Genomic DNA, 114,425 nt, shown 5'->3' on the forward strand with positions numbered 1-114,425 from the left:
CTTTGACGGAATAACCGGTGTGATCCCCCGCTCTTCAAGCTTTTCGATGAGGGGATCGGCATCATAAGCCTTGTCGGCGATGAAGACCACGGGATCGACTTCATCGAGCAATGGCTCTGCTTCTGTGATGTCGGCCCTTTGTCCGGGCGTCAGGGAAAGAGCCGCAGCCTTTCCCGCGGCATCGACAATGGCATGGATTTTCGTGGTCAGTCCGCCACGGGACCGCCCGGTGGCCTGATCCATACCCCTTTTTTACGGGCGCCCGCGCTATGCTGGTGAGCACGGACAATGGTGCTGTCGATCATCATGTATTCGTTGTCATGGTCAGCAGCCAGATGCCGGAAAATCCGCTCGATCACGCCGCCTTCGCACCAGCGACGCAGCCGCCGGTGCACGTTCTTCCAGTCCCCGAACCGGGCAGGCAGATCACGCCAGGGAATGCCTGCACGGTAACGATACAGCACGGCTTCGATAAACAGACGGTTATCCGCAGCCGTCCCACCGACATGACCATCGCGACCCGGGAGAAGATCTCTTATCCGCTCCCACTGACCATCGCTCAGACCATACCGTCGCATTCACACTCTCCCCGTTCCAGAAACAGGAAGAAAACATCACAAATCAAACGGGAGTACAAGCTTCATAATCCCCCCGTTTAACTGACGACACGCCCTAGAACTCCGACCAGCCATCCGCCCCGCTGCTTTCCAACTGGCGCACAGGGGCTGGTTTGCCGGGCGCAATGGCCGCAGGACGGCGTGGCGCAGAGGAACCCGGAGCAGAAAGCGCTGCACGCGCCTTGCCACCACCGGGTCCGGCAAGGGCCGGGCCTGCGCCGGGCAGGGTAAAGTGGCCCACCACGTTCACAAGGTTGGCGGCCTCGGTCTTCAGGTTATGGGCCGCAGCGGCCGTCTGCTCCACCATGGCGGCGTTCTGCTGGGTTGTGGCGTCAATATGGGTGGCGGCGGTATTAACCTCACCCAAGCTGCCCACCTGTTCACGCGCAACACTGGCTATGTTGGCCACATGGCCGGTAATGGCCTCCACCTGCCCGGCTACCAGCCTGAGTTCCTTGTCGGTCTGTTCCACAAGGCGCACGCCCTCGGTCACCTGTTTGGTGGAAATTTCGATCAGGCTCCGAATATCGCGCGAAGACGTGGAGGACCGCTGCGCCAGTGCCCGGATTTCGGTCGCAACCACGGCAAAGCCACGCCCGGCATCGCCCGCACGGGCGGCTTCCACACCTGCGTTCAGGGCCAGCAGATTGGTCTGGAAGGCAATGTCGTCAATAATGCCAATAATGGCGGACATTTTGGCCGACGATGTTGCAATTTCCTGAATGGCGGACATGGCGGTCAGCATGACCTTGGTGGAACGCTGCACGGCGGCATGGGCACTCTGGGCTGCATCGCGCGCTTCCTGCGCGGCTTCGGACTGGTCGTCCACGCCGTTTTTAACACTGGTAATAGAGGCGGCCATCTGCCCCATGGCGGCAGCCTGCCGCTCGGTCCGCTGGGCAAAATCCTGCGAGGCCTCGGCAATTTCCATGGACCCACCCTGAATAAGGGCGGATGCGGCGGCCACTTCTTCCATAGCTTCCGCCAAGGAAGACACAGCCTCGTTAAAATCGCGGCGCAGAGCATCGAACTCCGGCGCAAAAGGAGATGTAAACTGGAACGCCAGATTACGATCAGCCAGTGTGCGCAGGCCCTTGCCCAGTTCCACAATCAGGCCATTCTGCTCCACCGCCCGCTCTTGCGTAAGGGTGCTCAGGCGCTGCTGCTCGGCTGCACTGTCCTGTGCGATCTGTTGCAGGTCAAGCTGCTTGACCAGTGCTGTGCGGAACGTGGTCAGCGCTTTGGCAAGGCGGCCCGCGCAGTCGCTCCAATCCACGTAGGGGATTTTTTCATCCAGCTTGCCAGCGGCAATCCGCTCGGTCAGGGCTGTAATGGTCTCAAACGGAACCGCGGCACGGCTGATCAGCACCCAGCGGGCCAAAAACACCATAAGCGAGCTAACCGCAAAGCCACCCAAGCCCAGATAACGCTGCACAGTCAGCGGCAGGTCCAGTTCGGAACTGACCAGTTGCACCAGAATTTGTAAAATCATGTAGGCTTGCAGGCAGGCCATAACGATGGAAATTTTCCGCCTGAGCGGTGCTTTTTCGGTAAACCATACCAACATAATTGTTCCGCCTTACTGCCAGTTATTGGCGTAAGGCATAGCCGGTTTTACCCCCGGTCCGTCAATTTAATGTTAAGACATATGTCAGGTTTATTTCAACCCCGACAAAAAAGGGCCACGAATACATGGCCCACCCCGCCACACAGGGCGCATTCGCCAGAGCATATGGGGGGGCATGGCAGCGCCACACCCCGCCAGAAATTACGACCCGGTCGAGGAGGTCGACTCATCATCATCATCCGACGTTGTAGAGGATGTTGATGACGAGGATGTGGTGGAAGCCTTGGACACATTAACCAGCTTGCTCATGGGTATGGTGGCCGCACCCATCTGCACTTCCATATCGTCCGTACCGGTCTGGATACCGGTAATGGTGCCGGTCACCGTAAAGGACACATCGGACGTGTTGCCCGACGAATCCATGGTCTTGACCGCAACGCTGTAAGCGCCATCGGACAGCTTGTTGCCGCTGTTGTCCGTGCCGTCCCATGTCCAGGTGTTGGTGCCGCTGCTGGCGGTAACCAGATCGTCTTTGACAATGGTGCCAGCCGAGTTGGACACGGCAATGGCCACGGTCTGCCCGGACGTACCCTGATAGTTGAGTGTGGCGGAGCTGTCCTGCAATGGCAGGGTGGTTGTGGTGGCCGTGGCCTTGGACCCCACAAGCGCGCTGTCCGCACTGAGCTGCCCGCTCTCGTTGAGCGAAATAAGCGAGGACAGCTTGGAGTTGGTCTGCACCTGCTGTTCCACCCCGGCAAACTGCACCAGTTCGCTGGTGAACGAGTCACTGCTCATGGGGCTGCTGGGGTCCTGATGCTGGAGCTGCGTGGTCAGCAGGGTCAGGAACGTGGTGTAGTTATTCGCCAAAGAGGACAGCGCAGCCGTGCTCGATGTGGACGATGTGGAAGAAGAGGACGAACCAGACGTAGCCGCAGAGCTTTTGGCCGTCGATTCGGCTGCCGAGAGCAGGGTGTACTCGTTGGTTGTCAGAGATGTCGTGGACATGCGCCCGCTTCCTTCCTGTGTGCCTGTAATACGCCCGGGTCAGGCGGTAATGTTAACCCCACGTCCATCATAAGTGCGCGTAGCAGAGGCGGCTGTACTCCCGTCCTGCGCTGCGGTATCCGCCACATTCTGCCCAGCGGATGCGGCACTGGCGGTCCATGCGTTACCGCCGGTCTGCTGGCCACTATCCTGCCCCGCACTGGTGTTTGCGCCCCCAAAGGCGCTACCGCTGCCGGTCCCCTGCTGGGAGGTGCTGTTGCCCGCATCACTCGGGCTGACAACATCAATCTTGATCTGCCCCACGTTTACACCCGCCGCATCCAATGCTGCAACAAGCTCGTGCCGTGTGTTGGCCAAATGGTGCGCGGTTGCGGCGTCCTCGCTTTGCAGAACAACACCTGTGGTCACGCCATCTGTCCCCTGCACGCGCACATGCACGGGCGTGGAATCGGCGGTCATGACGGTAACGGACACACCCGTATCCGCACTTGTGGCACTCGCGAGGGAGAACAGGCCCGTACTCTCCCCATCTTCCGCCGCAGGGGTTGCCGTAGCCCCGGCCTGCGCGGGGGTTGCAGCCGCCTGAGTGGTGCTACCCCCACCCAGAGCCGATCCCAACGTGGAAGCAAAGGACGATGCGCCCTGTGCCGCATTTTGCGCCAGCGTGCTGGTCTGGGTCGCGCCATCGGCCAGCAGGGCCTGCTCTTCCGCCCCACTCCCCTGACCTGACTGGTCGGACAAACCGGACTGATTCTGGCCCACGGCCTCCTGCACACTGCTCCCCAGCGCTACCATGGCAGTGGTGGCATCGGGTGCGGCGGTGCTCTGCCCGTCCGTGTTCAGGGAAAGTGCGGCAATGCTGTCTGTCGCCTGAGCGCTCTGCTGGCCAGACTGGCTAACACTCACAGTGCTAATGGACGCCGCAACCTGCTGGAGCGTTAACGCGACCTGCTGCGCGGTATCCGCCGCTGTTGTGCCCGATGTTGCCTGCACGGCAGAGGACTGGCTAACCGCGTTACGGGTGGCAAGGCTGGCGGGGCTGGCAACGGCGCTGGCCGCCACAGCAGAACTGCCCCCAGAACCTGCCAGCGTACCCTGCGCCACAGTGCTGGACGGGGTTGTGGCCACACCCGCCTGCGTAACGCTGCCCGTAGCCCCCAGAAGGCTGCTGGCCCAGCCAGCCCCCCCGGTTACAGGCTGGGCTATGGCAGAAGCAAGCCCCGACCCAATGCCGGACAACCCGGCGGTAAGGGAGACCGAAGCCCCCTGCCCCGCCACAGCGCCCAGACCCAGCGATGCAAACAGGTCAGCCGCAGTGCTGGCCGTGTTCTGCAACGCGGCGGTAGCAGGCAGGCCGCCCGCGTTCTGCCCGGTCGAGGCCTGTATGGTGGCGGCCAGCGTGGAGGCCGCCGCCAGTGCGGTATCGTCCTGCGTGGTATTGGCGGCGGCGGCATTGTCCGCGCTGCTCTGGGTGGCATCCCCTGTTGTGCCTGTGGTCTGCCCCGGCACGGTTGCGGCACCCTGCATGGCCATCTGCATAAGGGTTTGCGCCATATCCCACAGTGTTGTGTCCTGCGCGGTCTGGTCCGTGGCGGCTACAGATGTGGTGGCGCTGGTGTCCGCTGCACTGGTGGAGGCGGTTGTATCCGCATCATCACTGCTGTCGGACTGGGTGGTGGACTGGGTGCTTGCGGTGTTCCGGGTCGTATCAGACTGCGCCCTGGCGGACTGATGCGTGGTTGCCGCACCGGTTTTGCTGGAAACCCCATTGCCCGTTTTGCTGGTTTTGGCGTGGTGCGTGGTGGGGTTGGGGGTTGTATCCGTGTCGGGCTGGCTGGCCGTGCTGCTGGCGTTCTGGGTTGTGGCGTCATCATCCGCAGTCGTGGTGGTGGACTGCTGTGTGGTGGCGGCACGGGCCTGCGTGGTGGTGGCAGGGGCGGACATGCTTTTGAGCACGGCGGCAAAGCCACTGTTCTGCGTGGTGGTGGAGGTGGAAACCCCCGTGGTGCTGCGTGACGTAAGGGCGGTCAACAGGGAGGACAGAGGCGTTTCCTGTGCGTTTTCGCTCAGGTTCGAAGCACTTGTAGATTTAATACCCATTACGTCCTCCATCCCGCCAGCGGGGTGACCGCCGACATTATCCTACGCTCAGGCTGCGGCTGCCGCACCCGGATTACTGGCCTCGGACAGGGCAGAATCAAGCTCGGCAAAGGTTGGCATAAACGCATGCGGAATGTCCTTACGCCCGATTTCCGCGCAGATCTGCGGCGGGTTGCCTTGCAGATGCGCCACAAACACCGTGCGGATCAGGTCCTGGTAGCGTGCGTCCTGCATGACCACATCGCGCATCCTAGACGAAAGTGGGGCCACAACGCCATAAGACAAAAGCACACCCAGAAAGGTCCCGACAAGCGCGCCTGCAATCATCTCGCCCAGAATGACCGGCGGCTTGCTAATGGAGGCCATGGTTTTGATAACCCCAAGCACGGCGGCCACAATGCCAAGGGCTGGCAGGGCGTCGGCAATGCTTTGCAGGCTTTCGGAGGTATGCAGCTCCTCGCTCAGGTTCTTTTTAAGCTCGCGGCCCATAACCTCGTCCAGCTGGTAGGCGTCATCCATGTTCAGGCTGACCAGACGCAGGTAATCGCAAATGAGCGCGCGGGTTGGCACATCGTCACGCACATTGGGAGAGAGCGCGAAAATGCTGCTGTCGTTCGGGTTTTCAATGTGCTCTTCAAGCGCCATGTTCCCCTTGGCCTGCGCCAGCCGCATAAAGCGGAACAGCGTGACCAGAAGCTCCGTATAGGCCGCCTTGTTGTAGCGCGGGCCTTTGATGGTGCGACGCAGATAGTGCGGGAACTCCTTGAGCACGTCCTTGGAATTGGACATGACAAAAATACCCACCGCAGCCCCAAGAATGGTCAGCAGCTCGAACGGCATGGACATGATGAGCGGGGCCAAAGCCCCCCCCGATGCCACGAACGAACCAAATACGCAGAGCAGCGCAAAAATGAGCCCCCCGATGAACAGCATTTAACGGTCTCCACTTCCATCTACTTGCACTACGCGGGCAGCACCTGCGTGGCGTACAATCATCATCGTATTACGGGCGGGCTACTGCGGCGCGGGTGTCCACGTATCCTGCGAGGGTTGAAAAGGCTGGTCCACCGGGGCGGCGGGGGCCACGGTCTGGGGTGTTCTGGGCCGTGTAACCGTGCGCACGCGCACACCCCGTGTCCGCCGCGCGGCAGGGGCTGGCGCTTCAGCCGCAGGCTGGGCTGCGGGGGCGGGGGCCGGGGTAGCAGCCGGGGTGGCGGCGCCACTGGCCGCAGGCTGGGCAGGGCCTGCTGCGGGCGGGGTTGATGGAGCCGCAGGAGCCGCCGCCTGCCCCGCAGGGGCCGTAGCCGCAGGCGCACCAGCAGGCAGCGGCACAATGGCCCCACCACCGGCCTGATCGGGGTTTACAAAGCGGCGGTGCAGAATAAGCACCACGCGCCGGTTGGCCGCCGAATCCGGCTCTGCCGGCACCGCCAGATCCCGGTCCGCACGACCCGAAACGCTCAGAATATTACGATCAGGGTAACCCGCCCTGACCAGCACCTCACGCGCGCCATCGGCCCGCTGGGCGGACAGGGTCCAGTTGGACATGCCAACGCCGCGCTTGGTGGTGCGGTACTGGTCGGCATCGGTATACCCCACAATGGAGAGCTGCTCGGGCATGGGGGCCAGCCACGCGCCAATCTGCTCCAGCATTTTGCGCCCTGCGGCATTGGGGGTGGCGGAGGCCGTGTCGAACATGGGGGTGTTGTTGGCGTCACGCAGTTCAATACGGATATCATCACGCCCGAAGGAGACGGTCATGTTCTTGGCCGCGTCCTGCGTATCGGGGTTCTGCGCCACGGACTGTTCCAGCCCCTGCACCATATTGTCTATTTTGGTCTGTTCGGCGGCAGCGGCCACGGGGTTGTCCACACCAATGGTGCCAATACTTTTGCCCCCCCCACTCTCCGGTCCGCCAACGGGAATAATAGCGGGGGATGCAGGGGTCAGGTGCGCCTTAAGCCCACGGGTAATGTTGTCGGGTGACCCACCCTCTTCCGAGCGCCGGGCCGCATCCTTGGCGCCGGGCTGTTCGCCGCCGTCATCATCGGGGGCGTCTCCATCCTTGACCTTGCGCAAGGTGGTCCCTGCCGTAAGGGGGGAGGGAGATGTTTCGAGCATACCGTTGGAGGAGCCAAGGCGGGTGTCTTTTTCCGCCATGGGGTTAAAGAACTGCGCAATCCCTTTGCGCTGCTCCTCCGTTGTTGCGTTGAGCAGCCACATGACCAGAAAGAAGGCCATCATGGCCGTCATGAAGTCGGCGTACGCAATTTTCCATGCGCCACCGTGATGACCATGCTCGCCGGAATCCCCACCACGTTTGATAATGATGGGGCGTTTTTTGTTATCTGGCATGTGGTGCTACTGCGACCTTAGGCGCCCTTGTGGTGAACCATGCCAACACGGCAGCCCGGCTTGCCATGGAACGCGGCGCGGCCTGCATGTGTCAGATTGATGGAGGTATCCAGCCAGACTTCGCCCCCAATTTCGCGCCAGCGGCGGCAGAAGGTAAAGTCTTCGCTCTGGTAGGTTCCGGTTTCGGGGTCAATGCTACCATCAAACAGAGCGTGGGCGGTGCTGCCCGTCTCCCCGTTGGCGGCGTCTATGCGGGTATAGGCGGTTTCGGGGTAGGCTTTGACCATACGCTCCAGTGCGGTGCGGCTGATGAGCATGAACCCCGTACCCGCGTAATGCGTTTGCACCATGGGTCCTTTTTCAATCTGGTGGTGCATGGCCTCGGTTTCGCCCACATAGCGCAGGGAGGCGGTGTCCTGCGGTTCACCACGCAGCATGTTTTCCTGCGTGGTTTTGTCCCAGAAGTACTCGCGGATCGGGTAGGCCCCGGCCACCACGTCCTTGCCTGCGGCCAGCAGGCGGGCGGGGGCTTCGGCCGGAAAGCCAATATCGGCATCAATGAACAGCAGATGCGTTGCATCAGACAGCGTGAGGAATTTATGTGTCAGGGTATTGCGCGCGCGGCTGATCATGGCGTCGTCCCCCAACAGGGAGAGGGTCATGGGGACCTGAAGCACTCCGGCGCATGCAATAATGGATTCCATATACTCCTGCGTAACCATCCCACCAAAACAGGGGGTCGCAATAAAAATTTTTGCGGGTTGCTGCGCTGTCTGTTGCATACGTTTTCCTAATCACTCACGAGTGTGGGGAGAAACGGGTCGCATCTCACGATCACTGTCAGCCCCTTATGATCTGTAAGCGATAGCGGGCGCACTCTGCTTTCTCAAGGATCAAACATAAGAAAAGAGCCATTTGCCATCGTTTTTTCATGGCTTTGCCGTTTATTCCGACCAAACGGTGGAACTTGCCCGAACTTACAAAAAAAACGGGCGCGCACGCCGGGCCAGATCGTCCAGTTCGGCCTGTTCGCGCCGGAGCTGTAGAACACGCTCCTCCTCCTCGCGCTTATCAAGCAGGGTCTGCGCGGCCTTGAAGGCGGCGTTGGCCTGTATCAGCTCCTCCCGCACACGTATGGAATCGTTGCGGGTCTTGCGTACCATATCCTCCGCCCGCGCCACGTTTTCCTGCGCAACCGGCAGCCACAGGCGAAAGGTCTCGCGCCCGGCATCGCCCTCGGCCTCGTCACGTTCGACTTCAATCTGGGTCAACTGCCGCTCAAGCTCGGTCAGGGCCGCGTTTTCGGCCGCCAGCGCGCGGGACATGCCTGCGCGGGCCTCGTCCACCTCTTTTTTGCGCACACGGATAAGCGCCTTAAGGGAGCGGATTCGCGCGCTGCTCATGGGTCTTCAGTTACGATAGCGCGCCGCGCAGGGCATCAAAACTTTCGGGCAGGGTTGCGCGTTCCCCCTTGCGCTGTTTGAGCATGTCCTCCACCGCTGGCGCCACACGAATGGCCTCGTCCACGCGCTGGTCGTTGCCGGGGCGGTACGCGCCAAGGCGCACCATGTCCTGCATCTCGTCCCATGTGGACAGGCAGGAGCGCGCCTGCAGCACAAGCTGGTTCTCCTCCTCCGTCAGGCATCCCGGCACTGTGCGCGAGAGGGAGCGCAGCACATTGACCGCAGGGTAACGCCCCGATTCCGCAATGCGCCGTTCCAGCACCACATGCCCGTCCAGAATACCGCGCACGGCATCGGCCACGGGTTCGTTCTGGTCGTCCCCTTCCACCAGCACGGAGAACATGGCCGTCATCTGCCCTGCATGGCCGTTCTGGTCCATCAGCCCCGGACCTGCGCGTTCGAGCAGGCGGGGCAGTTCGGCAAACACACTGGGCGGGTAGCCGCGCGTGGCCGGTGGCTCGCCCGAGGACAGGCCAATCTCACGCAATGCCTGACAAAAGCGGGTTACGCTGTCCATCAGCATCAGCACCGATTTGCCCTGATCGCGGAAGTGCTCGGCCACGGCCATGGCGGCATAGGCGGCCTCGCGCCGCATAAGGGGGGATGTGTCGGACGTGGCGACCACCACAACGGACTTGGCCAGCCCCTCCGGCCCCAGATCATCCTCCACAAACTCGCGCACTTCGCGCCCACGTTCGCCCACCAGCGCAATAACCGCCACATCGCAGGCCGTATCGCGCGCCAGCATGCCCATAAGGGTGGATTTACCCACGCCCGAGCCTGCAAACAGGCCAAGGCGCTGGCCCTCGCGGCAGGTGGTAAACAGGTTGAGTGCGCGCACCCCAAGGTCTATGCGCGGGCCAAGGCGGCCACGCATGGCGGCCTCGGGCGGGGAGGCATGGAGCCGCTGGGCCGTACCTTCGGACGGAAGCGGGCCTTTGCCATCCATCGGGCGGCCCATGGGGTCCACAACCCGGCCCTGCCACCCGGCATTGACAATAAGCGTACCCCCCGCCCGGCGGCGGCGCTGTTCCTGATCATACAGCCGGAAGGTGGCGCGGCAGCCCGACCCAATACCCTCCAGCGAGCCAAAGGGCATGGCAATGGCAATATCCTGCGCAAAGGCCACAATTTCGGCCTGCGTCTGCCGCCCATCCAGCCCGTAAATGGTCACGCGGTCGCCAACACCCGTAAAGTCACGCAGCCCGCTGAGCGAGACTGACAGGCCCGAAAGCCCGGTAACCCGCCCCTCCAGCACACCCACCGGTACATCATGCCGGGGGCCAGCAATGGCGCCACGCACCGCGTCCAGCACACCGGAAAGGGCGGATACGGATACCTCGACAGGCGAAGGGGAATGCGGGTCCGAACTCACGTCAACAACAAACCTGATGCGGGGTTATGCTGCCCCACCCCCGTCATGCGGGTGGGGCCACCTTGCCTAGAACAGGCCGGAATAAAGATCGCCCGAGGAATCGCTACTGCTCCCGAACAGGGCCAGAATCCCATCGTCGCTGTCATCCCCACCAAACAGGTCAAGCAGGCTTGCGGGGGTATCGGGCGTTTGCGGGTTGATCTGCAACATGGCCAGATACTGCTCCGCGTACTGCTGGATCTGCTTGGGCGTGGACAGCTTGGTCAGGTCCACTTTTTTGGACAGCAGGCGCACCTGCTGGTCGTAGTCCAGCGCGCCAAACTGGTCCGGGTCATAGCCCGAGACGGTCTCCACCACCTTGAGCAGGGTCGTATCCGACATAAGCTGAGACAGGGAGGTAATGCTGCTCATGGTGCGGGTAAAATACAGGGCGTTGCCCACACCGTTATCGCTCAGGCTCTTGCTGCTTTCGTACTGCCGCAGCTGGTAATCATCCACAATGCTCTTGATCTTGTCCGACGTGAACGGTGTTGCACTCACGCTGCCGCCGCTTTTGCCCCAGACCTCAAAGGCTGTAGCAAAAGTCTGCCACGTTGAATTGCCCGATGCCTTGGCCACCGATGTGGTGGATGTGGGGTCCTGCGTGAGCAGGCTGTTGATCAGCGTCTGTTCATTACTGGCCGCATCGACCCCATAGGCTCCAGTAACAACCTGAAGGACAGCACTATTGGACAGCAGCCCACTGGCCGTTGTGATGGACGAGGCCTGAGCCGCAAAAGTACTCAGCCCGGACTGCACCAGCGACCCCATGCTGGACTGGAAGGCCGTAGAGATGGACGTAATAAGGGTGGAGGACATGATGCTGCCCTGACCACCATTCTGCCCCCATGCCTTAAAGGCTTCCGCAAAAGCCAGCCACGACGAATTGCCCGATGTCTGCGCCAGCGATGTGGAGGATGTGGGGTCCTGTGTGAGCAGGGTTTTCACCACCTCGGTATCACTCGCCAGCCCGCCAAGGCCATAGGCCCCCAGCACAACCTGCAGGGCCGTACCGTCATTGAGCAGATCATCCACCGAATCCATACCCACCGCGTCGCTTTTGAACGTGGTGATGGCGGCGGCTGTTTCGCTCCCGATTTCGGCGGAATATTTGCTGGAAATGGTGCTGATGAGAGAGGACGTGAACGGCGTGGACGTGGCCGTACCATTCCCCTGCCCCAGCGCCTTGAGCGCGGTTGCAAAGTCCTTCCATGCCGTGCTGCCCGAAGCCTGCGCCAGCGATGTGGAGGATGTGGGGTCCTGCGACAGCAGGGTCTGGAGAATGGAGGCGTTATCCGTGCTGGAATCCAGGCCGTAATTGCTCATGACCATGGACAGGACGGTCGCGTTGTTCATCAGCCCGGACGCGGTGGAAATCTGCGCCGCTTCACTTTTGAACGTGTTGACATTGCTATCAATCGCAACGTTGACCGCAATCTGGTAGCGCGAGGCAATGGTGCTGATTGTGGAGGATGTGAACGGCGTGGATGTGGCCGTACCACCCCCCTGCCCCATGGCCTGAAACGTATAGGCAAAGGCCTGCCACGACGCATTGCCCGATGTCTGCGCCAACGACGTGGAAGACGAGGGGTCCTGTGTCAGCAGGGAGGTCAGGATTGTTGTGTCTCCCTCAAGGGAGTCCATACCAAAAGCGCTCAGAACCACATCCAGCACACTGGAGTTATTCAGCAACTGGCTGGCCGTGGTAATGGAGGTTGCAGCACTTTTGAAGCTCGAAATATCGCTCGTGACCGAGTCCTGCGTATCCGTCTTGTACTCGTTAACAATGGAGGTAATGGTGGAGTTTGTCAGCGGCGTGGTCTGCACGCTGCCGCCCCCTTCCCCCCAGGATTTGAAGGCGTCCGCAAAGGCCAGCCACGTTGCGTTGCTGGAGCTTTTGGCCAGCGAGGTGGACGAATCAGGGTCTTGCGTCAGCAGTTTTTTCACAAGGGCTGTGGCGGAGGAATAGGAATCCATTCCGTAAGCCCCCAGCACAACCTGAAGGGTGGAATAGTTCTTTAGCAACTGGCTGGCCGTGGTAATGGTCGAAGCGCTTTTTTCAAACGCGGCCACGGTCTGCTTGGTGGTCACATCCGTTTTGGCATAGGTGGAGGCTGCGGTATCTTCATTCTTCAGGGCCGTCAGATACTGGCTTACCGGCGAGATACCGCTAATGCTCATCAATCCAATCCTTTACGTGCGTTCGCCAACGGAGCGGTTACTGCCTGCTGGCCCAAAACAGATGTGCGTTTCATACCATTATACGGTTTTGCCCCCAACAAAGCCACAGGAATATACCCGCAGGGAGATGGCGGCAGAGTAAGGCTTTCCATGCGCCTGACTCTGCCGTATTCTTGACCCCAATTACGGTTCCGTCATGGCAGGTACATTTGCCCATGACCGCACCTGTTCCTCAACGCGCCCCATTTGTGAGCGTATTTTTTGCACTTGCCACCCGACAGGAACCACCAATGTTCAAGTTTTTCATCAGCTCCGATGCAGCAACCAGCCAGACAGAGCGGTTTTTGCAACTGAATGCCCATGTGCCAGACCTTGTGCGTTCCACCGGCATGAGCGAACAGGCGCTGGACATACAGGCCATGCAGCAGATGAACCTGATCTCCGCCGAGTGTCTGTTCTCGCGTGCAGCCTTTGCGCAGGCCCTGTCGCATGTTTCCCTGTGGGGCAATGTGGCCCAGCACCAGACCCCAGCGCATGTGTTTGAAAGCAACGCCGTGCTGTGCGCAAACTTTGAGGCCGAAAGCACGCGCATTCTGGCCAGCCTGCCGCAGGACTGGGACTTTGTGCTCTGGGGCAACACCCCCGGCTCCACGGTGCAGTTTGATGTTCTGCCCGAACTGGCCCTGTTCACCGGCGCGGTGCAGCCCCCCTATTCCGCCCGTGGCGCAGGCGCGCTGAGCGAGATGGAGGTCTCCTCCCTTGCCTTCCCGCTGCTGGCCACGCAGAGCGTGAGCGGCTACGCCATCTCCCCCACAGGGGCCGACAAACTGATCAAGGCCTGCCTGCCGCTGACCAGCACCACTGTGCCTGCCGCCAACCCGCAGGATGGCGGCACTCCGGCCCAGACGCTCGCGCAGTTGATGAGCCTGCAGTATTCGACCATGAAGGCGTTTGTCTGCGTGCCGCCACTGTGCATGACAGACGCGGCCTGACCCACCCTTAAAAAAAAACCACAGCACGGAACCCGCAGATGCACACAGGCAGCCCCTTACAGGCCAAGGCCACACCCCGCCCCGCAAAACGGCTGGCGCAGGCTGCGACCGGGCTGCTGTGCGTTGCACTTGCGGGGTGCATGTCCCCCGCGGCCCCGTATCTGGCAAAAGGGAAAACCCTGTCCGAAGCCGGGTTTATTGCCCATCAGGCGGACACAACCGCGCGCTACGCCATGATGAACCTTCTGCCCCCCGGGCAGTTGACCTACCGCCCCTCCCCCGATGGCCCGATCTACCTGTACGCAGACCCGATCGGGTGTGGATGTGTGTATATGGGGTCTGAAAACGCCTTTCGTACACTGCACAACATGACCGCGACAGAAATGCGGAACAAAAAGCAGCAGCAGACATCCGTTGTGGATGAACTGGCAGCCATGACGGCGGAAAACCGGCGAGACACCTTTTTGTGGGACTGGAGCGCGTGGTACGCCGGGGCCGACCCCGCAGGGGACCAGCCACGCAAGGTTATTGGCGGCTACTGGTAAAAAACACCCACCCCCACAGTGGGGTTCAGGCGGGTGGGGCTATACGTCGCTCCGCAACGCCAGTGCTCCGGCATGGGGGTCCAGCGTATAGCCGCCAGATGCGCCATAGCCTGTGCGCTGCTCCTGTGCGGCATCATCCAGCACAAGTTTGATCAGTGTGCTCTGCGCGGCAATGGCGCTTTGCAGCAGTTCCTCATTGACGCGCACCAGAGCATTAAACTGCCTGGCGGCTTTTTCCATTTCCGAATGCACCGTAGCACTCCGCTGCTCGGCGGTCAGCGGTTTGGTCTGCCCCGGTGGCAGCAGCTTGCGCAACACATCCATCAGGTCACGCTTGCGCGGCAGCAGGGTTTCCACCTCCTGCCACTGGCCTGCTTTGAGCAGGGCGTTTTCGTGCTCCAGCAGAGCACTGACAGCCCCAAACGCCTGCAACAGGCGGTTTTGCAGGTCTTCAGGTTTACTGGTCATGCCTGACCTTTTTCCTGCATGGCCAGCATCTGGCGGTACACGCTGTCCGCCAGACCAATGCCGCCATTATTGGCAATCTGCTTGCCCATTTCCAATATCTGCAACGAACGGAACTGGGACTCGGCCGCACCGCCGCCAAACAGGCCGTTGGCGGTATCCACCGTATCAAACATAGGCTGGAGCATTTCGCCAATGGTCATGCCTTCGAACTCGATGGCAGCCTTGCGGGTTTTTTCCAGCACTTCCTCCTTCAACCCGGACTGGGTGGAGGCGGTGGTCTGTGCGCTGGCAATCTGGGCCGCGCTTACGTTGGCTACCGTGCTCATGCTGTGCCTACCTTACTTCCAGATCGGCCTGAAGGGCGCCATCGGCCTTGATGGCCTGCAAAATACCAATCATGTCACGCGGACCCATGCCGAGCGCGTTCATTCCCGCCACCAGACTGGCCAGTGTTGGCCCTTCGCGCAAAATACCAAGCCTGTGCGAGCTGTCCGTGCTCACATTGGCTTCTGTACGGGGCACAACGGCGGTTACACCATTGGAGAAGGGGGCTGGCTGCACCACCTGCGGGGTTTCCGTGACCTGAATGGTCAGGTTGCCCTGTGCAATGGCCACGGTGCTAATACGCACACTATCGCCCATAACAATGGTGCCGCTGGCCTCGTCCACCACAACCTTGGCCATGGTATCCGGCTCGATCTGGAGGTCGCCAATACGGTACAGGGTAAGGGCTGCGTTGCGTCCGCTCAGGTCCACGGCAATGGTGCGCGGGTCATCCACCTGCGCCATGCGCGCGCCAATGCTGCGGTTGATCACCTCGGCCACACGGGTTGCGGTGGTAAAATTGGGGTTGTGGAGCGAGAGGTGGATAATCCCCGTCTCGCCCAGTTTGACCGGCACCTCACGCTCGACCACCCCGCCATTGGCAATATGCCCGCTGGTGGGAATGTTACGCGTGACCGTGGCCGCCTGCCCGCCCGCGGTAAAGGCGTTGGTCACAAGCGACCCCTGCGCCACGGCGTACACCTCGCCATCGGCAGCCTGAAGGGGGGTGACCAGCAGGGTGCCCCCGGTCAGGTCCTGCGCGTCACCCACAGCGGAAACGGTTACGTCAATCCGCCCGCCCCCGTGGGAGAAGGGCGGCAGGGTGGCGGTGACCATAACGGCGGCCACGTCATGCGTCTGCAACTGAATTTCGCGGTCACGAATGTTCACGCCCAAGCGGTTGAGCATGCTGATCAGTGTTTCACGCGTGAAGATAATGTTGGTCAGACGGTCGCCCGTGCCATGCAGGCCCACAACAAGCCCGTAACCAACCAGTTGGTTGTCGCGCACGCCTTCGTAATCAACAATATCCTTTACCCGCACCGTAATGGCGTGGGCGGGGGATACTGGCACAAACAGGGAGAGCATGAAAAAGGCGGCCATAACAGCCTGCGCCCACCGTGGCGCACCAAAGGCGCGGCCCATACGGCTGAACAAAGGGACCGCCCTGCCACCATGCTGGCGGGCCTTGCCGGCCTGCCCGTTGCTCGCCTTGAGGCGGTTCCTCATATACCTGTTTACCCCTGATTGATCAGCCCGGCATGCAGTGCCGGGTTATCACGTAGCCTTGTGCCATAAGAATAGGCGCGCTGGCCATCACATTCAATGCCCATGTAACCTGCCACGGCCCATGCCCAAAAGCCTTTTTTTGCCCGACCACCCGCCCCGTAGCGCGCATGCTCGCGCACCGGTTGTGGTAGAACCTGCCAAAGATCATGCAAAATCATGACATTAATCAGGCAGCCAAGCCGAGCGCGCAAAAAAACCATTCCCCCCACGCCCCATGCCATACTTTGGCCAGACCAGACATGGCATGATGTTAAGGACATGAATCCTTGCACGATCGGTGCGGCAGGCATACAGCCTTGGAGAGAACCGACCGGGCAGGCCCGCCATATCCGTGCGTGCAGCCCCCGAATAACAGTCGCACCAGAACTGCCAGAGAGCCACACCAGCCAAGGAGGTAAGGGACCGCCGCCCGGAGCACGCTCCGCCCCGGCCCCCGCCACACCGCGCATGACGCCACCCAACCCCCGCACCCTGCCCGCACGCTGGCTCCTTGGCGTTGCAGCCCTTGCAGGCGTGGCCCATGCGGCCACCAGCGCCACACAGGCCCATGCCCGCTCGGCCGAGGCCGGGCTGTGCACGGAGGCCACGGCACAGGCCGAACGCAACCTGCATATTCCCGACGGATTTCTGTCCGCCATGGGGCGGGTGGAAAGCGGGAAGGTCGAATCCGATGGCACGGTTTCCGCTTGGCCATGGACCATTAACGCAGCAGGCATTGGCTACCATTACAACAGCCGGGCCGAGGCTGTGGCCGCGGTAGAGAACTTCCGCCACCAAGGCATTATGTCCATTGACGTGGGGTGCATGCAGGTCAACCTACAACAACACCCCGATGCGTTCCCCTCGCTCGATCAGGCGTTCGACCCGCTGCGCAACGCCATGTATGCGGGCAGCTTTTTGCTCCAGATGTTTGAAAAAATGGGAAGCTGGCCACGCGCGGCAGCCGCCTACCACTCGCAAACACCGGGCATAGGCACGCCCTACCAGTGGAAGGTGCTGGAAGCATGGGCCATGCCCCAGGATGGGCGTGAAGGCCCGCAAACCGCGCAAAAATCGCCGTTAATGCCGCAGGTCTTCCCGCACCCTGTGACCCCGTCCATCCACCATGCCCCCATGATGGTGGCCGAGGCCAGCACGGGCATGGGGCCAGACGGCACACCCCAGATCTCGCACCCCAAGGTGTTCCACCCTTTTCAGGGCATGCGGAATTTTGTGGAACCCGGCCCTGTGGGCAACAGCCGGGGCAGCGGCATGCGCGGGCGCTCCCTTGCCTCCTACCGCTCGGCCCCCGTAGCGCGGGCCAGCACCCAGCGCATGGCCTCTCAGGGAAGCGAGTAAGCAGGCGGGCGCTGGCCCACGGGCCAGCGGCCTTAACCCGCGGCCCTCAGCCTGCGCAAAAGGGCGGGTTGGGAGTGCGCTGTTAGTCCAGCGCACCTTTGCCCGGATGCCATGTGGCCACCCACTGCCGCAAAGCCTGCCCCATCTGCTCCAGCACTGGCCCAAAAGAGCGTTCCTGCGCACGGAAAATACGCAGGGTCGGGTACCATGGAGATGTCTCGCCCGACTCTCCCCACCGCCAGCATGCATCCCTCCGGCTGACCATCCACACCGGTTTACCCAGCCCCCCCGCCAGATGCACGATCGAGGTATCGACCGACACCACAAGGTCCAGACTTTCCACCACGGCGGCCGTGTCCGCCATGTTGTAAACATCGGCCATCAGGTCAAAAATGGGCTGCCCGTGCCATGCCGCCAGTTCCTGATGTGCAGGGCCGTGCTGGAGGTTGATCAGCTCGGCATTCACGGGGGTCAGGGCGGGGCCAACATTGGCCAGCGCGGTTGAACGGCGCTGATCCACAATGGAATCCGCAGCTTTGGGCCGTTTGCCCCCGGCCCATACCAGCCCGATTCTGGGCCTGCGCGCAGGCATGCGGGCCGCAAAGCGGGCCACATCATTGGGGTCTGCCTTCAGGTATGGAATGTTGGCTGGAATATCCTCAACAGTTTCCACCCCCATAACAAAGGGCAGATCGGGCAGCAGAACCCTGTAATCATACCCTTCGCGCTGCGTAAACGCCTGATCCTCCACCACCGTTACCATGGGGAAGGAGAGCGTAAAGAGCCGCACAAGGTTGGAGGGCATGGCCAGTGTGACAGTCGCCCCCGCCGCCACCAGTTGGGGCACAAAGCGGACAAACTGGAGACTGTCTCCAAACCCCTGCTCCTGACACACCACAATGGACTTGCCCGCCACGGCATCCCCTGCCTCAAGCCGTGGCAGATTATGGTACCACGCCAGCGGGTCCGCCAGACCCAGCACACGGCTCGCGTAATATGGCCTCCCCTCCCCAAAGCGCCCGGCCTTGAACAGGGTCAGACCATAACCCGTTGTTATAGCTGGGTTATCGGGTTGTCCCTTAACGGCCTTTTCATACCATTTAAGGGATTCTTCTGTGCGGTTGAGGCGTTGGAGTACGCAGGCCATGTTGTTGTCCAGAGCGGGCGTGGTTTCCTCACTGTTACGGAACCAGTCCTCCAGAACCCGGCAGGCTTCATCCAGATACCCCGCATCTTGCAATGCGAGCGACATATGTTCGCAGGCATACAGGTGCAGTTTGGGATGGTTTTGCATGATATCGGCAAAAACACGCAGGCCACCGCTCAGGTCACCCTGAGCAATCAGGCCGTTTGCCAGATAAAGCTTGAGTTCATGCAGATCGGGCAGCAGATGCATGACTTTACGCAAAAGTGCGACCACAAGGTCATGCCGCGATGTGTAGGTGCTGAGCAGGAACAGCCCGCTGAGCAGAATGCTCGTATCCTCAGGGTGGGCCAGAAGCATGTCGCGCACCAGACGCTCCGCGGCAACATGGTGGCCCAGCTCGAACAGCATGGTCACCAGCCCCCGGAATTGCTCGGGGGCCGGTGTTTGCAGGAGCGCACGCCTTTGCTCCCATAGTTTTTCCACCGTCATGCCTTCAGGCAGGGTTGCAGCAGCCCCCTCTTCAAGCAGGCTGGCCATCTCGCTCATGCTGTTCTGCCCGGCGGAACCGGCATGGGGCATGCTCTGGCGCGCGGTTGCCACCCATGCCTGCAACGCAGCACCCACCTGTGCAAGAACCGGCCCGAAAGAGCGTTCCTGCGGGCGGAAAATACGCAGGCTCGGGTACCATGGCGTGTGTTCGCCCGCATCCCCCCATCGCCAGCATGCATCCCACCGGCTGATCATCCACACAGGCCGCCCCAGCGCACCTGCCAGATGCAGCGGAGATGTATCTACCGAAATAATCAGGTCCAGATTGTCCATCAACGCGGCCGTATCGGCCATATCATGCACGTGGTCCATGGGGTCAAAAATGGGCTGGCCCTGCCATGTGGCCAGTTCCTGCCGTGGCGCGCCAAACTGAAGGCTGACCAGCGTGGCGTCCACCGGGCTGATGGCCGCCCCCATGACGGCAAGGGAGAGGGAGCGCAACTGGTCGGCCAGCACGTCCTCCCCCGTCAGACGCTTATCTCCAGACCAGACCAGCCCTATGCGTGGGCGGCCGGGGGGGAGCAGCGCGCCAAAGCGCGCCACGTCCTGCGGGTCCGCACGCAAATAGGGCACAGTGGCGGGAATATCCGCAACATCGCGCAGGCACGTAATGTAAGGCAGGTTGGGAATGGGCAGGCTGTAATCAAACCGTTCCTCTAGCGTAAAGCCGGTGAGCAACCGCACGTTCAGGTCCGGGTAGGACAGACGCAACAACCGTTCCAGCACACCGCCCACCGCCACGGTAACCTGCGCGCCCCGCTCCACCAGATACGGCACAAAACGGATAAACTGGAGTGTGTCCCCCAGACCCTGCTCCTGATACAGGACGACTGTTTTACCAGCCACATCGTCCCCCCGTTGCAGCAGGGGCATCTGCGCCAGTCTGCGCGTCAGTTGGGTCAGCTTGGCCGAACGGGCCGCAAACCGCTCCCAGCCTTCGGCATAATGGCCGCTCTTGAGCAACGCCAGAGCATGACCGAGCTTGATACCCTCGTTCTCGGGGTCGAGCACACCGCCCTGCCGGTACCACGGAATGGCCTCCTCCGAGCGGTTCAGGCAACCCAGCGCGCACCCGATCAGGTTAAACATCTGCGCCTGCGGTGCGACCTGCTGGATCGTAAAGAGCATGACATCCAGCGCCTCCTGCGGGTAGCCCATCCGCAGGAATGTCTCAGAAATCTGGAGAACGGCGTCCACCCTCTGCTCGGGGTGGCGGCGGATCACGTCGGCCAGTTGGGCGCTGCCGCCAGCAAGGTCCCCTTTGGCCACCAGAGCCTTGGCCAGATGGATTCTGGCCGCCGCATTCTGGGGGTCCAGAACCACAACCTTGTGCAGCAGAGCCGCCGCAATATCGTAACGGGCGGCATGCGTAGACAGAATATAGGCCCCCACCAGCAAATAGGGCACCTGATCGCCAAAGCGCCCCACCAGCTCCAGCGCCAGCCGCACCCCTTCATCCGTCAGTCCGTTGTGGCACAGAGCCTCGCACAGCTCTCCGGCCTTCAAAGGATCGGGGTTTTGCAAAAGCTGCTGCTTCTGGGCCATGAGCTTTTGCATCTTTGCCTTTTCGGGTTCCCAAATCGCTGTCATGTCCGCCCTTTAATACCCGTCAATATCTTACAGGTTCAGCCTTACCATGCTCATCCGGCTCATGCCATGTGGCAGAGGCAGAGCCGCCGGGCCTTGCCCCGCTCCACCACACCTGCATCCATGCCCAAAGCCAGAACCATTTTCTGGCCTTGGATTGCACTTGGTGATAACTGTACTTGTGTCGCACGGACATGGGCCTTAAAGGCGCACTCTGTCATGGTTCACAGCAGGATGGACCGTTACGGAATCTGCCATAAACCGTGCCGCCAAAAACACAAAAGGGAACGTGGTTCTTGGATACTGCCGATGGCAACTCGGTCAAAAAAGCCGCTGCTGGCAAACTGGCGGACCGGACCGCGGCCGCACGCGTAAGGCTGGCATCAGGCTCGCGCATGCTGACCCACGCAGCCGGAACCCTGCGCAATGGCGGGTGGAAGGCCCTGCCGTGGCGCACCATGTTCCCCGGCACGGACATTGGTCTGGCAATTGGCGTGGTACTTTTGCTGTCCATCCTTATTCTGCCGTTGCCCACCTTTATTCTGGATATGGGGCTGTCCATCTCCATCACCTCCTCGGTGCTGGTGCTTATGGTAGCGCTTTTCCTTGAGCGCCCGCTGGACTTTACCTCCTTCCCCACGCTTTTGCTGCTGACCACCCTTTTGCGCCTCTCGCTCGAAATCGCCACAACCCGGCTGATCCTGAGCCACGGGAGCGAAGGCCCCTATGCCGCAGGCCACGTGGTGGCCGCCTTTGGCGGGTTCCTTATGGGCGGGGATGTGGTGATCGGGGGGATCATCTTCTGCATCCTGCTGGTCGTGAACTTTATGGTCATTACCAAGGGGTCGGGGCGTATTGCCGAAGTGGCGGCCCGCTTCTTTCTGGACTCCATTCCGGGCAAGCAGATGGCCATTGACGCGGATCTGGCCTCCGGCGCGATTAACGAACGCACCGCCCGCACCAAGCGCAAGGAACTGGAAGAGGAAAGCGCCTTTTACGGCTCCATGGATGGTGCGGCCAAATTTGTGCGTGGCGATGCCATAGCCAGCATCATCATTACCGCCATCAACATTGTGGGGGGGCTGACCATTGGTGTGCTCCGCCACGGCATGCCGCTCAGCGAGGCCGCCAGCACCTTTACCATGCTGACCGTGGGCGATGGTCTGGTCTCCCAGATTCCTGCACTGCTGGTGTCCACCGCGGCCGGTATTGTGGTGACCAAGGGCGGCACGGATGGCACGGCGGACGTTATTCTGGCCCGCCAGCTCAGTGGCAACGCCAAGCCGCTGGGGGTGGCCGCCGCCCTGTCCGCGCTGTTCGCACTTATGCCCGGCCTGCCCGCCTTCCCCTTTCTGGCTATTGCCGTAGCCGCGGGCACGGGCGCATGGCTGCGCAGCCGCGCCCCCGCCGCCGACAGCGATGGCGACGTAACCGAAATTACCCCGCAGCCCACAGCCTCCCCCATTTCCGACATTCTCAAGCTGGACCTGCTCCGCCTTGAGCTGGGCTTTGGCCTGCTGCCCCTGACCGGTGGAGACACCCCCCAGCTTGCCGAGCAGATCAAGGCGCTGCGCCGCTCGGTTGCCACCGAAATGGGCTTTGTCACCCCGCCTGTGCGCATTCAGGACAACATCCATCTGCCTTCGGAAAAATACGTCATCAAGCTGAAGGAGATCGAAATTGCCTCCGGCGAGGTCCGGCCCCACAAGTTGCTGGCCATGACCCCCTCTGGCGGAGCGCCCCCCGTACCGGGCGAAAAAACAACAGAACCCGCCTTTGGCCTGCCTGCGGTGTGGATAGACCCCGCCCAGAAAACCAAAGCCATGGCGCTGAACTGCACCGTGGTGGACCCGGCCAGTGTGATTGTGACCCATCTGAGCGAGATGGTGCGCCAGAACCTGCCCGACCTGCTGACCTACGTGGCAACGCAGGCCCTGCTGGACGACATGCCGCGTGAACAGCAAAAGCTGATTAACGACCTTATTCCCTCGCAGGTGCCGCTCAGCACCGTGCAGCGCGTGTTGCAGGCCCTACTGGCCGAGCGGGTTTCCATCCGTGACCTGCCCACAATTTTGGAAAGCATTCAGGAAGCCTGCGGCATGGGCCTGCGCGGTATTGGGCCGCTGACCAACCATGTGCGCATGCGTCTGTCGCGCCAGATCTGCAACACGCTGGTGGGGCCGGGTGGGTATATTCCCATTGTCACCCTCTCCTCCAAATGGGAATCAGATTTTATGGCGCATATTACCGGCCCGGCAGAAGACCGTAAGCTGGCCATGCCACCTTCCATGCTCAATGTTTTTGTGGGAAAACTGCGCGATACATTTAACGCCCTTTCCACAAACGGCGAAATTCCGGTTATTGTTGTCGCCTCCCCTGTAAGAGATTCCATGCACGCCATTGTCGAACGGGTACGTCCTTCCATTTCCGTTCTGTCACAAGCTGAGATATACCCTCGTGCCCGGATCAAGACGGTTGCGACCATATCGTGACAGTTCGCCAGAAGACCGCACCATGGGAGTAGAATATGCAGGATAGTCCCTCCGACACCGCAAGCCAGAAGGCTGCGGAGCGCCGTCAGGGAAGTACGCAGGAGGAATTGTCCGTGCCCGAACAGGCAGCGGAGAACACCACACCTGCGACCGATGGCGTGGCCCTGCCGGTCAGCCATCTGACGGTAGAGGACATTCTGCGCTGGCACTCCGTGCCCCAGCCGCTCATCCATGCCCTTGCAGGCAAAACACTGGCGGACGGGCTGAACAATGTTCTGTCCTTTGGCGCCCTGCCCGATGCCACGCAGGCCCCCCTTGCCTTTGGCGGGGCATCGGGTTCGGGCAAAACGCTGGTGCTGGCCAAGCTGGCCGCGCGCTACATTCTGGCCGAGGAACACAAAAACAGCCCTCCACCGCTGATTATTGCATGCGACCATACAGCAGGCAGCTTTGCCAAGCTTTCCGCTCTGCTCCAGCCCTATAATATTCCCATCATTCAGGGCAGCACGTCCGAAATTCTGGCGGACGCCGTGCAGCACAAGGAACCGGGGCAGCCCATCTGGGTCGATCTACCGGGCATTTGCGTCTACTCCCCCGTCAGCATGGGCAAAATGATGCAGATGGTCGAACGCGTTGGCGCAACGCTCAGTCTGGTCCTGCCCGCCGGGCTGGATGCCGAGGAATCGGCCGATATTGGCTATGCCTTTGCCCAACGCGGCGCAACAACCATGGTTGCCAGCAAAATGGATCAGGCGGGCCGGGTTGGCGGCATTATTGCCGCTGCCGCCTGTGGCTTAACCCTGACCTATGGCAGCTGTTCGTCCTCCATTGTGGGCGGGCTTGTGCCGCTCAACGCCCCCATTCTGGCAAACCGGCTGCTGACCCTCCCCTCCTGATCGGCACTCCCCCCCCCCGGCACGCACCGCACGCACCGCACACACCGCACGCCGGATAAAACGCACCCACCCCGCCATACCACCAGCCTGTGGGGTGCGTGCCCCAACCTGCCAGCCAAGGCTACCACGCGCCTCCTCTCCACAAACGGGAGGACCGTAGGGGCTTGCCCGCACTCCCCATTGCGGAAAGTGCTAGACTGCATCGCGCTGTTTTACGCCCTACCACTCCCAGCCTATAACCCGCATACCCGCAGCGATGGACCGCCACCCTACAGGTGTTCAGCCAACACAGCGGGCCACATGCGAAAAATTAAGACAATTCCTCTAAAAAACCATTAAAGAATCATGATATTTCCAAACAGACCATAACAAGACACAATCCATTGCGCACATACACAGCGCGCATGGCCAGAATGATGCCGGATTTAAGAATAGCTTTCCTGCCACGAGTCTTTTAATCTTCCGGTCATTGGAGAGCCTCGGCATGACTGTGCAAAACATTTTTATACGCTGTGACACAGGTTTGAAAAAACTTGCTTTAATACTCTGCGTCTTTCTGCCTTTTTTTCAGTTACGAGGCCGCGCCATAGCCGATCTGAGCATCCTGTTTATTGGCGTAAGTTTTTTACTGCACACGGCTTTCAAAAAAAATTACCACTGCCTACTGCGCGGGTGGTTCCCATACGCCCTGAGTTTGTGGGCGCTTATTGTTGTGTCCTCCATACTCAACGGGTCCACACATACCGTTATGGAGGCTATTGCACTTGTACGGTACTTTGTTTTTGCCAAAGCACTGGAAGAATGGCTGCTCGATAGCAGGCAAAAACAGCAATGGCTGGGCCTGAGTGTCACACTGGCCGGGGTATGGCTGATCAGCCAGTGCTGGGAGCAATATCTGTTCGGGGTCAATATCTGGGGGTATGCACGTTGGAAAGATGGTGCGCTGACCGGACCTTTTTTTGAACCACGGGCCGGGCCGCCGCTTATGGTCATCATGTTCCCGGGGTTAATGGTGTACCCCATGCGCATGGTGCAGGCCAGAGAACCCGGCAAAAAACTGCTCGCATTGGGCATTATGTCCTTTCTGCTGCTGACCATGGTCATTATCGGGCAAAGAATGCCCGCGCTCCTTGTGCTTTTCGGGTTTTTCCTGTGTGCTTTGCTGGTCAAAACAACCAGAGTGCCGGTTATTCTGGCAACCTTGTCCGGGTTTGTCGGGCTGGCTTTGCTGCCCTTCCTCTCCCCCCCCGCCTATGACAAGCTGGTGCTGCATTTTGTGCAGCAGATCGGGCATTTTTCGCAATCGGCCTATGGCCAGATCTACATGCGCGCGCTCAACATGGTGCATGCTCACCCCCTGCTGGGTGTGGGGTATAACGGTTTTCGCGTTCACTGCGCCGAGCCGACCTATGTTTATGGCATCCCGCGATTTGCCCCTTTGGTTGCAGGGCAGGACATTGCGACCGGGTGCAACATTCACCCGCACAACATCTATCTGGAAATCGCCACCACGGCAGGGCTGGCCGGGCTGGCATTGTTTGTCTGCACCGTTCTGATCTGGTGGACAAAGCTGTTACGGGCAGCCCTTGCCAGCAGGGCGCTTATGCCGTCCATGCTCTTTATTACGCTGTGCATGCTGTTCTGGCCGCTTGCCTCCACCAGTTCCCTGTTTACCGAACGCACCGCAGGGTGGGTGTTCCTTATGGTCGGGTGGGGGCTGGCGCAGGCCAGAACCACCCACGCCACAGCCACACAAACCACCACAGGCACAGGCACAGGCACAGGCACAGGCACGCCATAAACAAAAAGGCCCGCCGTAACAGCGGGCCAGATCTCTATTGGACCCAAAATAAATAAGGGGGAGTTAAAACAGGTCCACTTCGCCCGAGTGGCAAGCACTTTCGGCCTGAACACCGTTACGGAGCACCTGAATAACGTGGCAGAGCTTAACACCCTGGCTCAACACGCCAACATCAAGCGGCTGTTCGTCACGTTGCCCATAACAAACCACCAGATTTTTAAGCACGGTGGACACGGCTTCCACCGTTTGTGTGGCGGAATCCAGCCTTTGCAGGGCCTGCACATCCGCATCGCTCAAGGGCGCTGCGGACATGCTCTCACCCACCACACGCTGCACGCCCATAAAATCATGGCAGGTTTCATCCAGCAAACCCACCAGATGTTCCATAACATCGCACACACTGCGTTCGGTCCCGGCCACACCATGGGGCAAAGGGGGCACCACATCCATGTCTTTTATCCTCTCCGGCCCGGCTTTTTCAAAACAGCTCGACCTCGGAACTGGCTTCCTTAGCCCATTTCCGCTCTGCTTCAGCCTCACGCCGGCTGTAGGCGACTTCCTGCTTGCCAATACCCTGCACGTCCTGCACCAGATTCTGCTGCGCGCGGCCCGTGGTCGGCCAGAACCGAATACGCCGGGCCAACGTGCCACCCAGACTCTGGGATACACAACGTATGCCTTCATCCACCAGATAGTGGGTTACAAACCGAATATTTTCCTGCCCGATGCGCCCCAGACTGGGCACAACGGCAGCACCACCAAAAACCTTGCATGCCAGACGGCTGCGCTGCCCCCCGGCCTTGAGCAGACCATTGACCAGCATTTCCATGGAGTTCACGCCAAACCGCATGGCTGTTCCGGAATGGCTCTCCCCCCCATCTGGCAGCAAAAAGTGGTTAATACCACCAACGCGCGCAAGCGGGTCAAACATACAGACCGAAACACAGGAGCCAAGCAGTGTTGCAAAAACGACTGACGAATCGCCAGAAATTTCCACTTCCCCCTGAATAACCGTTTTGACTACGGAGTGGTCGCTCACTTTATAGGCCCGAACACCTTTTCCAGAACCTCGCGCAGCTTGGCCACGGTGTAAGGTTTGGCAAGGAAGTTATTAACACCAGCCTTGACCGCTTCTTGCACCAGATCCTTGCTGGCCTCGCCGGTCAGGATAATAAACGCCACTTTCTGAATTTTGGGGTTGCTACGCACCGCGCGCAACAGGGCCAGACCATCCATAACCGGCATGTTAAAATCGGAAATGACCAGATGCGTGGGGTTCTGGTCCAGATATTCCAAGGCTTCCTTGCCATCTTTGCGCTGAGCAATATTGGTAAAGCCGATTTCGGCCATGCTGTTGGCCAGAACCTGACGGATAGAGGCCTGGTCATCAACGATCAGGGCCTTAATTTGTGAAGCGGCAGGCATTTGTCTCCCCCTTATTCCTAGTCTCAATTCCAGCCATCAAAGACCGGCGTCCAATAATCCAAGGCGGTCAAGACCCGCCTTTTTTTTGCAATCAGCGTGTATGGATGGCCATGGCCGCAGAGCTGATCTGGCGCAACGTGACAACCTGGCAGGCCGCGCCAATTTCCGCCGCGACCCGTGGCATTCCATAAACAACTGAAGACGTTTTGTCCTGCGCGATTGTAAAGGCCCCGGCCTGCCGCATGGCCAGTAGTCCTTCCGCCCCATCACGCCCCATGCCGGTCAGGATAATACCCAGCGCATTGCGCCCCGCATGCTTGGCAACAGATTTGAACAGCACATCCACAGAAGGACAATGCCCGCTCACCGGCGCGCCACTGATCAGCCGCGTCATGTATTTGCCGCCGCTATTGTCCACCACAAGGTGCCTGTCTCCACCCGGTGCAATTCTGACCATACCGGGTTGCAGCACTTCACCATCACGCGCTTCGGCAATGGAGAGGGCGGGCATGGACTGGTTAAGCCGATTCGCAAAACTGGCCGTAAACAGCGGTGGCATATGCTGGCAGATCACAACCGGCGGGCTTTTTTGCGGAAAACCGGAAAGCACTTCCTCCAGCGCTTCCACCCCACCTGTGGACGAACCAATCGCCACCAGATCCACCGAATTCCCCCATGTGGTCTGTGTGCGGGCAACAGGTGCGGTGGGGGTCCGGCGCTGGATGCGGGAAACAGGCTGAGAGCGCGCGGCCAGCACAACCAGCCGCCCAAGGCCCGCAAACGCGTCCTCCCCCGCACCCACATTGTGTTTGGGGTAGCAGTCAAACGCCCCCATCTGGAGCGCGGTAATGGCGGTATCGGCCCCCTTGGCTGTCAGGCTGGACACCATGACAACAGGGATGGGCCGCATCCGCATGATTTTTTCCAGAAACTGCAACCCGTTCATACCCGGCATTTCCACGTCCAGAGTAATAACGTCTGGCTGGTCCTTAATAATCAGGTCACGGGCTTCAAGCGGGTTGGCGGCCTCGCCACACACTTCAATCTCGGGGTTCTGGGCAAAGGAGCGTTTAATCAGGGCGCGGATCGTGCGCGAATCATCAACAATCAGAACTTTTACTGGCTGGGCCATCAATCAGCTCGCTTTCCGGTAAATGGTCGGAGCCACCTGCTCCAGGCCGCACTGGCGGGGGTTGGCCACTTTTTCGGAATGACCAACATAAAGGAACCCGCCTTTTTCCAGCTTGTCGGCCAGACGGCCCCACAGGCGTTCACGCGTAGGTTCATCAAAATAAATTACAACATTACGGCAGAAAATAACGGAAAACTGCCCCCGCATGGGCCAGTCGGCATTCAGGTTCAGCACCTTGAAAACCGGAAGCTGGCGAATATTGCCAACAAAGGTCAGGTTGCCCCGGTCATCGGCCTGCATGAACTGGTTTTTCTGGGCGGGGGAAATACCGTCCGTCTCGCTGGCTATGTACGTCCCGGCAGAGGCTTGCGCGACCACGTTGGAGTTAATGTCGGTCGCCAGAATACGCATGTCGTACGATGGGGCTTCGGGAAAAGCCGCCATAACGGACATGGCAATGCTCCACGGCTCCGGGCCTGTGGAGCAGGCGGCGGACCATATGCGCCCACGCCCACCACTGCGCAGCCGTGCCGCAAGTGCGGGCATGACATTTTGTTCCATATGCACAAAATGCGGGCGTTCACGAAAAAAGCTGGTGACGTTGGTTGTTAACGCACAGACCAGCTTTTCCATTTCCGCCCGGCCGGGAGGGCTTTGCACAAAGTTGAGATAGGCATGGAAGCTTTCCAGCCCACTCTCGCGCACACGGCGCGACACGCGGGAATAAACCAGCGTGCTTTTGGAATCGGGAATAAAAATACCCGCTTCCTGCTTGGCAATCCGCCGCACCATCTGAAAGTCGGCGTCCGTATACTCCGGATCGGCAGAGGAACGCGTCTCGGCCATCAGGAAATCATCCCGCCTACGAGCTGACCAACCACAACTTCCAGCCGGAGTACGCCAATCATACGGTCCGCAATCATGACCAGACCGCTCAGACTGCTGTCTTCCTCGGCCACGGCCTGAATGTCGGACAGGTTCACGTCGGCCATGTCGATCACCCTGTCCACCAGCAGGCCGCACACCGTGCCATTGCGGGATTCCACAATAATCACCACGCGGCGCGGGTTATCGGGCTGGGGTTCCACATTCAGGTACACCGCAAGGTCGATCACGGTCAGGATAACGCCGCGCAGATTGATGGCGCCGCACACATAATGCGGGGCAAACGGCAGGGCTGTTGTTTTTTCAAACCCCCGAATTTCGCGCACGCTCAGGATAGGAATACAATATTCCTGCTCACCCACGGCAAACACGATCATCTTTACAAGTTTGGCGTCCGCCCCGGCTTCGTCCGTCATATCCATTTTCCTACTCAAATACAGATCGGCTGATGTGGTGTAAGATTAGGCCGCAAGCCCTGTGCGAACATCCGACGGCCGTGTGTCGATCCGTCCAAGAGCATTTGCGACCAGTGCGGGAACATCCAGAATAAGGGAGACGCTCCCATCCCCCAGAATGGTGGCGGCGGATACACCAGACATCTGCCGATAGTTTTTCTCAATACTTTTGATCACCACCTGCGCCTGATCGCGAATGTCTTCCACAATCAGCGCCGCACGGGCGCCAGACTCGTTTTCCACGACCAGAATCACGTCCTCCTCGGACAGACCACCCGAGCCGTAGCCCCCAAGCCCCAGCTCGGACGCCAGCGGAATAAGCGGCATACATGCCCCACGGATGGACACCACATTGGCGCCATCGGGCAGCATATAAATGTCCTTGTGGTTGACCATCATGGTTTCCACCACGGAGGAGACCGGAACCACCATGGTGGACCCGGCGGCCACAATCAGCATCCCATCCAGCACGGCCAGCGTGAGCGGCAGGGACAGGCAGAAGGTCGTGCCCTGCCCTTCCACGCTGCTGATTGTCACACGCCCGCCAAGGCCCAGAATGGCCTGTTTGACCACGTCCATGCCCACCCCACGGCCCGAAAGATCGGACACGGTGGCGGCGGTGGAAAAGCCCGGAGCAAAGATCAGGTTATTGATCTCATCATCCGTCAGCACGGCATCGGGGGCAATAATGCCGCGTTTGACGGCGGTCGCCAGCACGCGCTCGTGGTTGATCCCGCCCCCATCGTCCTTGATGGTGATCAGAATACGGCCAGAACGGTGCCCGGCGGACAGCAGGATCTGCCCCGTGGGGGACTTGCCCGCAGCCACGCGGTCTTCCGCACTTTCAATCCCGTGGTCCACGGCGTTGCGCAGCATGTGGGTCAGCGGATCAGAGAGTTTTTCCACCAGAGTGCGGTCCACTTCCGTGTCCTCACCCTCCAGCGTCAGCACCACATCCTTGCTGGTCATGGAGCAGGCTTCGCGCACAACGCGCTGCATGCGCTGGAACACGCTGCGCACAGGCTGGGCGCGCACGGCCATAACGGCATCCTGAATGTCACGCGTCAGGGCCTTCATGCTGGCAATGCGCTTGATCATTTCCTGCTGGCCGCCATCTTCACGCTGGCCAATGGATTCAAGAGCGGCCTGTGCAATAACCAGTTCGCCCACAAGGTCCATCAGGTCATCCACGCGGTGCAGGTCCACGCGAATTGTGGCCTGTTCCACCGGGCGGCGCGTGGCGGCGGCATTGCCCGCAGCAATGGGGGCCGTAGCGCCCGCCGTGGGGGCGGGCGGCAGTTCCGCCATAATTTTTTCAGCAACAGTGGCCGGGGCCGCAGGCTTTTGCGGGGCCGGGCTGGCTGCCACGGGCGCAGGCTCGGGCGTGGCAACGGCTGCGGGGGCGGGCTGTTCGGGCACAACCGGGCCGGGCTGCTCCTCGGCCACACTTTCCCCACCACTCGGGCTGGGGCCACCATCCCGCGTGATGGTCACATCGCACACATCGTTCACCCAGTCGAAGACCGTGTGCACACTTTCCTCCGGCACGGCGGCGGGCAGAACCACGCGCCACGACAGGTAGGATTTTTCGGTTTCCATGGCGGCCAGCGTGGGCAGGGCCGCGGTCTCGCACGTGACCGTGCTGACGCCACCATGGGCCACCGCCACATCGGCCAGACCGATCAGCAGGTTACGGGCATCGTCCCCCCGGTCATACATGGCGGTATGGGGGCTGAAGGTCACGACCAGTGATGCCGATGCGGGGGCTTCTTCCTCAAACCCGAAATCACCGAAGTCAAAGTCAGCCATAACAGGCTCAAAATCGACCGGCACGGGCGTAAAGTCGGCAGGAACGCTATCGTCCTGCTTTTCAGCATCACCGCTGCCTTCGCCAATAATGGCCTGAAGCTCTACCCGGCTTTCCTCAATACGACCGGCGTCAACCGCTGCACCACCCTGTGCCTCGGCGACCAGATCGCTCAGAACGTCCATGGCCTTGAGAAAGGTTTTGACGATCTCTGGCGTTGGGGCAACACGACCGGAACGCAGACCGTCCAGGGAACTTTCGAACACATGCGCAAAGCGGACAAGGTTTTCCAGACCGAACGATGCGGCCCCACCCTTGACCGAATGCACGGCGCGAAAAACGGCGTTGATTGTCTCCTTACCGGACTCACCATCCGAAAGGGCGGACAGACCACGCTCCAGTTCCTGAAGCTGCTCTTCACACTCCTGGAAAAAAACCAGAAGGATATCGTCCATGTCACCACTCATTCTGGTCTCTCTCCTTCAGGCGGTCACCCGGCGGATAGCCGCCACAAGGCTGTCTGTGCTGAACGGTTTGACAATCCACCCCGTAGCGCCCGCCGCACGGGCACGGGCCTTTTTTTCGGGATCGCTTTCCGTTGTCAGAACGATCATTGGCAGATGTTTGTACTGCTCAAGCGCGCGGACTGCCTCAATAAACTCAAAGCCATCCATACGCGGCATGTTAATATCTGTAATAATCGCATTGGGTGTCGGGTCAGCAGCCTGCAGGACTTCCAGCCCCTCCACGCCATCCCCACCCTGAATAACATCGTACCCGGCTCCTTCCAGAGCCTTGCGTAGCATACCCTGCATGGTGCGCGAGTCATCAACCGTCAGGACACGAATGCCCACTTTTTCCACCATATTCTTCATTACTCCTTGAATGGTGCCAGCGGCTCGGTCAGACACGCACTTACGCCAAAAAGGCCGTAAGCCTCCACGACTGGCTCCGATGGCGCCACAAGAGGGCATCTGCTGGCAAGGAGAACCTGCAAGCACAGACCTCCAAGGTAGGTAACGCCGGAGGCATCCAGAGCAACAGGCTCCCCTCCAGCACTTTTAACAGCCTGTTCGATCTCACTCTTCAGGGCAAACGCCGCAGAGGTGTCCAGACGTTCAGGCAAGGTCACACTAGCCAACGGTCCGCTCCCTTATCAGCCGCACAGGCAGGGGCCGTTTGACCCCTGACATGCTGGAATAATGGCCATTAAAACTCTTCCCAACCCGCATCGGACGATGTGGTGGGTATGGACAGCGCAGGCGTGGCCGGGGCCTGCTGCGGGGCGGGGGCCGCCACACGGGCCGGGCTGGCTGGCTTGGGCCGGGGGGCCGCAGGGCGCGGGGCCGCAAGGGCTGCGGGGCGGGGCGCACGGCTTGCGCGCGCACCCGATGCATCCATTTTGAAGCGGCTCAGGGTTGCGGCCAGTGTCCGGGTTTCGGCTGTCAGGTTGTGGCTGGCGGCTGTGGTTTCTTCCACCATGGCCGCGTTCTGCTGCGTGACCTGGTCCATGCCGCCAATGGAGGCGGTCACTTCGGACAGGCGCTGGGCCTGATCCTGCGTGGAGGACGAAATTTCCTCAACCCGGGTCGCAATGTTCTGGGTGCTGCCTGCAAAGTCGTTCAGGTAACGGCCCGTCTGCTGCACCAGATCCACACCTTTGGTCACCTGTTCGGCCGCAACCGAAATCAGGCGTTTGATCTCGCTGGCCGATGTTGCGGACTGCTCCGCAAGGGAGCGGACTTCCTGCGCAACCACGGCAAACCCACGCCCGGCTTCACCCGCACGGGCGGCTTCCACCCCGGCGTTCAGGGCCAGCACGTTGGTCTGGAAGGCAATGCCATCAATGACCGAAATAATCTCACCAATCGCATCGGAGGAGCTTTTGATCCCGTCCATGGCCTTGGTGGTTTCGGTCATGACGGTGGTTGCCGCCTTGACCTTTTCCAGCGCCTGCTGGCTTTCGGCATTGGCGTCGGCACAGGCTTTGGCGTTGCTCTGCACACCTTCGGTAATGGTCCGCACGGAGGATGCGGCCTGCCCAAGGTTGGCGGCCTGCTTTTCCGTGCGCTTGGCCAGATCGTCCGATGCGGTGGAAATTTCGGCAGCCCCGGTGGAGATCAGGTCCGAGTTGGAGGCAACAGCACTCAGCGCTTCGTTCAGGCGGGAAGCGGAATGGTTGAACGCATCCCGCAGGGGGGCGAACTCGCCATCAAAAATCGGGTCTTCAATGCGTGCGCGCAGGTCGCCCTGCGCCATGTCGGCCAGCGCCTGACCCAGACGTTCGATCACCAGATGGGTGTGCTTGTCGCGGTCCTGACTGCCCGTAAGCGCGTCCTGAATATCGGACGCCATTTTTTCCTGCCGCTGGCGGGCTGTCGCCTGTTCGTCCACCATGCGTGAGAACCGCGCCATAATACGGGCAAGGCGGCCAACACAGTCTTTGTTTTTGAGGAAGGGAACGTTGTTGTGGGCAACGCCGTCGCCCAGTTCTTCACCCATTGTGACCAGTTTTTCAACCGGTTCGGTAATCAGGGTTGTGAACCATCTCCATATCTGAAGGACAACAAGCTGCCCGAAAATAAGGGCGCCCATGTTGATGATATACGTGTAATGCGCTGGCGCATGCCAGAAAAAGCCAACCGTCTCCACAATAATCTGGAACATGAAATATGCTTCCAGACACAGCATCACAACCCGGATCTTATCGCGGAACGGAGCGTCCTTGTTCAGCCATTGCAGCATATCAGTGCAACTTCCTTCATATTGTCGGGGTACCTTGCGTGGCAACTACCGGCAATTCTTCCCGTAAGCGGAAAAAACACCAGCCAGTCGTGGCCTTAATGGCCCCCCTTGCACATTCACAAAAACCAGGAAACGCCAGACGACGCCCCTTGAGATAAAAAGCAGATAATCTGTTCTCATCCAGACACGCGGACCAGACAAGCAAGCGCCTTCATACCGCGTTCGTGACTGGATGTCTTTACAGAAGATCGTCTGATCCAAAGACAATCCGCTTTGCTCTCCTGATAGATAAAATATAGACAAAACAATACTGTAGCCACCCACGCCACCCCACCTGTTTTTCGTGCCAGGTGGAATTGATGGCTGCCCTGCGGGAAATGATAGCTTTTTCGTGGCGATGAGCAAGCCTGTAACCGCAATACGGTTTCTAAAAACCTTGCAATATACAAGGCTCAAACGCCCTACATGCGACTATTTATTATTATCGGGTAATAAACACAGGCAGACTCCGCCATGCTTCATGACAAAGGCATGACAAATACATCCGCCAACAGCACAGCGCGCGCGCAGCGCACGGACTCAGCCGCCAAAACTGCGGACAAGCCCCCCCGCCACCATCTGCCAGCCATCAACCAGCACAAAGAAAATGAGCTTGAACGGCAAGGAAATGGTCGCTGGCGGCAACATCATCATCCCAAGGCTCATCAGCACGCTGGAGGTCACAATGTCGATCACCAGAAATGGCAGGTACAGCAGGAACCCCATTTCGAACCCACGGCTGAGTTCCCCCACCATAAAAGCGGGCATAAGCACCCGCCACGGCGTCTCTGCCGGGGTTGCTGCGGGGGTTACGTTGGCCAGACGCTCAAACGTGGCCAGATCGGCCGAACGCACATGCTTGAGCATGAAGGTGCGAAAAGGCTCCGCCGCAGCTTTAAGCCCCTCCATTTCCTCCATCTGTCCATCCATCATGGGCGCAATGCCCTGATCCCATGATTGTTGGAATGTGGGCTGCATGACAAAAAAGGTCAGGAACAGGGCAAGCCCGATCAGCACCGTGTTTGGCGGCGTTCCTTGCGAGCCAATGGCCCCGCGCAGGAGCGAAAGCACAACAATAATACGGGTAAAGGCCGTGACCATAACCAGCAGGCTGGGTGCAAGGGAGAGTACGGTCAGCAGGGCGGTCAGCTGGATAATGCGGCTGGTGGTCCCCGGGTCGCCCCCTTTGCCAAGGTCAAGGGCAATGGACTGGGCATGGGCGACAACCGGCAGGCCCGCCAGAACGCCCACCGCGACCGCACAGAGCGCCAGACTCGCAAACCACACGCCACGTCTTGTAAAGGCAGGAAGTTTCAAGGCTTGTGGCTCCGCTTGGGCATCAGGCATGGGGGGCAGACCGGGGCAAGGGCTGGGCACTGGCCGGGAAGGCGGCTGCGGAACCGGGTGTGGCAGAACCGGGCGCTAAGGGGGCCACAGGGGCATCCCCCTCGTCCACCCACCCCATGAACACGTCGGAACTACCCCCGGTGAGAACAAGCCCTTTTTTCTGGCCGTAGCGGATCACGCTCACGCGCCTGCGCGGGTCCACGGCCACACTTTCCATAACGGCCAGATTGGGCGTCTGCCGCCCTCTGGACAGATACGGCTCCATGAACTTGAGCACATAACGGGACAGAAAAATAAGCCCGATAACCGCGGCAAACGCCACAATGCACGTCATAACCGGGGCCACAAACGCACCCGCCCCCAGCGCAGCGGGCTGGGTGGCAATAACGGTGGCTGTACCGGGTTCGGGCAAGGCTCTTAACCGTTGGTTGTGGAGGAGGACAGGATTTCCGTCATGGTCACGCCAATATGGTTATCGTCCACCACCACCACTTCGCCACGGGCGATCAGGCGGTTATTGGCGTAAATATCCACGGCCTCACCCAGCTTGCGGTCCAGTTCGACCACAGCCCCGCGCCCAAGGCGCAGCAACTGGTTGACCGGCATGGTGGCCGTGCCAATAACCGCCGTAATTTTGACCGGAATATCGTAAACGGCCTCTTTTTGAGCGTCGTCCACATCCTTGCCATCGGCGGCGGGAGCACCCCCGGGGGCAGCCGTGGCGGCAGCATCCGACGGTGGTACGCTGGTGGCAAAATCCTCAAGCCCGATATCGGTGTTATCTGTTGTCATGGTCGTCTCCGCCTGCTTGTGCCTGCCCAGTATTCTGCTGCATGCGCTGGCGCGCAAGGGCTGTTACACTGGCAACTATTTTCTCAGCCATACTTTTGCGCCACTGCACTGGATCAATAACAATGGTGTTGGCTGCTGTGGAAATCCGTATGATGCCCTGCGTTATGTCGGACACGGGTTCGACCTGCACACCGCCTTCGCTCTGTAAGGCGGCCTGTAGGCGCTGCATGTCGGCCGGGCTGCACTGGACCGTCACATCGCCCTCGCATTCACGGGCAAAATTTGCGGCATCGGCCAGCAGGTCGCGCTGCATGCCCTGCAACACTGTGCCATCCAGTGCTGTCAGGCTGCGCACAATCTCCACCACCGTGGCCACAAAAACCTGAGACGCCCTGGCCAGCGCCTGATCGCGCCGGGCATTTTCCGCTTTGAAGGCGTTGGTCAGTTCCGCCAGACATCCGGTGTAAAACGCCTGAAGTTCGGCGTCTTTTTCAGCAGCACCGGCTGCGTGGCCTTCCGCGCGGGCCTGCTCCTGCATGGCCGCCAGTTCGTCCCGCGTGATGCTAAGCAGATTGGGGTCGGGCGGGGGTGGCTCGGGCGGAGCATCGTCCTCGGCCGGATCTTCCTCTGTGGAGGGTTCCTCCTCCGGCGCGCCAAAATCCTCCAGATCCATAACCCGTGGGTAGGTGCGCACAGGCGCATCCGACACCCCCCCGGAGGAGGCGCCATCCGCCGCCATGCAGCACACACCAGACCGGAAGAGCGCCAGCGCCACCATTATGGAATGATCTCGTCGTTACCGCCGTTTTCGGTCAGGTCGATCTCACCCGCATTGGCCATGTTTTTAATAATGGTCACAATATCGACCTGTGCGGCGTCTGCGTCTTTTACGCGCACAGGGCCAAGGGCCGAAATTTCCTCAAGCAGAATGCTGCCTGCACGTTTGGACATGCACTGCAAGAACATCTTGCGCACGGTTTCGGACGCGCCTTTGAGGGCGAGGGGCAGTTTTTCGCGGTCCACCTGCGCCACAATGCGCATAAGGGCTTCGTGCGGCAGGCGCTTGATATCTTCGAAGGTGAACATAAGCGCTTTCACCTTTTCCATATCGGCGTGGTTGCGCTTGTCCATGGACGCCATGAGGCGGGTTTCGGTCTTGCGATCGAAGTTGTTGAACACTTCGGCCAGCAGTTCGTAACTGTCGCGCTTGGACGAGCGGCCAAGGGAGGAAATAAATTCGGACCGCAAGGTTGCCTCCACGCTGTCCAGCACCTCGCGCTGCACCGTTTCCATGTGCAGCACACGCATCATGACCTCGGTTGCGTAGTCTTCTGGCAGCAGGGTCAGCACACGCGCCGCGTGGGCGGGTTGCAGACGGCTGAGAATAACGGCGGCAGTCTGCGGGTATTCGTTGCGCAGGTAGTTGGCCAGAACCATTTCCTGCACATTGCCCAGCTTGTCCCACATGGTGCGCCCGGCCGGACCACGGATTTCTTCCATGATCTTGTCGACCTGCTCGCCCGACAGCGCCTTGCGCAGCAGTTCCTCGGTGGTTTCGTACGTGCCCACCAGCCCTTCGGAGGATTCGAAGTTCTTGGTGAACTGGCCGCAGATCTCCTCCACCACGGAAGCACTGATCAGCCCCAGCCCCGCCATGGCCACGGACACATCGCGCACTTCATCTTCCTGCAACTGCTTGAGCACCTTGGCCGCGCGCTCGCGCCCTGCCGCAAGCAACAGAATGGCAACACGCTGCTTGCCGCTCAGATGCCGGGTTTCGTCGTGTACAACGGGGGGTTCGGGCCGTGCCTCAGGGGCTGCTGCGGTCTCGGACATGGCCTAGGCTCCCTTCTTCGGATCCGGCGCGGACAGCCAGCTCCGGATAATCAGCACGGTTTCATCCAGGTTGTTTTCAAAGCGATCGGCAACCCTATCCAGAGCTTCCTGCCGCAGCTTGCCCTGAACACCGTCAATATCGACCACGTTGCCATCCTCGCCCACAGCGGTGCCTGCGGGCAGCATCTGCCCGTTAGCACCCATAACAAGGGTGCCACCCTCCGCACCGGCCAGCAGTTTTTCCTGCCCGTGCAGTTCCTTGGAAATAAGGGTGACCAGACCCGTGCGGCGCAGCATGGGACGCAGGCCAATAAACAGCGCACCCAGCACCAGCAGAATGGGAATAACCCACTCGGCCATGTAAATGAGCATTTCGCGGCTGAAGTAGTCCGTGCGGGAGCCTGCAAAGTCAAACCCACCATCGGGCATGAACCGCATGGAAACCACGCGCACTTCATCCCCACGGGCCTTGTCAAAGCCAACGGCGGTCTGGGCCAGCGTGGTAATCCGCTCCAGCTCGGAATCATCGAGCGGGGTCCAGACTTCCTTGCCGCTCTTGTCCTTGACCATGGTGCCATCAACCAGCACGGCCATGCTCACCCGCGCAACGCGGGGGCGTGACTGGTTAACAACCCGTACACGCTTGCCAATTTCGTAGTTGTTGGTCTCTTCCTCACGGTCGTTGGTCGAGCCGGTCTTGTTGTCCTGATTGGCGTTGGCGTTGGGCAGGTTGTTCCCCACCGTGGTGCTGGGGCTGGATTCGGTGTTGACGCTCTTGTCCGAGCTTGTCTGCTGCGACCGCAGAACCTGCTGGTTGGGGTCGAAACTTTCTTCCGTTTCATGCACCTCGTCGGTGTTCATGGTCACCGCGGCGCGCGCACGCACATGGCCCATACCCAGTGTGGGCACCAGCATGTCCTCCACGGCCTGAGCAAGGCGCTGCTCCTCGGCGTGGCGCTGTTTTTCCATCTGCGATTCCTGCCCGGCAAGGCTGTCCGGGTCACCCGGTTTGACCAGCACATCGCCACGCGTATCCACGATGGAAATATTCTGCGGGCGCAGGCCCGGCACGGCGGCGGCCACAAGGTTCTGGATCGCCTGAATACCGTCGGGCGCCATGCTGCCAGCGCGACCAATATCAAGCACCACACTGGCCTGCGAGGGATTGGTCTCGGTAGAAAACAGGTCGCGGTGCGGCAGAACCAGATGCACACGCACATTACGCACCCCGTGCAGCAGACGAATGGAGCGTTCCAGTTCGCCTTCCATTGCGCGGGTTTCGTTGATCGACTGTTCAAACTGCGTGCTGGTGAGCGTGCCGCTCTTGTCAAACAGTTCGTACCCGACCGCACCACCGCTGGGCAGCCCGTCCTTGGCCAGCAACAGGCGCGCGCTGGCGACCTTGTCCTTGGCCACAAAAATGCGCGTGCCGTCCTGACTGGTGGTGAATGAGATATGCGCCTTGGCGAGGTCATCCGCCATTTCGGCCGCCTCGGTCAGGTCCAGATCACCATACAGCAGGGCACTCGCCCCCGCACCGGCATAAAAGGCAAAATAGGCCAGCGTGCCCAAAATGGCCGCACCTGCAACACCCAGTGCGATCTGCTGGACGCGACCAAGTGCCTTGAGACTTGTGAGAAAATTCTTCATGCGGGAACGGCTACGCTGTCACGATGGAAAAATGGGAAACCACACAACTCTCCAGACGTTTCAGCATCCAAACACTCCGCGGCTCCACCAAACCATGGCCTTGCCATCGCCTTGTCATGCCCGTCAAGGCAAACCGGCTGCTGTATAGCCATAAACACATCATGGGCACGTTGTGCCATAGTAAACGAACAGCCTTGCAACACCAGACCCACTCCAATTTGTATTGTACCCTGGTCCGGTGCACCAAACGAACCCCGCTTTATGGATAATAGGCGTTTGTTGGCGGCGCCTTTTTGATCGACATATTCAGCCGCTGCGCGTTCTGGTCCTGCGTCAGCCCTGTTGGGCCTTCGGCCACCTCGCGCGCAACATTGGGCATCAGATCCGGGCGCGCCCAGCAGTCCACACCGTTCCAGCTCTGTGTGCAGTACGGCTGCGGCGCAGGCGGACGCTCGGGGGGAGCACACCAGTCCTCCCCTTCCTGAATGTAACCAGCGCTGCACTCACGCCCCGTTATTTTGCTGGCAATATGGTCGGGAGAACACCCCGCAACCGCCACAAGCAGGGCTATCATCATTCCGCGCCTGATCATCATGCCTTTTTGTTCCCGTCCTTCAAGCCCATACGCGCACCCTGCGCCCGAACTGGCTGACGTGGGTGCCAGATGCCGCCAAGCCCGGCAAGCGGGCCTATGGCTGCCAGATGACGTGTTATTTTAAGCCACTTCCCATGTAATTGCGAGACAAGAGCCAGCCTTGCGGCAAAAAACCGGACCGCCTTATGGCTGCTGGGCAGACTGCGCTCCCCCGCGCGCCCCTGCTGCGGGTGCGGCGGAGGGGCCGGACTTGGCCCACCATGTGGCCGTACCCACATTCTGGGCTACCCGGTCCCCGCCATCGCCCCCATCGGATGCAGCGCGGAAGCTCCTGACCCCTGCCATAAACTGCGAAATAAGGTTCACACGCTCAGGCGACATATTGCCCATAATGGCCGAAACCTTACGGGTGTTCATTTTGCTGGCCACAGCAATAAGCACATGAATATCCATGATGTTAAACACCGCCGCCGCCTCCTTGGGGGGCATGTCCTCATAGATTCTGACCAGCCGGTCCGTCTCGGCGTCCATCACCTCACGGTGGGCGGCCTGCTTTTGCTCCAGTGTGGCCATGGAGGCATCCAGCGTGTTCATTTTCTGGTCCAGCACGGCGCGGGCTGCGTTCAGCACGTGCTTTTGCTGGTCCAACTGCTGCTGTTCGCCTTCAATGGTGGACTGGCGGGCCAGAATGTCCTTGACCAGATCCGCCTCGGCCTTGCTGACCTCGGGGTCCGGGTCCGGCCCAAGCCCGGCAGCACCGGATTTGACCTGCGCGCAGGAAATACCCTTGGCGCAGTCATCGGCTGAAACCGCAACTTTCTTTTTGCCCCCACCCGATGCGTCACTCACATCGGGGGACATTTCCGCCGCCTCGTTGGCGTCCAGCACGGAAACCCAGCCCTCCAGCGCATCTTTGTCGCTTTTGGTTTTGCTGGCCGAATCATTGACCGAAGGCGTGTTCTCGGCGGCGGCCGCACTGGCGACAGAAACCAGAGGCTGCGCACCCGCGTCCGCACTATCATCCTTCATGTGCCCGGCAATGGTGTGGATATTCATCGCCAGAAGAAGAGTCATCAGGCTTGATGAAATATGCACAAGTTTCCCGAACGACAAACGGGGTATCAGCATCACAACCTACGACATATCTTCATAAAAACACTCTGGCGACCGGACATGGTGGCAAAACCGGCTCCATACAGGGGGGCGTGGCCAGCCACACTCCCCACCGGCGCGCCCTGCCCGGGGCCAGACACGACCTTACGACTGCGTATCGGACATACCCAGCAGGGAGGCATGGCCATCTTCCGTATCCGCGGAGGAACGGATAACCTGATCCACATCGCCCCAGACCGACCCGTTATCCGCGCTGGCGGATTTGGAGGTGTCAGCCGTGGTGGACTTGGAAGAAGACGAAGAAGAAGAGGCCGCCGGAGCCGGGGAAGGCTTGACCTCAACCTTGACCGCCTTGGCGGATGCAGGCGGGGCAGACGGCGCAAAACTTGCAGGAGCCGGAGCAGGCGTGACAGGTGCTACCGGTGCTGCTGGCGTGGCCGCCAGAGCCGCCGTGGTGATTTTGAAGTCACCCGTCAGTTCCGCACCCTGATGGATGCTGCACCCGCTCACGCCTTCAAGGAACAGCGTGCAGTTCTGAATTTTGGCTGTGCCGGTCGCAAAAAAGCGTTTGGCGCGGATAATCACATTTTCCGCCGTGCCACGGATGACCACTTCTTCGGCCACCAGCTCGCCCGAGACCACACCACTTTCCAGAATATCCACAATCGGGGCCTGCAACTGCGCGCTGCGCACCGTGCCGCCAATAGCAATGGGGGTATCTGTTTCACACTTCAGGCTGGCAACATTCAGCCCCTGAACAAGTATGGTCTGGTTAGGCTCGGCCAGGGTGCCGAATGTGTTGTCACCGTTAGTCATGCTTCTCTCCCGTGGTGTTACCTGCCGACTATGCCAGCATCGCCATTCATGCGCGATCCAGTTACCGCCAGCCCCTTGTGGCCGCGACGATCAGCCCCGGCATTCATGGCCATGCAACACACAGAAAACAGGCATTGCACAACTTGTTGAATGGGGTGAATTGAACCCTTATGTCAAGTTATGCGTTGGGGAATGCCCCACCTTTTTAGAACCGTCATAACCGCGCACCATAAACATGGCTCCCACCAGGCTAGAACGGCAGGACATTGTCCAGAATCTGCTGGCCGTACCGTGGAGTCTGCTGCTTGGTCAGCTGACCACGCCCACCGTAGGAAATGCGGGCTTCCGCAATCCGGTCATGGGTCACGGTGTTGTCTTCCAAAATATCCTGCGGGCGCACGACACCACTGACCATAAGCTGGCGCAGTTCCCCGTTAATCCGCACTTCCTGCCGGGCCACAACCACAAAGTTGCCGTTGGGCAACACCTGCGTAATGGTGCCTGCCAGCGTAAGCGTAACGGCTTCTGTCCGGCGGATGGTGCCGGTCCCGGCATTGGCGCTGGCGCTGCTTGTGTTCAGCGCATCGGACTGGGTCAGGTGCGACAGGGCCTTGCCTTTAAGGCCGAACAGGCTGGGAATACCAAAGTCTTCCGACCCGCTGGAGGAGGCGGAGGTGTCGTTCGTGACATCCGCATTATCCGCAATTTCGACCTTAATGGTCAGCAGATCCCCCACCTGAGACGCGCGCTGGTCCTTGAAGAAGGCGCGGCTACCCGGCCGCCACAGGCTCCCCACCTCTGTTGGTGGCGCCTGCAAGGGCGGCATGGGCATGGTGACCGGCCGGTAGTCGGGGGTTTGCGTGGGGTCGGACGTGCGGGTCATGCGCGGGGGGTGCCCCATTTCGCTCATATCCGCCAGCCCGGAGCAGGAGGCAAGGCCCAGCAATCCGACCATAAAGGCGCCAGACAGACGGTGTTGGGTCAATAAGTCTCTCCAAGTCATTGGCTACTACCGATATGTGCCGCCCTGCCCACCGGAGCGGGAGGACGCGCTAAGGCGACGCAAGGCATTACCATCCGACGGCACGGCGCCCGATGTGGCATCCACCTCCACCTCGGACCCATTGATGACCCGCCCGGTCAGAATCATTTTACTGGCAAGGTTGAGCGCATGGACATACTGGCCCACCCCGCCATCCTCCAGCGCACGGCCCGTAGCAGACAGGCGCAGCCCCGGCGAGGTGTAGGACAGCATGATGGGGTCCCCCTTGTGCATGACAACTGTCCGCCGCAGGTCCCGCTCCAGAACAGGCTCGTCCACCACAACACTGTGCAGGAGGGTCATACCCGCCACATCCGCATCACTCGTATAGGCCTTTGCCCCGGTCCGCCCGGTATAGGCATCATCCACCCGCACATCCGCTGCGGAAACAACCGTCCCGGCCGAGAGCGAATGTGTGTAAACCAGCACACGTTGCGCCGCATGGACCACACCGGTCAGCAGGAACGAATCCTGCGTAATATCCCCCAGCGGGTGGCTACGGTACGCGGTGGCGGAAAAACGCCCGCTCTTCTGGTCCCAGTCCACATCGGACAGCACAACGGGCTTGGGGTCATCCGCCGCTACGGTCATGGGGTGAAAATCCCCCAGTTCCACCGTAATCGGGCCTTCACCCAGATCGGGCAGACTCCGCTTGACCAGATTGATAAAAAAGTCGCGGTCCAGCACGCGCCCGGCCCGCGTAATGGTGGCCTGCGCAGAGGCGGACTGGTCCATCCAGTCCACGCCGTACTGGTCGGCAATAGCCAAGAGCTGCCGCCCGCCAACCACAAAACTGTTGCCCGGCAGGGGTGCAGGCCCCAGCACACGGTCCTGCCCCTGATCCAGATCCATGAACAGGTCCGACAGCCTGACCGAATCCGAGGTGACCGTGGTTGCCGTGCGCAGTGTGGCGGCAGAGCAGACCACGGGCGGCAGGACCGCAAGAACCGCAGCCAGCAGCGGCAGTATGGCTGCCCGCAGGGACATATTATTTCAGATTCGTAAGCGTCTGAAGCATTTCATCAGAAGCGGTAATGACCTTACTGTTCATTTCATACGCACGCTGCGCGGTAATGAGGTCGGTAATTTCGGTCACAACGTTTACAGCCGATTCTTCCACAAAGCCCTGCCGGATATCCCCAAACCCTGTGCTCTGCGGCGTGCCGGTAATAGGATCGCCCGAAGAGGTTGTGGAGGTAAACAGGTTCTGCCCCATGGCGGCCAGACCGTTTTCGTTCTGGAAGGTTACGAGCTGGATCTGCCCGGCAACCTGCGCCGTGGTCTGCCCGGACAGGGTGTACTGCACCTGCCCGCTCTGATCGACGGTAATGTTTTCGGCGTTGTTGGGCAGCGAAATATCGGGGCTGAGCGGGTAGCCGTCCGCGGTCACGATCGTCCCGTCGTTGGAGAGGGAGAACGTGCCGTCACGCGTGTAGGCGTATTCGCCCGATGGCAGGGTCACACGGAAGTAACCGCGCCCTTCAATGGCCATATCCAGCGCGTTGCCCGTCTGCTCCAGCGTGCCCTGTTCGTTAATACGGTAAATACCCGCCGTACGCACGCCAAGACCAACCTGCGCACCAGAGGGCACAAGGTCGCCCGTATCCGAGCTCATGGTCCCCGCGCGGCGCAGATCCTGATAGATAAGATCCTGGAACTCCGCCCGACGCCGCTTGTAGCCAGTGGTCGTCATGTTGGCGATGTTGTGGGAAATTGTCTCGACGTTCGTCGTCTGGGCCTGCATGCCCGTACCGGCGATATCAAGGGAACGCATCATAGGATGACAAGCCTCCGGGTGTGCCTTGCACCACGCTCACCCCAGCAACAGTACGATGATGGGAGCATGGGCGGGAACTTACATGGCCATACGCACAGCGGGTAGCTGCCACACCATGTATTGCCAGCAACAGGTAAGACGACAGCATGGCCATTGCAAGAGGTTTTGTCTGGCTGATTCCTTACCAGTTCTACATAAGCCACTTTTTGTTGTACCGCATACACATCCACTGTTGCTGTATTATGGGTAATCCAATAGCTTTATGGTCCGTAAAACCATACTATAATGGTCTGTATGATTCGGGGCGCCCGGCGCAAAGCCCACCCCTTTTACCATTTTTCTGCTGGAGTGAGACGTCATGGACAACACGACCTACATCGCCTTGTCCCGCATCAATGCGCTTACGCATGACCTTGAAGTGACGTCCAACAATCTGGCCAACGCCAATACAACGGGCTTCAAAGCCTCCCGCGAGCTGTTTTCGGACTATATCGTCAAACAAAAAGATATTCACGGCATCCCCGGCGAGCGCACGGAAGCCTATACGCAGGACCGCGCCACCTACCAGAACCACGGGCAGGGCCAACTGCGCCAGACCGGCAACCCAACCGACTTCGCCATTAACGGCGAAGGATTTTTTGCCGTGCAGACCACGCAGGGCGTGCGGCTGACGCGCAACGGGCAGTTCCAGCGCCGCTCCGATGGCACCATTGTGGACATTAACGGCAACCCGATCCTCAACCGCTTCCAGCGCCCCATTGTGATCCCGCGCGAGGACGACGTTCTGTCCGTTTCCTCCGATGGCACAATTTCCACGCAGGACGGGGCCGTTGGCACCATAGACCTGATGACGGTGGACAACCTGAACACCCTCCAGCCCGAGGGCAACTACCTGCTCAAACCCACAACCCGCACACGGGTGCTGGCCCAGAAGGAAATCCGGCAGGGCATGCTGGAGAGCAGCAACGTAAACGCCATTACGGAAACCACCCGCATGGTGGAAATCCAGCGCGATTACGACCTGAACTTCCAGCTTGTGCAGACCGAATCCACCCGCCGGACCAACGCGATCGACAAGATCACGCAGGATTCCAGCAGCTAACGGACCCCTACGCACACACCGCCCCCGAGGCCCTGCTGGCGCATATTTTGCGGATTGCGTTAACCTTCTGAAAACCATTGGGCCGTAAGACTTCTTTAACTGCCGCCCAATGGCTGCTATTTATTATCAGATTTTCAAAATACGTCGGGACGGACGAGGAATACAATGGATCTAGGATCAGCTCTATCAATAGCCTCGAGCGGGCTGAACGGGATCGAATACCAGTACTCCGTCATCTCCCAGAACGTCGCCAACTCCAGCACTGCGGGCTATGCCTCCGAATCGGCCAGCGTAACCTCGGCTGTTGCAGGCAATCAGGGTACCGGCGTGCGCATTGGCCAGACGGTGGTCAATGTCAGCCCGTACCTGCAATCCTCGCTGTACACCCAGAACGCCAAGGTCTCGGCGCTGACCGCCTCGTCCAACTCTCTGGCTGCTGTTGAGTCCGTTCAGGGGTCCACCTCATCCGATTCCGGCTCCACCCAGACCCTGTCCGATGAACTGGGCAATGTGCAGAGCGCGCTGACCTCCCTGACCTCCACCCCGCTGGAAAGTTCGGCACAGACGGCCGTCATTACCGCCGCCTCGTCCCTGACCGATACAATCCACACGCTGGCCTCCACCTACACCCAGCAGCGCCAGACGGCGGAGGACGGCATTGTTGCCACGGTCTCCACCATCAATCAGGACCTGACGCAGATCGGCCAGTTGTCCAAGCAGATCATGGGGTTGCAGGCTGTTGGCTCGGACACGTCCAGCCTTGAAAACAGCCGCCTTCAGGTCATGAACGACCTGTCCACCCAGCTGGGCGTCAAATTTACCGAAACCTCCAAGGGCGACATGGTTGTCACCACCGAGGACGGCACCAAGCTGCCGACCCGCCCGGACCAGATCGGCCTGAACGACAACACCCAGACCCTGCCCAGCAACACATGGCCGCTTTCGGCCACAAATGGCGGCACGGCCAGCACCACCATTACCGACAAAATGTATTACGATTCGAGCGACCCCACCAATTCCGCCATTGCGGGCATTACGGTGGCGGACGGCAAGACCAATACATCCAGCACGGATATTACGTCCCACATGACCAGTGGCACGCTGGGGGCCAACATTACCCTGCGAGACACAACCTACCCCACCATGCAGGCGCAGCTGAACGCGTTCTCCGCCACCGTAATCAACCGCTTTACGGCGGCTGGCATGTCCCTGTTCACGGATGGCTCGGGCAACACCTCGGTCGCCGTTTCCACCACGGGGTCGAACAGTTCGTTGACCAATCTGGCCAACACCATTTCCGTTAACGCCACCTACTCCGATACACCGTCCAAGCTGGCGCCCAGCGGGAGTGTCACCACCATCAGCAAGGTGCTGAGCGACACTTTTGGCACATCCAGCACCAATATCAGCGGCACCACCACCCTCTCGGACGGAACCGTTGTCACGCTGGACTCCCCCACCTCCGATCTGGGGCCGGACGGCACCCAGACCACGGGGTATAGCGGCGCGCAGGGGCTGGTGGCGCTGGCTACCTCCCTGACCTCCAATCAGGGGGCGACCATTGGCACGGCCACCACCAACCTGACCTACGCCACGGCGGTGCAGACCACCATCAGCGGCAAGGTGACCAATGTATCGGGTGTGAACGTGAATAACGAAATGTCCAAGATTGTGGCGCTGCAAAATGCCTACACAGCCAACGCCAAGATCATTTCTTCCGTTCAGACCATGTTCAGCGCTCTTCTGGACGCCATTAACTAAGCCTTGAGAGAAGGGGAGACTTTCATATGAGCACTTCTATCGGGCAGTATGGCGCAAGTGCCGCAAGCCTCGTTCTTTCCGCCGGTGTGCAGGAACTGACCAACGCCCAGACCACTCTGGCGTGGCAGACCTCCAACAACGGCATTATCTCGGAAACCTATGCGGGCCTTGGCACCTCACGCTCTACCGTGTTTGAGTTGACCCCCAAGATCACGCAGGTCGCGGCATGGCAGTCCAACATTACCAATGCCCAGAACAGCCTGACCGTAACGGCCACAGCGCTCAAGCAGATTGTCTCGCTCGCGCAGACCATGGCTTCAAACCTGTTGGGCATTGCGGGCACGACCGAGGCCTCCACCGTTACCACCACCGCATCGGAAGCCTCCAGCACCCTTTCTCAGATCGCGACCGCGCTTAATACCTCCACGGGTTCGGGCTATGTTTTTGCCGGGGCGACCTCCACCGAGGCCCCCGTAAAAGACCCCTCAGACGTAGCGACCGGCCAGACAAGCACCAACATTGCAAACACCCTTTCCGCTCTGGCCTCCGGGTCAAGCGTGGAGAGCGTTCTGCAATCGGCCACAAGCCTGATGAACGGGGACGATTCCATTTTCTCGTCCACCATTTCCACCACATCTTCCGTGGATGGCACAGCCTCCCTCAGCAAGGCCAGCGACCAGCAGACCAGCACCGTTACAGGGAGCGGCGCATCCACCACGTATGGCATTGTGGCCACACAGGGCAACACGTCGGATGTCAGCCTCACTTCCACGGGTTCGCCCATCAAGGACCTGATGCGTGACATGATGCTGATTTCGGGCATGAACGGCATGTCCTCCACCAGCACCGGGTATTCCGACCTTGTGACCAAGCTCCATACATCGCTGGTCAACACAACCAACCAGATCATCACCATGGAAACAACCGTGGGTGCGCAGCAGAACGCGCTGACCTCCCGCTCCACCTTGTTGACCAACACGACCACCGCGTTGAACACCCAGCTTTCCGATGCCCGCACGACCGATATTGCCAAGGTCGCTCTTCAGACCACCAGTGTGCAGACAAGCCTGAAGGCCTCTTTCATGCTGATCTCGGACATGAAGAACATGACGCTGGCCAACTACCTGTAAGCCCGCGACCACTTTGCCCAACGGTTTGCAAACAGCCTGATGGCCCACGCCATCAGGCTGTTTTTTTTAAGGTTGCAGCACGTAAAAAGCAGACAGGAAAACAGAGGTTTTCAACTGGGTTTTATACGCCCCCACCAGTTCTGGCGCACACACCACCACCATAACCTCCAGCGGCTCCCCCACCCCGCGCACGCGGCTCTGCGCCTGTGTGAGCAAAAACTGGTCCAACCCACCCCGCCCCACACAGCACAGGCAATGCCTGTCGTGCATCCCCCCGTCCGGTGTGGCGCCACTCCATTCCAGCACACAGGACCATCCGTGCATCTGTGCGGGTGTGGGGGGCGCACTGGCAAACACAACCCCTCCCCTTTGCCGCCATTGCGGGCCTTGGGGGGCATCCTCCAGCACAAAAAGGGGAACCCGCCCCCCACGCATTTGCGGCGGGGCATGCATGGCGGTGGACAGGGTTGCCTCTGTCTGGAATAAGGATGTGGCTTTGGCCCGATCCTGCGGCTGAGGCTTGTCCCCCCCACTGTTTCGGTCTTGTGCTGTCATGTCTTCTCGTCTGCCGCTTCTTGATGCCCTGCGTGATCAGGTTCTGCTCTGTGATGGAGGGATGGGTTCACGCATCCAGATGCTCGACCTTGATGTCCAGCGTGACTACTGGGGACAGGAAAACTGCACCGAAGTCCTGACCCTGTCACGCCCTGAACTGATCCGCGAGATCCATCGCGGGTATTTTGAGGCCGGGGCCGATATGGTGGAGACCAACACCTTTGGCGCCTCCCCCATTACGCTGGGCGAATTCGGGCTGACCGATCGCACGCGTGAGATCAACCGTGCCTCCGCCATTCTGGCGCGTGAGGCCGCAGACAGCTTTGCCGATGGCCGCCACCGCTACGTGCTGGGGTCCATGGGGCCGGGCACCAAGCTGCCCTCCCTTGGCAATATTGATTACGACAGTCTGGAGGCAGCCCTTGCCGAGCAGACCCGTGGCCTGATTGAAGGCGGGGTCGATGCGGTGCTGATCGAAACCTGCCAGGACACGCTCCAGATCAAGGCGGCGGTCAACGGTGTTAAAATTGCCCGCGCCGAGGCTGGCGTAAAGCTACCCATTTTTGTGCAGGTCACGGTGGAAACCACCGGCACGCTGCTGGTTGGGCCAGACATTGCCGCCGCCGCTACGGTCATTAACGCGCTGGATGTGGACCTGATCGGCCTGAACTGCGCCACCGGCCCGCAGGAAATGGCGGAGCATGTGCGCTGGCTGGCCGAAAACTGGCCGCGTATGATTTCCGTCCTGCCCAATGCGGGCCTGCCCGAACTGGTGGATGGCGCCACACACTACCCACTCAGCCCCGAAGACATGGCCACATGGGTCGAGCGCTTTGTGCAAGAAGACGGCATTAACATGACCGGCGGGTGCTGTGGCACCTCCACCCCCCATATTGCAGCACTGGACGCCATGTTGCGCCGCCGGGCACAGGCCACGGGCCGCCACCGCCCCGCCCCTGTTGCGCGCACCGCCGTATGGGTGCCCTCCGTTGCCAGCCTGTATTCGCAAGTACCCCTGCGGCAGGAAAACGCATATTTTTCCATTGGGGAACGCTGCAACGCCAACGGCTCCAAAAAATGGCGCGAACTGCAAGAAGCCCACGACTGGGACGGCTGCGTTACCGTCGGTCGTGAGCAACTGCGCGAAGGCTCCAACGCGCTGGACATCTGCACCGCCTTTGTCGGCCGCAACGAGCGGGCGGAAATGGACGAGGTGATCAAACGCTTCACCTCCTCCGTCAACGCTCCACTGGTAATCGACTCGACCGAAACACCGGTCATTGAAGCCGCACTCAAGCTGCATGGCGGCAAGCCAATCATCAACTCCATCAACTTTGAAGATGGCGAAGGCCCCGCCGCCGACCGCATGGTCCTTGCGCGCAAGTTTGGCGCGGCCGTTGTGGCCCTGACCATTGATGAAGCGGGCATGGCCCGCAAACCCGAGGACAAGCTGCGTATTGCCGCGCGTCTGGTGGAGTTTGCGTGCAACAAATACGGCCTGCCCCAGTCGGACCTGATGATCGACCCGCTGACCTTCACCATCGCCACCGGGGCGGAGGACGACCGCAAGCTGGGCCAGTGGACGCTGGAAGGGATTCGCATGATCCGCGATGCCTTCCCCGATATCCAGATCGTGCTGGGCCTGTCCAACATCTCCTTCGGGTTGAACCCCGCCGCCCGCGCGGTGCTGAACTCGGTGTATCTCGACCTCGCGGTCAAGGCGGGCATGACGGCGGCTATTGTGCATGTCTCCAAAATCCGTCCGCTGCACCTGATCGCCCCCGAAGAAGTCAAGGTGGCCGAAGACCTGATCTTTGACCGCCGGACCGAGGACTACGACCCCCTACAGGCCCTGCTGGCCCTGTTTGCAGACCGCAAGGCGTCTGAGGCGGTCAAACGCAAGCAGGCCGAAACAGCGGAAGAACGCCTGAAGGACCGCATTGTGGATGGCGACCGCAAGGGGCTGGAAGCCGACCTTGAAGAAGCCATGCAGACCATGGCCCCGCTGGACATCATCAACACCGTGCTGCTGGACGGCATGAAGGTGGTGGGCGAGCTGTTTGGCGCGGGCAAAATGCAGCTCCCCTTTGTGCTGCAATCCGCCGAAACCATGAAGGCCGCCGTGGCGTGGCTGGAACCGCACATGGAGCGGGCCGAGGGCCAGCAGCGCGGCACCATCGTACTGGCCACGGTCAAGGGCGATGTGCACGACATTGGCAAAAACCTTGTGGACATCATTCTGACCAACAACGGCTACCGTGTGGTCAATCTTGGCATCAAGGTGCCTGTGGCGGACATGATCGACGCCGCCCGCAAGGAACAGGCGGACGCCATTGGCATGTCCGGCCTTCTGGTCAAATCCACCGTGATCATGCGCGAAAATCTGGAAGAAATTGCCCGTGCAGGGCTGGAGACCCCCGTGCTGCTCGGTGGCGCCGCCCTGACCCGCAACTACGTGGAAGAAGACTGCGTGGCCGCCTACGGCGCCACCGGCCGCGTGGCCTATGCGCGCGATGCGTTTGATGGCCTGACCCTGATGGACCAGATCGCCCAGAACGGGTTTGACGGGTATCTGGCCGCCATTCAGAAACGGCGCGAGGGCAAGGCCACCCGCAAGAACGCCCGCACGCCAGAGGCTGCGGAAACACGCGGCTACGGCCCTGTGGACAAAGCCGAAGTTGCCACCCGCCGTGCGCGCATGAACGCGGATGAACCCCGCCTTACCCCCCCGTTCTGGGGAGCCAAGGTGCTGGAAGCCACGCCAGAAGCCATTCTGCCGTTCCTGAACGAACGCGCTTTGTACCAGTTCCAGTGGGGGTTCCGTAAGCAGGGCCGCTCCCTGGAGGAGTTTCTGGTCTGGGCGCGGCAGGAACTACGGCCCATTTTGCAGCGTATGCTCAAGCTGGCTGCGGATAAGCAGATTCTCAAGCCACAGGCCTGCTACGGCTACTGGAAGGCCGCAGGCGATGGCAACGACCTTGTTCTGTTTGAACCCGATGGCACAACCGAGGTCGCCCGCTTTGCCCTGCCCCGCCAGCCCCGCGCGGATGGCGAGTGCATTGCCGACTTTGTGCGCGACATAAACGACCCCGAGCGCGATGTGGTGGGCCTACAGGTTGTGACCGTAGGGCAGAAGGCATCCGACATTGCCCGCGACTGGTTTGAGGAAAACCGCTATCAGGATTACCTCTACCTGCACGGGCTTTCGGTCGAGATGGCCGAAGCCATGGCCGAATACACCCACAAGCGCATCCGTGCCGAGCTGGGCTTTGCCGCAGAAGACCCGCGTAACATGGAGGACCTGCTCCAGCAGGGCTATCGTGGGTCGCGCTATTCGTTCGGCTACCCCGCCTGCCCCCGGCTGGAGGAACAGAGCAGTATTCTCGCCCTGCTCGACGCCGGGCGTATTGGCGTATCCCTGACCGATGGAGACCAGCTCCACCCCGAGCAGTCCACCTCGGCACTGGTGATCACGAACAAACACGCCAAATATTTTACCATCTGATTGACCGGGCATTGACCAGCGGGGATGGTGCTGTGCATCATCCCACAATGGTCTATTCCCGCCCGCATCAGGTCCCCCCGCTTACTCAGGAACGCAAGGACCTGTATATGCAGGTGGGCCAGCACGCGACCGGCTGCACAACCGCTTTTATTGATGCCCGGCGCGCGGACCTTGTGCGCGAGAGCGCCCTGTTCTTGCAAACACTGAGCCATATGTGGGTGCAGGACGGCGTGGACGAAGCCGATGTATGGACCGAACTGCTGCGCCGGGTGGAAGTGTCCGACCTGCTGCACAAGCTCAACCAGCCCCCCCACCGTAAAAAGAAAAACGGCACCTCCAGCAGGCCGTGGCGCGTGACCACCAGCAAGCTGCCCTAGGCTACATGGGCTTTATGCTTTTTTCCCTCTTTCCTCCGCCCCTTGGGGGCCTGTAAGCCTGCGCCCATGGCAGCCATAGATGCAATATCCCTCACCATTGTGGCCCTTTCCACCCTGCATGGGCTGTGGCGGGGCTTTACGCAGCTTGCTCTGGGCCTGCTGAGCTGGGCTGTGGCGTTTGTGCTGGCTTTTCGCTTCCATGCCGTGCCCGTGCCCTGGCTTGCGCGGTTCATCCACTCCCCCACGGGGTTGCAACTGGCCAGCTTTGCGCTGGTGCTGCTGTTTTTTCTGGTCGCGGGTTACCTGCTGGCCGCACTGGTGGTGCGGCTGGTGCGCGCAACACCGCTGGATGGGCTGGACCGCACGCTGGGCGGGCTGTTCGGGCTGGCGCGGGGGGCGTGCGTGGTGGTGTTGCTGTTCATGGCCGGGCAATGGCTTTTGGAACCAGAAGACATGGCCGCCATAGAGGCGCATGGGCGACTGACCCCTTATATTCGCGCCGCCACAACCTATATCCACCCTTATCTGGCTGAATTTGACGCAAAAGGGGTTGCGCCAAAGCGTCCAACAGGTCATGACGCCACCTTGTAATCCCCATACGGCCAGTACCAGCCATTTGCGGAGGCCCTGCGCGCTTATGCACCCCCATTCCACGCCGTCCGTTTCCCTCCCTGATCCTGTCCGTGCGGACGAGGACCACCTGCAAGAGGAATGTGCCGTTTTTGGCATATGGAACGCCAAGGACGCGGCAACGCTTACAACCCTTGGGCTACACGCCCTCCAGCACCGCGGACAGGAAGCGGCGGGCATTGTCTCCTTCGACCCCGCCCATGGCCGCTTTAACTCCCACCGTGGTCTGGGCCTTGTGGGCGATGTGTTCAGTGACTCGCGCGTTATGGCCACACTGACCGGCACCCGCGCCATTGGCCACAACCGCTATGCCACAACAGGGGCCACGCTGCTGCGCAACGTGCAGCCTCTGTTTGCAGAGTTCGTGTTTGGTGGTCTGGCCGTAGCCCATAACGGCAACCTGACCAACGCGGACACCCTGCGCCGTGAACTGATCCGCCGTGGCTGCCTGTTCCAGTCCACCATGGATACGGAAGTGTTCGTCCACCTGATTGCCATATCGCTCTACGCCACGGTGGAAGACCGGCTGATCGATGCGCTCAAGCGGGTTACGGGGGCGTATTCGCTTGTCGTGCTCTCGCAGGATGCGCTGATCGGTGTGCGCGACCCCATGGGCGTGCGCCCGCTGGTGCTGGGCAGACTGCCCGGTGAAGGCGGCAAGGACGGCGCATGGGTTCTGGCGTCCGAAACCTGCGGGCTGGACATTATTGGCGCGGAATTCGTGCGCGATGTGGAGCCGGGCGAACTGGTTGTGATCAACGATGACGGTGTGCGCTCCCTGCGCCCGTTTGGGGATACACAGCCGCATTTCTGTGTGTTTGAATACATCTACTTTGCCCGCCCCGATTCCGTGCTTGAGGGCCTGCCGGTCTACAACGTGCGCAAGGAAATCGGGCGCGAACTGGCCCATGAGAGCGGGGTAGAGGCCGATGTGGTCGTGCCCGTACCCGACTCCGGCGTGCCTTCGGCCATTGGCTATGCGGAGGCCAGCGGCATTCCGTTCGAGCTGGGCATTATCCGCAACCACTATGTTGGCCGCACCTTTATTGAACCCACCGACCAGATCCGGCATCTGGGCGTTAAAATGAAGCACTCGCCCAACCGCCCCATTCTGGACGGCAAGCGGGTTATTCTGGTGGACGACTCCATTGTGCGTGGCACCACCTCGCGCAAGATTGTGGATATGGTGCGCGCCGCCGGGGCGAGCGAGGTGCATATGCGCATTTCCTCCCCCCCCACCAAGCATTCCTGCTTTTACGGGATAGACACACCAGAGCGCAGCAAACTGCTGGCCGCCCAGAACGACCTGCAAAAAATGGCCGAACTGATTGGTGTGGACAGTCTGGCCTTTATCTCGCTCGACGGCCTGTACCGCGCCATGGGGCATGAAAGCCGGGGGGCCAGCCGCTCCACCTACTGCGATGCCTGCTTTACCGGCGAATACCCCATTGCGCTGGTGGACCACGACGCCGAATACGGCCCCGGCTCTGCCTGAGCCACGCAGCCTGCCTTTGGCTATGGCCTCGGCTTGAGGCCACACGATAAAAACCCCCGCCAGAAGCACTCTCTGGCGGGGGTTTTTATAACTGGGTAACTTAGGTGCTGCGCGTTAGCGGTACACCATGCCCCCATCAATCAGGATTGACTGGCCGGTTACGTAGTCAGAATCCGGGCCAGCAAACCACGAGACAAGACCCGCAACATCATCCGGTGTTTCCGCACGGCCAAGGGCAATGCCGTCTACAAACTTTTTGTAGGTCTCGCCCACGGGGGCACCGGTCAGCTTGGCAAACTCCTTGTCAATTTCCACCCACATATCCGTACCCACAACACCGGGGCAGTAGGCGTTTACGTTAATGCCGTGGCAGGCATATTCCTTGGCCGCAGCCTGCGTAAGCCCGCGCACCGCAAACTTGGTGGAGGAATAAATCCCCAGCATGGCGTAGCCCTCGTGCCCGGCAATGGAACAGGCGTTAATGATTTTGCCGCGGCTCTTGCGCGCAATAAACTTGGCGGCGGCAAGCTGGATACCCCACAACGTGCCTTCCACGTTAATGCGGTAAATACGCTGGACTTCCTCGGGGGTCACATCGGCCAGCGGCTTGATCTGGGCAATACCGGCGTTGTTGACCATAATGTCAAAACTGCCCAGCGTGCTTTCCGCATGGTCAATGGCGGCAGCCACCTGTGCGCGGTCGCCAATATCGGCAACAAAGCTGGTCGCCTTGCGGCCCAGAGCCTCAATTTCCTTAACCACGCCTTCCAGACGATCCTCGCGGATGTCCACCAGAGCAATGTCTGCGCCATCCTTGGCCAACCGCAGGGCAATGCCACGGCCAATGCCCTGACCGCCACCCGTAACCAGCGCCACTTTTCCTGTAATATCCGCCATGAGGACCTCTCGCATGTGATGAGAAACGAGGCGAGCGTAGTGCAATAACAAAAAAAAGCCATCACCAAAAAAAGAGCCTTCGCACGGCTGGTGCAAAGGCTGGCTTTTATGCGGACTTATGCCGCCATACCGGGTTGGACGGACCGTAAAACGCCGGGCAGGCCGGGGAAAGGCCCTTTGATCATGGGCAACGGATCGACCTCAGGCAATACCCCGCCGCCATGGGCCAGTCCGGCCATGCCCCATACCCGCAGAGCGTGGCCTATCCGGCCATCCTGCGGGCATGGGGCACCCTTTATTTGGAGTGCGCCTGTGGGACGGGACGGGCGGTATCCTGTGCTGCGGTGGCGGCCGTGGCGTTGGGGGCATCGGGCGGGAGCAGCCGGATCTGCCCGGCGGCCACATCCGCCAGTTGCCCCAAAAGCTGGCTCAGCCCCTGCACCATGGTCATGGTGCTGCCACCGGGGCCACCACTCAGGCTGATACGCTGGAGCGTACCCTGCCCATAAGGCGCACCTGCCGCCGCAGGCTGGACGGAGAGCATGGCATCCAGCTCCACATTGCCAGACGGCCCGGTGGAAAAGCGGCTGACCGAAAGGTCCACATATACCTGCGGGTCGGCGGCGGCGGCATCGTTTTCCACAAACACGCCCGTGCCGGGCAGGCGCTGGGCCAGATCCCCCGCCAATGCGTGGCCAATCTGGCTTGCAAGGGAATCGCTCCATGCATCGGAGGTGGAAACGCTCAGCCTGTAGCCACTATCAGCCGTTACAATGCGGTCCCGGTCCAGACCGGAGGCAATGCTGGGCAGGCGCACCTCCACATAGCGCGGGCCACCGGCAAGGGGCTGCCCCGGCACAACCGCCAGCGTGTAAAGTGCGGCCCCGCTGCTGGCGCAGCCCGTAAGGGTAAGCGCCATAAGCCCCAAGGAGGCCCCACCAGCCAGAACATTACGGCGGGAAAGACCAGCCCCAGCCAGTCCGTAAGGTTTAACGCGAGCCATGATCTTATCGTCCCGATATCAGCGCGGAGGGGTGGTTGGTCAGGAAGTCGGACAAAAAGCGCAGCGAGCGCGCGGTCTGCCCAAGCTGGATGACCATGGCCTGAAGGCTGCGCTTGAAGTCGCTGTTGCCACCGTAACTTGCCAGCAGGCGGTTGGCGTTGTGGAGCATCTGGTCCAGTTGTTCGGCCATGGCGGGCAGGCGCTGGCTGAGCGGGGCCAGCCCTTTTTGCAGGTCCTGCGTAAGCGCCTGAAAATGCTGCATGGACACGCGCAGGCTGGCCAGAGACTGTTTGACATCCGGGCTGCTCAGCGTTTCATCCGCATGGGCCAGCAGGTTGTTGGCGTTGGTGCCAATCTGCTCAAACGGCATGGCCGCCAGACGTTCGGTCAGGGTGGAAACGGATTCCATAATCCCGCCCATACCCCCCGGCTGACCGGGGATAACAAGTGTTGTCCCCTCCATGCTGGTGGTGGCCTTGGCTGCGTTCTTGACAAAGTTGAGCGAGATCAGGCCCTCACCCGTTAACAGGCTGGCGCTGTCGGTGGAGGCACGCAGGCCGTTGGCCACCAGTGTGCGCAGCATGTCTGTCACTTCCTCATGCGACAGTTCCTTGGAGGTCATCACACGTTCGGGCTGGATTTCCATACCAATCCGCACACGCGGGTGGCCGGGGGTGGAGGTCATGTCCAGCTTGACACTGGTCACGTTGCCCACCTGAATCCCAAACATGCTGACCTCGGCCCCCGGAGCCAGCCCCTTGACGGAGGAGGTCAGATACGTGGCGAGTGGCACGCGCTCATGGTACCCGGCGTTCTGGGCATCTTCCTCGCTCTCATAGAGCTTGAACACCGTGTTGGCTGCGGCCATGGGCAGGTCACGCTGGGGTTTGCCTTCGTCCAGCGGGGGCAGACCAAAGGCCACCCCACCAGAGAACAGCGCCTGCAACGACTGCAACTGCACCTTAAGCCCACCTGCGCCAAAACCCACCTTAACGCCAGAGACGTTCCAAAAGCGTGTGGTCCCGTTCAGGTAATGGTCATAGGGTTCTTTGACAAAAATCTGGATCAGCACCGGCCCACGCCCGCCCGGTGGCATGGTGTAGCCCAGCACTTCCCCCACATCCACATCGCGGAAAAAGACCGGAGCGCCCTGCCCGATGGAGCCAATATTATTGGCCACCAGCGTATAGGTCTGGCCCGGCTGGTCCGAGCGCATGCCCGGCGGCGCCTCCAGCCCCTCGAACTGGTCCACATGCTGGCCGGATGTGTGGCCATTTTCGTCCAGTCCGGGGTCAAAGGCTATGTAGGCCCCCGACATAAGCGTTTCCAGCCCGGTAATGCTGGCCCCGTTAATGCGCGGGCGCACAACCCAGAACCGGGCCTTGTCGGTGAGCATATCGTTGGTGCCCTTGTTCATGCGGATGAGCACACGAACATGGCGCAGGTCGGGGGTGAGGGAGATGTTCTGCACCGTTCCGAGCACCACGGACTTGTTTTTAACCTGTGTCTGCCCACTGGTCAGGCCGTCGGCTGTATCAAAAATAACGGTAATTTCCGGCCCGTTATCCATAAAACTGCGCCAGACCAGAAAGCCCGCAATCAGCACCGAAACAATAGGAATAACCCAGATGATGGAAAACCGGATCCTGCGCACCAGCGCATCCTGATTGTCACGTTCACCATGTTTTGGAGAATTGTGCCTGTCGTTCACGCCCTGTCCGGCTCCATATTGTTCAAATACGCGGCAGTTGTCTGCGGCGCGGGGGCGGGTGCGCCCCGACCGGCAAGGCCGCAGTCCTGTTGTGTGTCATTATCGCCCACAACATCCCACATAACGCGGGGGTCAAAGGCATGCACCGCAAAAATGGTCAGCACCACAACGGCGGCAAAGCAGACCATGCCCCCATTGGCCGTAATGCTGGCCATGCTGTTAAAACGGACCATGGCCACCAGAATGGACACCATGAACACATCGATCATGGACCACCGGCCGATCACGTCGATCACACGGTACAGTCTGGTCCGCACCACCAGCCAGCGGCCCGAGCGCCGCCATGTGGTAAAGAGCATGAACAGCAGACCAAAAATCTTGAGCACGGGCACGGTCACACTGGCAAACAACACCAGCAGCGAGAGCGGGATCATCCCGTCCTCCCACAGTTCCACCGCCCCTTCTATAATGGTGTGCCCCGTGCCCCCACCCAGCCGGATAACGGTCATAACCGGGTAGATATTGGCAGGCAGGTAGAACACCACGGCGGAAATAAGCAGGGCCAGCGCGCGCATGCGGCCATTGGGCTTGCGGCGGTGCAGCACATGGCCACAACGCGGGCAGAAGCCCAGTGCCTCGGTCGTGGGCATGGCCTCCTCAAACGCCAGAACCGCCCCGCAGGACAGGCACGACGCCATGTGGGAGGGCGGCGGCAGGGGCGTTGTGCGCTCCACGCTTTCACACGTCAGGCGGATGCGTTTGTTGTCCATACGGCGCAGGCTGCGGTCGGTCTGCCTGCGCTCCCAGATCAGCTCCGTATCCAGCGTGGCATCGGTGGCGGACATGGTGAGCATAAGCCCCGAAACCAGAAACACCGCCGCCCCGATCTGCACATACGCCAGATCGGACAGTTTGGTGTAGGCCACGAACACGCCCAGAATATACACCTCCACCATGGACCACGGGCGCAGGCGTTCGTACCATTTGAGCATATGCGGCACCCAGAAGGGCAGTTTGGGCTGCAACGCCCCCACCAGAATGGACAGCATCATGCCAATAACCAGACCGGGCACAATAATGGTGGCAATGGCCACCAGCACACCCACCTCGCCCCAGCCTTCATGCAGCAACTCAATCGGGCCGGTCAGAATATTGACCGTGCGCTGGCGGCCATACAGGTCCAGCATCATGAGTGTGGAGGCCAGCATGGCAAGGTAAAGCGCTGCCGAACTAATGCAGAAGGCCAGCGGTGTGGCGATGGGGGATGTGCGGTTGCGCCTGTCCAGCAACTGGTTGCACCGGCAGCAGCGCGCCTGTGTACCCGGAGCAAGCTCTGGCAGAATCTGGTAATGCCCGCAGCACGGGCATTCCACCACCCCGCGCAACAGCCGGGCGTGCCGTTCCTCATCCACAGGCACATCCTGCCCCGGAAACAGGGCCTCCCGCAGCAGGGCCATGACTTGCGTTACGTTCATCACGTTATAGTCTTAATACCAACCGCCCCCCCTGTAACTGAAAAAACCGTATGGCACCCCTGCCATACAGACCTGCGCCCAACGCTTCTGTCCGGCCTGTGCGTTATCTGGCCACGGCACACTGGTGCATGGGCGCGGCTTTGCCCTTCCCCTGCCAGCCCATTACCGGGGTGCGTTCTGGCCACCTGCGGGGGAGCACTGGCCAGCACACAGCCCCCGCTCCCACGCTCTGGGCAGCAAAAACCGCCCAATACAGCGGATATTGGGGCATGGAACCGCTTTTCCCCCCGCATTGGGTGTTGCATGGTAGGGGTGATCATGATAACCACCCTTCCGCACACAGTACTGTGCCCGCTTAGCTCAGTTGGTAGAGCACATCATTCGTAATGATGGGGCCGATGGTTCGAATCCGTCAGCGGGCACCACCCTTTTTCCCAAAATTGTCATAGAGTTTGGATCAGGCCTGTGGTCCATCGCGCGCGTCTGACGCGCCATGCCGCAAGAGGGAAATCCCCTTATCCTACGCGCCATGCCGCAGCCGCAAGAGCGGCACGGTTGTTATGGGTTCTTTTATACAGGATCAAGCGGTGCTGCCCCCTTGCAAGAAGGCGCAGAGGCCAAGGGTCAGTGCGCCCGGTCTGCCGCCGGTGCCTCCAGCGTGTACAGGCTGATCGCCATAGCGTGGCCGTTGGAATAGTTCAGCCCCGCAACCGTGCCACGGCTGCGCACCTTTGGCCCATCCGCCCCCAGCGCATCCATAAACGCCTTGCGCTCGCGCACATCCACCAGCGCCGCCGTGCAGGCCGGGTGCTCACGCAGGGCCTGCGCGGCCTGTGCCGCACTCCCCAGCACCACCTTACCCCCGATCAAAAACACCAGACTGGGTTCGGTAAAGGAGACGGAATAAACCTGAGTCTGTGCGCAGGGCTTGTGTGCGTTCACCAGTTCCACCAAACGGGGAGCAAGCCAGATACTCCGCAACTGCGGCACAACCACGGTAAACAGACCCACATACAGCAAGGCCGCCGCAACACAGCTACTCAGGGCCGCGTAGCACAACTCCGCGCGCCAAATCTGCCACACGGCCAACCCGACCAGTGGCAGCACGCCCCCGGCCAGCACCAAAGCAGGGGCGTAAAACTGGTGTTCCAGCGTCCACAACAGCACTGGCCCCGCAGCAGCCAGCGCGCAGCCCACAAAACCCCACAGCACGGCATAGGCCCCAAGCAGCAGTCGGCCCCAGCGCGTGTGCGGGCCATTGCGCCACACAACGCCACTTTGCGCCAGCAGCCCCGCAGTGAGCATGGCAAGAGCGGGGTATGTGGGCAGCACGTAATGGGGGAGCTTGGTCGCTATACTTTCAAACACCACCCAGTGCGGCACAATCCAGCACAACAGGTAGCGCACCGGCAGGGTCCGCCGCTCCCGCCAGACCTGCGGCGACACACTGGCGGCAAAATAGGAACCGGGCCAGAACGCAATAAGGAACACAAGCAGATGGTAACCCGGCGGCAGGCCATGCGCCTCCTGCCCGGAAGCCACCTTGCCCAGAAAGTTCACCCCCACCGAGCGCCGAAAAAACTCCCCGTGGCTGACAACCCCAATGGCAATGCACCACGGCAGCACCACAATAGCGGCCACAAGCCAGCCCCATGCCGGGCGCAGCCTGCGCCACACGTCAAGGTTGCGCTCCACCCACCCCAGAGCCAGCGGTGTTGCAAGGGAGGGAATAAGAATAACCGGCCCCTTGAGCATAAGCCCACAGCCCACGGCCCCCCAGAACATCAGGGCTGTGCCTACGGGGGTTGTGCGCCCCGCATCCCGGTCCGCCAGCGCGCGCACCAGTGCACACTGGGCGACAAGCACACTCAGCAACAGGCAGGAATCGATGGTAGCCATCCGGCTTTCTGCCGTAACCAGCACGCTGGCCATCAGCAGGACCGCAGCCCCCACCCCGGCCATGGGGCCAAACAGGCTGGCCCCCATAACGGCAGTCAGCACCACGGCGGCGGTCATGGCGAGCAGGGAGGGAATACGGTACGGCCAAACACTGCGGGCGTAGTCCATGCCTACGGCCTTAACCGCCACAGACTCCAGCCAGTAAATACCAGCGGGCTGGAGGTAACGCGGCTTATCCTGAAAACGCACATCTATATAATTGTGCGTCTCCAGCATCTGGGCCGATGCTTCCATGTAGCGTGGTTCGTCCCGATCAAACGGGGGCGTGGTCATGCGGCCGGGCAGAAACAGCACAAAGGCCGCCAGACCGATCAGCAGCAACACACGCAGGGGTAAAGACTGTGTGCTGCGTACGGGCCTTAGCATTCATCAACCGTTTGGGGCAGCCGGGTGCGGTTGCGCAGCCACATAACGCCCAGCAGGTCCCGGACCCCAACCACGGCCCGGTTAAAATTGGTGTATTTGGACTGCCCATGCAGCCTTGGCCGGTGCGAGACCGGGTGGCACACCAGCGGTACCCCATAGGATGCAAAAAACGCGGGCAGGAAGCGATGCAGCCCTTCAAACTGGGGCAGGCGCAAAAAATCCTCACGCCGAAAAATTTTGATCGGGGCACCCGTATCCGGGCAATGGTCCTGTAGCAGCTTCTGGCGCAGGCCATTGGCAAAGCGCGTGGCAAACCGGCGGGACCAGCCATCCTTACGTTTGGCGCGCACCCCCACCACAAGCGGTGGTGGCCCCTTGGCCGCCTGTGCCAGCGCCAGCGCCAGCAGCGCGATCAGCTCACGCGGGTCGTCCTGCCCATCGCCATCAATCGTGGCAATCCACTGGCCTTTGGCGGCTGTAATGCCCGTGCGCAGGCCCGCAGACTTACCGCAGCAATGATCGTGCGAGAGAATGCGCAGGTTTGGCAGGCAGTCGCGCCGGAGCTGGCGGAGGACCGCTACCGTGTTGTCCCGGCTGCCATCATTGACAAACACAACCTCGGACGGAGGAAGGCTCTGGCAGGCTTCGGCCAGTTCGCGGCAGACCTGCGGCAGGTTATCCTGCTCGTCCAGAACAGCAATAACGATGCTCAGCTCGGGCTGAACATCGTTTGCCTGCGACACAGAGGTTTGCACCGTTTGTGTCATACATATGAACCCTGAAGGGAAATGAGCCTAGGCTGCCTGACGGGAGAACGCCGCAGGCAGGTCAGCCAGCGCCTGATCGACCAGTGCGGAGGCTTTCTGCTCATCAATGGTCTGGGGGATAATGCTGTGGGCCGCGTTGACTGCCACATCAATGGCAAGCTGGCGCACTTCCTTGACCGCTGCGCGTTCAACCGCTGCAATCCGGTCACGGGCCATCTGTTCATGGCGGCGCACGGCGGCTTCGGCTTCGGCACGGGCCTGTTTGGCCATTTCGTCCGCTTTAATGCGGGACTGCTCGATAAGGGACTTGGCTTCCGCCAGAGCCTGTTCACGCTCACGCGTTGCGTCTTCGAGCATCTGCTCGGCTTCGCGGCGCAGGCGGGCTGCTTCGTCCAGTTCCTCACGGATCAGGTTGGCGCGGCTATCCAGAATGGCCGCGATTGGCGTCCACAGCTTTTTACCGGCCAGCACAAAGAACAGAACAAACGATACAGCGACCCAGAAACCCGCTACATGAAAAATGTCAGTCATGACCAAAATTCCCCTGAGAACGGATCAGATGATGCTGCGATGCGCTGACGCGCTTTCAACATTCCGGGCAACAAGCTGGGCGTCTGGCACAACACCCGTCAGCCGCTGGACCAGCGCCTGAGTGGTATCGGCCGCAATTTCTTTAAGCGCGCTCAAGGCCCGCGCTTTTTCTGCCGCAACGTTCTTTTCGGCATCCGCTATTTCAGACGCCAGACGTGCGTTAATTTCCTGCATCTGCTGGTCAGCCGCACGGTGTTCCTCGTCCAGAACCTTCTGAAGATGCGCCTGGGCTTCCGCCATGGCATCTTTGCGGGCCTGCTGGAGTTCGGCTACGGCTTTGTCAGCATCCTGTTTAGCGGACCGGGCGACCTCAAGGTCACCTGTAATGCGCTGGCTACGGTCATGCAGAACGCGGGCAACACCCGGCAGCATGGCCTTGCTGAGAACAAGATAGAAGACGAAGAAAATAATTGCCCCCCACATGACCTGACCGGTCACAAGTGGGTTGGCAAAGTCAAGCTGAGGCATTCCCGTGGCGTATGCACCAGGTGCCGAAACGGCCAGCAAAGAAACGCCGCAAACCGTTGCAAGCAGTCCGGCACGAACTGTCTTCGTAATCACACCCACAGGAATGTCTCCTCTTGTTTTCCCGATCTCAGACGAAGAGGATCAGGAATGCGATCAGCAGCGCGAACAGGGCGATAGCTTCTGTCAGTGCGAAGCCGAGCATGCCCAGACCGAACACGTGCGGGCGAGCCGCCGGGTTACGGGCAATGCTGCTGACCAGCGTGGAGAAGATGTTGCCGAGGCCGATACCAACGCCGGCGAGGGCGATAACGGCGATACCTGCACCGATTTCCCGGGCTGCAGCGATGTCCATATCAGTCACTTCCTTGTTTCAAGACAGTTTCAAACGAAACGGGCAAAGCAGCTCAGTGAGCCACGGCCTCCCGCAGGTAGATGCACGTCAGGATGGCAAACACATAGGCTTGCAAGACCCCAACAAGCAACTCAAGAGCCATAAGCGCCACGTTAATAGCGATCGGCCCGATCGCAAACACGTCACCCACTACGCCAAAACTGGCGAGCATGACAACAAAGCTTGCGAAAATATCGAACATGACGTGTCCGGCCACCATGTTGGCGAACAGTCGGATGGAGAGGCTCACCGGGCGGGAGAGGAACGAGAGAATCTCGATCGGGATCAGCAGGGGCGCCAGAAAGGGGCTGGCGCCATCCGGCATGAAGTGTGCAAAAAACCGCAGACCCTGCACCTTGAGCGAAACAACAACCGTCAGCAGGAACACCATGAACGCCATGGCGAAGGTGACGGCAATGTGGCTGGTGAAGGTGAAGGAGAACGGCAAAAGCCCGATGTAGTTCCCCGCCAGAATGAAGAAGAACAGGGTGAACACGAACGGGAAGAAGGCTGCACCTTCTGGCCCGATTGTATCCACGGCCATGTTGTGAATGAATTCGTAGCAGACTTCTGCCGCGGCCTGCAGGCGACCGGGCACCACCGCTGCGGGGCGCATGCCAAAATACAGGAACGCAAGAACCAGACAGACTGCCGCGATCATATACAGCGGGGACTGGCTGAAGCGCAGGGCCTCGCCCAGCCCGCCAAGAACGGGGTGGAGCTCAAACTGTTCAAGTACGTTAATGCTGGAACCGCCCGCCACAACCGCTCTCCTAGACCTTGCCCCGAATCGACCTTCGGGCTTCAGCTTCTTACTTTACGTCCATCGTCCTGACCAGACGCCAAACATTCAGCATTCCGGCGCTACCACCCAACAGCGCGAAGATGACAAGGAACAACGCCCGTGTATGGAGCCAGTGATCCAGCCCCCACCCTATGGCAACCCCCACAATCAGCCCCGCGATCATTTCTGTCCCGGCCCTGAACGCCAATGCAGCAAGGGACCTGTCGGCCTCCATATTTGCATCAACGGGTGGTTTTTCCTCCTTGACCAGACCGTAACGGCGCTCTGCCGACTGCAATCTGGCGTTAAAGGAATCGTTTTTTTCCTCACGCATACCTCGCACCTCCCATGGGGGTGCAGGCGCTTGCTAACGGGGCTACCATATCCTGTCAAGAAACCTTAGCAGGCTTGTGGTCCAAAATATTGCTCCGCGGCATTTGCGCCACCCCGCCGATCACTCTGTTCCGGGCAGGCCGACCAGCCCGCGCGCGTAGTCCATAGCGGAAAAAGGCCGCAGATCCTCTACCTGTTCGCCCACACCCACGGCGTGCACCGGCAGGCCGAACCCATCGGCCAGCGCCACAACAATGCCGCCACGGGCCGAGCCGTCCAGTTTGGTCACCACCAGCCCGCTCACGTTCACAAGTTCGCGAAAAACCCGCACCTGCTCCACTGCGTTCTGCCCCGTGGTCGCATCCAGCACCAGCAGCACCGAATGGGGCGCGCTCTCGTCAAACTTGCGCATGACGCGAATAATTTTTGCCAGCTCTTCCATCAGGGCCGATTTGTTGTGCAGACGCCCTGCCGTATCCACAAACAGAAGGTCCGCCCCCTCGGTCTTGCCACGCTTGAGGGCCTCATACGCAAGGCCCGCGGCATCCGCCCCCGGTGGGCCTGCAATAACCGGGCACCCCGTGCGCTCGCCCCAGATCTGGAGCTGCTCCACGGCGGCGGCGCGGAACGTATCGCCCGCCACCATCATGACCTTGCTGCCACGGTCGGAAAAAAAGCGCGCCATTTTGCCAATGGTTGTGGTCTTGCCCACGCCATTGACCCCCACAACCAGCACAACATGGGGCTTGTGGGCGGGGTCTGGCGCAAACGGTATGGCTACGGGTTCCAGAATACCGGCAATTTCCTCCGCCAGTGCCAGCCGGATTTCCTCATCCGTGACCTCGGTGCCAAAGCGGGAGGAGCGGAAGGACTCGATCACCCGTTGCGCAACGCCGGGGCCAAGGTCTGCGGTAATCAGCAGGTCCTCCAGCTCCTCCAGCGCTTCGTCATCAAGTTTACGGCGGGTAAAAATACCCGTAAGCCCGCCACCCAGCTTTTGGGTGGAGCGGGACAGCCCCTCCTTGAGACGGGAGAAAAAACCAAGCGCCATTCTAGATCCTTTCCGCCACCAGTCCGCCCTCTTCCACCGCAACAGGCAGAAGGGAGAGAATTTCCCCCACCGTGGCATCGGCCCCGGTCAGGCGGACTGGTGCAAACTGCTCGCTATGTCCTGTTGTGGGGGTTTCCATCAGCACACGCTGGGGCTGGCCCAGCAGGCTTGCGTAGTACCGCGCAGCCGATGCGGCCCCCACCGCCCGCAGGCTGGCCGCACGGGCCTTGCGCTGGGGCACCGGCACCGCACGCATACGGGCCGCTGGCGTGCCCTCACGCTCGCTGTAGGGGAACACATGCAGGTAAGGCAGGGCCATGTCCGCCACAAAGGCGCGCGTCTGCTCGAACAGGGCGTCATCCTCGGTGGGGAAGCCCGCAATCAGGTCCGCACCTATGCCAATATCGGGCCGCAGGCTGCGCGCGCGCGCCACAACATGGGCTGCGTCCTGCACAAGGTGGCGGCGCTTCATGCGTTTGAGAATAAGGTCCGAGCCTGCCTGCAACGAAAGATGCAGATAAGGCATGAACCGTGGTTCCGCCTCCAGCAGTTGCCAGATGTCCTCATCTATTTCCACCGGATCGACCGAGGACAGGCGCAGCCGCTCCAGTTCTGGCACCAGCCGCAGCACGCGGCGGCACAACTGCCCCAGCACGGGCTTGCCCGGCAGGTCCGCCCCCCAGGAGGTCATGTCCACGCCGGTCAGCACAACCTCGCGGTAGCCGGACTGCACCAGTGCGCGCACCTGCTCCACCACAGCCCCGACCGGCACCGAGCGCGAAGGCCCGCGCCCGAAGGGGATAATGCAGAAGGTGCAGCGGTGGTCGCACCCCTGCTGCACCTGCACAAACGCACGGGTGCGCCCGGCAAACTCGGTGACCAGATGGGCCGCCGTCTCCCTTGCCGCCATAATGTCGGACACGGCCACGGGTTCGGCCAGTGCCGCGGGGGACCAGCTTTCGGCCTTCAGCTTTTCCTCATTCCCCAGAACACGGGTGACACCGGGCAGGGTGGACCAGTTTTCGGGGTGGATCTGGGCGGCGCAGCCGGTCACCACAATGCGGGCATCGGGGTTTTCGCGGTGGGCGCGGCGGATGGCCTGCCTTGCCTGCCGCTCCGCCTCGCCCGTAACGGCGCAGGTGTTGACAATGATCACGTTGCCCAACCCCTGCGCGTGGTCACGCATGACCTCGCTCTCCCACGTGTTCAGGCGGCAGCCAAAGGTCAGGATTTCGGGCCGGGTGGTCATGATGGATAGGCGGCCAGATCGACCGTCCCTTCAAACGCGGTGGTGGCGGGGCCGGTCATAAGCACATGGTTGGTCTGCTCCGACCATGTAATGCGCAAGGTGCCCCCATCCAGCTCCACCGTGCAGGTGCGTGCGGCAAGCCCGCGCCGCACGGCGTTGACCACGGCGGCACAGGCCCCCGACCCACAGGCCTCGGTCACACCCGCACCGCGTTCATGCACCTTCAGGCGCATGTGCTCAGGCCCGTCCATGCGGGCAAAGCCGATATTGGCGCGTTCGGGAAAAATGGGGTCATGTTCCAGCGCGTGCCCCTGCGCGAGCATGGCAAAGTCGGACACAAAGAACGTGGCGTGCGGGTTGCCCATGGAGGCCGCCGCCGGGTCGCCCGGCAGGGGCAGGTGCAGAGTATCCACCGCCGCAGCCAGCGGCACCTCCTGCCAGTGGGTGCGGGGGGCACCCATATCCACCGTAACCAGCCCGTCGGGTGTGCGGTGGGTGGGCAGCACGCCCGCACTGGTTTGCAGCACGGGGGTCGCATTGCCTGTCTGGCGCCACACAAGGTCGGCCACACAGCGCGAGGCATTGCCGCAGGCCCCCGCCTCTGACCCATCGGGGTTAAAAAAGCGCACCAGCACATCCGCCCCCGGTGCCGTGGGGGGGTGCAGGGTTACAAGCTGGTCGCAGCCAATACCCCGGCGGCGGTGCGCCAGAGCGGCAATGCGGCCGGGGGTCAGGGGGAGCGCGCCTGTCCGCGCGTCGAGGATGACAAAGTCATTCCCCAGACCGTGCATTTTGTAAAAAGAGGTCAGCATTGCGCGCCTTATATGCCAATTCAGACCCAGATGCCATGCCCCACCCGCACGGGTGAGCGCCTGCTGGCCCGAACAGGCATAGCATGGCGGGCGGCCTGCTGTCCCGGCCTGTGTGTCTGGCCTACGTGTTAAACAAAGCGGCCCGGAGCACCGCGCTGGAGCACCTCAATCCTGTATCCGTCCGGGTCGGTCAGGAAGAAGAACTGCCCCAGCACCGTACCCGCATGCTGCAAGGTTTTGACCTGTGTGACCGGGTGGCCCGCGGCCTGCATGCGCGCGTGTTCGGCCACCACATCCGCCACCGAAACAGCCAGATGCCCGTACCCGTCCCCCAGTGCGTAGGGGTCCGTGCGGCCATGGTTGATGGTCAGCTCCAGTTCAAAACTCTGCTCATCATTAGCCAGATACACCAGTGTAAAACTGTCAAACTCAAAGCGGCCCACCGGGGCAAGGCCCAGTGTTGCGGCATAAAAAGCGACAGATTTCTGTTCATCCAGCACACGCAGCATGCTGTGGATCATTCTGGCCATAAAGGACTTCCTTTTCCCCAATGCTCTGTTTTTTTCAAACTCTATTGCGCCTTCTTTAACGGCAAGCGCGTTTGTTCTGAAATTATTTTTTAAGCACGCCTCTCTTTACTAAAGGGGGGCTAAAATGGTTCTGATTAAAACAGGTTCCCGCGTAACACTTGCCAGAAAATGAAGAGAGCATGCGCATCTTTAAGTCCCTGCACGCCTCTTGGGCGCACTGCATGAAAGCCAGCCTGTGCATGGGCACAATGCTGGCCTCCGGCCCGCTGCTGTGCCTTGCCGCACCAGCCATGGCCGCAGGGGACGAGGCATCGCTTGATGCGCTGGAACAGCAGATTTCGCGCATTCAGTCCGAACAGCGCGCGCTGCAGAAAGCCCTTGTGAGCGTGCAAAAGCAGATTGCGGCCCACCGCACACTGGCCCATGCGGGCACGTCAGCCGCCCACCACGGCCTTGCGGCCCATCAGGTCGCCAGTCTGGATGCGGCGGACCATGAGGCGGGCATTGCCGTCAACTCCGCCGACCGGGGTGAGGAGAGTGCAGCCTCCGCCACCCACCACCTTGGCGGCAACGGGCACTTCCGTGCCGGTGGCCCGGATGCCCAGCCCGTATTTGGCGGTGCTGAGGACAGCCCGACCGTGGAATCCGTGGTAGGCCACCGCGCGGAAGACGTGATCTCCCGCGTGGCGGAAAACGGCGTTGGCCCCCACTCGCGCGAAACAGCGGGCGCGCAGGCCGCCGGTGCGCTGGGTGACCACGGCGTGTTCCACCTTGGCCCTGTCACCCTGATCCTTGGTGGGTTTATTGACGCCTCGGCCGTGGAGAGCAACCGCCACACCGCCAGCGGCACCTTCAACTTCTGGCAGGACACACCGTTCAAAAACGAACCGCGCTACCATACCGACAATTTTGAAGGCAGCGCGCGTTACAGCCGCCTCTCGCTTATGGCGCGCGGGAATATTGATAAATACTCCACCATTTCCGGCGTGTTTGAAATGGATTTTGGCGCGGGCGCTTCCACCACCGATGCGTATGAAAGCAACAGCTACGCCTTTCGCATGCGTCAGGCCTACCTAGCCTATGACAACAGCAAGGAGAACTTCCACTTCCTTGCCGGGCAGGCGTGGAGCATGCTCACCCCCGGCCGCGTCGGCATTATTCCCCGACAGGAAAGCCTGCCGGAAACCATTGAATCCTCCATGCTGGCGGGGCAGACATGGTCCCGGCAGTTGCAGTTCCGCTTTGTTAAGGACTTCCTGAGCCACCGCCTGTGGACCGGCCTGTCGATTGAGAACTCGGCAACGCTGTACAACACCAACGGGTTTGGAACGAGCGGCAGCACATGCGGGTCCACCACGCTGGGCGATGGTCAGGTCTGTGCCCCCGGCGGGCAGGTGGCCACCATTGGCTCCGATGGCACGGGGCTGACCAACGGCGCGCTCTTCCCCAACGAAATTGCCCCCGATGTCATTGGCAAAATCGCATGGGACCCGCACTGGGGCCATTACGAGGTGGAGGGGATTCTCCACTTCCCGCATGACCGTGTGTCCACCCTTGGGGCGGGCAAAAACCACACCGCCGTGGGTGGTGGGGGTGGTGGGTCCATGATCCTGCCGGTTATTCCGCATAAGGTGGAAGTCCGCATTGCCGGGCTTGCGGGCTACGGTATTGGCCGCTACGGATCTGTGCTGCTGCCAGACGCCACACTCAAGTCCAATGGTGCGCCATCGCCGCTGTTTTCCATGCAGGGTACGGCGGGAATTATCGCCCACCCCAACCCGCTCATTGACGTGTATGGCTATTTTGGCTACCAACAGGCCGGTCGCAGCTACTTCTCGGAAGGTGGCAACGCCTATGGTTATGGCAACCCGGCCTATAACAACACGGGCTGCTATACCGAGCTGAGTAGTAATTGTGCCGCTGGCAGTAACATCCATAGTGTTATGGAAGCCACAGTCGGAGCGTGGTATCGTTTCCTTAAAGGCCGTTATGGTACGGTGGAAGCTGGCGTGCAGCTTGCCTATTCGCGCATTCATGCGTGGGAGGGCAACGGTGGCGCACCAGACACCAGCCTGAGCGAAGTCTTTATGGATTTCCGTTACCTACCCTTCCAGTAAGGATGTCTTTTACACGTTGTCGGGGTGCTGCGGGTCAGCAGCATATAACTCCGGCACAAGAGAGAGGTCTTTCCGGACAGGACGCTTTATTCCCCTCTTTCATGCCTGTTTTGTCTGGACCTCATTTATATGCCTTTCCAAAATGCTCCCGCCCCGCTCGCTCAGGCTCTGGCCGCGCGCGGGTTTGAAGCCCCTACATCCGTCCAAGCCGCCATTCTGGCCGATGACGCAAAAGGCCGCGACCTGCTTGTTTCCGCCCGCACGGGTTCGGGCAAGACGGTGGCCTTTGGCTTGTCTCTGGCCGACACACTCCTGAACGATGCAGACCGTTGCGGCCCAGCCAATGCGCCGCTGGCACTGGTTATTGCCCCCACGCGTGAGCTGGCCCTACAGGTCCGCAGCGAACTGGAATGGCTGTACGCCAAGACCGGCGCACGCATTGTCTCCTGCGTAGGGGGCATGGAACCCCGCACGGAAGCGCGCAACCTGTCCAATGGCTGCCACATTGTTGTCGGCACGCCCGGCCGCCTGTGCGACCACCTCAAGCGCGGCAACCTCGACCTGTCGCAGCTCAAGGCCGCCGTGCTGGACGAAGCGGACGAAATGCTCGACCTCGGCTTCCGTGACGAGCTGGAAACCCTGCTGGACGCCACCCCCAAGGACCGCCGCACCCTGCTGTTTTCCGCCACCATTGCGCGTGAAATCGCAGGTCTTGCCAAGCGTTACCAGCACGACGCCCTGCGCGTGGATACGGTAGGCACCAACACCCCACATTCCGACATTACCTACCGTGGCGTGCTGGTTGATCAGGGCGACATGGCCCGCGCCGTGGTGAACGTGCTGCGCCTGATCGAATCCCCTTCCGCCATTGTGTTCTGCCACACGCGTGAGGCGGTGCGGCAGCTCCAGAGCATTCTGACCGAGCGTGGTTTTTCCTCCGTCGCCATTTCGGGCGATCTGGGGCAGAACGAACGTACCCGCGCGATTGAAAGCCTGCGCCACGGGCAGGCCCGCGTTTGCGTGGCAACCGACGTGGCCGCGCGTGGGATTGATATTCCAGACCTCGGGCTGGTCATTCACGCCAGCCTGCCGTCCAACCCCGCAACCCTGCTGCACCGCTCGGGCCGTACGGGCCGGGCAGGCAAAAAGGGCACCTGTGTGCTGCTGGTCCCGCCCGCACGCCGCCGCTTGGCCGAACGCCTGTTGCAGGCTGCCAAGGTTACAGCGGAATGGAGCGGCGCACCCAGCCCGCAGGCGATTGCCGAAGCCGATGCAGAGCGCCTTCTGAGCGCACACTTCCTCTCGCTCCCCCCTTCAGAGAACGAGAACATTCAGGCTCTGACCGCACGCCTTGTGGCCGAGCATACCCCCGAGCAGCTTGCGACCGCTCTTGTGGGCATGTGGCGCAAAAGCCTGCCCGAACCGGCCCACCTGCGCGTGATCACACCCGATGCCACCCGCACCCGTGGCCCACGGGACGAAAACGCCCCCCCGCGTGAGCCGCGTGAACGCGCACCGGACATGAACGGGAGCTGGTTCCGCCTGTCCGTTGGTCGGGCAGACCGGGCAGACCCCAAATGGCTGGTGCCTGTGCTGTGCCGTCTGGGCGGCATTAAAAAGCAGGATATTGGCGCAATCCGCATTGTAAACGACCACACGCTGGTGGAAATCGCCCCCGACAAAGCCGAACGCTTTGCCGCCTGCGCCGCCGCCGCCGATGCGGACGAAATGACTGTGGAACCCGCAGCAGCCCCCCGCAAAGGCCCGCCCGGTGCGGGTGGTGGTGGCCGCCCCCCCTTTGGCGAACGCCGTGGCCCACCCAAAGGCCGCGCCAATTTTGACCGCAAAGGCCCGCCTTCTGGCAAATCCGGCCCGTCTTCGCGCAAGCGCAAGTAACGGAGGCCTCCCCCACTTTTTGGCGTGGGGGACCAACAAAAAAGGCTGCCCCCGATAAGGGGAGCAGCCTTTTTTGTGCCTGTCGGGCCGTAAGGCCCGCAGTCATGCCTTCCCTTACAGGGAGGGAATGGACGGCAGGGTCGTTGCGTTGTTCACGTCCGACTTCAGACGATCTTTTTTGCTCTTCCATGCGTTTTTGGTGCTCTGGGAGGCGTTGTTCCAACGGTCCTTCACATTCTGTTCCGCACTGCTGACGCTACCCGTTGCTGCGGTGGCGGCACCTGTGAGCTTGTCACGCTGGGCCAGAATTTTCTGCCGTTCGGCCGTGCTGGCGTTGTTCCAGCGGTCCTTTACGGTTTTTTCCGCGTTGTTCAGTTTTTCCGTGGCGTTAGCGCCTGTGCTGGTCAGCGCGCCACCCTTGGCCAGCAGCTTTTCGCGCTCGGCTTCGGTTGCATTGTTCCAACGCTGTTTGGCCTGATCGCGCACACCAGACGTAAACTGGCTCCCTGCGTTCTTGACCGAGTCCTTGGCGGAATTGACCTGATTTTCCGCACCCTGCTGGAGGCAGCCGCTCAGGGACAGGCACGGGTCGGCATGCGCAACAGAGGCCGCGCCAGCAAAGGCGACCAGAGGCAGGCCCAGAAGCGCAATTTTCCGAATAGAGAGCATAAATATTCCTTTCCTGTGTTCCACACCATAAAAGCGCGAACATCGGTTATGTGTAAGACATGGGATTAGGGCAAAAAATAGTCCACCCCACCCTTGCAGGAACACGTTTGCACACGCAGCATGGCTCCTGCACAAATGCGGCAAAGGAAGACAGACCTTGATCACACACCCAGCACCGTACCACCGTACCACCACCCGCGCTGGCCTGTGGTCCGCCCTGCCCTTCTGCCTTGCCGTGTGCCTGTCCACCACCGCACTGGCGGCCACGCCACCCGCCCCGGCCAAGGCCGAAGCAGGCCAGCCCGCCCAGACCCCCGATGGGGCCGATACGTTCCATGATGCCGCCGCCATGCTGCCCAAGGACTCCATAACCCACCATAACGGCACATTTGGTGGGCAAAAAATGACCTATACCGCAACCGCAGGTACGCTGACCCTGCGTGATGATGCGGGCAAGCCCACGGCACGCATGTTCTACACCGCCTACACGCGCGATGGCGCGGACCCCGCACACAGGCCGGTTGTGTATTTTTTTAATGGCGGACCGGGGGCTGGCACCGCTTACCTGCACCTTGGGGCGGCAGGGCCGGTCATGCTCGATTTTCCTACCGGCAACCCTGCCGATGGGGCCAATGCCCAGATCAAACCCAACCCCGAAAGCTGGCTGGGTGCGGCGGATCTGGTTTTTCTGGATGCACCGGGCACGGGCTGGTCGGTCCCGACCGACCCCAAACAGGCGGACAAGCAGTTCTATGGGGTTCGACAGGACGCCAAAACCTTTGCCAAAGCCATTCAGCTCTGGGCCAACACCAACAAACGCCTGACCTCCCCGCGCTACCTTGCGGGGGAAAGCTACGGTGGCCTGCGCGCCATAGAGGTGGCCAACGCGCTGGCCGAGGACCAGCACATTCTGCTCAACGGCATTGTCATGATCTCCCCCGCACTGGATATGACCCTGCTGGATACAGAGAATGACATTCTGGCCGAAGCCTTTGTGCTGCCCTCGCTTGAGGCAGCCAATCTGGCCCTCCAGCACAAGCTGACCCCCGAAAACCTGACCCAGCATCTGGACAAGGCCTACCAGTACGCCGTGGGGCCGTACCTGAGCACACTGGCGGGCACGCCCCCCACGGGGGATGCGGCGGATGATTTTTACGAAGTCGTGGCCAACCACACCGGCATTGAGCAGGATATTATTGCCAAACAGCGCGGCATGCCCCGGCCAGAGGCACATGACATCCGCAGCCGCGATGGCCGCCTGTATTCGCTGTACGATGCAACCCTGTCCATTGCGGACCCCTTCCCCGAAGGGGTGGACAATGCCGAAAGCCCCGAACCCACGCTGGACGGGTTTGGCCACGCCTATGGCAGCGCGTTTGAGCACTACGCCGCAACCGAGCTGCGCTACCAGACGGATCTGAGCTACAACCTGCTCAACTACGCCATTAGTCAGGCATGGGACTACCGCGATACGAACGCCCCCATCGTGCGCCCCATACCCACCCTGCGCCGCCTGCTGGCCCTGAACCCCACTTTGCGGGTGTTCATTGCCAACGGGGCGTATGACCTTGTGTGCCCCTATGCCTCCTCCCGCTGGGTGGCGGAGCATATTCCCGTGGGGCATGGGCGCATCGGGCTGCATGTGTACCCCGGTGGGCACATGCTCTACACCCGCCCGGACAGCCGCGCAGCCCTTGCGCGGGACGTACGCACCTTTCTGGCCCCCTAACGGGGCCAAAGCCCCCCAAACGCAAAACGGGCGGGAGGACCAAAATCCCCCCGCCCGTTTGCCGAACGAAAATCCGAAGTTCGAACCAGATCAGCGCTTGCTGAACTGGAAGGAACGACGGGCTTTGGCGCGACCGTACTTTTTACGTTCAACCTGACGCGAATCGCGGGTCAGGAAGCCAGCAGCCTTGAGGATGCTGCGCAGTTCGGGTTCGTAGTGGGTCAGCGCACGGCTGATACCGTGACGAACCGCACCAGCCTGACCAGACAGACCGCCACCGGTTACGGTGCAGACCACGTCAAACTGGTTGTAACGATCGGAGACAAGGAAGGGCTGGGTGAGCAGCATACGCAGCACGGGGCGTGCGAAATACTGAACAACCGGACGGCCGTTAACGGTGACTTCACCTTTACCCGGCTTGATCCATACGCGGGCCACGGCATCCTTACGGCGGCCAGTGGCGTAGGAGCGGCCCTGTGCGTCACGCTTGGCTTCGTAAACCGGAGCAGAATCGGCCAGAACCGGTGCAACGGTCTTCAGATCGGCCAGCGTGCCTGTACGTTCCTGAGTTTCAGACATTGTCTCAGCCCTTCTGAGGGTTAACGACGTTCTTGCGGTTCATGCCCGCAACGTCAAGCACCTGGGGGGTCTGACCACCGTGGGGGTGTTCAGCGCCAGCATACACATGCAGGTTCCGCATCTGGTCGCGCTGGAGCGGACCACGCGTGATCATGCGTTCAACGGCTTTTTCGACCAGATGGCCGGGGTGCTTGCCATTCAGGCGCTGCGTGACCGTACGGGTCTTGATACCGCCAGCATAGCCGGTGTGGTAATGAAAGAGCTTCTGGTCCGCCTTGTTGCCGGTCAGCGCCACTTTTTCGGCGTTGATGACAACAACATGGTCGCCGCAATCAACATGCGGGGTGAACTGAGGCTTGTGCTTGCCGCGCAGGCGCGTGGCGATGATGACGGCGAGACGACCCAGAGCGAGACCTTCGGCATCGATCAGGATCCAGTTCTTCGTCACCTCCGCGGGCTTCAGCGAGAGGGTGGTCTTCATGACACTGATTCCATATGAGAACAGTTACGTATTGATGGCGCGTTATGATGTGCGCGCATCAAACCGTCAAGTACTATTGCACTTAATGACCGTATTTTCAGGCAGTTTTCTCTAGGTAACATATTACCGTGCGTGCGCTTGCCCGCCTCCCCCGCATGCACTAAAGCTAAAGATTGTGGTGCAAACAGCAGGATTTCCAACGGGTGAAGAAGAACGTTCTTGTCACGGTCTCTGGCATTGCCATTCTTGGCGGAATCGCATGGTTTGGCGCCCACCATGCAGAGCATGTCATGGTTGATAAAGGGATCGAGCGGTTCAAGCAGGCGCTGGGGCCGGATGTCTCCTTCACCTATACGCGCGCAAAACCGGGCCTGCTGGGCCGCAGTGTGCGCTTTAGCGGCCTTGTGTTCCGGCAGGGGCCAGAAACCATGACCGCCGATGAAGCCGAGCTGACCAAGCCCGACACGCAGGATTCCGAGGTCACCCGCATTCACCACCTGAGCTTCCGTAACTTCCAGCTCGCGGACCCCGCAGGCAGCCTGCACCTGAAAACAGTGGAAATGGACGATCTGGCCCTGCCCACCAAGGCGGAAGACCCCACCGCCCCCGGTGTGCAGACCCTGAGCATTGGCCACGCGCAGGCAACCGGCCTGCACGGGTTTGTCAGCGCCCTGCAATCCGATATTTCCGCCGATACCGCGAGCATGGACGACTTTGGCGCGAACGAAACATCGCACCTACAGGCCCGCAACGTGCAGCTCTCCACCGATGTGGCCCCACCGCGCCATGTTAAAGCCGCCTCCCTTGTTGTGGACGGCGTGGCGCTGGCGGACCTGTACAAAACCCTGACCACCGGCGCGCCCTACACCGTCCACCCCAGCACGCGCGACATCACCATTGACCAGTTGAGCATGGACGGCACGGCTCCGCTCATGCGGGCAAAACGCGTGCTCTCCCACGCAACCCATACCGAGGCCACGGAGCAGGAAGTGTCCAGCATACAGGGGCTGGAACTGTGGCCCACCGTGCCCAACATGGGCTGGATGCCCTCACTCGGGTATGACCGGTTTGTGGGCAATGTGGTGCTGAACGACACCTACACCCCCAAAACCGGCGCCCTGCACGTGGAAACCTTTAGCATCGACTCCGCCAATATGGGGCGGCTGCATATGCATGGCGAACTTGGGCAGGCCACATCCGCCTCCATGCTGGTCGACAGCAACACCGACCTTCAGGTCATATCCGTAGCGTTTGATTATATTGACCACGGGCTGGTCCCCAGAGCACTGGGCGCAATCGCCAGCGCCCGTGGCCTGCCGCCACAGGGTTTTCTGGCCTATGTGCAGGCCCAGTCCGCCACGGCGCAGAACCCCGCTTTTGCCAGCTTCTTCAACTGGCTGGCCAATCCGGGCAAACAGACCCTGAGCATTGGCATCAAACCCGAACAGCCCATGCCGCTCATGCTTGTGGTGGCAAGTCTGGGCAGCCTTGCCGCCATGCCTGAACAGGCAGAAAAAATCGGGCTGACGGTTCAAACACACTAACCCCCATTCCCCCATAGGGACACAGCATGCGCAGGACACAGCCCCACACAGACCCCGTGCATGTTCTGGGGGCCTCTGGCCGGTCGGGACAGGCCGTGTGCCGGGCGCTGCGCCTGCGGGGCACACCGGTTGTGCCCATTGTGCGCAACCCTGCCCGCGCCAAAAACCTGCCTGACCTGCGTGTTGCCGATCTGGAGGGGCCAACAGGCCCGCTGCGCGCCGCACTGGCCGATGCCACACGTATTGTCTGCACAGCCCATGCCCGCCACATACCCGCATTGCTGGCCACAGCCCCCGCCACGGCCCGGCTGGTGTGCCTTGGCAGCACACGCAAGCTGACCCGCTGGCCAGACGCGCACGGCAATGGCGTGCTTTTGGGCGAACAGGCTTTTCTGGCCTCTGGCCGGTCCGGTGTGATTTTGCACCCCACCATGATTTACGGCGCACAGGGCGAGAACACCGTGCAACGGCTGGCCGCCGTGCTGCGCCAGCTCCCCTTTACCCCCCTGCCCGGTGGGGGGCGCGCACTGGTGCAGCCCATCTGGCAGGGGGATGTTACAGCCTGCATTCTGGCCGCCCTGAACCGCGCGTGGGATGGGCCGCACAGTATGGTTATTGCCGGAGCGGACGCCCTGCCCTACCGCCAGTTTGCCGCCATGGTGGCCGAGGCCGCAGGGCTTGCGCCCCGCTCAACCATAAGCCTGCCCACGGGCCTGCTTATGGGGCTTGCGCGCATGGCGGCCCATGTGCCCGGCCTGCCGCGCGTAGCCCCGGAGGAAATCCGCCGCCTGCTGGAAAACAAGAATGTTGATATTACCCCCATGCGGACCATACTGGGTGTGCAGCCCATAGGGCTGGCCGAAGGTCTGCACCACACGTTTTTTGATGCGGGCCTGCACACCCCGCACGGCTAAAACCCCGCAGGCCAGCAGCCCAACAAAAAACGGGCACCCCGGCTGTTTACAGCCAGAATGCCCGCATGCCCTGAACGGCCCTATGAAGGCCGAAAGAGTGTTCAGCCAGACTTATTCCGGCTGTTCGATATTGGTGCGCGCAGCCCCCCCGCGCGGACGCACGGATGGCAGCATTTCCCCCGTAACCGCGTAGTACACACGCTCGGCAATATTGGTGGCGTGGTCCCCGATCCGCTCAAGGTTTTTGGCGACGAACAGCAGATGGATGCACGGCCCGATCTTGCGGGGGTCTTCCATCATGTAGGTGACCAGTTCGCGGAACATGGTGGTGTACAGTTCGTCCACCGCTGTATCGGCTTTCCACACTTCCTGAGCGCGCTCGGCGTCGTTCTCGACCATGGATTCCACGGCCATGTGCAGGTTTTCCTGCACCAGACGGGCCATGGCCCGCAGGGCGCTAAAGGAAATAGCCCCGTCCAGAACTTCCACCTTGGCAGCCCTGCGCGCAATGGAGGATGCGTAATCCCCGATCCGCTCAAGGTCGCCGCTCATTTTGAGCACGGCCACAATAACGCGCAGGTCCACCGCCATGGGGGCGCGCAGGGCCAGAATGCGAATGGCCAGCATTTCGGCCTCGCGTTCAAGCGCGTCTACTTCGGGGTCCAGCTCGGGGGGTTCCAGAGCGGCTTCTTCATTCTGGTTCACCACAGCAGTGATGGCCTGAGCGGTCTGCCGCTCGACCAGACCACCCATGCGCGCCACAATGCCACGCAGCCGATCAAGCTCCTGATCGTAGCGGGTAATGGTATGTGCGGGTTCGTTGCCCATAACGCTTTCCTCCGTGCCTTACCCTAATGGCCTTTAGCCAAAGCGGCCTGTGATGTAGTCCTGCGTCTGCTGTTCACGCGGGGTGGTGAACATACGGGCGGTGCTGTCCACTTCGATCAGGCGGCCCATATAGAAAAACGCCACCTGATCCGCACAACGGGCAGCCTGCTGCATGTTGTGCGTTACAATGGCAATGGTGAACTCGGTTTTAAGCTCATCGAGCAGCTCCTCGATCCGGGCGGTGGAGACCGGGTCGAGCGCACTTGTTGGCTCATCCAGCAAAATCACTTCCGGGCGCACGGCAATGGTGCGGGCAATGCACAGGCGCTGCTGCTGCCCACCCGACAGGGCGGTGGCCGAAGCGCTCAGCCGGTCCTGCACTTCCGGCCACAGGGCCACGCGGCGCAGGGCGTCCTCCACCCGTCCGTCCATTTCGGAGCGGGAAACGCGCTCGTGCAGGCGGATGCCAAAAGCGATGTTGTCATAAATGGACATGGGGAACGGTGTTGGTTTTTGAAACACCATGCCAATACGCGAGCGCAGGACGTTCAGGTCCACCCCGGAATTCAGGATGTTCTGCTTGTCAAAAATCACTTCGCCCGTGGCGCGCTGGCCGGGGTACAGGTCGTACATCCGGTTGAGCACACGCAGCAGGGTGGACTTGCCGCAGCCTGAAGGCCCGATCATGCCCGTAACACTACGCTCGGGGAAGTCGAGCGAGATGTCGTGCAAAGCGTGGGACGTACCGTAATAGAAGTTCAGACCCTTGACCTGCATGGCCACGGGGTGGGGGGTGTCCTTGCTGGCGGCGGTGCTGTCCAACGGTTGGGTCATGCCTGCCGTCTTTACGGGAACCTCTACGCTCATGACCGTCCTCCGCGGGTTCCGACCCGCACTACAATATTAATAATAAGCACACCCAGTGTAACCAGTAGCGCGCCGGTCCATGCCTGCTGCATCCAGTCCTGATAGGCCGACCCTGCATACTGGTAGATGGCCACGGGCAGGCTGGCCATGGGACGCCCAAGGTCGAGCGACCATTCGGAATTGCCCAAAGAGGTAAACAGCAGGGGGGCCGTCTCGCCCGCCACGCGGGCTATGGCCAGCAGCACGCCGGTCATAATGCCCGCACGCACGGCCCGCACACAAATGAACAGGATCACCCGCCATTTGGGCGCACCCAGCGCAATGCCTGCCTCACGCATGGCAACGGGGACCAGACGCAGCATGTCCTCGGTCGTGCGAACCACAATGGGCATGGCCAGAATAGCCAGCGCCACAGCGCCCGACAGGCCGGAAAAATGCCCGAACGGCACAACCAGCATCATGTAAATAAACAGGCCGATCAGGATGGACGGCGCGGAAAGCAGCATGTCCGACACAAAGCGCACAATGCGCGCCATGCGGCTGGTTGTGCCGTATTCGGCCAGATAGATGCCCGTCATCAGCCCGGCTGGCGCGCCAATCAGAATGGCAAGGCCGGTCTGGATAATGCTGCCCATAATGGCGTTGGCCAGCCCGCCGGGCTGCCCGGGTGCTGCCATGGACATGGTGAACAGATGCACGCTCATGCCCGCCAGACCGTTTTTGAACAGGGTCCACAGGATGGAGCCGAGCATGAACACCACAATCAGCATACCAAGCCAGCTCAGGCCCGTTGCCAGCTTGTCGCACATATGCCGCCGCCACAGCAGCGAGGCGGAGCGATCCGCCCGCATGAGGGTATTGTTCGCCTTCATCCTCAACGTCCTGCTGCCTGTTCGCCACGGGCCAGCAGCCAGCGGGAGAACCAGAGTGTTACAAAGGAGATGGCCATAAGAATGGCGCCCAGAGCCATAAGGGATGCCAGTTTAAGGCTCCCTGCCGGGCTTTCGGGGAATTCAAGGGCGATCAGCGAGGCAATGGTGTTGGCCGGGGCAAACAGGGACCAGCCAATATGGTTGCTATCCCCGATCACAAAGGTCACGGCCATGGTCTCGCCCATGGCGCGGCCCATGCCCAGCACAATGCCGCCCACAACCCCCTGCCGCGACCACGGCAGAACCACGTAGCGCATGACCTCCCACCGGGTGGCTCCCAGCCCGTACCCGCTCTCACGCAGCACAGCAGGCATGGACAGGAACACATCGCGCATAACGGCGGTAATGGAAGGGGTGATCATGACCGCCAGAATAAGGGCGGCCGTAAACAGGCCCGTGCCAAAGGGCGCACCCGCCACAAGGGCGGACAGGCCGGGCACATGCCCAAAAATCTGGCGGGCGGCGGGCTGCACGTAATGCGCCACCACCGGCACCACCACAAAAAAGCCCCACATGCCAAAAATAATGGAGGGCACGGCAGCCAGCAGTTGCACGGCCATACCAATGACCGAAGCCGCCGAAGGGGGGGCCAGAGCGGTCAGCCAGAACGCGGTGCCAAAAGCCAGCGGCACGGCCACAAGCAGGGCAAGCGCACTGCTGATAACGGTGCCAAATACAGGAGCTGCCGCCCCAAAATGTTGCGTGACCGGGTTCCATACTGCGGAAACCAGAAAGCCCGGACCAAAGGTTGCAAACGCCTTCCAGCCACCACTCACCATAACGGCAATGATAGCGCCCAGAACAACCAGCACGCCAACACCTGTTGCCGTTACCAGAAGCCTGAAGGCGGGGTCGCCCTTTTGCCCTCCCTGATGGGAAGGGGCCTGTTTCATCGCGGGCAGGGACTGCCGTGCGGGAATTTCCATCTGCTCTCCGTTCCGAACTATCAGCCGGATGGGGCGAGAAATACTGAACGCCGTCCTCTCCTGCAACACGGAGACCCCATGAAAGTCCCATTAAACAGAGTTTTGTCACAAAACTGTAGTGTTATCAGGGACATTGGCACAGAACGGACCAGCACCTCGCAGCGTCATCCCCCGGCAACCGGGAACCTGCTCATCCATTTCTGCATAATCCAGCCCTGACAGCCAGCACAATGTGGCGTAATGTGCCCAAGCCTTTGCCGGTGAACCCACCGCGCATACCCCACGACCCCGCTGCCTTACCCAGCGCAACAGCAGAAGAGACCCCGATAATGGCCGGTTACCGATCACGCACCACCACCCACGGGCGCAATATGGCGGGTGCCCGCAGCCTGTGGCGCGCAACCGGTGTAAAAGACTCCGACTTTGGCAAACCCATTATTGCCGTCGCCAACTCCTTTACCCAGTTCGTGCCCGGCCATGTTCACCTCAAGGACATGGGCCAGCTTGTGTGCGAAGCCATTGCCGAGGCCGGTGGCATCGGGCGTGAGTTCAACACCATTGCGGTGGATGACGGCATTGCCATGGGCCATGGCGGCATGCTGTACAGCCTGCCCTCGCGCGAGCTGATTGCCGATGCGGTGGAATACATGGTGAACGCCCATTGCGCGGACGCCATTGTCTGCATCAGCAACTGCGACAAAATTACGCCGGGCATGCTCATGGCCTCCATGCGGCTGAACATTCCTGTTATTTTTGTCTCCGGTGGCCCCATGGAAGCAGGGCGGGTCACACTGGATGATATTGAACAGCGCGCAGACCTTGTGACCTCCATGGTCGCAGCCGCAAGCCCGGGTGTGAGCGAGGCCGACTCCCTTGCCATCGAGCGTTCCGCCTGCCCCACCTGCGGGTCCTGCTCTGGCATGTTCACCGCCAATTCCATGAACTGCCTGACCGAAGCCCTCGGCCTGTCCCTGCCCGGCAATGGCAGCCTTGTGGCCACCCATGCCGCCCGCCGCAACCTGTTTGTGGAGGCAGGCCACCGCATTGTGGACCTTGCCCGCCGCTACTACGAAGGGGGCGATACCTCGGTCCTGCCCCGCAGCATTGCCACCATGGCCGCGTTTGAGAACGCCATGTCGGTCGATATTGCCATGGGTGGCTCCACCAACACGGTGCTGCATCTGCTGGCCGCAGCCCACGAGGGCGAAGTGCCCTTTACCATGCAGGATATTGACCGCCTGTCCCGCAAGGTGCCGCATCTGTGCAAGGTTTCCCCCTCCCGCGCGGATGTGCACATGGAAGACGTGCACCGCGCAGGCGGTATTCCTGCCATTATGGGCGAGCTGGACCGGCTGGGCCTGCTGCACCGCGACGTAAACATGGTCCACGCCGCCAACCTGCCCGAAGCACTGGCAAAATGGGACATCCGCGCCCCCGGAGCCGAGGCCAACACGCCTGCGCGGGAGTTTTTTAGCGCAGCACCGGGGGGTGTTCGCACCACGGTCGCGTTCTCGCAGTCCAGCACATACAAAACGCTGGATACGGACCAGACCGATGGCGCCATCCGCGATGGGGTCCATGCCTATAATCAGGATGGCGGGCTGTGCGTGCTGTACGGCAATCTGGCCGAAGACGGCGCGATTGTTAAAACCGCGGGCGTTGCCAAAGGGCTGGAAACATTCTCTGGCCCTGCACGGATTTTTGAAAGTCAGGATGATGCGGTCAGCGCCATTCTGGGCAACAGAATCAACCCCGGCGATGTGGTGCTGATCCGCTACGAAGGCCCCAAAGGTGGCCCCGGCATGCAGGAAATGCTGTACCCCACCAGCTACCTTAAATCCAAAGGTCTGGCCGAAAAATGCGCGCTCATTACCGATGGCCGTTTTTCTGGCGGGAGTTCGGGCCTGTCCATTGGCCATATCTCCCCCGAAGCGGGCGAAGGCGGGGTGATCGGGCTGGTCGAGGAAGGCGATACGATCGAGATCGACATTCCCAACCGCCGCCTGTCCGTGGCTGTGGCGGAGAGTGTGCTCTCCCAGCGCCGCGCCCGTATGGATGATCTGGGCGATCTGGCATGGCAGCCCAAGCGTGAACGTGTGGTTTCCAACGCGCTCAAAGCCTATGCGGCCCTGACCACCAGCGCCGCCCGTGGCGCGGTGCGCGACGTAAGCCAGCTAACCCGCCGCACCCCGCGCTAAGCCAGCAGCCCAAAGGCGCTACAGGCACAAAACCCCCGCAGGGCCTACCGCCTTGCGGGGGTTTTTTTATGCAACACGCCACGCATGCAGGCTCCGACAGGCCCACCAGCCCCAAGCGCTTAGCCCTTAGCCCCCTGTGCGCGACCCCGCGATCAGAATATCCACCAGCCTTTTGGCGCTGGCCTCCCACCCCGGACCTGTTGCGTAGTTGGACACACCAGCAAGCGCGCATAGCAGGTCCAGCGGTTCAATATCGGGGCTGATTTCACCACTTTGCACAGCGCGCGCAATAAGCTGGTCGATGGTGGCTTTGAGTATGGTGCGCGAATCCGCGTACAGTGCGCCCGTACCACCGATCAGACTGTTCAGCGCAGGGGCAATAACCTGCTTGGTGGCAATGTAATCCACAAACAGCTTCATCCATGCCCGCAGCGCCTCCACGGGGGGGCTGGTGCGCGCCAGATCGGTCGCGGCCAGCGAAAGCCTGCTCAGCTCCTCCCGATAGACGGCCTCGATCAGCGCATCCCGGTTGGAAAAGTGGCGGTACAACGTGCCAATGCCCACGCCTGCGCGCCGGGCAATCTCGTCCAGCGGGATGTCTGCCTCCCCCGCACCAAAGGCCGCTTTGGCTGTTTGCAGCAGGTGTGCGCGGTTTTTTTGCCCATCGCTGCGTGGCTTGCGGCGGCGTGTGTGACCCTCTTCCACTTTTTCCCCTCTTGTTAAACGGAGGAATGCTCCGTATATATTTAAGCGGAGCATGCTTCCACATAACTCCCCGAGCGCCCCTCCCGCAAGGCGCGGCGCTCCTTATAATGCCGGAGACCAGTCATGGCACGAACACAAACACAGCAGTTTGGCGCAACATCCACCACGGAGGATGTTCTGTCCGGTGTCTCCCTTACCGGCAAGCGCGTTCTTGTAACCGGCGTATCCGCAGGACTGGGGGTGGAAACAGCCCGCGCCCTGGTCGCCCACGGCGCCACGGTCGTGGGGACTGCGCGCAACCTTGCCAAGGCCGAACGCGCCACCGCACCGCTCCGCGCAGCAGCACAGAGTGGTGGGGGCACGTTTGACCTGCTTGCCCTTGATCTGGCGGACCTGAGCAGTGTACGCGCCGCCGCCGACCACCTGAACACGCAGGCCAAACCGTTTGACCTGATTATTGCCAATGCCGGGGTTATGGCCGCCCCCATGGGGCACACCAAAGACGGGTTTGAAACCCAGTTTGGCACCAACCACCTTGGCCATTTTGTGCTGATCAACCGCATTGCCGGGCTGTTGCATGCTGGCGCGCGCGTGGTGAACGTATCCTCCGCCGGGCACCGCTTTGCGGATGTGGACCTGAGCGACCCCAACTTTGCCCACACACCCTATAACCCGTGGGTGGCCTATGGCCGCTCCAAAACCGCCAATATTCTGTTCGCGGTGGCGTTTGATGCACGGCACAAGGCACGGGGTGTGCGGGCAACAGCCATCCACCCCGGCGGGATTATGACCGAACTGACCCGCCACCTGCCAGATGGCGCGCTGGAAACCATGGTCGAGCAGCTTAACGCACAGGCCACCGAGGCAGGAAAACCTCCTTTTGTATTCAAGACAATTCCGCAAGGGGCTGCAACATCCGTCTGGGCGGGCGTTGTGGCTCCGGCCGATGCCGTTGGTAGCCATTACTGCGAGGACTGCCACGTAGCCCCCGTCGTGCCCGATGCGGCATCGGGCGCACTGAACGATGGCGGTGTACGGGCCTATGCCGTTAACCCCGCACACGCAAAGGCATTATGGGAAAAAAGCGAGGAAATGGTCGGCGAGACATTTTTGTAAAATAACACGGTTTTTCTCAATACCCCCTGCTCTCTACAGGGGGTATTCCAACACGCACCCGCCCCACCCATTCCACCGGCACAGCCCGGTGGAACCCGATCTGGTTATTGCGCAAAAACTGTTCCTGATTCTGTAATTTTTATAATTCCACACAAATCCTTATCGCCCCCCGATCAAAAAAGCGCACATGGCAGAGGGGGCAACCGCAGGCTACGCGTGCAGGCATGTTTAAGCCACCCCGCACTTAACAGAATTAAGGCGCGATTCGATAAGTATAAACCAAATCAATGCAATGCTATTCTCTATATATACTGTTGATTATTCATTATATAATATAATTTACAAAAAATATACCAGATTATCTGGATGCGCAACAGAATAATTCTGTACTTTTATGGAGGCAATAGAAAAACAAAACCTTGTTAAAATCATAAAACCAGCAGTCAAAGAGCTGATCGAGAAAGACGGCTGGTTAATTGAATGGAAACCTATCAAAACCGACCGAAGGGTCTCTAAGCTGCGCTTTGAGTTCAAGAAAGACCCTCAAGAGGAACTATTTGTCTGACTGGTCAGGCAAAGGAGGCAGACATGACAGACGAACTTAAACAGTGGTCAATTCGTGAGGCTCACCCGGAAGTTAGAAATACAGCTCTTGCCGCTGCCAAACGTGACGGTGTGACTATTGGAGGATGGTTAAACAAAGCCACCCCACCAGCCCCCAAAAAAAGAGTGATAGAGCAGCACCAAGTTAATCAATTAGAGACAAACATACCACCAATCATTCTCCACTTTCTGCAACTTGCCTTAATGCCAAAAAAGCCTCTTTTAGAGTCTGGCTAACCGCCGAATCTGGTTCATTCAAAATCAGCGCTTGATAAGCATTAAGATAATCCGCCCGAATACGATGGAACAGATGAAGAAAATGACGCAGGAAACCAATGCAATCAAGAATAGCAATCTCGGTTCCATCAGTTTTTTCATAAAACGTCGATGCATAATTAGCCACAATCGGGTCAATTACATCTGTAGTCACGAATAGGTAGTTCTGAATCTTATTTGGCGCTCTCGCTATTTTAGTAACCGCCACCTCAATGTCATTTTGCGTGACACGCTTCATCTTCATTTCATAAGCAGTAACAACAGAATCATCATCTACCAAACAGATTTCCACATCTCCCAATGACCCCGTTTGAAGATCGGCTGCATTGTGAGAATTTAGAGGAAGCATACTTTCAGACAATTGCACCCCAGCAGATTCATAGGCCGCAGCGACAATTAGTACCGGCAAACGGCTGGCATTCTTGCAAGAAAGGTGCTGACCTATCAATGTAACAATAGCCTCTGATGAAAGAGGTAATGACCCTTCTGTACGACCCAAAGCTTCCAACAAGGAATTCATACGGGCCAGTTTTTCATCACGCAGCAATAATAATACGCGCACGGTTTCTACAAACATTACGTCAGCAGAAATATGACCCAAGGCTACATCTTCCAATAGCTCAAGCGTTTTTTTATAAAGATCACGTGGTCTGCCAACAAGCTCTCGATCAGTAGTCAGCATGTAATCTATATTACGTAGCGTAGGGGTAAGAAAAGCCGTAGTCGGATTAACTGGAAGTCGGTGTTCATTGATGAATTTGGTCAGGTAACGTTCATCATAGGTACGGCCAGAAAAACTGTCCTCTCCCCCAATCTCTGTGTAAGGCTTACGTGGATCAACGTTTGGTCTATCCAATTTCCCAAGCAGACATGACATAAGTAATCGAACCCCAGCTCTGTTGCTTATACAGCGACAAACATAATCAACACGCCCTCGAATTACTGAATCTGAAATTACAGACTTATTTAATGTGGCTTCGGCTCTCTCTTGAATATTTTTTAGTATTTCTTCTTGTTTCATCAAGTTTCTCTCGTTCTTTATAGCTACAACAGCCCCAAAAAATATGCATATCGTCGGGATGGCATCGATACACGACGCTTTAAATGCCCTTATTCAAACAGCCCGATATGATGCTTGGGATCATAATTCGTCCACAGGACTTCAGACCTTTTACCCTTGGTCGAATGGATAGTCTTGTCTGGACCTCGGGTTTTGAACCAACGACCTGGCTTAAATAGCTCGTTCATCAATGGGTGGTCATACCCTGACACAGCCACCATGCCATTGCACTCATTGACAGCCTCGGAAAACTCACGATGCTGGCTTTCGTCCATCTCGAAACCATAGGCATTAGCATCGCCGCGTGTGGCATGCAGATAGGGTGGATCACAATAGAAAAGCGTTTTGGGGCTATCATACAGACGGATAACATCGACAGCAGGACGGTTTTCGATCTGCACACGAATGAGTCGCTGGGCGATGTCATCTAGCGCATCCACACCGCCAAGCCAACGCGATACAACACCTGACATACCAGCCCGGCTCGTATCTTTGCAGTTTGCCCATCGACCAAGAGAAGCTGTTTGAGCAAGCCCCGTGCGAGTCTGACGAGCCTTGATGTAAAACCGTCTTGCCCGTTCCACGTCACTTATACCTCTCATAATACCATAAATCGCCCGATGATATTCCTCACGGGAAAATGGTGTTAACGCAATGGCCCTAATCAGTTCTTCATGACGATCACGAAGAACTCGAAAAAAATTTACTACGTCTCCGTCTATGTCATTGTAAGTTTCAACTGGTGATGGTTCACGATTTATAAGTACTGCGCCTGAACCTGCGAACGGTTCACAGTAATGATGACACTTTGGTAGCAAAGGAAGAATCCAATCAAGATGTGAAAACTTTCCACCATACCAACCAAAAACGATACGCCGCCGCCTGCGAGGGCGCATATAAATAACATTTGATTGTTCTGGCTGGTCGTCTTCATTCAAATAGATTGGAGAGACCCCTCGCCCACGTTTAACTATTGGTGCCACCTTGGTCATACTCGGTTTTTCCCTTCTCAAGCCCGATTTTGAGCCCAATCGATGTCATAAAAAAATTTCCCGAAAGGCTACACAACAACCCCGAAGTGCTAGAAAAGTCAGGCCCGCTACCGTAATCCCTCGACTGGGAACGAAACGGCCCACCCCGACAACGGCCTCACATTAGTGCCTGCACCATCTCAGTCTGCTGGCATTTTCCCTGTTCCTTATACACCTTCAAATGCGCCCCTCCTCACACCTGCGGCTTCTACTACCATCCAGTCTATTCGTCAGCTTCCTGTTTTCCCTTCACCCTCACGGCATTCAGAAGACCATTATCCTGCGCAGGAGCATCAATTTTCAGGAATAGGGGATAAAGCCGCCTCTGGGCTGGCTATCCGTGCGGGGCTGTTGCCCAGACCACGCCCTGCGCCGGGTTATGAACCCAGTGTAGGGGCGTGGCACACCCAGAATTAGGTGTTAACGTGCGGCTGGCGCCACAACATCGCCTGCCGGAGCGGCAAGCTGGGGTGTTGCGGGGGTCGGCTGGGGCACGGTCTTGTTGGTTACAATGTAGGTAATGGATTCAGCGCGGGTAATATCCACCACATCACCAATTTTGAGGGTTTTGAGGAAATCCTGCATGGCCTTGGTCCGCAGGACCGCAACGTGCAGGGAATCATCCCCCTCCGTGGTGAAGGAAATGGTGCTCGTGGGCAGGTCAATGGTTTTGACCAGAGCGCGCTCGCGGTTAAAGGCCGCAATAATGCCGCGCGGGTGGCCGTGCACAAAGCCACGGGCTGTAGTCAGCGTGGATTCGGGCAGCGGGCTACCCGGAGGCGCCAACTGCGCGCCCAGCGTTTCCACGAACTGGATTTTCAGCTCGTCCCCTTCATGCAGGTGCGGCACGTCCTTTACGGCGGCCCCGTATTCAATGGTCAGCAGGTGGCCATTGCTTTCACGCAGCAGCAGTTCGCGCGCTTCGCGGTCAACACTTTCCACCACGGCACTGGCCTGCTGGCTTTTGAGCAGAACAGAAGCCTGCGCGTGTGCAGCCGTTGGCAGGGCCAGTGTGGCCAGACCCGCAAACCCGAGCGCACAGACTGCAACAGAGGCCGCAGCCTTGGAGGAAAAGCGGGAAACAAGAGGATGCAACACTCTCAATCCTTTCCGTCAGAAGCCTGAGGCGGACTGCGCCAGGCCAGATGTGTTACCGGCAGTGATACAACGCCTACACCATAACACAAGCCACAGCGTTGCGTTGCATGTTCACCCCTGCGGCACACACTGGTGTTGCGCATAAAAAAACCCGTCTGGCGAACCAGACGGGTTTTTGCCGTGTGTCGGGCGTTCTTGAACAGGCCCGACGCGCGATCAGCCACAGCATTTCTTTTTACGAATGAAATAAACAACCGCTGCAATCAGGCCCAGAGCCAGAATACCGCGTGCACAGGGGGATTTGGGGCATTTTGCCATGTTTTGAGCATCCTCAATAAGGGGTTCCACCCAACACGGGTCGGGCGTCTCCGTGCCTTTGTAGCGTATATGGCGCGCCACGTCATGCCATCTGGCAGCCATAACCCCCGCCCTGCCTCATGCCTGCCGCGCAAAATACTTATGGTAGCAAAATGGTGCTGCCCGTGGTTGCGCCCGCCTCCAGCGCCTCGTGCGCTTTCTGGGCTTCGGCCAGTGCAAAACGCTGGCCTGTGGTGGGGCGCAGCGCGCCCTGCTCCAGCATGGCAAACAGCTCCTGCGCCGCCGCCTCCAGTGCCGGGCGGGTGCCTATGTAGTTCGAAAGCGTGGGCCGGGTCAGGTACAGGCTGCCTCTGGCGGCCAGCACGCCCACATCCACCCCCGTAACCGAGCCGGAGGCATTGCCGTAGCTGACCATAAGCCCACGCGGGGCAAGGCAGGCCAGACTGGTCTCGAACGTGGCGCGGCCAATGCTGTCGTACACAACGGGCACCATGGCCCCGTTGGTCAGTGCGCGCACACGTTCGGGCAGGTTGTCTGTGCCGACCAGCACATCCGCCGCACCGCAGGCGCGCGCAATATCCGCCTTGTGCTCCGATGAGGTCACACCAATCACCCGCGCCCCAAGGTAGCTGCCCCACTGGCACAACAACTGCCCCACCCCACCCGCAGGGGCATAGACCAGAATGCTCTCCCCCCGCCGCACCTTGTGGACCTGCCACAGCAGCATATGGGCAGACAGGCCACGCAGCATGACCGAGGCCGCAACCTCGGTAGAAATCCCATCGGGCAGAACCACCAGCCGTTCGGCAGGGACCAGCCGGTGCTGGGCATACCCCCCCAGCACACCGGCATACGCCACGCGCGCGCCAACGCTCAGGCCCACAACATCGGCCCCCACGGCCTCCACCACCCCCGCCCCTTCCATGCCGGGGATGGCGGGCAGGTGGGGGAACTTGTACAGCCCGCTGCGAAAATACGTGTCGATAAAATTGACGCCGATCGCCTCCTGCCGCACCAGCACCTCGCCCCTGTGCGGGAGCGGGACGGATACGAACTCGGGCAAAAGAACGTCCGGCCCGCCGGTCTGGTGGACCCGGACAACCTGATTATGCTGCGCCGTCATGCTGTTCGCCCCTTTGCTTGTCAGGGTGGCGGCTGCGGGTGGGACCGTGGACTACGCCACGGTGGCGCGCACGGGCTGGCCGCCACTTTGGTGGTTTATGGGGCCGCGCGGTCCCTGTCGTCCTCACCCAGAAGCTGGATAAGCTGGCGCAGGTCCGTAAGCAGAATACCCACCACAAAACGTATGATCGGGTCTGCCGTTTCATTTTCCGTTGGCAAGGCGGCCATCACTTCCGCCGCAATGCGGTATTCATCCCCCGTGCGGGCCACGGCCTCGCTCTCGCACCGCTGGATAATCCACTGGAAGCCCCGCAACATGCCCGCGCGCACGCTGGCCGCACGCTCCAGCTCCTCCGCCGTGGCACTCTGGGGCAGCACCAGCATGGCGCGGGCCACAACCAGCGCATCCATCTGCAACTGTCTGATACCCGGTGGCAGGCGGGCCAGCATGGGGTCGCGCTCATCCAGCGGGCGCCAGTGTTCGCGCCGGGCTTCCTCCAGCGCGGCCTGCACCTTGCGCAAGGAGGCCGCGCATTCGTCATTCATGTCCTGAATGACCGACCATTCCACATGCCCGTTGCGGGCCTTTTGCAGCATGGCCACAATCTGGCGCACCGTAAGGGCTGCGTTGCGGAAGGCGTCCCGCCGGGCCTGCTCGTGCAGGACCACGTAAGTCACCAGTGTGCCCGAGCCAACCCCGATCAGAATAGCCAGAACGCGCTCGATCGGGCGCAGATAGGGATCGTTATCGGATGGAAAGAGAATGGCCACCATAAGCGTGACCACACCCATGCGGGCCTCGGGCTTCCATGAGACCAGAATGGCCAGTGGCACAAACGCAATGGTAAACGCCATCCATAACGGCCAGTGCAGGAACATAAGCAGCGTAATGGGCGCAATGCTGGCCGTAGCCCCAATGAGCGTGCCCACCAACTGGTCACGCCCTTTGGAGATTGTGTCCGTAATACTGTTCTGGGTGACAATAACCGACGTAATAAGCGCCCAGCCCGGTTCTTGCAGGTTGGTCAGCCACGCCACAAATCCCGCAACCCCCACTGCACTGAGCAGGCGTACGGTCTGGCATACGGTGGCGTTGCTCAGCCACCGTGCAAGCCACGGGCAATACCGGCTTATGTCCAGCACGGGCGTGCGTTTGCCCGTTAGGAGTGCAATCAGGGTGCGTCCTCCGTGCTGAGGGGGAAGGGAATCCAGCGCAGGCCATCCGCGTCATGCACCAAAAGCAGGACCGAGCGCTTTTTGGCTTTACGCGCCGCCTCGATCCGCTGTTTGAGCGCTGCTGGCGTGCCAACCTCGGCCTGTTGCACCTCGGTTATCACATCGCCTTCCTTCAGCCCCCTATCCGCCGCCGTGCCATCGGGCTTAACACTGGTGACCAGAACCCCCTTCAGGCCTGTGGGCAGGCTGTATTTCTGCCGCCCCGCGGCATCGAGCGGGCCAACGGTAAAGCCAAAATCGGCAAAGCTGACAGACGCTGCGGTTTTGGGCGCGGGCGCGGCCTTGGCCGGTGCTTCCTCCGGGGTTTCGGGCAGGGCGCCAATAGTGACCGGCACGTCCATAACCTTGCCATGCCGCCACAGGCCCAGCCTGGCCTGTGTACCAACAGGCAGTTGGGCGGACAGGCGCGGCAGGGCTTTGCCCTCGATCGGCTGGCCGTTCAGGCTCTGGATCACATCGCCCGTTTTAAGCCCGGCCTTGTCGGCGGGGCCGCCTTTTTCCACCCCGGCCACCAGCGCGCCAGTGGGGGAGGTCAGGCCCAGCCCGTCGGCTATGTCCTGCGTGACGTTCTGAATACGCACACCCAGCCACCCGCGCGAGACCTTGCCCGTCTTGCGCAACTGCTCCACAACGCCGCGCGCCTCGTTTGAGGGAATGGAAAAGCCAATGCCCACCGACCCGCCGGAAGGCGAGTAAATGGCGGTGTTCACACCAATAACATTGCCGTCCATATCAAACAGCGGGCCGCCGGAATTGCCTTTGTTGATGGGGGCGTCGGTCTGGATAAAGTCATCATACGGGCCTTGGTCGATATTGCGCCCGCGTGAGGAAATAATGCCCGCGGTGACCGTGCCGGACAGGCCAAACGGGTTGCCAATGGCCAGAACCCAGTCCCCCACCCGGCGGTGTTCGCTATCCCCAAAGCTGACAAAGGGGAGCGGCTTTTTGCTGTCCACTTTCAGCAACGCCAGATCCGTGCGGTCATCATGCCCTACGGCGTGGGCACTCAGCACCGTGTTGTCCTGCAAGGTTACAGTGATGCGGTCGGCTTTGCGGATAACGTGGTTGTTGGTCACGATGTAACCCGTGGGGTCAATAATAAAGCCCGAACCAAGGGCCTGCATGCGCCGGGGCGGCGCGTTGGGGTCTGTCTGGCGGTTCATGAAGTCATGAAAAAACTTCTCGAACGGAGACCCCTGCGGGAAGTTGGGCATCTGGGGGAGCTGGTCGTCCTCGTCATCCTCCTCGGCATCCGCCTCACGCACGGTCTGGGTGGTGGACACGTTGACCACCGCAGGCAGCAGGCGGGCTGCAAGGTCGGCAAAGCTGTCTGGCGCGCGCCCCCCTGCCGCCACAACGGCTGGAACCGGTGCCGGGGCTGGCGCATCCGCCGCGTGCAGCGGGGCCAGAACGCCAAGCCCCGCCACCAGCACGGAGGAGAGGGAAACAGAGCAGAGCAGACGGACGGACACACGCATGGACAACACAACTTTCTGCCGGAACAGGACAATTCTTACACACTGGAGGGTAAGGTTATTCATGGCGTGCCAAAACGGCAAGCACCACCTACCCCCCGGTCGGGCTGGTGGCCACCGCCTTGGGGGGAGCCACCGCCGGTTTGGCCGCACGCGCACGCGCACGCCGCCGGTCCAGCCATGAGGCAAGGCCGATCAGAATAGCCAGCCCCACAACGTTAACCGCAATCTGCAAACCCCAGCCTTCCCCAAAGGTGCTGAAGATCAGGCGGGCGTAAAGGTCCAGTATGGTGCCGACCACAAAGACCTCCAGCGAACTCCGGCCAACACGGGCCAGTTCCTGCCCCACCCACGATTCGGCCGCCCACTGGCGCGCTGGCTCAGAGGACTGGACAAGGTAGAAAATGGCCATCACGTCAAACAGCCGCAAAGGCGAGAGCCAGCTTTTGGCCGGGGCCAGCGTGTTGCCGAACGGGCGCAGGTCTGGCAGCCCCCACAATGTCCAGGGGAATGCCTGAATGGCCGAAAACAGCAAGTACACCCAGCACAGCGCCGCAAGGGCTGGCACCCGTTTGAAGTCCCGCCCACGCTGCTGTATCTGGGCGGAGGCGGTCAGCCCGAGGGCAAACAGGAACTGCCATGCCAGCGGGTTGAAGTACCAGCCATCGGGGTCCAGCCAGTTGGGAAAGTTCAGCTCCGGGTCCATGTTCACCAGCATCCACAACGCCCCGGACAGCAAAAGCGCCAGTGAGCGGTGGACACGCATAAGCAGGTAAAAAATGGGAAAGCCGGTCAGCAGCACAAGGTAAAGCGGCATGATGTTAAGGTTGGATGGCAGGGCGTCAAACATCATCACCCGCCAGACCCAGCCCAGACCATGCGCCAGTTCGGGTTCCAGATAGTCAACCGAAACCGGGGTAAAATGCCGCCAGCCGCGCACCGTAAACACATAGGCCATAACCATAATGGTCTGCCCGATGTAGAGCTGCACACAACGTTTGAACAGGCGTTGCAGGGTAGGCAGCACACCGTATTTGGTAAAACCCCGCCCATAGGCCAACCACGAGGCATAGCCCGCCAGCAGCACAAACACCTCTGCCGCATCGGCAAAGCCCACGTTGCGCATGGTAAAGCGGTTGAGCAGGTTCTGCGGAATATGGTCAATAAACATCATCAGCAGGGCGGCACCGCGCAGGGCGTCAATCCTGTGGTCGCGGCGGCTGCGCGGGGGCGCGGGGGCGGCAGGGGTGGAGGGTGCTCCCCCCTCCGCCACGGTGGCCTGCGTACTGGGGGCAGGCTGTGCCTGATGTGCGCCGGGGGTTACGCCCTGCACTGCGCCTGCCTTGTTCGTATGTGCGTCCGTGTGTGCCTGCATCTTACCCTTTCGGCACTACTCTGCCTCGCCCGCCGGTTCTTCCCTGACCGTTCCTCTACCCATACCACCCTGTATGTGCCAGAAAAAAGGCGTTATAACCCATGGCCGCTCCACACGGCGCGCCCATATCCGCTGCTGTTGCCCACGCAGCCTTGTAACCCCCCACAGGAACAGGACAAAACCCTTGGCGCAGAATGCCCCTTTTTCTTCTGACACACTGATGGACCTGCTCAATACCGTCAGAACGCCACAGACCGGGCTTTCCCTTGCCAGCGCCGGACGGCTGGAGAGTTGCACGGTGGATGATGGCGGCCGCCTGACCCTGACCCTGACCGTGCCGCGTGAGCAGGCCCCCGACCTGTCCGCCCTGTGTGATGAAGCCGCCAAAAAGTTGCAGACACTGCCCAACATCACCAGCGCCACCATTATTCTGACCGCGCACCGCCCAGCGGGGGCACCGGCGCAGAATGCCCCCGCACAGCCCGCCAGCCCCCCCAACGCCGCAAGCCAGAATGCCGGGGCAGGCCGGGGCAAAGCGCCCTCCGCCGCCGGGGGGCACCGCCCGCTTGGTGGCGCGCCCGCAGCCCCCGATGCCCCCATTCTGCCCGGCGTTAAAACCATTATTGCCGTGGCTTCTGGCAAAGGCGGGGTGGGCAAATCCACCACGGCGGTCAACCTTGCCGTGGGTCTGGGCATGGAAGGGCTGAAGACCGGCCTGCTTGATGCGGATATTCACGGCCCTTCCCTGCACCGCATGCTGGGTGCCTCCGGCAAGCCAGAAGTGGTGGAAGGCCGCCTGCAACCCATGCAGGCATGGGGTATTCGCGCTGTATCCCTTGGGATGCTGGTAGACGAAAAAGCCGCCATGATCTGGCGTGGCCCCATGGTTATGGGGGCGATCAACCAGTTACTGACCGATGTGGACTGGGGCGATCTGGACGTAATGGTGGTGGACCTGCCACCGGGCACGGGGGATGCCCACCTCTCGCTCACCCAGAAGGTGCCGCTCAGCGGGGCGGTTATTGTGTCCACACCGCAGGACATTGCCTTAATTGACGCCCGCCGGGGTGTCACCATGTTTGAAAAAGTGCATGTGCCGGTGCTGGGGCTGGTGGAGAATATGTCCTACTTCTGCTGCCCAAACTGTGGGCACAACACGGAACTGTTCGGCCATGGCGGCGCCCGGCGCGAGGCCGAGGCCATGGGTGTGCCCTTCCTTGGGGAAGTGCCGCTGCTGGCCGATATCCGCTCCAGCGGGGATAGCGGGGTACCGCTGGTTATTGGTGCGCCACAAAGCGAGGGCGGCAAGGCATGGCGCGCCATTGCCCACACCGTAGCCACCGCTGTGCGGGCCATGCAGCACTAACACCCCAAGCGGGCCAGCCCCCGGCGGGGGCCACCAGCCCGGCCAAGCTGTGGCCCCGGATGGCCCCGGCCACTGGCGGGCAACGCCTCCGGGCCTGCCACTTCAACCCATGCGCACCACCCGCTGCGTGGCGGCACGGAGCCACCACAATGCGCGGTGGTTTTACGTGCCCTGACGCACCGCCATGCCCGCCACAGGCTTTAGTGCCTGGCTGTGCGGGTCTGTTTGGGGGTTTTGGAAGGTTTGCTGGTGACGGCTGGAACTGGTGTGTCCTTGAAGTACACACGACAGGCCGGGCTGAGTTTGTCTTTTTTACGCGCCATGCAGGCTGCGATTTTCTTTTCATTGGGGATGGCAAGGGCGCACAGGCGCAGGGCATCGCCCTTGCAGGCTTTGGTCTGCTGCTCGCGCTCGGTATCAGCCCATGCGGGCAGGCCCGCAGCCGCCAGCCCCGCCCCCAGAGCCAAAGCGGACAGAACAAGGCGGGTAGTACGGGCAAAGCCCCGGTTCAGGCAAGACATGGACATTCCTCTATTCCCCACAATGCGCGCAGTCATGGTACCATTGCGGGTGTTTATCCGGGCATCACATAACAGCGGGTGGCCAGAGCGCATTCCCGCGCACCAGACCGTACACGGTGTTATGGCCCGCCCCTGCCCCCGCCTGCTATGAAAGGCGTCAAGTCCGGGCAGATTTAACGCAAAGATCTTGATAAAAAATGAGCGCCGGAGGGGCTGGCCCCACGGCGCTCCAACACTACGGGACTGCTGGCCCGTTCAGGCTGCGGGGGCTTTTAGAATAGCCATCATTTCATCCCACTCGCGGCGGCTTAGGCCAGAACCTGCCTGTTCCACCACCTCGCCCGCCAGCATACGGCGCACAACCGCCAGCATGGAGGCCGAGAACGTGACCGCGCCACGGCGGTATTCCTCAAACGCTGCCGCCGTAACCGGCAGCCACGCATGCAGGATTTTCAGCATGGCTTCGGCATAGACCCGAATTTCGTACTGGGCGTGGGGGTCTATGCGCAGGGCAAGGAAGTGCATGAGGTTATGCAGGTCAATCTTCCAGTACCACTGTGTGTAGGTGTTCAGCGTCAGGTTGATGCGCCCGAGTTCACGCGCAAGGCCGTAGCCATTTTCCGCGTCCAGCATGCGCTCGTAATCACGGTAGGTGCGCATGGCGTCATCACGCAGGATGTCCAGCACTTCGGCTGCGGCCTGCGGGGCAAGAATGGCCCCCCGGCCCTGCCGGTTGACCTCGCTCTGAGCGGCCATGTGGGCGGGGTCGGGCAGGTAGAACTCGCTATCCAGAATGGAGTAGCGGGCCGAATATTCGTTCACGCTCGCCATGCGGTGGCGAATCCACTGCCGCGCCACAAAAATGGGCAGTTTGACGTGGAATTTGATCTCGCACATTTCAAACGGAGAGGAATGGCGGTGCCGCATCAGGTAACGGATCAGCCCTGCATCTTCCGAGACCTTGCGCGTCCCCCGCCCGTAGGACACACGGGCCGCCTGCACAATGGCGGCGTCATCGCCCATATAGTCGATCACGCGCACAAACCCGTGGTCGAGTACTTCCTGCGGGTCGTAGAGCATGGCCTCCAGCGCTGCCACGGTGGGGCGGCGGGTAGAGAATGTTTCCTGCCCGTGGGCCGCAATTTCGGCACGTTGCTCTGGGGTCAGTGACATGCGTAGGCTCTCCACCATGCTAGAAAAAACAAACAGCGCAAGCGGTTGCCGCCGCACTTCACGCACGCGGGTTGTAGCAGGCATTGCGCGTTGGGTGAAAGAGGGCAAGGACCGCCCAGGGCACAATTCCGCAACTGCCCCGCCCCACTGCTTCGCCCCACTGGCCCACCCGCCCCCACACGGGGGCACAGCGCTCTTGCAATCCACCCACAGCGCCCTTATGTGTGGGGTGCCGGAAGATTTCTTGCGGCTATGGCAATAAACGGGATGTGGCATAGGCGTAGTGGACCCGGGGGCGGTACCCGGCGTCTCCACCATACATCCGGATCGCAAGACCCGGACAGATGGGGACGAAACAGGCTCGACACGCGCAGTAAAGACATCTTTTTTGCCCGGCATTGTACCACCGTTATCGGGCTAATTTTACAAGTGCCAATGATAACACTGAGGTGCTCGCTGTTGCTGCATAAGCAATAAGCGCGGTTCGGGAGGGCACCGGGCAACAGAAGCCCTCCCACTTCATACCATTCCCCTTTATGATCAGGCTCCACCACCAGTGCCGCTGGGGGGTATCCGCCATGGGTTATGCCCAACCCCATGCCCTGTGGCATGGCCGCAGGCAGACCTTGGTGCTTGCACTGGCCGAACCTTTCGCGCATGGCTGACGCTAGAGTGATACGCAAGGCCAGCCGCACCACACCCGGCTGAAGCAAGGAGACCAAGCATGGCTGATGACCACGACAACACCACGGGAAATGACGCATTCCCCCCCACCAGCCTGCTGCCCTACGACCAGTGGCTGGAAGAGGCTTACAAGGATGTCATGCTCAAAGCACTCGAATATGTGAGCCGTGAAGGGCTTGCAGGCGAGCACCATTTCTATCTGACTTTCCGCACGGACCTGTCTGGCGTGCAAATTCCCGACCGGCTCCGTGCCCAGTACCCGCACGAGATGACCATTGTGCTCCAACACCAGTTCTGGGACCTGAACGTGGACCGCGATGCCGGGATTGTGTCTGTCGGTCTGTCCTTTGGGGGTGTTGGCTCCATTCTGGTTATTCCCGTTCGGGCCATTACCGGGTTCGCAGACCCCTCCATCCACTTCAACCTGCATTTTGAGCCGGTGGAGGATGAGGAGAGCGCACCCACAGACCACACTCCGGCCGATGCCGGGGACGATGCGGAAGCACAGGGCGACTCCTCCTCTCAGGTTGTCAGCCTTGACGCCTTCCGCCGCAAAGGACCATCACCAGCCTGACCCCCGGTGCGCGGGGGTTCAGGCCGACGGAGAGAGTAAGAGACACGACCATGACCAGCCAGCCCCCCCGCCCCCCACTGCCAGAATTTGCCTACTCCCCCCTGTTCCCTCTGGGGGAGGACACAACCCGGTACCGCAAGATTGATATTGCCGGTGGTGTCAGCACGTCGCATTGCGGTGGCAAAACCGTTCTGCACGTCACCCCCGAAGCGCTCACGGAACTGACGGCCCGCGCCTTCCACGAGGTGGCCCACTTCCTGCGCCCCACACACCTGCAAAAACTGGCCAATATCCTCAAAGACCCCGAAGCCTCGGATAATGACCGCTTTGTGGCCCTCGACCTGCTCAAGAACGCCTGCATTGCCGCTGGCGGCATTCTGCCCATGTGCCAGGACACAGGGACCGCCATTGTGTTTGGCAAAAAAGGCCAGCGCGTCTGGGTGGAAGGCAACGAGGAAATTGCGTTTTCCAAAGGGGTGTACGAAACCTACACCCGCACCAGCCTGCGCTATTCGCAAATGGCCCCGCTCACCATGTTCGAGGAAAAGAACACCGGCACCAACCTGCCCGTGCAGTGCGACATATTCGCCAGCCCCGCCGGTGTGCATGACGAGCAGATGGACCTGATGTTTGTGGCCAAGGGCGGTGGCTCGGCCAACAAGACATTTCTGTTTCAGGAAACCCGGGCACTCCTTGGCTCCGAGCAGCAGTTGCTAGACTGGCTGGACACAAAGGTGCGCACACTGGGCACCTCCGCCTGCCCGCCCTACCACCTTGCCATTGTTATTGGCGGCATGTCCGCCGAGCAGACGCTTAAAACCGTCAAGCTCGCCTCCACCCACTGGTACGATGCCCTGCCCACCAAGGGGGACATGACGGGCCACGCCTTCCGTGATCTGGAAATGGAGCAGAAGGTGCTTGAACTCACCCGCAAGCTGGGCATTGGCGCGCAGTTTGGCGGCAAATACTTCTGCCATGACGTGCGCGTGGTGCGCCTGCCCCGGCATGGGGCGTCGCTGCCCGTGGGTATTGGGGTGTCCTGTTCGGCGGACCGCCAGATCAAGGCGCGGGTTACGGCGGAAGGGTTCTTTCTGGAACAGCTCGAACACGACCCCGCGCGCTTCCTGCCCGAAACCACGGACGAACACCTTGAGGGCGAGGCAGTCCGCATTGACCTGAACCGCCCGATGGATGAAATCCGCAAAACCCTCTCGCAATACCCGGTCAAAACCCGCCTTGCCCTGACCGGCACGGTGGTGGTCGCGCGTGATATTGCCCATGCCAAGTTCCGCGAGCGGCTCCAGCGCGGGGAGGGCCTGCCCCAGTACCTTAAGGACCACCCCGTTTACTACGCTGGTCCGGCCAAAACACCCGCGGGCATGCCCACTGGCTCCTTTGGCCCCACAACGGCGGGGCGCATGGATTCGTACGTGGCCGAGTTGCAGGCCAATGGCGGCTCCTTTGTTATGCTGGCCAAGGGCAACCGCTCCAAGGCCGTGCGGGACGCATGCCAGCAATACGGCGGCTTCTACCTTGGTTCCGTTGGTGGCCCGGCCGCCCGGCTGGCCAAGGACTGCATCCGCAAGGTGGAAGTGCTCGAATACCCCGAACTGGGTATGGAAGCGGTGTGGAAGATCGAGGTTGAGGACTTCCCCGCCTTTATTGTTATTGATGATAAGGGCAACGACTTCTACGCTGAGCTGTAACCCCCCACCGGGGCTGCCCCGCCGCCACACCGTGGCGGGGCGGACAGAAGAGGAGCTGTGTGGTTTTCATGCGCTTTACAGTCGATCGTCTGGACCATGTTGTCCTGACCGTGCGGGATGTTGAAATTTCCGCCTCGTGGTACCAGCGCGTGCTTGGCATGGAGCGGGAAGAATACGGGCGCAACAACCGCACCGCCCTGCGCTTTGGCGGGCAGAAGCTCAACCTCCGCCCGCACGATGCAACCGGCTGGGACACAGCCACCCACGCCCTGCCCGGCGGCAACGACCTGTGCTTTATTACCGCCATTACCAGCGAGGACGTGGTGGAGCACCTTAAAGGCTGCGGCATTACCATTGTGGACGGCCCCGTGGCCCGCCTTGGCGCCATTGGCCCCATTACCTCGGTCTACTGCCACGACCCGGATGAAAACCTGATCGAAATTGCCTCCTATCAGGGGTAAAACAAAAAAACGGGTGCCCGCATAACCGGACACCCGCCTTCAGGCACTCACCCGTAAAAAACCGGGGTTTTACCCCGCGTGGGTCTGCTGTTGCGCCTGCTGCTGTTTAAGCCGCACCGCATCATCATGGTCCACAATGGTATGGCGGGTGGCCAGCCATCCGCCCCTAAAGCCCGCGCGCAACAGGCCACGGCAGATAATGGGGTTATCCTTCATGGTGTTCCACACCATGCCATCGCGCCAGTTTTCCACCATAAGCAGGATCGGCCCCTGATCGATGCCAATATAGGTATCATCCGCCCAGTAGGCCTGTTTGCCATCGTGGTAGCTGGGGTTGAACGCATCCACAAAACCGTAGGTGCCGTAAATGCGGTCACCATATTTGTCCCTCATGGTGCGCAGGGCGGGAATGGCCAGTTCTGGCGCAAACGCCACGGACCCGCCAGCAGCGGTTGGGGCCAGTGTGCCATCATCAAGTGTGTAATCACGCCCCACGCCACGCGCGGTATAGGCCATGAACTTGCGCGGCTGCCCGTTTTCCACCTTTGTGGTCTCGGCCGGGCCATCGCTTGCGGTCAGACCCCAGACATTTGGCCCGTAATCCTGCCATTTGCCGGGGTTCTGTGTGGCGTAACCCTGCTGGGCGTACACGGCGCGGCGGCTGTTCTCAAAATAGTCAATGCCAGCCGAGCGGCTCCAGTCGTCCTTGATACCCCTGAAGTCGATCCATGCATGGGTGTACTGGTGGCCGAACAGGGGGGCAAAGTTCAGGAAGGTCTGGCCATAGGATTCCCCCCAGCGGTTTTTGTTGGTGGAAATCCATGCCTGCCACGAGGTGGGGTCCAGCGGATGGGTGGTGGAGCCAAGCCCCATCACATACAGCATCATCCCCTCGTTATACCCTTCCCAGTAATTGGGTAAAAACCCGTGCTCGGGCGACCAGCCCATGCTCAGCCGGTTATCGGGGCGGAGCATCCAGCGCCAGTCCACGCGGTCAAACAGTTTGGCGGCAAGGTCGCGTATTTCGGCCTCCGCATCGGAATCGTGGGTGTAGTAACTGCCCGTAAACAGCACACCCTGCATGAGCAGGGCCGTGTCTATGCTGGAGAGTTCAATATCCGCGCCAAGGCGCAACCCGTTCTCACGCTTGAGAAAATGGTAGAAAAAACCATGAAAGCCCGCCGCCTTGTCTGGCGTGTCGTTCTGGGGGAGTTTCCACAGGTAGCGCAGGGTGGTCAGGGTCCGGTCCACGGCCTGCTGGCGGTTGATATACCCCCGGTCCGCGCCAATGCCGTAGGCGGTCAGCGCAAAACCGATGGAAGCCACACTGGACTGGGTCTGGTCAGACGGGTAGCGGTCGGGCACCAGCCCGGTTGCGGGGTCTGCCGACTCCCAGAACCACAGAAAGGTCCGGTGCTCCAGATCGGCCAGAAAAGCCCTGTCCGTCTGGTCGGCATGGAAGGGGCTGGGGGCTGGACGCGCCACCACGGATGAGGGTGTTGCCGCCTGCGCGCGCCCCACCTGCATGCTGCTCAGTGCGCTACAGAGCATGAGCAAGGACACAAAAGCCCGTCCGGTTTTATGGCCCTGTGCGGGCTGGCTGGTTCTGGTCTTGCCATGTGCAAAAAAGCGCCTCAATGCCATAAGCCTTGCATTCCTCATCTGTTCACAACAGGCCCACTGCCACAGCAGGCGTTATTTTGGGTCCGTGCCCACGTGCTGCGCGCCACACCGAGCGAACCGGCAGTATAGGGGCCATGCAGCACCCCCCGCCAGAGCAGGGCCAGTGCGCACCACACGGAATCTGCCGAATTTCAGAAAATATTCACGTTTTTATATGTGCCCCAAGGGCTACATAACGGGCCACAGTGCATACAGCATGCCAGACCTGAGCACCCTACACGCCCGCACAACCCACCCCTTGGACGCGCCTTGTAAAAAATTGACACCACCATGCAAAACAACACCGTGCGTCCAGCTCGGTCATGCGTCTATAAAGACCGCCTGATCATTCCAGCCCCGAATATGATTCCTTCATGACATACCAATATAATATTTTTCGTTTTTTTTATGAGCTTCTGGATATTCTGGTATCGCGGATGGAATATATTCTGCGTGGCCTTGCCACCAGCCATGTCCTCATTCCCCCGCCCGCGCAAAGCCACTCGTTCCTGATTATGACGGCGGAGGAAAAAGGCGGCAGAACCTTTTACAAACCGGCCTATTATCTGTTTTCCAAAACCCGCGAACATCTGAGCGGGTATTTTGCCCGTGGGGAAGACCGCCTTTTTTTGGAAAACACCCAGCACTGTGTGCTGATCGCCTTTGCGGATTTCACACTGGTGGTCGGGCGGGAGGCCACAATAGCGGACTACCACCCCCATTCTTTTGAGACCCTGCTGGCCCTTAAAGCCCATATGCGCAACATCAAACTGGGCAAATACGCCGAGGAATATCTGGTTCTGCCCAAAAAAACCGCCATTCCGCCCCGCCCAACAGCACTTGGGCAGCGCATGCAGGCCCGCTAGACCCGCAGGGCCAAGGCGCAGCCCCCGCCAGCAAGCACACCACCCCCACACCCCCTGCCGCCTGCGCCTGTCCGGTGCAAAACCGCGTGACGGATTTTTGCCGCTCATGTATTGCACCCCCTTGGCGCACCGGGACAATACGCCCCGATCGCACAGGGTCTGGGGAGATGCCACCATGAAAATTGCAGTTGTCGGTCTGGGGTATGTTGGCCTGTCCAACGCTATTCTGCTGGCCCAGCACCATGATGTTATGGCCGTTGATGTGGACGCAGGCCGGGTGGACAAGGTGAACAACCGCGAAGCCCCGATTATTGATACCGAGATCGAGGACTACCTGCGGAACAGGCCACTCAGCCTGACCGCCACAACCGACCTTGCCGCGGCCAGCCGTAATGCAAGCTTTGTCATTATTGCCACCCCCACCAATTATGACGCGCAGGAAAACTACTTTGACACATCCTCCGTAACGGATGTGATCGCAAGTGTAAGCGCGCTTAACCCCGAGGCCACGATTGTTATCAAATCCACCATTCCGGTTGGATTTGTGGACCAGATCCGTGTGGAGCTGAACACCGATCAGGTCATCTTCTCCCCCGAATTCCTGCGCGAAGGCCGGGCACTGTACGACAACCTGCACCCATCGCGCATTATTGTGGGCGAACGCAGTGCGCGGGCCGAACGCTTTGCCGCCCTTATGGTGGAAGGGGCGATCAAAAAGGACGTGCCCCTGCTGTTTACCGAAGCCACGGAGGCGGAGGCCATCAAGCTGTTCGCCAACACCTACCTTGCCATGCGCGTGGCGTTTTTTAACGAACTGGACAGTTACTCACTCGCCCGTGGGCTGGATACGCGCCAGATTATAGAGGGCGTGTGCCTGGACCCGCGCATAGGCCAGCATTACAACAACCCCTCCTTTGGCTATGGCGGCTACTGCCTGCCCAAGGACACCAAGCAACTGCTGGCCAACTACAGGCAGGTGCCCCAGAACCTGATCCGCGCCATTGTGGATGCCAACCGCACCCGCAAGGACTTTCTGGCCGACCAGATTCTGGCCATGCAGCCCAAAGTGGTCGGCATTTACCGACTGGCCATGAAAACGGCGTCCGATAACTTCAGGCAAAGCTCCATTCAGGGCATTATGAAGCGGCTCAAGGCCAAAGGGATCGAGATTGTTGTCTACGAACCCGCCATGAAGGACGACCAGTTTTTTGGCTCGCGCGTGCTGCGCAATCTGGAGGAGTTCAAGGCTGTTTCCTCCGTTATTGTCAGCAACCGCCACCACCGGGAACTGGCCGATGTCAAAGACCGCGTGTTCACCCGCGACCTGTTCGGCAGCGATTAAGGCCCCCGGCACGGGCATGCGGGCACACATGGCCCCGCACACCCTGCGCCTTACGCGTTAGTGGCTGCCATATCCGTGCGGATTTTTCTCACGCCACCGGAAGGCGGTTTCCACAATCTGGTCCAGCTCCCCCAGTCTGGGCTGCCAGCCGGTTTCCCTGCGCAATGTGGTGGAATCGGCTACCAGCACAGCGGGGTCGCCCAGCCTGCGCGCGGCTGGCTCCCACGGCACCTGTAGGCCACTCACACGCGCAACACTGCGAATAACGTCCAGATTGGAATAGCCGTGGCCATTCCCCAGATTGTACACAACGCTGCGCGTGGCAATCTGGTCCAAGGCCCGGATATGCGCATCCGCAAGGTCCGTCACATGAATATAATCGCGGATGCAGGACCCATCACGCGTTGGGTAATCCGTGCCAAACAGCTTGAGCGCGGGCCTGCGGCCCAAAGCGGCATCTATGGTCAGGGGGATAAGGTGGGTTTCGGGGCCGTGGTCTTCCCCCGCGCGGCCAAGCGGGTCTGCCCCGGCGGCGTTAAAGTACCGCAGGCAAGCACTCCGCAACCCATAGAGACTATCGGCCCAGTGCAGCACGCGTTCGATCATGAACTTGCTCTCCCCATAGGGGGAGCCGGGCTGGACCGGAGCGGTCTCGGCAATGGGGTCGGCCCGCTCTGGCCCGCCAAACAGGGCTGCTGTGGAGGAAAACACCAGTTTTTTAACGCCGTGCAGCGCACAGGCCTGCACAAGGTTAAGGCCGGTCAGGTAATTCTGGCGCAGGTAATAAAAAGGGTCCGCCATGCTCGCCCCAACAAGCGAGAGCGCTGCAAAGTGCAAAACACCATCCCACTGTTGTGCGGCCACAACATCCACCGTGGCCTGATAATCCATCAGGTCCACAGTATGGATTGCAACCCCCGCAGGCACCGCACCCCTGTGCCCGGTGCTGAAATTGTCCAGCACAGCCACCTCATGCCCGGCGTCCAGCAACGCCAGAACAACGTGGCTGCCTACAAAACCCGCACCACCTGTTACCAGATACCGCACTTAAATACCCCCCACGTTAAAATCTTACGCTTTGCGGCCCCGCATGCCCCCTCCTCCACAACTGGGCCACTCTGGGTAGGGACCAGCTTACTTGTGCAGGCAGGGCCGGGCGCCCTCCAATACGTGTTTTCATACCGGTCTGCTCCGCCTTATGCCAGAGCGGGTGGCCACAATAATGTTCGCGCGTAACGGGCAGGCGGGCTGCCTGTGGCGGTTGTATTTGCCTGTTCCTGCCTGTGCAATTAGTATCGGCTGTGGCTGGGGTCCCCATGGGAGTGTCCGCTTTTTTGAACCATCATACATAGACACAGAACACAGAGTTGGCGCCTATGACCGTAACAGTCCTTCCATTTTTTAATCCGGTACTGTGCTGAACATGGGCAAACGTCTGATTGTAACCGGGGGCGCCGGGTTTATTGGCAGCAACATGATCCATGCGCTCAACCAGCGCGGGCTGAGCAACATTATTGCCGTGGATAACCTGACCAATGGCGAGAAGGCGCTTAATCTGAGCGACCTTGCACTCTGTGACTATGTGGACAAGGACGTGTTCTATGATGCCCTGCTGGATGGGCATTACGGGCCAGTAGACGCCATTTTTCATGAAGGGGCGTGCTCGGCCACCACCGAGCATGATGGCCGCTACATGATGGCCAACAACTACGAACCCAGCAAAAAACTGCTGACCTACTGCCAGCGCACGGGCACACGCCTGCTTTATGCCTCCAGTGCCGCCACCTATGGTGCGTCCACCACCTTTACCGAAGACCCGGCCTACGAAAAACCGTTGAATGTTTACGGCTATTCCAAGCTGCTGTTTGACCAGATTGTCCGGCGCGCCCTGCCCGACCTTACGACGCAGGTTGTGGGTTTTCGTTACTTTAATGTGTATGGCCCGCGCGAGCAGCATAAAGGCGGCATGGCGTCCGTGGCGTTCCACAATTTTAACCAGTTCATGGCCGATGGGCGCGTCCGCCTGTTCGGGCAATACGGAACGTGCCTGCCGGGTGAGCAGATGCGCGATTTTATTGCCATTCAGGACCTCGTGGCCACCAAGCTCTGGTTCTTTGACAACCCCGGACAGAGCGGGGTGTTCAATCTGGGCACAGGCCGGGCGCAGCCGTTTAATGATGTTGCAGCCACCGTGGTCAACACCGTGCGCGCCCACCGCAACCAGCCCCCGCTGGATCTGGCGACAATGGTGCGCACCGGCGTGCTGGAATACACCCCCTTCCCCGACAGGCTGCGTGGCCGTTACCAGTGTTTTACACAGGCAGACATGCACGCCCTGCGCGCAACGGGCTGCCCTGTCACCTGTGCGGATGTTGCACACGGTGTGGCGGAGTACGTGCGCCACCTCCTGCGCGCCCAACCGGACCACACGCCATGACCGCCACACCAACCCGCCCCCGCGAGCATGACCTTCCATGATTGAAAATTTTGAATTCGGACGACTGGTCGTTATCGGAGACCTGCTGCTGGACCAATATGTTTTTGGAACAGTGGAGCGTATCTCGCCCGAGGCCCCTGTGCCCGTGCTGCGCAAGGCGCGCCAGAGCGCGGTCCCCGGTGGTGCGGCCAATGTGGCGGTCAACGCTGCGGCACTGGGTTGCACGGTCAGCCTGATTGGCGTTGTGGGGGATGATGAGAACGCCCAAACCCTGCGCCACGCCCTGAGCATCTGGCCCAATATTAACATAGACGGGTTGGTAACGGAGCCGGGCTGGGCCACCATTTCCAAAATGCGGGTGGTCAGCGGGCACCAGCAGATCGTGCGGATTGATGATGAAACCATTATCGCCTTCTCCCCCCCCACCCAAAGCCGCCTGATCGCGCAGGCCATTGCCGCCCTGAGCAACGCGGATGTGCTGATCTGCTCGGATTACGCAAAGGGTGTTCTGTCCGATCCGGTGTTGCGCGCCGTTATCGACCATGCGCGGGCCAGCAACATTCCCGTTATTGTGGACCCCAAGCGCAAGACCTTTGCCGCCTACCGTGGCGCCAGCCTGATTACCCCCAACCGGGCGGAAATGGCCGTGGCCACAGGCCTGCCCCAGCACACGAACGAACAGGTGGAACAGGCCGCCCGCGTGGCCTCCGAACAGTTTGGGGGGGATGTGCTGATCACCCGCTCCGAGGAGGGCATGACCCTGTGGCAGCGCAACGGGCATATTCGCCATCAGGTCGCGCGCAAATCCGAGGTGTATGATGTGTCCGGCGCGGGCGATGCGGTGGTGGCCACCATTGGCAGCGTGCTCTCCGCCGGGCAGGATCTGGATGCCGCCATTATTATTGCAACCGCTGCCGCCTCCATTGCCGTCAGCAAGCTGGGCACGGCCGCCGTAACCCGCGCCGAACTGGGCGAGGCGTTAAAGGAGGACAACCCCGATACGGGCCTTATCGCCACATGGCCGCAGGCCTGCGCGGTCATGCGCCGGTGGCACCAGCACGGGGCCAGTGTTGTGTTCACCAATGGCTGTTTTGACCTGCTGCATCCGGGGCATGTCTCGCTCCTGCACGCGGCGGCGCAACTGGGGGACAAACTGGTTGTGGCCATTAACAGCGATGCCTCCGTGCGCAGGCTGAAAGGCCCGACCCGACCCGTGCAGGACGAAATGGCGCGCGCCACGGTCATTCGCGCCCTGCGCGATGTGGACATGGTGGTCATTTTTGACCAGGACACCCCGCTGGAGCTGATTACCGCGCTCAAACCCGATGTGCTGGTCAAAGGGGCGGACTATACGGAGGACACCGTGGTAGGGGCCGATGTGGTCAAGGCTGCTGGCGGCCGGGTGGAACTGGTCTCGCTGGTGGAGGGCTGCTCAACCAGCAATCTGGTGCGAAAAATGAACACCCCCAGCGCCTCCCCCTCCAATGCCTGAGGCCCCGGCACAGCCCGCCCCCCAACTCTGGCGCACATGGCTGGTGGAGCACGCACTCCCTTTGTGGAGCAGCACGGGCTACAACTCCGCCCGCCACCTGTACCATGAGCGGCTGACGTTTGAGGCCACCCCCCTGCCCGTGCCCCACCTGCGCCTTATGGTGCAGGCCCGCCAGATTGCCACCTTCTGTCAGGCGCAACTGGATGGTGTTTTTAACGCAGCCGACAACGCCATGCGTACTCTGGCGGAAGTGCAGGCCCGCTACTGGCAGGCGGATGGACAACCGGGCTGGGTTTTTGCACTCGGGCCAGATGGCCGCCCCTCCAGCACCGTGCGCGACCTGTATGCCCACGCCTTTATCCTGTTTGCCCACGCATGGGCCTACCGCCTGAGCGGGGATCAGGCCTTGTTGAAGGTTGTGCACAAAACCGTGGCGGACGTGGAAAGCATCTTTCACGCCCCCCATGGCGGTTTTGCAGATGCCGTGCCCGCACCAGACGCCATCCGCCGCCAGAACCCACATATGCACCTGCTGGAAGCGTATCTGGCGCTTTTTGAGGTCACGGCGGACCAGTTTTATCTGGACCGGGCGCAGCCCTTGGTGGCCTTGGCGCTCGACCACTTTATCAGCCCGCATTCGGGCCTGTTGCTGGAATTTTTTGGTCCCGACTGGGCACCGTGCAAGGCCTATGGCCAAAACCCGGTGGAGCCGGGCCACCTGTTCGAGTGGGCATGGCTGCTGGACACCTATGCCCGCCTGAACCCCACGGATGCGCAGGCCACACGCCTGCACAGTGTTGCCGGGCATCTGCTCCAGTCTGGCAGGCAGTATGGTGTAACCCACCAGCTTGTGCGCGATGGCATTATGGATAACGGCGCACTTGCCCACACCAGCACCCGCATATGGCCCCAGACCGAACTGCTGCGCCTGCTGGCATGCAGGCAGGCAGAAGGCGCAAACCACGCGACGACAACAACGGCAACGGCAACGGCAACGGCAACGGCAACGGCAACGGCAACGGCAACGGCAACGGCAGCAATGGCGGAAACCGGGCTACTGCACACCCTAAGCCGGACTTTTCTGGCCACCTTTGCCCCGGCACATCTGCACGGAGGCTGGATCGACCGCATGGGGGCAGACGGCACACCAGCGGTGGACCATATGCCCGCAAGCTCGCTCTACCATATTTACGGCGCCGCAAGGGCGCTACTGGCACTCCCCCCACCCGCCTGAACCACGCCCCAGCACGGCGCGAAGGCGGCGCGCAGCCTACACAAGAGTGCTGCGCGCAAGCCCCCGCTGCGTGCGGGGGCATGGGTCTTAGGGCCGGTAGCGGAAGAGGTTCAGGTCCTCATAGGCAATGTCTGGCTTGCGGTTGGACATAATATCCGCCAGCACACGGGCCGACCCGCAGGCCATGGTCCAGCCCAGCGTGCCATGCCCCGTATTGGTGTACAGGTTGTCCAGCCCGGTGCGGCCAATAATGGGCGTGCCGTCGGGGGTCATGGGGCGCAGGCCGGTCCAGAACTGGGCTGCGGGCACGTTGCAGCAATTGGGGAACAGGTCGGTAACCGAATGTTCCAGCGTTGCCCGCCGGGGCGCGCGCAGGCGGGTGCTAAAGCCCGCCAGTTCCGCCGTACCCCCAACACGCACCCGGTCACCCAACCGGGTAATGCCAATTTTGAAGGTCTCGTCCATAATGGTGGAAACCGGCGCACGGGCGGCATCGGTAATATCCGCCGTAAGGGAGTACCCCTTGACCGGGTAAATTGGCAGGTCCAGCCCCAAAGGCCGCACAAGAGCGGGGGAAAAGCTGCCAAGCGCCAGCACATAGCTGTCAGCCGTAAGCACCCCGCGAGATGTTTCCACCCCGCTCACACGCCCACTTTCGCTCCGGATTTTGCGAATATCGGTGCTGTACAAAAAGGTCACGCCTGCTGCTGCGGCCATGTCCGCCAGACGCTGGGAAAACTTGAAGGCATCCCCCGTTTCGTCCCCCGGCAGGCGCAGACCACCCACCAGTTTGTCCGCCGAAGGGGCAAGCCCCGGTTCGGCCTGCACGCATTGTGCGGTGTTCAGTTCCTCATACGGCACATTGTACTGTTTCAGCACGGCAATGTCCTGCGCCACGCCGTCCATCTGCTTTTGGGTGCGGAACACCTGCAAGGTGCCCTGCTGCCGGTCATCATATTCAATGCCGGTTTCACGGCGCAGGTCGCACATAACGTCGCGGCTGTATTCGGCCAGCCGGACCATGCGGCCCTTGTTGCGGTCATAGGCGGGGGTGTTGCAGTTTTCCAGCATCTGCACCAGCCACTTCCACAAATGCGGGTCGGGCATGGGCCAGAACACAAAGGGGCTGTACTTCATAAACAGCCATTTGACCGCCTTGAGCGGAATACCCGGCCCAGCCCAAGGGGAGGAATAACCGGGGGACACCTGCCCCGCATTGGCAAAGCTGGTCTCCAGCCCCGCACCGGGCTGGCGGTCCACAACCGTGACCTCATGCCCGGCCT

At 60.6% G+C, this 114,425-nt stretch carries 105 protein-coding genes, 1 tRNA gene, 1 other RNA gene and 1 pseudogene (1 of these 108 running past the window's edge); 33 read left to right on the forward strand and 75 right to left on the reverse strand.

Annotated elements, in window-relative coordinates:
• From AABE20_RS12055 to AABE20_RS12100, 10 genes and pseudogenes are all read right to left on the reverse strand, one after another.
• Positions 1-578: pseudogene (locus AABE20_RS12055) on the reverse strand (IS5 family transposase); the annotation flags it as partial.
• A 94-nt stretch (positions 579-672) separates the two neighbouring features.
• Positions 673-2,184, reverse strand: a complete 1,512-nt coding sequence (locus tag AABE20_RS12060) for a methyl-accepting chemotaxis protein (protein WP_338333293.1) — start codon at positions 2,182-2,184, stop codon at positions 673-675.
• Between the two features lie 201 nt (positions 2,185-2,385).
• A complete protein-coding gene (locus AABE20_RS12065) occupies positions 2,386-3,189 on the reverse strand; it encodes a flagellar hook assembly protein FlgD (protein WP_338333294.1) in 804 nt (267 codons plus the stop codon).
• 39 nt (positions 3,190-3,228) lie between these two features.
• Positions 3,229-5,289, reverse strand: a complete 2,061-nt coding sequence (locus AABE20_RS12070) for a beta strand repeat-containing protein (RefSeq protein WP_338333295.1) — start codon at positions 5,287-5,289, stop codon at positions 3,229-3,231.
• A 48-nt stretch (positions 5,290-5,337) separates the two neighbouring features.
• Positions 5,338-6,222 carry a flagellar motor stator protein MotA gene (gene motA, locus AABE20_RS12075; RefSeq protein ID WP_338333296.1) on the reverse strand — a complete coding sequence of 295 codons (885 nt, stop codon included), beginning with the start codon at positions 6,220-6,222 and terminating at the stop codon, positions 5,338-5,340.
• Positions 6,223-6,303: 81 nt separating this feature from the next.
• Complete coding sequence (locus AABE20_RS12080) at positions 6,304-7,644, reverse strand: flagellar motor protein MotB (RefSeq protein WP_338333297.1); 1,341 nt, start codon at positions 7,642-7,644, stop codon at positions 6,304-6,306.
• Between the two features lie 17 nt (positions 7,645-7,661).
• Positions 7,662-8,426 (reverse strand): hypothetical protein, encoded by a 765-nt coding sequence (locus AABE20_RS12085; RefSeq protein ID WP_338333298.1) that lies wholly within the window; start codon positions 8,424-8,426, stop codon positions 7,662-7,664.
• A 195-nt stretch (positions 8,427-8,621) separates the two neighbouring features.
• Positions 8,622-9,047 carry a flagellar export protein FliJ gene (locus tag AABE20_RS12090; RefSeq protein WP_338333299.1) on the reverse strand — a complete coding sequence of 142 codons (426 nt, stop codon included), beginning with the start codon at positions 9,045-9,047 and terminating at the stop codon, positions 8,622-8,624.
• Between the two features lie 10 nt (positions 9,048-9,057).
• Complete coding sequence (fliI, locus tag AABE20_RS12095; protein ID WP_338333410.1) at positions 9,058-10,410, reverse strand: flagellar protein export ATPase FliI; 1,353 nt, start codon at positions 10,408-10,410, stop codon at positions 9,058-9,060.
• 138 nt (positions 10,411-10,548) lie between these two features.
• Positions 10,549-12,702 carry a DUF1217 domain-containing protein gene (locus tag AABE20_RS12100; RefSeq protein WP_338333300.1) on the reverse strand — a complete coding sequence of 718 codons (2,154 nt, stop codon included), beginning with the start codon at positions 12,700-12,702 and terminating at the stop codon, positions 10,549-10,551.
• A 290-nt stretch (positions 12,703-12,992) separates the two neighbouring features.
• Here AABE20_RS12100 and AABE20_RS12105 point away from each other — a divergent pair, with 290 nt between their 5' ends.
• Complete coding sequence (locus tag AABE20_RS12105) at positions 12,993-13,694, forward strand: glycosyl transferase (protein WP_338333301.1); 702 nt, start codon at positions 12,993-12,995, stop codon at positions 13,692-13,694.
• A 38-nt stretch (positions 13,695-13,732) separates the two neighbouring features.
• Positions 13,733-14,239, forward strand: a complete 507-nt coding sequence (locus AABE20_RS12110; RefSeq protein ID WP_338333302.1) for a hypothetical protein — start codon at positions 13,733-13,735, stop codon at positions 14,237-14,239.
• Between the two features lie 39 nt (positions 14,240-14,278).
• Here the strand turns inward: AABE20_RS12110 and AABE20_RS12115 are convergent, their stop codons facing one another.
• The 4 genes from AABE20_RS12115 to AABE20_RS12130 all read right to left on the reverse strand — a co-directional run bounded on the left by AABE20_RS12115 (position 14,279) and on the right by AABE20_RS12130 (position 16,479).
• Positions 14,279-14,707, reverse strand: coding sequence for a hypothetical protein (locus tag AABE20_RS12115; protein WP_338333303.1), 429 nt, complete (start codon positions 14,705-14,707; stop codon positions 14,279-14,281).
• Positions 14,704-15,033 carry a rod-binding protein gene (locus AABE20_RS12120; RefSeq protein ID WP_338333304.1) on the reverse strand — a complete coding sequence of 110 codons (330 nt, stop codon included), beginning with the start codon at positions 15,031-15,033 and terminating at the stop codon, positions 14,704-14,706. The genes AABE20_RS12115 and AABE20_RS12120 overlap by 4 nt, the downstream gene beginning before the upstream one ends.
• A gap of 7 nt (positions 15,034-15,040) precedes the next feature.
• Positions 15,041-16,135 (reverse strand): flagellar basal body P-ring protein FlgI, encoded by a 1,095-nt coding sequence (locus AABE20_RS12125; RefSeq protein ID WP_338333411.1) that lies wholly within the window; start codon positions 16,133-16,135, stop codon positions 15,041-15,043.
• A gap of 134 nt (positions 16,136-16,269) precedes the next feature.
• Positions 16,270-16,479, reverse strand: coding sequence for a hypothetical protein (locus AABE20_RS12130; RefSeq protein WP_338333305.1), 210 nt, complete (start codon positions 16,477-16,479; stop codon positions 16,270-16,272).
• Between AABE20_RS12130 and AABE20_RS12135 the strand changes: the two genes are divergently transcribed.
• Entirely contained in the window at positions 16,478-17,659 is a 1,182-nt protein-coding gene (locus AABE20_RS12135; protein WP_338333306.1) for a lysozyme family protein, read from the forward strand. The two genes, AABE20_RS12130 and AABE20_RS12135, sit on opposite strands and share 2 nt — an antisense overlap.
• Before the next feature lie 82 nt (positions 17,660-17,741).
• Here the strand turns inward: AABE20_RS12135 and AABE20_RS12140 are convergent, their stop codons facing one another.
• Positions 17,742-20,945 carry a tetratricopeptide repeat protein gene (locus tag AABE20_RS12140; protein ID WP_338333307.1) on the reverse strand — a complete coding sequence of 1,068 codons (3,204 nt, stop codon included), beginning with the start codon at positions 20,943-20,945 and terminating at the stop codon, positions 17,742-17,744.
• A 455-nt stretch (positions 20,946-21,400) separates the two neighbouring features.
• On the opposite strand from AABE20_RS12140, the gene flhA reads away from it, so the two are divergent.
• The 3 genes from flhA (at position 21,401) to AABE20_RS12155 (ending at position 26,131) form a co-directional block, all read left to right on the forward strand.
• Positions 21,401-23,434 carry a flagellar biosynthesis protein FlhA gene (gene flhA / locus AABE20_RS12145; RefSeq protein ID WP_338333412.1) on the forward strand — a complete coding sequence of 678 codons (2,034 nt, stop codon included), beginning with the start codon at positions 21,401-21,403 and terminating at the stop codon, positions 23,432-23,434.
• Positions 23,435-23,469: 35 nt separating this feature from the next.
• On the forward strand, positions 23,470-24,330 hold the full coding sequence (locus AABE20_RS12150; RefSeq protein WP_338333308.1) for a P-loop NTPase family protein: 861 nt from the start codon (positions 23,470-23,472) through the stop codon (positions 24,328-24,330).
• A 484-nt stretch (positions 24,331-24,814) separates the two neighbouring features.
• Complete coding sequence (locus AABE20_RS12155; protein ID WP_338333309.1) at positions 24,815-26,131, forward strand: O-antigen ligase family protein; 1,317 nt, start codon at positions 24,815-24,817, stop codon at positions 26,129-26,131.
• Between the two features lie 63 nt (positions 26,132-26,194).
• On the opposite strand, the gene AABE20_RS12160 is transcribed toward AABE20_RS12155, so the two are convergent.
• From AABE20_RS12160 to flgG, 22 genes are all read right to left on the reverse strand, one after another.
• A complete protein-coding gene (locus AABE20_RS12160) occupies positions 26,195-26,581 on the reverse strand; it encodes a hypothetical protein (RefSeq protein WP_338333310.1) in 387 nt (128 codons plus the stop codon).
• Positions 26,582-26,609: 28 nt separating this feature from the next.
• A complete protein-coding gene (locus AABE20_RS12165) occupies positions 26,610-27,170 on the reverse strand; it encodes a chemotaxis protein CheD (RefSeq protein WP_338333311.1) in 561 nt (186 codons plus the stop codon).
• Positions 27,167-27,556 (reverse strand): response regulator, encoded by a 390-nt coding sequence (locus AABE20_RS12170; RefSeq protein ID WP_025828767.1) that lies wholly within the window; start codon positions 27,554-27,556, stop codon positions 27,167-27,169. Before AABE20_RS12170 ends, AABE20_RS12165 begins: the two co-directional genes overlap by 4 nt.
• A 91-nt stretch (positions 27,557-27,647) precedes the next feature.
• Complete coding sequence (locus AABE20_RS12175) at positions 27,648-28,688, reverse strand: protein-glutamate methylesterase/protein-glutamine glutaminase (protein ID WP_338333312.1); 1,041 nt, start codon at positions 28,686-28,688, stop codon at positions 27,648-27,650.
• Between the two features lie 3 nt (positions 28,689-28,691).
• On the reverse strand, positions 28,692-29,534 hold the full coding sequence (locus AABE20_RS12180) for a CheR family methyltransferase (RefSeq protein WP_338333313.1): 843 nt from the start codon (positions 29,532-29,534) through the stop codon (positions 28,692-28,694).
• Positions 29,534-29,989, reverse strand: a complete 456-nt coding sequence (locus AABE20_RS12185; RefSeq protein ID WP_338333314.1) for a chemotaxis protein CheW — start codon at positions 29,987-29,989, stop codon at positions 29,534-29,536. The genes AABE20_RS12180 and AABE20_RS12185 overlap by 1 nt, the downstream gene beginning before the upstream one ends.
• Positions 29,990-30,034: 45 nt before the next feature.
• A complete protein-coding gene (locus AABE20_RS12190; RefSeq protein ID WP_338333315.1) occupies positions 30,035-32,302 on the reverse strand; it encodes a chemotaxis protein CheA in 2,268 nt (755 codons plus the stop codon).
• Positions 32,303-32,317: 15 nt separating this feature from the next.
• The gene (locus AABE20_RS12195; RefSeq protein WP_338333316.1) at positions 32,318-32,701 is read right to left on the reverse strand and encodes a response regulator; all 384 of its coding nucleotides are present in this window, start codon (positions 32,699-32,701) and stop codon (positions 32,318-32,320) included.
• Positions 32,702-32,709: 8 nt separating this feature from the next.
• On the reverse strand, positions 32,710-32,967 hold the full coding sequence (locus AABE20_RS12200) for an STAS domain-containing protein (RefSeq protein WP_253543712.1): 258 nt from the start codon (positions 32,965-32,967) through the stop codon (positions 32,710-32,712).
• Between the two features lie 77 nt (positions 32,968-33,044).
• Positions 33,045-34,580: a methyl-accepting chemotaxis protein gene (locus AABE20_RS12205; RefSeq protein WP_338333317.1), complete on the reverse strand. Its 1,536-nt coding sequence runs from the start codon at positions 34,578-34,580 to the stop codon at positions 33,045-33,047.
• A 579-nt stretch (positions 34,581-35,159) separates the two neighbouring features.
• The gene (gene fliP, locus AABE20_RS12210; protein WP_338333318.1) at positions 35,160-35,966 is read right to left on the reverse strand and encodes a flagellar type III secretion system pore protein FliP; all 807 of its coding nucleotides are present in this window, start codon (positions 35,964-35,966) and stop codon (positions 35,160-35,162) included.
• On the reverse strand, positions 35,959-36,378 hold the full coding sequence (locus AABE20_RS12215; protein WP_338333319.1) for a flagellar biosynthetic protein FliO: 420 nt from the start codon (positions 36,376-36,378) through the stop codon (positions 35,959-35,961). The genes fliP and AABE20_RS12215 overlap by 8 nt, the downstream gene beginning before the upstream one ends.
• A 5-nt stretch (positions 36,379-36,383) precedes the next feature.
• Complete coding sequence (gene fliN / locus AABE20_RS12220) at positions 36,384-36,758, reverse strand: flagellar motor switch protein FliN (RefSeq protein ID WP_338333320.1); 375 nt, start codon at positions 36,756-36,758, stop codon at positions 36,384-36,386.
• The gene (locus AABE20_RS12225; RefSeq protein WP_338333321.1) at positions 36,745-37,536 is read right to left on the reverse strand and encodes a hypothetical protein; all 792 of its coding nucleotides are present in this window, start codon (positions 37,534-37,536) and stop codon (positions 36,745-36,747) included. Before AABE20_RS12225 ends, fliN begins: the two co-directional genes overlap by 14 nt.
• Positions 37,536-38,594, reverse strand: coding sequence for a flagellar motor switch protein FliG (gene fliG, locus AABE20_RS12230; protein ID WP_338333322.1), 1,059 nt, complete (start codon positions 38,592-38,594; stop codon positions 37,536-37,538). The genes AABE20_RS12225 and fliG overlap by 1 nt, the downstream gene beginning before the upstream one ends.
• A gap of 3 nt (positions 38,595-38,597) precedes the next feature.
• Positions 38,598-40,244, reverse strand: coding sequence for a flagellar basal-body MS-ring/collar protein FliF (fliF, locus tag AABE20_RS12235; RefSeq protein ID WP_338333323.1), 1,647 nt, complete (start codon positions 40,242-40,244; stop codon positions 38,598-38,600).
• 259 nt (positions 40,245-40,503) lie between these two features.
• The gene (locus AABE20_RS12240) at positions 40,504-40,839 is read right to left on the reverse strand and encodes a hypothetical protein (protein ID WP_338333324.1); all 336 of its coding nucleotides are present in this window, start codon (positions 40,837-40,839) and stop codon (positions 40,504-40,506) included.
• Positions 40,840-41,022: 183 nt separating this feature from the next.
• On the reverse strand, positions 41,023-41,913 hold the full coding sequence (locus tag AABE20_RS12245) for a MotE family protein (RefSeq protein WP_338333325.1): 891 nt from the start codon (positions 41,911-41,913) through the stop codon (positions 41,023-41,025).
• Between the two features lie 183 nt (positions 41,914-42,096).
• Positions 42,097-42,768: a hypothetical protein gene (locus AABE20_RS12250; RefSeq protein WP_338333326.1), complete on the reverse strand. Its 672-nt coding sequence runs from the start codon at positions 42,766-42,768 to the stop codon at positions 42,097-42,099.
• Between the two features lie 250 nt (positions 42,769-43,018).
• Positions 43,019-43,723: a flagellar basal body L-ring protein FlgH gene (flgH, locus tag AABE20_RS12255; protein ID WP_338333413.1), complete on the reverse strand. Its 705-nt coding sequence runs from the start codon at positions 43,721-43,723 to the stop codon at positions 43,019-43,021.
• 54 nt (positions 43,724-43,777) lie between these two features.
• On the reverse strand, positions 43,778-44,797 hold the full coding sequence (gene flgA / locus AABE20_RS12260; RefSeq protein ID WP_338333327.1) for a flagellar basal body P-ring formation chaperone FlgA: 1,020 nt from the start codon (positions 44,795-44,797) through the stop codon (positions 43,778-43,780).
• Position 44,798: 1 nt separating this feature from the next.
• Positions 44,799-45,587 carry a flagellar basal-body rod protein FlgG gene (flgG, locus tag AABE20_RS12265; RefSeq protein WP_086646096.1) on the reverse strand — a complete coding sequence of 263 codons (789 nt, stop codon included), beginning with the start codon at positions 45,585-45,587 and terminating at the stop codon, positions 44,799-44,801.
• A 358-nt stretch (positions 45,588-45,945) separates the two neighbouring features.
• On the opposite strand from flgG, the gene flgF reads away from it, so the two are divergent.
• From flgF to AABE20_RS12280, 3 genes are all read left to right on the forward strand, one after another.
• Entirely contained in the window at positions 45,946-46,689 is a 744-nt protein-coding gene (gene flgF / locus AABE20_RS12270) for a flagellar basal-body rod protein FlgF (protein ID WP_338333328.1), read from the forward strand.
• A 165-nt stretch (positions 46,690-46,854) separates the two neighbouring features.
• Positions 46,855-48,450: a flagellar hook-associated protein FlgK gene (flgK, locus tag AABE20_RS12275; protein WP_338333329.1), complete on the forward strand. Its 1,596-nt coding sequence runs from the start codon at positions 46,855-46,857 to the stop codon at positions 48,448-48,450.
• 26 nt (positions 48,451-48,476) lie between these two features.
• Positions 48,477-49,580 (forward strand): flagellin, encoded by a 1,104-nt coding sequence (locus tag AABE20_RS12280; protein ID WP_338333330.1) that lies wholly within the window; start codon positions 48,477-48,479, stop codon positions 49,578-49,580.
• Positions 49,581-49,646: 66 nt separating this feature from the next.
• Here AABE20_RS12280 and AABE20_RS12285 read toward each other — a convergent pair whose 3' ends face one another.
• Positions 49,647-50,135: a hypothetical protein gene (locus AABE20_RS12285; RefSeq protein WP_338333331.1), complete on the reverse strand. Its 489-nt coding sequence runs from the start codon at positions 50,133-50,135 to the stop codon at positions 49,647-49,649.
• Between AABE20_RS12285 and metH the strand changes: the two genes are divergently transcribed.
• From metH to purF, 4 genes are all read left to right on the forward strand, one after another.
• Positions 50,134-53,640: a methionine synthase gene (gene metH, locus AABE20_RS12290; protein WP_338333332.1), complete on the forward strand. Its 3,507-nt coding sequence runs from the start codon at positions 50,134-50,136 to the stop codon at positions 53,638-53,640. The two genes, AABE20_RS12285 and metH, sit on opposite strands and share 2 nt — an antisense overlap.
• 47 nt (positions 53,641-53,687) lie before the next feature.
• Positions 53,688-54,017: a phosphoribosyl-ATP pyrophosphatase gene (locus AABE20_RS12295; RefSeq protein WP_338333333.1), complete on the forward strand. Its 330-nt coding sequence runs from the start codon at positions 53,688-53,690 to the stop codon at positions 54,015-54,017.
• Positions 54,018-54,083: 66 nt separating this feature from the next.
• Positions 54,084-54,608, forward strand: a complete 525-nt coding sequence (locus AABE20_RS12300; RefSeq protein WP_338333334.1) for a CvpA family protein — start codon at positions 54,084-54,086, stop codon at positions 54,606-54,608.
• A gap of 46 nt (positions 54,609-54,654) precedes the next feature.
• Complete coding sequence (gene purF / locus AABE20_RS12305; protein ID WP_338333335.1) at positions 54,655-56,142, forward strand: amidophosphoribosyltransferase; 1,488 nt, start codon at positions 54,655-54,657, stop codon at positions 56,140-56,142.
• Between the two features lie 114 nt (positions 56,143-56,256).
• Here purF and AABE20_RS12310 read toward each other — a convergent pair whose 3' ends face one another.
• The 5 genes from AABE20_RS12310 to AABE20_RS12330 form a co-directional block, all read right to left on the reverse strand.
• Entirely contained in the window at positions 56,257-57,039 is a 783-nt protein-coding gene (locus AABE20_RS12310; protein WP_338333336.1) for an acetoin reductase, read from the reverse strand.
• A 116-nt stretch (positions 57,040-57,155) separates the two neighbouring features.
• Entirely contained in the window at positions 57,156-57,278 is a 123-nt protein-coding gene (locus AABE20_RS12315) for a hypothetical protein (protein ID WP_338333337.1), read from the reverse strand.
• A gap of 56 nt (positions 57,279-57,334) precedes the next feature.
• Positions 57,335-58,042, reverse strand: coding sequence for a PqiC family protein (locus AABE20_RS12320; RefSeq protein WP_338333338.1), 708 nt, complete (start codon positions 58,040-58,042; stop codon positions 57,335-57,337).
• 4 nt (positions 58,043-58,046) lie between these two features.
• On the reverse strand, positions 58,047-59,753 hold the full coding sequence (locus AABE20_RS12325) for a PqiB family protein (protein ID WP_338333339.1): 1,707 nt from the start codon (positions 59,751-59,753) through the stop codon (positions 58,047-58,049).
• Entirely contained in the window at positions 59,750-61,228 is a 1,479-nt protein-coding gene (locus AABE20_RS12330; protein ID WP_338333340.1) for a paraquat-inducible protein A, read from the reverse strand. The genes AABE20_RS12325 and AABE20_RS12330 overlap by 4 nt, the downstream gene beginning before the upstream one ends.
• Before the next feature lie 349 nt (positions 61,229-61,577).
• Here AABE20_RS12330 and AABE20_RS12335 point away from each other — a divergent pair.
• Positions 61,578-61,653, forward strand: a tRNA-Thr gene (locus AABE20_RS12335).
• Between the two features lie 199 nt (positions 61,654-61,852).
• Here the strand turns inward: AABE20_RS12335 and AABE20_RS12340 are convergent.
• The 11 genes from AABE20_RS12340 to AABE20_RS12390 all read right to left on the reverse strand — a co-directional run bounded on the left by AABE20_RS12340 (position 61,853) and on the right by AABE20_RS12390 (position 70,529).
• Positions 61,853-63,553, reverse strand: coding sequence for an ArnT family glycosyltransferase (locus tag AABE20_RS12340; protein ID WP_338333341.1), 1,701 nt, complete (start codon positions 63,551-63,553; stop codon positions 61,853-61,855).
• Positions 63,547-64,320, reverse strand: coding sequence for a glycosyltransferase (locus AABE20_RS12345; protein ID WP_338333342.1), 774 nt, complete (start codon positions 64,318-64,320; stop codon positions 63,547-63,549). Before AABE20_RS12345 ends, AABE20_RS12340 begins: the two co-directional genes overlap by 7 nt.
• A gap of 27 nt (positions 64,321-64,347) precedes the next feature.
• Positions 64,348-64,842 (reverse strand): F0F1 ATP synthase subunit B, encoded by a 495-nt coding sequence (gene atpF, locus AABE20_RS12350; RefSeq protein WP_408740950.1) that lies wholly within the window; start codon positions 64,840-64,842, stop codon positions 64,348-64,350.
• Positions 64,843-64,875: 33 nt separating this feature from the next.
• On the reverse strand, positions 64,876-65,478 hold the full coding sequence (locus AABE20_RS12355) for a F0F1 ATP synthase subunit B family protein (RefSeq protein WP_086639466.1): 603 nt from the start codon (positions 65,476-65,478) through the stop codon (positions 64,876-64,878).
• Between the two features lie 28 nt (positions 65,479-65,506).
• On the reverse strand, positions 65,507-65,731 hold the full coding sequence (locus AABE20_RS12360) for an ATP synthase subunit C family protein (protein WP_025828682.1): 225 nt from the start codon (positions 65,729-65,731) through the stop codon (positions 65,507-65,509).
• Between the two features lie 52 nt (positions 65,732-65,783).
• Positions 65,784-66,533 (reverse strand): F0F1 ATP synthase subunit A, encoded by a 750-nt coding sequence (locus tag AABE20_RS12365; protein ID WP_338333344.1) that lies wholly within the window; start codon positions 66,531-66,533, stop codon positions 65,784-65,786.
• 49 nt (positions 66,534-66,582) lie between these two features.
• A complete protein-coding gene (locus AABE20_RS12370; protein WP_338333345.1) occupies positions 66,583-66,888 on the reverse strand; it encodes an AtpZ/AtpI family protein in 306 nt (101 codons plus the stop codon).
• Between the two features lie 120 nt (positions 66,889-67,008).
• The gene (ftsY, locus tag AABE20_RS12375; RefSeq protein ID WP_338333346.1) at positions 67,009-67,938 is read right to left on the reverse strand and encodes a signal recognition particle-docking protein FtsY; all 930 of its coding nucleotides are present in this window, start codon (positions 67,936-67,938) and stop codon (positions 67,009-67,011) included.
• A 1-nt stretch (position 67,939) separates the two neighbouring features.
• Positions 67,940-69,187 carry a tRNA (N(6)-L-threonylcarbamoyladenosine(37)-C(2))-methylthiotransferase MtaB gene (gene mtaB / locus AABE20_RS12380; RefSeq protein ID WP_338333347.1) on the reverse strand — a complete coding sequence of 416 codons (1,248 nt, stop codon included), beginning with the start codon at positions 69,185-69,187 and terminating at the stop codon, positions 67,940-67,942.
• Positions 69,184-69,999, reverse strand: a complete 816-nt coding sequence (gene dapF, locus AABE20_RS12385; protein ID WP_338333348.1) for a diaminopimelate epimerase — start codon at positions 69,997-69,999, stop codon at positions 69,184-69,186. The genes mtaB and dapF overlap by 4 nt, the downstream gene beginning before the upstream one ends.
• A 128-nt stretch (positions 70,000-70,127) precedes the next feature.
• Positions 70,128-70,529, reverse strand: coding sequence for a VOC family protein (locus AABE20_RS12390; RefSeq protein ID WP_338333349.1), 402 nt, complete (start codon positions 70,527-70,529; stop codon positions 70,128-70,130).
• 179 nt (positions 70,530-70,708) lie between these two features.
• Between AABE20_RS12390 and AABE20_RS12395 the strand changes: the two genes are divergently transcribed.
• The gene (locus tag AABE20_RS12395; protein ID WP_338333350.1) at positions 70,709-72,646 is read left to right on the forward strand and encodes a hypothetical protein; all 1,938 of its coding nucleotides are present in this window, start codon (positions 70,709-70,711) and stop codon (positions 72,644-72,646) included.
• Between the two features lie 129 nt (positions 72,647-72,775).
• Entirely contained in the window at positions 72,776-74,542 is a 1,767-nt protein-coding gene (locus AABE20_RS12400) for a DEAD/DEAH box helicase (protein ID WP_338333351.1), read from the forward strand.
• Positions 74,543-74,656: 114 nt separating this feature from the next.
• Here AABE20_RS12400 and AABE20_RS12405 read toward each other — a convergent pair whose 3' ends face one another.
• On the reverse strand, positions 74,657-75,211 hold the full coding sequence (locus AABE20_RS12405) for a hypothetical protein (RefSeq protein ID WP_338333352.1): 555 nt from the start codon (positions 75,209-75,211) through the stop codon (positions 74,657-74,659).
• 205 nt (positions 75,212-75,416) lie between these two features.
• On the opposite strand from AABE20_RS12405, the gene AABE20_RS12410 reads away from it, so the two are divergent.
• Positions 75,417-76,940, forward strand: coding sequence for a S10 family peptidase (locus AABE20_RS12410; RefSeq protein ID WP_408740952.1), 1,524 nt, complete (start codon positions 75,417-75,419; stop codon positions 76,938-76,940).
• A 90-nt stretch (positions 76,941-77,030) separates the two neighbouring features.
• Here the strand turns inward: AABE20_RS12410 and rpsI are convergent, their stop codons facing one another.
• Both rpsI and rplM read right to left on the reverse strand, forming a co-directional pair.
• The gene (gene rpsI / locus AABE20_RS12415) at positions 77,031-77,519 is read right to left on the reverse strand and encodes a 30S ribosomal protein S9 (RefSeq protein WP_086646120.1); all 489 of its coding nucleotides are present in this window, start codon (positions 77,517-77,519) and stop codon (positions 77,031-77,033) included.
• Positions 77,520-77,523: 4 nt separating this feature from the next.
• Positions 77,524-78,000, reverse strand: coding sequence for a 50S ribosomal protein L13 (rplM, locus tag AABE20_RS12420; RefSeq protein WP_338333354.1), 477 nt, complete (start codon positions 77,998-78,000; stop codon positions 77,524-77,526).
• 203 nt (positions 78,001-78,203) lie between these two features.
• Between rplM and AABE20_RS12425 the strand changes: the two genes are divergently transcribed.
• Both AABE20_RS12425 and AABE20_RS12430 read left to right on the forward strand, forming a co-directional pair.
• A complete protein-coding gene (locus tag AABE20_RS12425; protein WP_338333355.1) occupies positions 78,204-79,544 on the forward strand; it encodes an aq_1923 C-terminal domain in 1,341 nt (446 codons plus the stop codon).
• A 26-nt stretch (positions 79,545-79,570) separates the two neighbouring features.
• Positions 79,571-80,458 (forward strand): SDR family oxidoreductase, encoded by an 888-nt coding sequence (locus AABE20_RS12430; protein ID WP_338333356.1) that lies wholly within the window; start codon positions 79,571-79,573, stop codon positions 80,456-80,458.
• A 111-nt stretch (positions 80,459-80,569) separates the two neighbouring features.
• On the opposite strand, the gene phoU is transcribed toward AABE20_RS12430, so the two are convergent.
• The 4 genes from phoU to pstC are packed head-to-tail and all read right to left on the reverse strand — an operon-like array spanning position 80,570 to position 84,011.
• On the reverse strand, positions 80,570-81,286 hold the full coding sequence (gene phoU / locus AABE20_RS12435; protein WP_338333357.1) for a phosphate signaling complex protein PhoU: 717 nt from the start codon (positions 81,284-81,286) through the stop codon (positions 80,570-80,572).
• A gap of 33 nt (positions 81,287-81,319) precedes the next feature.
• Positions 81,320-82,153, reverse strand: a complete 834-nt coding sequence (gene pstB, locus AABE20_RS12440) for a phosphate ABC transporter ATP-binding protein PstB (protein ID WP_408740938.1) — start codon at positions 82,151-82,153, stop codon at positions 81,320-81,322.
• Entirely contained in the window at positions 82,150-83,025 is an 876-nt protein-coding gene (gene pstA / locus AABE20_RS12445) for a phosphate ABC transporter permease PstA (protein WP_338333358.1), read from the reverse strand. Before pstA ends, pstB begins: the two co-directional genes overlap by 4 nt.
• A gap of 2 nt (positions 83,026-83,027) precedes the next feature.
• Positions 83,028-84,011 (reverse strand): phosphate ABC transporter permease subunit PstC, encoded by a 984-nt coding sequence (pstC, locus tag AABE20_RS12450; protein ID WP_338333359.1) that lies wholly within the window; start codon positions 84,009-84,011, stop codon positions 83,028-83,030.
• 329 nt (positions 84,012-84,340) lie between these two features.
• Between pstC and ilvD the strand changes: the two genes are divergently transcribed.
• Entirely contained in the window at positions 84,341-86,209 is a 1,869-nt protein-coding gene (gene ilvD, locus AABE20_RS12455; protein WP_338333360.1) for a dihydroxy-acid dehydratase, read from the forward strand.
• 126 nt (positions 86,210-86,335) lie between these two features.
• Here ilvD and AABE20_RS12460 read toward each other — a convergent pair whose 3' ends face one another.
• The gene (locus AABE20_RS12460; RefSeq protein ID WP_338333361.1) at positions 86,336-86,914 is read right to left on the reverse strand and encodes a TetR/AcrR family transcriptional regulator; all 579 of its coding nucleotides are present in this window, start codon (positions 86,912-86,914) and stop codon (positions 86,336-86,338) included.
• 123 nt (positions 86,915-87,037) lie between these two features.
• Between AABE20_RS12460 and AABE20_RS12465 the strand changes: the two genes are divergently transcribed.
• The 3 genes from AABE20_RS12465 (at position 87,038) to AABE20_RS12475 (ending at position 88,870) form a co-directional block, all read left to right on the forward strand.
• Positions 87,038-88,030 carry an SDR family NAD(P)-dependent oxidoreductase gene (locus AABE20_RS12465; RefSeq protein ID WP_338333362.1) on the forward strand — a complete coding sequence of 331 codons (993 nt, stop codon included), beginning with the start codon at positions 87,038-87,040 and terminating at the stop codon, positions 88,028-88,030.
• Positions 88,031-88,424: 394 nt separating this feature from the next.
• On the forward strand, positions 88,425-88,595 hold the full coding sequence (locus AABE20_RS12470; RefSeq protein WP_338333363.1) for a hypothetical protein: 171 nt from the start codon (positions 88,425-88,427) through the stop codon (positions 88,593-88,595).
• Positions 88,596-88,618: 23 nt separating this feature from the next.
• Positions 88,619-88,870: a hypothetical protein gene (locus tag AABE20_RS12475; protein WP_338333364.1), complete on the forward strand. Its 252-nt coding sequence runs from the start codon at positions 88,619-88,621 to the stop codon at positions 88,868-88,870.
• Here the strand turns inward: AABE20_RS12475 and AABE20_RS12480 are convergent.
• From AABE20_RS12480 to AABE20_RS12515, 8 genes are all read right to left on the reverse strand, one after another.
• Complete coding sequence (locus AABE20_RS12480; RefSeq protein WP_338333365.1) at positions 88,809-89,930, reverse strand: restriction endonuclease, SacI family; 1,122 nt, start codon at positions 89,928-89,930, stop codon at positions 88,809-88,811. The two genes, AABE20_RS12475 and AABE20_RS12480, sit on opposite strands and share 62 nt — an antisense overlap.
• An 89-nt stretch (positions 89,931-90,019) precedes the next feature.
• Positions 90,020-90,961 carry a DNA adenine methylase gene (locus AABE20_RS12485; RefSeq protein ID WP_338333366.1) on the reverse strand — a complete coding sequence of 314 codons (942 nt, stop codon included), beginning with the start codon at positions 90,959-90,961 and terminating at the stop codon, positions 90,020-90,022.
• Positions 90,962-91,420: 459 nt separating this feature from the next.
• Positions 91,421-92,095, reverse strand: a complete 675-nt coding sequence (locus AABE20_RS12490; RefSeq protein ID WP_338333414.1) for a hypothetical protein — start codon at positions 92,093-92,095, stop codon at positions 91,421-91,423.
• Positions 92,096-92,314: 219 nt separating this feature from the next.
• On the reverse strand, positions 92,315-92,518 hold the full coding sequence (locus AABE20_RS12495) for a hypothetical protein (RefSeq protein ID WP_338333367.1): 204 nt from the start codon (positions 92,516-92,518) through the stop codon (positions 92,315-92,317).
• Between the two features lie 37 nt (positions 92,519-92,555).
• Positions 92,556-93,539, reverse strand: coding sequence for a quinone oxidoreductase family protein (locus tag AABE20_RS12500; RefSeq protein WP_338333368.1), 984 nt, complete (start codon positions 93,537-93,539; stop codon positions 92,556-92,558).
• 95 nt (positions 93,540-93,634) lie between these two features.
• The gene (locus AABE20_RS12505; RefSeq protein ID WP_338333369.1) at positions 93,635-94,681 is read right to left on the reverse strand and encodes an FUSC family protein; all 1,047 of its coding nucleotides are present in this window, start codon (positions 94,679-94,681) and stop codon (positions 93,635-93,637) included.
• A 29-nt stretch (positions 94,682-94,710) separates the two neighbouring features.
• Positions 94,711-96,252, reverse strand: coding sequence for a DegQ family serine endoprotease (locus tag AABE20_RS12510; protein WP_338333415.1), 1,542 nt, complete (start codon positions 96,250-96,252; stop codon positions 94,711-94,713).
• An 88-nt stretch (positions 96,253-96,340) separates the two neighbouring features.
• Positions 96,341-97,624, reverse strand: coding sequence for an OpgC family protein (locus AABE20_RS12515; RefSeq protein WP_338333370.1), 1,284 nt, complete (start codon positions 97,622-97,624; stop codon positions 96,341-96,343).
• A gap of 184 nt (positions 97,625-97,808) precedes the next feature.
• Here AABE20_RS12515 and AABE20_RS12520 point away from each other — a divergent pair, with 184 nt between their 5' ends.
• On the forward strand, positions 97,809-98,990 hold the full coding sequence (locus tag AABE20_RS12520) for an Mrp/NBP35 family ATP-binding protein (protein ID WP_408740942.1): 1,182 nt from the start codon (positions 97,809-97,811) through the stop codon (positions 98,988-98,990).
• A gap of 200 nt (positions 98,991-99,190) precedes the next feature.
• Here AABE20_RS12520 and AABE20_RS12525 read toward each other — a convergent pair whose 3' ends face one another.
• Entirely contained in the window at positions 99,191-99,511 is a 321-nt protein-coding gene (locus AABE20_RS12525) for a hypothetical protein (RefSeq protein ID WP_338333371.1), read from the reverse strand.
• 255 nt (positions 99,512-99,766) lie between these two features.
• Positions 99,767-100,684: an FAD-dependent thymidylate synthase gene (thyX, locus tag AABE20_RS12530; protein ID WP_338333372.1), complete on the reverse strand. Its 918-nt coding sequence runs from the start codon at positions 100,682-100,684 to the stop codon at positions 99,767-99,769.
• A 192-nt stretch (positions 100,685-100,876) separates the two neighbouring features.
• Between thyX and ssrA the strand changes: the two genes are divergently transcribed.
• The 4 genes from ssrA to AABE20_RS12550 all read left to right on the forward strand — a co-directional run bounded on the left by ssrA (position 100,877) and on the right by AABE20_RS12550 (position 104,109).
• Positions 100,877-101,203: a transfer-messenger RNA gene (gene ssrA, locus AABE20_RS12535) on the forward strand.
• Between the two features lie 205 nt (positions 101,204-101,408).
• Positions 101,409-101,942, forward strand: coding sequence for an SspB family protein (locus tag AABE20_RS12540; protein WP_338333373.1), 534 nt, complete (start codon positions 101,409-101,411; stop codon positions 101,940-101,942).
• Positions 101,943-101,992: 50 nt separating this feature from the next.
• A complete protein-coding gene (locus AABE20_RS12545) occupies positions 101,993-103,648 on the forward strand; it encodes a fumarate hydratase (protein WP_338333374.1) in 1,656 nt (551 codons plus the stop codon).
• Positions 103,649-103,716: 68 nt separating this feature from the next.
• The gene (locus tag AABE20_RS12550) at positions 103,717-104,109 is read left to right on the forward strand and encodes a VOC family protein (RefSeq protein WP_338333375.1); all 393 of its coding nucleotides are present in this window, start codon (positions 103,717-103,719) and stop codon (positions 104,107-104,109) included.
• Positions 104,110-104,178: 69 nt separating this feature from the next.
• Here AABE20_RS12550 and AABE20_RS12555 read toward each other — a convergent pair whose 3' ends face one another.
• The gene (locus AABE20_RS12555; RefSeq protein WP_408740955.1) at positions 104,179-105,660 is read right to left on the reverse strand and encodes a glucoamylase family protein; all 1,482 of its coding nucleotides are present in this window, start codon (positions 105,658-105,660) and stop codon (positions 104,179-104,181) included.
• Positions 105,661-106,145: 485 nt separating this feature from the next.
• Between AABE20_RS12555 and AABE20_RS12560 the strand changes: the two genes are divergently transcribed.
• Positions 106,146-106,637 (forward strand): hypothetical protein, encoded by a 492-nt coding sequence (locus tag AABE20_RS12560; RefSeq protein ID WP_338333377.1) that lies wholly within the window; start codon positions 106,146-106,148, stop codon positions 106,635-106,637.
• 175 nt (positions 106,638-106,812) lie between these two features.
• Positions 106,813-107,979 carry a nucleotide sugar dehydrogenase gene (locus tag AABE20_RS12565; protein WP_338333378.1) on the forward strand — a complete coding sequence of 389 codons (1,167 nt, stop codon included), beginning with the start codon at positions 106,813-106,815 and terminating at the stop codon, positions 107,977-107,979.
• Between the two features lie 57 nt (positions 107,980-108,036).
• On the opposite strand, the gene galE is transcribed toward AABE20_RS12565, so the two are convergent.
• Positions 108,037-109,026: a UDP-glucose 4-epimerase GalE gene (gene galE, locus AABE20_RS12570; protein ID WP_338333379.1), complete on the reverse strand. Its 990-nt coding sequence runs from the start codon at positions 109,024-109,026 to the stop codon at positions 108,037-108,039.
• Positions 109,027-109,402: 376 nt separating this feature from the next.
• Here galE and rfaD point away from each other — a divergent pair, with 376 nt between their 5' ends.
• Genes rfaD through AABE20_RS12585 form a run of 3 tightly spaced genes read left to right on the forward strand, consistent with a single transcriptional unit; the run spans position 109,403 to position 113,142 of the window.
• Positions 109,403-110,416, forward strand: a complete 1,014-nt coding sequence (gene rfaD / locus AABE20_RS12575) for an ADP-glyceromanno-heptose 6-epimerase (protein ID WP_338333380.1) — start codon at positions 109,403-109,405, stop codon at positions 110,414-110,416.
• 37 nt (positions 110,417-110,453) lie between these two features.
• Positions 110,454-111,908 (forward strand): D-glycero-beta-D-manno-heptose-7-phosphate kinase, encoded by a 1,455-nt coding sequence (gene rfaE1, locus AABE20_RS12580; protein ID WP_338333381.1) that lies wholly within the window; start codon positions 110,454-110,456, stop codon positions 111,906-111,908.
• A complete protein-coding gene (locus tag AABE20_RS12585; RefSeq protein WP_338333382.1) occupies positions 111,901-113,142 on the forward strand; it encodes an AGE family epimerase/isomerase in 1,242 nt (413 codons plus the stop codon). The genes rfaE1 and AABE20_RS12585 overlap by 8 nt, the downstream gene beginning before the upstream one ends.
• An 87-nt stretch (positions 113,143-113,229) precedes the next feature.
• On the opposite strand, the gene AABE20_RS12590 is transcribed toward AABE20_RS12585, so the two are convergent.
• Positions 113,230-114,425, reverse strand: partial view of a D-amino acid dehydrogenase gene (locus AABE20_RS12590; protein ID WP_165991646.1) — the 3' portion only. Its footprint extends 61 nt past the window's final position; only the last 1,196 of its 1,257 coding nucleotides appear in the window; its start codon lies beyond the right edge, outside the window; it ends in the stop codon at positions 113,230-113,232.

The sequence above is a fragment of the Acetobacter zythi genome (assembly GCF_963921165.1).
GTDB lineage: Bacteria > Pseudomonadota > Alphaproteobacteria > Acetobacterales > Acetobacteraceae > Acetobacter.

Excerpts from the sequence above, each read along its gene's own strand:
- AABE20_RS12060 (WP_338333293.1), bottom strand. The coding sequence starts at position 2,184 with ATGTTGGTATGGTTTACCGAAAAAGCACCGCTCAGGCGGAAAATTTCC.
- AABE20_RS12065 (WP_338333294.1), bottom strand. The coding sequence starts at position 3,189 with ATGTCCACGACATCTCTGACAACCAACGAGTACACCCTGCTCTCGGCA.
- AABE20_RS12070 (WP_338333295.1), bottom strand. The coding sequence starts at position 5,289 with ATGGGTATTAAATCTACAAGTGCTTCGAACCTGAGCGAAAACGCACAG.
- motA (WP_338333296.1), bottom strand. The coding sequence starts at position 6,222 with ATGCTGTTCATCGGGGGGCTCATTTTTGCGCTGCTCTGCGTATTTGGT.
- AABE20_RS12080 (WP_338333297.1), bottom strand. The coding sequence starts at position 7,644 with ATGCCAGATAACAAAAAACGCCCCATCATTATCAAACGTGGTGGGGAT.
- AABE20_RS12085 (WP_338333298.1), bottom strand. The coding sequence starts at position 8,426 with ATGCAACAGACAGCGCAGCAACCCGCAAAAATTTTTATTGCGACCCCC.
- AABE20_RS12090 (WP_338333299.1), bottom strand. The coding sequence starts at position 9,047 with ATGAGCAGCGCGCGAATCCGCTCCCTTAAGGCGCTTATCCGTGTGCGC.
- AABE20_RS12100 (WP_338333300.1), bottom strand. The coding sequence starts at position 12,702 with ATGAGCATTAGCGGTATCTCGCCGGTAAGCCAGTATCTGACGGCCCTG.
- AABE20_RS12105 (WP_338333301.1), top strand. The coding sequence starts at position 12,993 with ATGTTCAAGTTTTTCATCAGCTCCGATGCAGCAACCAGCCAGACAGAG.
- AABE20_RS12110 (WP_338333302.1), top strand. The coding sequence starts at position 13,733 with ATGCACACAGGCAGCCCCTTACAGGCCAAGGCCACACCCCGCCCCGCA.
- AABE20_RS12115 (WP_338333303.1), bottom strand. The coding sequence starts at position 14,707 with ATGACCAGTAAACCTGAAGACCTGCAAAACCGCCTGTTGCAGGCGTTT.
- AABE20_RS12120 (WP_338333304.1), bottom strand. The coding sequence starts at position 15,033 with ATGAGCACGGTAGCCAACGTAAGCGCGGCCCAGATTGCCAGCGCACAG.
- AABE20_RS12125 (WP_338333411.1), bottom strand. The coding sequence starts at position 16,135 with ATGGCCGCCTTTTTCATGCTCTCCCTGTTTGTGCCAGTATCCCCCGCC.
- AABE20_RS12135 (WP_338333306.1), top strand. The coding sequence starts at position 16,478 with ATGACATTAATCAGGCAGCCAAGCCGAGCGCGCAAAAAAACCATTCCC.
- AABE20_RS12130 (WP_338333305.1), bottom strand. The coding sequence starts at position 16,479 with ATGATTTTGCATGATCTTTGGCAGGTTCTACCACAACCGGTGCGCGAG.
- AABE20_RS12140 (WP_338333307.1), bottom strand. The coding sequence starts at position 20,945 with ATGACAGCGATTTGGGAACCCGAAAAGGCAAAGATGCAAAAGCTCATG.
- flhA (WP_338333412.1), top strand. The coding sequence starts at position 21,401 with ATGTTCCCCGGCACGGACATTGGTCTGGCAATTGGCGTGGTACTTTTG.
- AABE20_RS12150 (WP_338333308.1), top strand. The coding sequence starts at position 23,470 with ATGCAGGATAGTCCCTCCGACACCGCAAGCCAGAAGGCTGCGGAGCGC.
- AABE20_RS12155 (WP_338333309.1), top strand. The coding sequence starts at position 24,815 with ATGACTGTGCAAAACATTTTTATACGCTGTGACACAGGTTTGAAAAAA.
- AABE20_RS12160 (WP_338333310.1), bottom strand. The coding sequence starts at position 26,581 with ATGGATGTGGTGCCCCCTTTGCCCCATGGTGTGGCCGGGACCGAACGC.
- AABE20_RS12170 (WP_025828767.1), bottom strand. The coding sequence starts at position 27,556 with ATGCCTGCCGCTTCACAAATTAAGGCCCTGATCGTTGATGACCAGGCC.
- AABE20_RS12175 (WP_338333312.1), bottom strand. The coding sequence starts at position 28,688 with ATGGCCCAGCCAGTAAAAGTTCTGATTGTTGATGATTCGCGCACGATC.
- AABE20_RS12180 (WP_338333313.1), bottom strand. The coding sequence starts at position 29,534 with ATGGCCGAGACGCGTTCCTCTGCCGATCCGGAGTATACGGACGCCGAC.
- AABE20_RS12185 (WP_338333314.1), bottom strand. The coding sequence starts at position 29,989 with ATGACGGACGAAGCCGGGGCGGACGCCAAACTTGTAAAGATGATCGTG.
- AABE20_RS12190 (WP_338333315.1), bottom strand. The coding sequence starts at position 32,302 with ATGAGTGGTGACATGGACGATATCCTTCTGGTTTTTTTCCAGGAGTGT.
- AABE20_RS12195 (WP_338333316.1), bottom strand. The coding sequence starts at position 32,701 with ATGGTGGAAAAAGTGGGCATTCGTGTCCTGACGGTTGATGACTCGCGC.
- AABE20_RS12205 (WP_338333317.1), bottom strand. The coding sequence starts at position 34,580 with ATGCTGCAATGGCTGAACAAGGACGCTCCGTTCCGCGATAAGATCCGG.
- fliP (WP_338333318.1), bottom strand. The coding sequence starts at position 35,966 with ATGCCTGATGCCCAAGCGGAGCCACAAGCCTTGAAACTTCCTGCCTTT.
- fliN (WP_338333320.1), bottom strand. The coding sequence starts at position 36,758 with ATGACAACAGATAACACCGATATCGGGCTTGAGGATTTTGCCACCAGC.
- AABE20_RS12225 (WP_338333321.1), bottom strand. The coding sequence starts at position 37,536 with ATGGTGGCGCTGGCGCTCTTCCGGTCTGGTGTGTGCTGCATGGCGGCG.
- fliG (WP_338333322.1), bottom strand. The coding sequence starts at position 38,594 with ATGTCCGAGACCGCAGCAGCCCCTGAGGCACGGCCCGAACCCCCCGTT.
- fliF (WP_338333323.1), bottom strand. The coding sequence starts at position 40,244 with ATGAAGAATTTTCTCACAAGTCTCAAGGCACTTGGTCGCGTCCAGCAG.
- AABE20_RS12240 (WP_338333324.1), bottom strand. The coding sequence starts at position 40,839 with ATGATGATCAGGCGCGGAATGATGATAGCCCTGCTTGTGGCGGTTGCG.
- AABE20_RS12245 (WP_338333325.1), bottom strand. The coding sequence starts at position 41,913 with ATGACTCTTCTTCTGGCGATGAATATCCACACCATTGCCGGGCACATG.
- AABE20_RS12250 (WP_338333326.1), bottom strand. The coding sequence starts at position 42,768 with ATGACTAACGGTGACAACACATTCGGCACCCTGGCCGAGCCTAACCAG.
- flgH (WP_338333413.1), bottom strand. The coding sequence starts at position 43,723 with ATGGTCGGATTGCTGGGCCTTGCCTCCTGCTCCGGGCTGGCGGATATG.
- flgA (WP_338333327.1), bottom strand. The coding sequence starts at position 44,797 with ATGTCCCTGCGGGCAGCCATACTGCCGCTGCTGGCTGCGGTTCTTGCG.
- flgG (WP_086646096.1), bottom strand. The coding sequence starts at position 45,587 with ATGATGCGTTCCCTTGATATCGCCGGTACGGGCATGCAGGCCCAGACG.
- flgF (WP_338333328.1), top strand. The coding sequence starts at position 45,946 with ATGGACAACACGACCTACATCGCCTTGTCCCGCATCAATGCGCTTACG.
- flgK (WP_338333329.1), top strand. The coding sequence starts at position 46,855 with ATGGATCTAGGATCAGCTCTATCAATAGCCTCGAGCGGGCTGAACGGG.
- AABE20_RS12280 (WP_338333330.1), top strand. The coding sequence starts at position 48,477 with ATGAGCACTTCTATCGGGCAGTATGGCGCAAGTGCCGCAAGCCTCGTT.
- metH (WP_338333332.1), top strand. The coding sequence starts at position 50,134 with ATGTCTTCTCGTCTGCCGCTTCTTGATGCCCTGCGTGATCAGGTTCTG.
- AABE20_RS12285 (WP_338333331.1), bottom strand. The coding sequence starts at position 50,135 with ATGACAGCACAAGACCGAAACAGTGGGGGGGACAAGCCTCAGCCGCAG.
- AABE20_RS12295 (WP_338333333.1), top strand. The coding sequence starts at position 53,688 with ATGGTCTATTCCCGCCCGCATCAGGTCCCCCCGCTTACTCAGGAACGC.
- AABE20_RS12300 (WP_338333334.1), top strand. The coding sequence starts at position 54,084 with ATGGCAGCCATAGATGCAATATCCCTCACCATTGTGGCCCTTTCCACC.
- purF (WP_338333335.1), top strand. The coding sequence starts at position 54,655 with ATGCACCCCCATTCCACGCCGTCCGTTTCCCTCCCTGATCCTGTCCGT.
- AABE20_RS12310 (WP_338333336.1), bottom strand. The coding sequence starts at position 57,039 with ATGGCGGATATTACAGGAAAAGTGGCGCTGGTTACGGGTGGCGGTCAG.
- AABE20_RS12315 (WP_338333337.1), bottom strand. The coding sequence starts at position 57,278 with ATGGCCGGACTGGCCCATGGCGGCGGGGTATTGCCTGAGGTCGATCCG.
- AABE20_RS12320 (WP_338333338.1), bottom strand. The coding sequence starts at position 58,042 with ATGGCTCGCGTTAAACCTTACGGACTGGCTGGGGCTGGTCTTTCCCGC.
- AABE20_RS12330 (WP_338333340.1), bottom strand. The coding sequence starts at position 61,228 with ATGAACGTAACGCAAGTCATGGCCCTGCTGCGGGAGGCCCTGTTTCCG.
- AABE20_RS12340 (WP_338333341.1), bottom strand. The coding sequence starts at position 63,553 with ATGCTAAGGCCCGTACGCAGCACACAGTCTTTACCCCTGCGTGTGTTG.
- AABE20_RS12345 (WP_338333342.1), bottom strand. The coding sequence starts at position 64,320 with ATGACACAAACGGTGCAAACCTCTGTGTCGCAGGCAAACGATGTTCAG.
- AABE20_RS12360 (WP_025828682.1), bottom strand. The coding sequence starts at position 65,731 with ATGGACATCGCTGCAGCCCGGGAAATCGGTGCAGGTATCGCCGTTATC.
- AABE20_RS12370 (WP_338333345.1), bottom strand. The coding sequence starts at position 66,888 with ATGCGTGAGGAAAAAAACGATTCCTTTAACGCCAGATTGCAGTCGGCA.
- ftsY (WP_338333346.1), bottom strand. The coding sequence starts at position 67,938 with ATGGCGCTTGGTTTTTTCTCCCGTCTCAAGGAGGGGCTGTCCCGCTCC.
- mtaB (WP_338333347.1), bottom strand. The coding sequence starts at position 69,187 with ATGACCACCCGGCCCGAAATCCTGACCTTTGGCTGCCGCCTGAACACG.
- dapF (WP_338333348.1), bottom strand. The coding sequence starts at position 69,999 with ATGCTGACCTCTTTTTACAAAATGCACGGTCTGGGGAATGACTTTGTC.
- AABE20_RS12390 (WP_338333349.1), bottom strand. The coding sequence starts at position 70,529 with ATGGCCAGAATGATCCACAGCATGCTGCGTGTGCTGGATGAACAGAAA.
- AABE20_RS12395 (WP_338333350.1), top strand. The coding sequence starts at position 70,709 with ATGCGCATCTTTAAGTCCCTGCACGCCTCTTGGGCGCACTGCATGAAA.
- AABE20_RS12400 (WP_338333351.1), top strand. The coding sequence starts at position 72,776 with ATGCCTTTCCAAAATGCTCCCGCCCCGCTCGCTCAGGCTCTGGCCGCG.
- AABE20_RS12405 (WP_338333352.1), bottom strand. The coding sequence starts at position 75,211 with ATGCTCTCTATTCGGAAAATTGCGCTTCTGGGCCTGCCTCTGGTCGCC.
- rpsI (WP_086646120.1), bottom strand. The coding sequence starts at position 77,519 with ATGTCTGAAACTCAGGAACGTACAGGCACGCTGGCCGATCTGAAGACC.
- rplM (WP_338333354.1), bottom strand. The coding sequence starts at position 78,000 with ATGAAGACCACCCTCTCGCTGAAGCCCGCGGAGGTGACGAAGAACTGG.
- AABE20_RS12430 (WP_338333356.1), top strand. The coding sequence starts at position 79,571 with ATGCGCAGGACACAGCCCCACACAGACCCCGTGCATGTTCTGGGGGCC.
- phoU (WP_338333357.1), bottom strand. The coding sequence starts at position 81,286 with ATGGGCAACGAACCCGCACATACCATTACCCGCTACGATCAGGAGCTT.
- pstB (WP_408740938.1), bottom strand. The coding sequence starts at position 82,153 with ATGAGCGTAGAGGTTCCCGTAAAGACGGCAGGCATGACCCAACCGTTG.
- pstA (WP_338333358.1), bottom strand. The coding sequence starts at position 83,025 with ATGAAGGCGAACAATACCCTCATGCGGGCGGATCGCTCCGCCTCGCTG.
- pstC (WP_338333359.1), bottom strand. The coding sequence starts at position 84,011 with ATGGAAATTCCCGCACGGCAGTCCCTGCCCGCGATGAAACAGGCCCCT.
- ilvD (WP_338333360.1), top strand. The coding sequence starts at position 84,341 with ATGGCCGGTTACCGATCACGCACCACCACCCACGGGCGCAATATGGCG.
- AABE20_RS12465 (WP_338333362.1), top strand. The coding sequence starts at position 87,038 with ATGGCACGAACACAAACACAGCAGTTTGGCGCAACATCCACCACGGAG.
- AABE20_RS12470 (WP_338333363.1), top strand. The coding sequence starts at position 88,425 with ATGGAGGCAATAGAAAAACAAAACCTTGTTAAAATCATAAAACCAGCA.
- AABE20_RS12475 (WP_338333364.1), top strand. The coding sequence starts at position 88,619 with ATGACAGACGAACTTAAACAGTGGTCAATTCGTGAGGCTCACCCGGAA.
- AABE20_RS12480 (WP_338333365.1), bottom strand. The coding sequence starts at position 89,930 with ATGAAACAAGAAGAAATACTAAAAAATATTCAAGAGAGAGCCGAAGCC.
- AABE20_RS12485 (WP_338333366.1), bottom strand. The coding sequence starts at position 90,961 with ATGACCAAGGTGGCACCAATAGTTAAACGTGGGCGAGGGGTCTCTCCA.
- AABE20_RS12495 (WP_338333367.1), bottom strand. The coding sequence starts at position 92,518 with ATGGCTGCCAGATGGCATGACGTGGCGCGCCATATACGCTACAAAGGC.
- AABE20_RS12500 (WP_338333368.1), bottom strand. The coding sequence starts at position 93,539 with ATGACGGCGCAGCATAATCAGGTTGTCCGGGTCCACCAGACCGGCGGG.
- AABE20_RS12510 (WP_338333415.1), bottom strand. The coding sequence starts at position 96,252 with ATGCGTGTGTCCGTCCGTCTGCTCTGCTCTGTTTCCCTCTCCTCCGTG.
- AABE20_RS12515 (WP_338333370.1), bottom strand. The coding sequence starts at position 97,624 with ATGCAGGCACACACGGACGCACATACGAACAAGGCAGGCGCAGTGCAG.
- AABE20_RS12525 (WP_338333371.1), bottom strand. The coding sequence starts at position 99,511 with ATGTCTTGCCTGAACCGGGGCTTTGCCCGTACTACCCGCCTTGTTCTG.
- thyX (WP_338333372.1), bottom strand. The coding sequence starts at position 100,684 with ATGTCACTGACCCCAGAGCAACGTGCCGAAATTGCGGCCCACGGGCAG.
- AABE20_RS12540 (WP_338333373.1), top strand. The coding sequence starts at position 101,409 with ATGGCTGATGACCACGACAACACCACGGGAAATGACGCATTCCCCCCC.
- AABE20_RS12545 (WP_338333374.1), top strand. The coding sequence starts at position 101,993 with ATGACCAGCCAGCCCCCCCGCCCCCCACTGCCAGAATTTGCCTACTCC.
- AABE20_RS12550 (WP_338333375.1), top strand. The coding sequence starts at position 103,717 with ATGCGCTTTACAGTCGATCGTCTGGACCATGTTGTCCTGACCGTGCGG.
- AABE20_RS12555 (WP_408740955.1), bottom strand. The coding sequence starts at position 105,660 with ATGCTCTGTAGCGCACTGAGCAGCATGCAGGTGGGGCGCGCGCAGGCG.
- AABE20_RS12560 (WP_338333377.1), top strand. The coding sequence starts at position 106,146 with ATGACATACCAATATAATATTTTTCGTTTTTTTTATGAGCTTCTGGAT.
- AABE20_RS12565 (WP_338333378.1), top strand. The coding sequence starts at position 106,813 with ATGAAAATTGCAGTTGTCGGTCTGGGGTATGTTGGCCTGTCCAACGCT.
- rfaD (WP_338333380.1), top strand. The coding sequence starts at position 109,403 with ATGGGCAAACGTCTGATTGTAACCGGGGGCGCCGGGTTTATTGGCAGC.
- rfaE1 (WP_338333381.1), top strand. The coding sequence starts at position 110,454 with ATGATTGAAAATTTTGAATTCGGACGACTGGTCGTTATCGGAGACCTG.
- AABE20_RS12585 (WP_338333382.1), top strand. The coding sequence starts at position 111,901 with ATGCCTGAGGCCCCGGCACAGCCCGCCCCCCAACTCTGGCGCACATGG.